Here is a 115,343-nt window from a genome sequence, read left to right on the forward strand (position 1 = left end):
CCCCCGCCGCTCCACCCGCCGCCCGAATCGGCGGGCCGGCCACCGCCGGGGAAGGCGGCGCCGGGGTCGGCGGCGGAACCGTCGTCGGGGGCCGCGTGCCGCCCGCCGCCGCGCGGGGCCGGAGCACCGCCGCGCGGGGCCGAGGCCGCGGGCGGCACGACCGCCCACCCGTCCACGCCGCTGGCCACCAGCGCCATTTCGTACGCGACCGAGGCGGTGTCGGCGGCGCCCTGGAGCAGCACGGCGAGCACCCCGCCCCGGCGGGACGCGGTGACGAACAGCAGCGCCGTCTCCATCTCCACGATCGTCTGCCGCACCCGGCCCGCGTCGCTCTGCCGCCCAGCCGCGTCGGCCAGCGCCTGGAGGCCGGCGACCACGGCGGAGAGATTCTCCCCGGTATCCCGGTCCAGCTCGGCGCTGCCGGCCATGAGCAGGCCGTCGGCGGAGAGCATGATCGCATACCGGGCCTCGGGGACCCGGCGGACCAGATCGTCCAGCACCCGGTTCAGGTCCACCGGGGGCGCGTCCACCACCGTCACCGATCCTCCCGTCCTGCCGGGTCCGCCCAGTTCACCGGGATCTCCGCGGTCTCCGCGTCGGCGGTCTGCCCGCGGCCGCGCAGGGTCTGCGCCCGGTACGCGTCCAGCCGCCGGCGCACGTCCTCCGGCGCGCGGCTGCGGCGGGCGCTCGGCGGCGGGCGCGGCGGCTCGTCGTCGTCATCGCCGGCCGGCACCGCGCTCCTGGGCCGCGGGACCCGGATGGGCAGCCCGTTCTCCGTCTCCGGGCCGGCCGCCGGCTGCTCCGCCGGCCCGGCGTAGGTCGTCTCGCCCGCCGTTGGCCCCGGGTCGCGGCCCACCACCGACGCCGGGTCACGGCCCGGGGGCACCCCCAGGTCGCGGCCCACCGGCAGCCCCGGGTCGCGGCCCACCGCCGACGCCGGGTCACGGGCCGCCGGCAGCCCCGGGTCGCGGCCCACCGCCGGCCCCAGGTCGCGGCCCACCATCGAGGCCGGGTCGCGGCTCGCCGGTGGCGCCGGGTCGTGGCCCGCCAGCGACGCCGGGTCGCCGGACGGCGGCCGCGGCAGCAACGCGGGCGGGACGAGGAGCCGGGCCGTGGTGCCACCCTCCGTCGCGGGCAAGAAGTCCACCTCCAGGCCACGCCGCTGTGCCAGCCGGGCCACCACATACAGGCCCTGCCGCTGGCCGGTCACGGGCGGGGTACCCGGCTGTCGCACCAGGTCGTTGAGCACGGCGAGCCGGGTGCCGTCCAGCCCGGGGCCGGCGTCGGTCACCTCGATCGCGTAGCCCGCACCGGACGGGCCGCCGGTGACGCGCACCGGCGCGGTCCCCGGCGACGCGGCCACCGCGTTCTCGATCAGCTCGGCGAGCAGGTGCACCGTGTCGGTGACGGCGGGGCCGGCCAGGTCGGCGTCGGCGATCGGGCCGACCGTGACCCGCTGGTACTCCTCGATCTCGGCCGCCGCGGCGCGGGCCACGTCCAGCAGCGGGACCGGCCGGCGCCAGCGGCGGCCCGGGTCGCTGCCGGCGAGCGTGATCGCCTTCTCCACGTTGCGGCGCAGCCGGGTCGCGAGGTGGTCGGCGGTGAACAGGTCCGCCAGCTCGTCCACCCCGGTCTCCCGGCGCTGCATCGCCTCCAGCAGGTCCAGCTGCCGGCGTGCCAGGACCTGGTTGCGCAACTCCAGGGCGAGTAGCACGTCCGGCTGGCCGGTGGCGGCGGGCGGGACCCCTTCGGCCGGCCCGGCGCGCCGGGTGCGGCGCCACGCGGCGGCCGCGACCAGCACGGCCACCAGCCCGAGCCCGCCGAACAGGCCGAGCCGGACGATGGTCCACACGGCGCCCGGCGTGGCCCGGTCCACGCTGGCCCGCACGCCGTCGGCGATCAGGACGCGCTGCGCGGTGAGGACCGGCCCGGCGGCCGACTGCCAGGCGGCGGCCTCGCCGGCCGGGTCGGCGCCGGTCGAGCCGGTCGACGCGACCCGGTCCTCGATGCTGGCCAGCGCGGCACCCTTCGGCCCGGTGGCGAGCGCGGTGTACGCCGCCCGGTCCGCGGCGGGGAGCTGGGCGGCCGCCTCGGCAAGCAGCAGCCGCTGCTGGGCGCGCAGCTCGACGAAGCGCAGCTGTTCGGCCGCGGTCAGCCGGCCGCTGGCGAACGCGCCGCTGGCCAGCGTGTCCTCGCGGGCGAGCTGCTCGCGGGCGCGCAGCAGGGCGACGAACGCGCGGCCCTCGGCGGCCAGGTCGCCGTCGCGGCGGGTCCAGGCGGAGCGGTAGACGCCGAAGGCGGCGTCGATCAGGGTGGTGTAGCGGTCGGCCGCGGCGGCCCGGTCGACGCCACGGTCGTCGACGCCGGCCCGCAGGTCGCGCAGCGCGTCGAGCCGGGTCGTGAGGTCGTCGGCGCTGCGCCGCACGGCGTCCGAGGCGGCCAGCCGGGCGCTCCAGCCGCCCGCGCGGCGGCGCAACTCGGCGACCGCGGCGTCGGTGCGCTCCCGCTGCCGGTCCAGCTCCGGCCGGGCGGGCGCGCCGTCGGCGAGGAAGCGGACCGAGCCGCGCCGCTCGTCCTGCAGCGCGGTGATCACCGCGTCGGTCGGCTGGCCCAACCCGTCGCCGAGGCTGCGCTGCCGGAACAGGTCGGCGACGTCGACCGCGGTGGTCACCGCGGCGAACGCCCAGAGGGTGAGGAGTGCGAGCACCGCCGCCCCGCCGGCGGAGCGGTCCTGTCGCGCTCCGTAACCCATCACACCCCGCTCACCCAGTCGTACAGACCGCAACAACGTGGCCTGACCGCCGCAGCCATGCACAATATCGGCGTATCGGGATGTTAACTAGCCCCGTGGAGAAGCCCTAAGGAACACGCGGGCCGTCCGGTTTCTCCTCGCCACCGGGAGTATTCAGCACTGTGGACCGTCGGAGGGACGCGACGGTGGGGCGTGTCCGCATCCGGACACACCCCACGCCACTACGGTGCGTAGGTCCGCGGGGCTCCGGCGGCGCTGGGCCAGCCCGCGGCCGCCCAGTGGTCGCTGGTCCAGTAGCGGCCGGACCAACTGCCCGCGGTCCAATAGCGGCCGGTCCAGTAGCGACCGGACCAACTCGGGTCGACCCAGTCGCCGCCACCGCCCCACGGCGCCGCGGTCCAGGTGGCCGCGCCCCACGTCTTGGACGCGAACGAGGTGCCCGTCCAGCCGTCGCCGGCCGCCCGGACGCCCATCCAGAGCCCGCCGCTCCAGGCGGAGTGCGCCTTGGACTTCACCGCCCAGGCGGCGCTGTTGAACGCCCCGAAGACGCTCTTCTCGCCGGACAGCGCGACGCTGTTGCTCATCACGTGGCTGGTCCCCCGGGCGTCCTCGACCTTCCCGTCGCCGGTGGACCACGGCCAGTAGGTGCTCTGCGGCGGGCCCTCCGGCGTCGCGACGAGCGCGGCGGTCACGTTGATCTGGCGCATGCCGATCCCGGCGCCCCGCCCGACCCGGATGTACGGGCCCTGCCGCAGCACCGACTTGACCTGGTCCGGCGTGTACGAGGGCCGGGCCTGGAACAGCAGCGCCGCCGCGGCCGAGGTCACCGCGGCCGCCTGGGAGGTGCCGCTGCCCCGGAACAGGTTCTCGCCCACCCGGGCACCCGGGTAGCCGGTGTCGATGTTCGAGCCGGGGTCCCGCAGCGAGACGACCGATTCGCCCGGCGCCAGCACGTCCACCGGCTTGCCGGCGGCGGCCAGGTTGGTGAACGTCGTCAGCTCGTCGTCGTCGAGGGTCGTGGTGCCCTTCGGCGAGGTGGCGCCGACCGAGAGCACGAACGGGTCGGTGGCCGGGTTGGTGAGCTTGCCGAAGTCGTTGCCGTCGTTGCCGACCGCGGCCACCACCAGGATGCCGGACTGCCACGCCTGCTCGGCCGCGGCCTGCACCGGGTCGGTCCACGGCACCGGGTTGCCGCCGGTGCCGTACGACAGGTTGAGCACCCGGATGGGGTAGCCGGGGTCGTCGTTCTTGTGCTGCACGACCCAGTCGATGGCGGCGATCACCTGGGACACGTCGACCGCGCCGCTGGCCGTCCCGACCTTGATCGAGGTGAGCCTCGCGCCGGGGGCGATGCCCCGGGTGCCGGTGGCGGTGTCGTTGCCGATGATGATGCCGGCCAGGTGCGTGCCGTGACCGTAGGTGTCCAGGTAGCGCAGGTCCGCGGACTGCGACTCGAAGGACAGGTCCGGCCCGTTGCGGATCTGCGCCGGGGGCAGCCCCGGCACCGGGGCGACGCCGGTGTCGACGAGCGCGACCCCGACGCCGGCGCCGGTCAGCGACGCGGCGGCACCGGTGTCCGCGCCGATGATCGTGCGGATCTGGCCGAGCGTGTGCTCGGTGCCGCCGGGAGCGGACCCGGACCAGAGTTGCCCCGCCCAGCCCGGCGGCGCCGCGGCGGCACCGGCGACGGGCGTGACGGTGGCCGGCACGGCTGCCCCGGCCAGGGCGAGCGGCAGCGCGGCCACGGTCGCGGCCAGCCAGCGGCGGCGCCGGGCCGGCGTTCGTATAGTGATCAACACCCGACTTCCCTTTCAGTACAAGTCCGTAGCTGCCCGCTGCGGTCCCAGTAACCATGCGTGAAATCAGAGCGAATTGTCACCGGGCTGCTACCGAAATCCTCCTAACGTCCGATCGATGCGCCAGTAGGGATGATCGTCGGCGGCGCGGCGAATCGCGGCAGTCCACAAAAGGCACATTGGGGATCTTCGAGTCGGCGGACCGAAAATCTCAGGCCGGCCCGTACGATGCCGTTGGAGCCGCCGATGTGCCGGACAGTCGGGCAGAGGCGGTGCGACCGAGGGCGGTGAGGAGCTGGACGGGTACCCCTTCGACTCCATCACGGGCGCCCGCCCCCGCGCCGCGCTGGAACCGTCCATCGCGGACGCCCTCGCGCGCACCGGCGGCGACCCCGTCGCGCTGTTGCTGTTCGATGTGGACTTCTTCAAGACGGTCAACGACGTCTACGGGCACGCCCGCGGTGACCTGGTGCTGCGCCAGGTGGCCGAGCGGGTGGCGGGCCTGTCCCGCCGCGGGGACACGCTGTTCCGGTACGGCGGGGACGAGTTCGTGCTGCTGCTGCCGGGCACCGGGCGGGACGAGGCGGTCCGGCTGGCGCTACGGATCACCGATGGGGTGCGCGCCGCCGGCTTCCCGGGCGAGCCGCCGCTGTTCCTGACGATCAGCCTCGGCGTGGCCGCCGCCCCGGGCGACGGCGACACGCCCGCCGCGCTGCTGGCCGCCGCAGACCGGCGCAACTACCTGGCGAAGCGGCGCGGTCGCGACGGCGCGGTCGCCGACGACGCCGAGGACGCCGCGACGGGTGACGCGCGGGTCGCGGACACCGGCGGCCGGCTCTGGGAGCGGGACGCCGCCCTGGCCACCACGCACGACTACCTGACCCGGCTCGCGGCCGCCGACGCGGGGGTGCTGCGGGTGACCGGCCAGCCCGGCGCCGGCCACACCCGGTTCCTGGCCGAGGTGGCCCGGCTCGCGGCCATGCGCGGCTTCACCGTCGTGCCGATACCGGCCGCGCCCGCCCCACCGCCCGTACCGTCCGTTGTGGACGGCCCCGTCCTGCTGCTGGCTGACGTGGACGCCGCCGACCGGGTCGCCGCGGCCCGTGCCGCGTACGGGGACGCGCCCGTACTCGGCGTGGTGGTCGCTCAGACCACCGCGCCGCCGGACGAGCCGGGCACGACCGTCGTGGAACTCACCCCGTGGTCCCCGGCCGCCCTGCGGATCTGGCTGCGCGCGGCACTGCGCGGCGAACCGAGCCGGACCCTGGTCGGCTGGCTGGCCCGGCAGAGCGGCGGCCTGCCCGCGGCCGCCGGCCGGGAGCTGGAGCGCCTGCGGGCGCGCGGCGGCCTCGAACCCGCGCCGGACGGCGGCTGGACCATCAGCCCGGCGCTGCTCGGCCGGCCCCGCCGGCGGGTGCGGGTCCCCGCACCGATCACCTCGCTGGTCGGCCGGGAGGAGGACACCCGGCGGGTCGCCGCGCTGCTGGCCACCGGGCGGCTCGTGACGCTGGCCGGGCCCGGCGGCGTCGGCAAGACCCGGCTGTCGATGTCGGTGGCCGGCGCGGCCGCCGACGAGTTCGACGACGGGGTCACGTTCGTGGCGCTCAGCCAGGCCACCGACGCCGGCCAGGTGGTGGCCGCGATCGCCGCCGCGCTGGGCGTCGAGGAGGCGCCGGGGCAGGAGCCGGCCGAGGCGCTCGCCGAGCACCTGGCGGACGCCCGGATACTGCTCGTGCTGGACAACTTCGAGCAGGCCATCGACGCCGGGCCGGCGATCGGCGAGTTGCTGGCCGCCGCGCCGGGCGTCGCCGCGCTGGTCACCAGCCGCGAGCCGCTCGGCATCTACGGCGAGCAGGTGTACCGGGTGCTGCCGCTGCCCCTGCCGGACCTGGCGGCCGTGCCGCTCAACGCCGACCCGGTCGCCTACGTGCTGCGCCAGTCCCCCGCCGTCGCCCTGTTCGCGCAGCGCGCGCCCGGCTTCGCGCTCACCGCCGCCGACCTGCCGACCGTGGTCCAGCTGTGCCGGCTGCTGGACGGCCTGCCGCTGGCGATCGAACTGGTCGCCGCCCGCGCCGACGCGTTCGGCCCGGCCGCCCTGCTGGCCGACCTCGACCGGCACTTCGGCGGCACCGGCCCCCGGGACCGCCCGCCCCGTCAGCAGACCCTGCGCGGCGCCGTCGACTGGAGCTACGCGCTGCTCGACGAGGCCGAGCGCGAACTGTTCCGGAGCCTCGCGGTGCTCGTCGGGGGCGCCACAGTGGACTCCGCCCGCGCGGTCACCGGAGTCGCCGCCGGCGACCGCCTGCCCGGCCTGCTCGACGGGCTGGTGGCCAAGAGCCTGCTGACCGCGGAGCCCGAGCCGGGCGGCGGCACCCGGTACGGGATGCTGTACGTCATCCGGGCGCACGCGAGGCTCCGGCTCGCCGAGGCGGGCGGGGACGCGGTGCGCCGGCGGCACCTGGATCACGAGGTGGGCGTCGCCGAACGGGCCGCCGCCGGGATGACCGGCCCGGAGCAGGCCGAGTGGGCGGACCGGCTGCACCGGGAGTACCCGAACCTGCGCGCCGCCATGGCGTGGGCGATGGACGCCGGCCGGGTCGCCGAGGCCGGCCGGATCTGCGCCGGCCTGTGGCGGTACTGGCGCAACGGCGAGCATCTGGCGCAGGGCCGCGAGTGGCTGGACCGGGTACTCGCGTACCGGGCCGACCTGCCCGGACCGCTGGCCGCCACCCTGCTGTACGCGGCCGGGGTGCTGGCCATCACCCAGGGCGACGCGGACGCGGCCGCGGTGCACGGCACCGAGGCGCTGCGCCTGGCCGAGTCGAACGGCGATCGGCCCGCCGCCGCGCAGGCCCGCAACACGCTCGGCATCGCCGCCCTGATCGTCGGGGACGACGCCGCCGCGGCCGAGCACTTCCGGTACGGGCTGGCGGTCTGGCGCGAGCTCGGCCAGCCCGAGGGGACCGCGATCGCGCTGGGCAACCTGGCGAAGGCGGCCCTGCGCCGGGGCGCCGTGGCGGAGGCCGCCGGCCACGTCGACGAGTGCCTGGCGCTGGAGCGGGCCGCCGGCAACCGGCGCGGGGTGCTGCTGGGGCTGGAGTGCCTGGCCGAGATCCGCCTCGCCCAGCACGACCCGCGGGCCGCCCGGCAGACCGCCGCCGAGGCCCTGGACCTGGCCCGCGCCCTCGGCGACGTGTTCGGCGAGGCGATGGCCCTGCACCAACTGGGCCTGGCCGCCCGGGCCGGCGGCGACCGGGCCGGTGCGCTGCCGCTGTTCCTGGCCGCCCTGGAGCGCCGGCACGACCTGGGCGACGCCGAGGACCTGGCCGTCTCCCTGGGCTGCGTCGCGGACGCGCTGATCGAGCGGGACCCGCGGCTGGCGGCCCGGCTGCTCGGCGCGGTCGATACGCTGCGCCGCCGGCACCGGATCGCCGCGCAGCGGGACGCCGAGGAGCGCGACGGCGCCACCTGGGAGGCCGCCCGCGCGGTCCTCTCCGCCCCGGTGGCCAACGCCGCCCGGCGCGAGGGGCGCACCTGCCCCCTCGACCTGATCGTCGACCAGTGCCTGGACGTCACGCGGCAGGGCGCGGGCCTGCTGAGCGTGGGCTGATCCGCTGGCCGGGCCGCGGCTCGGCCAGCGCCAGCCCGAGGGCGCCGGCGGTGAGCAGGGCGCCCACCAGGGCGGTGCTGCGCACGCCGGCGAGCGGCAGCAGCACGCCGCCGAGCAGCGCGCCGGCGGCGATGCCGACGTTGAACACGGCGGACATGCCGGCCGCCGCCACGTCGGAGCGGCCCGGCGCCACGTCCAGCACCCGGGTCTGGAGGCCGGGTGCGATCAGGCTCATCGCGACGGCGGACACGCACAACATCACCATGGTCGGTACCGCCGCCGGTCCGGTGGCCCACATGCCAGCGAGGCTGGCGGCCATGAGGGCGACCGCGCCGGTCAGCGCGCGGCGGGGTCCCCGGTCGACGACTACGCCGGCCACGCCCGCGCCGGCCAGGCCGGCCAGGCCCCGGATGAACAGCAGCGGCCCCAGCGCGGCTGCCGGGTAGCCCGCCACCCCGGTCAGGTACTCGGTGACGTACGTGAACGACGTGAACACGCCGGTGACCGCCAGCAGCGTGACGCCCAGCAGCAGCGAGTACCGGCGCCGGTCCGGCGCCCGGCCGAGGGCCGCGTGGCTCTCGTCCGGCGGGGCGGTCGGCAGCAGCACCGCGACCGGGACCAGCGCGACCAGCCCCAGCCCGGCCACGGCCAGGGACGCCGCCCGCCAGCCGGCCTGCTGGCCCAGCCAGGTGGTGGCCGGCACGCCGAGGACGAGGGCCAGCGACGCGCCGGTGAACAGCACCGCGAGGACCCGCCCGCGCAGCCGCGCCGGGAACAGCCCGACCGCCGCCGGCCCCACCACGGACCAGAAGACCGCCTGGGTCAGCGCGGTCACCACCCGCGCGCCGAGCAGCAGCGGGAACGACGGACGCAGCACGCTGACCACGGTCGACAGCACGAGACCGGCGAGCGTGACGGACAGCAGCAGCCGTCGCGGGACCCGCCTGGCCAGCATGGTCAGCGGCACCGACGTCAACGCCACGACGACCCCGTACCCGGTGACCAGGGCGCCGACCGCGGACGGCGACACCCGCAGGTCGGCGGAGATGATCTGGAGCAGGCCGATCGGCAGGCTCTCCGCGGTGACGTAGCAGAACATCGCCGCGGACAGGGCCAGCAGCGCACCCACCGCCGCGAGCCGGACGCGGTCCTCCTCCGCACCGGCGCGGCCGGCGTGGCCGCGGGTGCCGGGCTTCGCCGGAGCGCTCACCGCCCCGCCACCCCGCGCGCAGCCCGCCGCCGCCCGGCCGAGATCCCCGACTGCCCGCCGACCAGCGGCAGGTGCTCCACGGTGCCGCCCACGCGCCGATGCTACGACGCGCCCCGGACCGCCACCGACGCGAGGCACGCGATCCGCGGCCTTCTCCCGCGCCGCCCCGCTCCCGCGAAGGCGCGCGCTTGCGCCGACACGGACAGCCGGTGCCGGCGGGCACGGGCGGCGGGCAGTGCCGGCGGGCACGGGCGACGGGCAGTGCCGGCGGGCGCGGGCGACGGGCGCTGGAGCGGGTGGACCTTGGGGCACCGGCTGGGGGGACACCAGCGCGGGCCATCGGGGCGGGCCGGGGTAAGCCCTGGACCCACCGGAAAAGTCGGAAAGTCGAGATTGCCACCACAACTCCAAGATCGGCCGGGGATCCGGGGTGGCCGAGGGAGGAGGGTCAGGGTGCGTGGGGGGCGTGCAGGGCCTCGAGCGCGGCCCGCGCCGGGTCGGACAGGCGCGACTCGGTGACGGCGATCGGGGTGCGCACGTCGGCGCCGAGTTCGGTGAGCAGGCCGCTCAGGTGGCGGGCGGACTGCTCGGCCTGGGGTTCGACGCCCGCCACGGTGACCGGCACGGCGGCCACGCCGGCCAGGCCGTTCGCCGGCAGGTAGTCCAGGAAGACCTTGAGCACACCGGTGTAGCTGCCCTTGTAGGTGGGGGTGGCGACGACCAGCGTGCCGGCGGAGTGGGCGGCGGCGAGCGCGGCGACCACCTCCGGGGCGTCGGGGACGAGCAGCCGGGCACCGAACGCGCCGAGGTCTATCGGGTGCGGCTGGCCGGGCGTGGCCTCCTGGCCCCGGCCTTCGGGGGCGCCCTCGGCAAGCACCCGGCCGACGGCGACCCCCAGGGCGAGGGTGCGGGACGCGGGGCGCGGGTTGCCCGCGACAACGACGATGCGACTCATCGTCAAACCCTATCAATCCCATAGGCAAATGGGTATACCGTTCGGGCCCGTCCCGTTGCCAGGTGCGCGCCGCAAGCCATTCGAGAGCTTCGTTATAGCCCCGGGTGGAGGCCCGCGCGCCGAGCGGGCAAGGGAGCGGCAGGGGCGCATGCGGATGGCGGTGCGTGGTGGGGTGGGGCGGGTTTGGGGATACTCACGCGATGAGCGCTGACACCTGCCCCTCCTGCGGACGCGCCCTCGACGCGCACAACCCGCACGTGCGCTTCACGCTGCCAGACGCGGTGCTCGACGCGCCGGCCAAAGACCGGACGCCCGGCACCTGGATGAGCCATCCCACCGCCCGCGAGTCGGTCATGATGCGGGTTCCGGACATCGGCGCCTTCGTCCGCGCGCTGCTGCCGATCAGGCTGACCGAGGGCCACACCATCACGTTCGGCGTCTGGCTCGCCGTCGACCCCGGTGAACTCCAGTCCATCATCGCCGTGTGGTGGGAACCCGAGTACCGCCACCTACGGCTCACGGGCCGGCTCGCGAACGCCGTCCCGCCCTGGGGCATGCTGGCCGCCCCGGTCGAGGCGGTCGTGCGCGACACCGATCAGACGCCGTACTGCGACGCCTCGGAAGACCCGCAGCTCGACCGCGTTCTGCGCGATGAATGGCCGCATGATCTCGTGCTCGCCGCCGTCAGCCGGGGCTGACGCCCCACCGGCGCCGCCACGGGCGCGGGCCGGCGCACTGGTGTGCACCGGCCCGCGGGTTCCGGCCGGCCGGTCAGCCCGAACAGGCCACCCCGTTGAGGGCGAATCCGCTCGGCGCGGAGCTGTTGCCGTTGTGCGTCGCCTGGTAGCCGATCGTGGTCGACCCGTTCGGGCCGATCGTGCTGTTGTACCCGGCGTTGGTCGCGGTCACCTGGCCGCTGCTCGGGCTGTAGGTGGCGTTCCAGCCCGAGGTGATGGTCTGGCCGCCGGGCAGGGTGAAGGTCAGTCGCCAGTTGTTGACCGGCGCGCTGCTCGCGTTGGTGATGGTGAGGTTGTTCGTCAGGCCGTTGTTCCAGGCGCTGACCGACGACGTGACCCGGCAGCCCGAACCGGCCGGCGGGTTGGTCGGGCCGCCCGTCGGGGGCCGGGTCGGCGATACGGTCGGCTGGGTGGGCTGCGGGTTGCTCCCGTCCGGGGCGACCGCCCGCCCGGTGGCCGGCGAGATCATGCCGGCGCACAGGTTGCGGCTGGCCAGACCCGCCGCGATCTGCGGGATGGCGGCCACGGTGTTGGCCGGCCAGTCATGCATGAGGATGACCTGGCCGTTGGTGAGACGGGCGTTGGCCTGCACGATCGCCGACACGCTGGCCCCGTTCCAGTCCTGCGAGTCGACGTCCCAGATGATCTCGGTGAGGCCGTACTGCGCCTCCACCGACTTCAGGGTGGCGTTGGTCTCGCCGTACGGCGGCCGGAACAGCTTCGGCGCGGCACCCGAGGTCTGCTGGAGCACCTGCTGGGTGTTGCCGATCTGGCTGGTCATCTGGGCGGTGCTGAGCTGGGTCATGTGCGGGTGGTCCCAGGAGTGGTTGCCGATCCACATCCCGGCGGCCACCGTCGCCTGGACGAGGGACGGGTTGGACTGGGCGTTCTGGCCCTCGTCGAAGAAGGTGGCCCGCAGGCCGGCGGACCGCAGCGCGTTGAGCAGGTTCTGGGTGTTGCCGGGGGTGGGGCCGTCGTCGAAGGTGAGGCCGACGTAGCCGTTGCAGGTGGCGGCCTGGGCGGGGGCGGCGACCGCGATCGCCGCGGCGGCGCCGGCCGCGGCGGCGGCGAGCGCCAGGGCGCCGGCGAGGAAACGCCGGCTGGTACGACGGGTAGAAGGCATTGCCTCTCCTCGGGGTGTGCCGGCGCCGCCGCTTCCAGGCTGGCGGCGTCGGCAGGGTCGGACGGGGGTACGCCGGCCGCCGCCCTGCCGGCGGGACGGTGGGGTGGTACCCGCAGGGAGCGGCACGGTGGGGCCGCGCTCATTGAAACATATCGAAGTCATTTCCGATACGTTTCAGAAACGCATCGCCCGGATCGTTCTGGGCGGGCGCCGCGACACCGCCGACCGGTTCCAGGCGGGTTAGGGCCGGGCGGGCGGGTCGGGGCGACTAAGGTGTGGCCGTGTCCGCGCTCTGCTGCGCCGGTGGGGTCGGCCGGTGATCCTCTTTCCCGCGCCGAACCGCAGCCCGCTACGCGCGCTCGGCGTCCGGTTCCTCGCCGCCACGGCGCTCGTGGCCATCGTGGTCGTCGTGGTCTACGCGGACCGCGGCGGGTACCAGGACGTCGCCGGCCACAAAAACCTCTCCCTGCTCGACTCGGCGTACTACTCGGTCGTCTCGCTCACCACGACCGGGTACGGGGACATCACCCCGGTCACCCCGCGGGCCCGGCTGGTCAACCTGATCGTGCTCACCCCGGCCCGCGTCCTGTTCCTGGTCATCCTGGTCGGTACCACCCTGGAGGTGCTGACCGAGCAGTACCGACGAAACGCCCGGCTGAGCCGGTGGAGGACGCACTTGAAGGACCACGTGATCGTCTGCGGGTACGGGACGAAGGGCAGCAGCGCGGTGCGGGCGCTGAAGGAGAACGGCCTGGACCCGGGCAAGATCGTCGTGGTGGAGGAGCGGGAGGCGGCGGTCCGGCAGGCCGCCGCGGACGGCCTGGTGGCGGTGCAGGGGTCGGCGACCCGCTCGTCCGTGCTGACCGAGGCGCGCATCAGGCTCGCCAAGGCGATCATCATCGCGACCGACACCGACGAGGCGGCCGTGCTGGTCACGCTGACCGCCCGGCAGTTGACCGCCGGGCAGGTCCGGATCGTGGCGGCGGTCCGGGAGGCGGAGAACGCGCCGCTGCTGCGGCAGAGCGGCGCCCACCAGGTGGTCGTGTCCTCCGCCACGGCGGGGCGGCTGCTCGGCCTGTCCACGTCGGCGCCGCCGCTGATCGACGTGGTGGAGGACCTGCTCACCGCCGGCCACGGCATGGCGCTGGCGCTGCGCTCGGCCACCCGGGCCGAGGTCGGCAGGTCGCCGCGGGAGGTAGCCGAGGTGGTGATCGCGCTGGTGCGCCGGGGGCAGGTGGTGAACCTGGCCCAGCCCGAGGGCGCCGTCGTCGAGACCGGCGACACGCTCGTCTACGTCCGCAACGAACAGCCCAGCACGCCGGTCACCCCGCAGCGCTGAGCCGTCGCGGCGAGGCGGCCACCGCCCGGCGCCGGAGATCGGGGGTACCCCGACGGGCGAGCGGTGGCCGCGTCACAGGTAAGTGCGGCGAGGCGGCGGCCCAGATACCCGCGTGGCTGCCGGCTACCGGACAATCGATGGTCAGCCGGCCGGCAGCACGATGGAGCGGGCGCCCTCGCCCCGGGCCATCCGGTCGAACGCGGCCGGCACGTCCGCCAGGCCGATCCGGTGCGTGATCAGCGGCATCAGGTCCAGGTCGCCGGCCAGCACCGCGTTGGCCAGGGCCGGGACCTCGACGTCCGGGTCGGACGAGCCGTAGACGGACGAGCGCAGCGTGCGCGCGGACGAGAAGATATCCAGCGCGCTGAGGCTGACCAGGTCGTCCTTGCCGCCCATGCCGACGACGGTCACCTGGCCACCGCGGCGGGTCGCCCGCCAGGCGGCCCGGATCGTGGCGGCCCGCCCGACGCACTCGAACGAGTGGTCCGCGCCCCGGCCGCCGGTGAGCCCGCGGACCGCCTTGCTGAGCCCGTCGTCGGCGACCAGGAAGTCCGAGGCGCCCGCGGCGAGCGCCAACTCCCGCTTCGCCGCCGAGACGTCGACCGCGACGATCGGGGCCGCGCCGGCGGACCGGGCGGCGGTCACCGCGCTCAGCCCGACGCCGCCGAGGCCGAGCACCAGCACGGACTCCCCCGCGCCGACCCGGGCCGTGTTGCGGACCGCACCGACGCCGGTCAGCACCGCGCAGCCGAGCAGGGCGGCCCGCTCCAGCGGCACCTGCGCCGGTACCGGGATGACCGCGGCCTGCGGCACGACCACCTCGTCGGCGAGCGCGCCGAGGCCGAGCGTGACGTGCAGGGCCTCGCCGGCAGCGGTGCTGCCCCGGCGCGTGGCCGGCGCCCCGCCGGTCGCGCACAGCCAGGGCTCGCCGCGCAGGCAGTACCAGCATCGCCGGCACGCGGGCGACCAGTTGAGCACCACGTGCTGCCCGACCGCGACCCGGTCGACGCCGGGGCCGGTGGCCAGCACCACGCCGGCCGCCTCGTGCCCGAGGACCAGCGGGAACGGCGGGGCGAGCGTGCCGTTCACCATGGACAGATCCGAGTGGCAGACGCCGGCCGCGGCGATCCGGACCCGCACCTGCCCGGGGCCGGGCTCGGGCAGGTCGACCGGTTCGACGGCGAGAACGCCACCCTCGCGGGCGACCAGGGCGCGGACGGTCATCGCTGGATCGCCTTCACCTGGAGGAACTCCTCGACCCCGAACCGGCCCAACTCGCGGCCGATGCCGGACTGCTTGTACCCGCCGAACGGCGCCAGCGGGTTGAACGTGCCGCCGTTGACGTCGACCGCGCCGGTACGCAGCCGGCGGGCCACGGCCAGGGCGCGCTCCTGGTCGTCCGACCAGACCGCGCCGGCCAGCCCGTACCGGGAGTTGTTGGCGATCGCCACGGCCTCGTCCTGGTCCGCGAACGGGATCACCGACAGCACCGGGCCGAAGATCTCCTCCTGGGCGACCGTGGCGTCCGGGTGCACGTCGGCGAGGACCGTCGGGGCCACGAAGTAGCCGCGCCCGGGCAGCGGTGCCTCCGGCCCGCCGGCGACCACCCGGGCCCCCTCGGCGATCCCCTTCTCCACCAGAGCGCGCACGCGGGCCCGCTGGTCGGCCGAGACGAGCGGGCCGAGCCGGGTCCCCTCGGCGAACGGGTCGCCCGGCGCATACCCGGCGGCCGCCTTCGCCGCGATCCGCAGGGCCTCGGCGTACCGGTCCCGGTGGACGAGCATCCGGCTCCACGCGGTGCAGGTCTGCCCGGCGTTGAGGAACGCGTTGCCGACGCCGACCTTGACGGCCCTCACCAGGTCCGCGTCCTCGAAGATCAGGTTGGCGGACTTGCCGCCGAGTTCCAGCGCGACCCGGGCGATCCGGTCGGCGGCCAGGTGGGTGACGCGCCGGCCGGTGGCGGTCGACCCGGTGAACGAGACCAGGTCCACGTCCGGGTGGCCCGCGAGGGCCTCGCCGGCCACCGGGCCGGTGCCGGTCACCAGGTTCACCACGCCGGGCGGCAGGCCGGCCTCGGCCACGGCGTCGAACAGCAGGTACGCGGCGAACGGGGTGAGTTCGCTGGGCTTGAGCACGACCGTGCAGCCGGCGGCGAGGGCGGCGCCCACCTTCGCGAGGACCTGGTGCAGGGGGTAGTTCCACGGGGTGATCGCGCCGACCACGCCAGCCGGCTCGCGCACCACCAGGGAGTTGCCGATCACCTGCTCCGCCGCCGGGCGCTCGGCCAGCTCCGAGTACGCCTTGAGCACGGTCAGCGGCAGCCCGGTCTGGACCCGGGTGGCCAGCGCCAGCGGCGAACCCTGCTCGGTGGCGATCGTGGTGGCGATCAGCTCGGCCCGGGACAGCAGCGCGGCGTGCAGCCGGTGCAGGTGGCCGGCGCGCTCGGCCGGCGGCAGCGCGGCCCAGCCGTCGAACGCGGCGCGGGCGGCGGCCACGGCGCGGTCCACGTCCGCCGCCGTGCCGGCGGGCACGTGCGCCACGACCCGCTCGGTGTACGGGTTCTCCACCGGGATCGTGTCGGCACCCGACGGCGGCGCCCAGGCCCCCGCCAGGTAGAACGCGGTGCGGTCGGCCAACTCCATCGGCGCCCTCCCCAAACTAGCGCTGCAAGTTTTACCCTAACGGCCCCGCCCGGCGGCGGGCGCGGCCCATCGCGGGGCGCGACCTTACTCGCCCGCCGTTGCCGAACGGCCGCCCCGTCTCGCCGCCGCGGAGCGGCGCGCGGCCCACCGCGGGGCGCGGCCTTACTCGCCCGCCGCCGCGTGACCGCCCCGACCCGCCGCCGCGGAGCGGGCCGCGCGGCCGGGCGCGGGTGGCTGCGCCGGCCGGTTCGGCAACTGGCGGTAGAGCCGGTCCAGCCCGTCAATCAGCGCGGTCAGCCCCAATTCGAACGCTCCCTCGTCCACCCGCTGCTGGTGCTCGGCCAGCCGGTGCGCCTGGCCGAGGTGCGGGTAGTGCGCGGCGTACAGGGCCGGGTCCTCGACGAAGCCGCGGGCGAACGAGCCCAGCGCCGATCCGGCGACGAAGTACCGCATCAGCGCGCCGATGTGGGTGGCGCGGGCGGGCGGCCACCCGGCCCGGACCATGCCGCCGTAGAACGCGTCCGCCATGGCCAGCGCGGCCGGGCGCCGGCCCGGGCCCTGGGCCAGGTACGGGACGATGTTCGGGTGTCGGGCCAGCGCGCCGCGGTAGTCCACCGCCCAGCGGCGCAGCGCCTCGCGCCAGTCCAGGGTCGCGAAGACCGACGTGTCGACCCGGCCGGTGATCGCGTCGGCGACCGCGTCCAGGATCTCGTCCTTGGTGGCGAAGTGGTTGTACAGCGACGGTCCGCGCACGCCGAGTTCGGCGGCGAGCCGGCGGGTGGACAGCGCCGCCAGCCCCTCGGCGTCGACCAGCGCGGTCGCCGCCTCGACGATCCGCTGCCGGCTCAGCAGCGCCTGTCGCGGCCGGGGCATGGGTGCGCACCTCCGGGTGGACGCGATAAAACTTGCAGCGCTAGTTTAGTGGGCACCATGGACCCACGGCCGCCCGGAAGCTCGCCGCCGGCTTCGGCGACCGTGCGAGCGCGCCGCACGCCGCCGGGCGGCACCGGCGGGCGGCCGGCGACTTCCGATGCTTCCGAGCCAAGCGAAACCGCGTTCTAGCCAGGGGAGAGCCAGTGGACAGATTCGCCGGCAGGGCCGCCATCGTCACCGGGGCGGCGCAGGGCATCGGCGCCGCGACCGCGCGCCGGCTGGCCGCCGAGGGCGCCAGCGTCGCCGTCGTGGACCTGACCGCCGAACGCGGCCAGGCGGTCGTGGACGAGATCACCGAGGCCGGCGGCACCGCCGCCGCCTTCGGCTGCGATGTCGCCGACCAGGCGTCCGTGCAGGGCATGACCGAGCGGGTGGTCAACCGGTTCGGCCGGCTCGACGTGCTGGTCAACAACGCCGGCATCACCCGGGACAACCTGCTGTTCAAGATGCCGCTGGCGGACTGGGACGCGGTGCTGCGCACCAACCTGACCAGCATCTTCCTGTGCTGCCAGGCGGCGCAGAAGTACATGGTGGAGGCGAGGTACGGGCGGATCGTGAGCCTGTCCAGCCGGTCCGCGCTCGGCAACCGGGGCCAGGTCAACTACGCCGCCGCCAAGGCCGGCGTGCAGGGGCTCACCACCACCCTGGCGATCGAACTGGGTCCGTTCAACATCACCGTGAACGCGGTCGCGCCCGGGTACATCGCCACCGCCATGACCGCCGCCACCGCCGAGCGGGTCGGCGCCTCGTTCGAGGACCACCAGCGGATGGTTGCCACGCAGACCCCGCTGCGCCGGGTCGGCCAGCCCGCCGAGGTGGCCGCCGCGATCGCCTTCCTGGCCAGCGACGACGCGTCGTACGTGAGCGGGCAGACGCTCTACATCAACGGCGGGGCGCGCTGATGGACTTCGGCCTGGACGACGAGCAGCGGGCGATCCGGGACACCGTCCGCGACTTCGTCCGCCGGGAAGTCGTGCCGATGGAGGCGGAACTGCTGCGCCGCGAGCGCCGCCACGAGCCCGGCACCACCCGCGCCGAACTGCGCGACCTGCAACGGAAGGCGAAGGAGTTCGGCTTCTGGGGGCTGTCGACGCCGCAGGAGTACGGCGGCATGGACCTGCCCGCCGTCACCCAGTCGCTGATCTGGACCGAGTTGGGCCGCACCTTCGTGCCGTTCCGGTTCGGCGGCGAGGCGGACAACATCCTGTACCACGCCACCGCGGAGCAGCAGCGGGAGTACCTGCTGCCCACCATCGCCGGCGAGCGGGTCTCCTGCTTCGCGATCACCGAGCCGGGCGCCGGCTCCGACGCGGCGAACATCAGGCTCTCCGCCCGGCGGGAGGGCGACGACTGGGTGCTCAACGGCGAGAAGACGTTCATCACCAACGGCGACGACGCCGACTTCGCGATCGTCGTCGCGGTCACCGACCCGGAGAAGGGCGCCCGGGGCGGCGGTACCACGGCGTTCCTCGTGGACCGGGCGATGGGGTGGCGCTCCGAGTTCATCCAGACGATGGGCGAGGGCGGCCCCGCGTCCCTGGTCTTCGCGGACGTGCGGGTGCCGCACCGCAACATCCTGGGCGGGATCGGGCAGGGCTTCGAGCTGGGCATGCAGTGGATCGGCAAGGGCCGGTACATCATCCCGTCGCACGCCCTGGGCATCGCGGAGCGCGCGCTGTCGATGGCGATCGGGTACGCCAACACCCGGGAGACGTTCGGCAGGCCGATCGGCACCAACCAGGCGATCCAGTGGATGATCGCGGACTCGGAGACCGAGCTGGAGGCGGCCCGCTGGCTGGTGCTGCGCGCCGCGTGGACGGTGGACCAGGGCCTCGACCCCAGGCACGCGTCCTCGATGGCGAAGCTGTACGGCGCCGGCATGGTCAACCGGGTGGTGGACCGGGTCATGCAGATCCACGGCGGCATGGGGTACACCCGGGAACTGCCCATCGAGCGCTGGTACCGGCAGGTGCGGCTGTACCGCATCTTCGAGGGCACGGACGAGATGCAGCGGCTCATCATCTCCCGCGACCTGCTCCGCGGCTACACCAAGCTCGGCCTGTAGCCCGCCCGCATCGGCGAGGGTCAGCGGCGGCGGGGGGTGGGGGCGGCGCTGCCGTGGGGGGTGCCGTCGGTCAGGCGTAGGGCCAGGGCGGGGCACATGCCCACCGCCTTGCGGGCCTGGAACTCCAGCCACGGCGGCACCGGGATGTCCGGCCACGCCGGGAAGTGGTTGCCGTCCAGTTTGATCATCTCGGGCAGCACGACGGCGCACAGGCCGTGGCCGTCGCAGCGGCTCCAGTCCACCGCGAGCTTCCGCGAGCCGACCGCGCCGGTGGTGGGCAGCGGCAGCACCCCCTTGACCGGGCGGCCGCAGCCGTCCCGGGTGAGGTGTGCGGCGATGTCCTCGACGAACGTCTCCAGCGACGAGACCGCGAACCGCCCCGTGCCGTCCGGGTGGCTGCACGCGCCCCGGCCGCGGACGACGCCGACCGCCGCGCGGACCGCGTCCGGGCCGCCCGCGCCGGTCATGATGTCCGCCGCCGCGCGGGCGACGTTCGGCAGGCCCAGGTAGCAGGGGCCGCACTGGCCGGCCGACTCGCCCGCCATGTACTGGAGCACCCGCGCCACCTCGCCGATGCCGCAGGTGTCGTCGCCCAGCGGCAGCATGATGCCGGCGCCGAGGGTGCCGCCGACCTCGGTGAGGCTCTTGCGGGACACCTCCGCCCGGGCCGCCGCCTCCGCGCTGATCCACTTGCCGTGGTACCCGCCGGTCAACACCCCCTGGCCGGTCGGCGCGTCGCACATGCGCAGCACCTCCTTCAGCGGGACGCCGGTCGGGCACTCGACCACCGCCGGCTGCGCCGCCGAACCGCCCACGGTCAGCAGCACCGTGCCCGGCTCCTCCCGGGTACCCACCGAGGCGTACTCGTACGGGCCGATCCGGGCGGCGATCGCGAGCTGGGCGAACGTCTCCGCGTTGGACAGCAGGGTCGGCAGGCCGCCCACGCCGCTGTCGCTGGCCCGCACCTTGCGCCCGGGCGGGATGTGCGGCAGCCCGTTGATACCGCGGACCATCGCGCCGCCCTCACCGGAGATGAACCGGTGCGGCACCACCTGGATCCGGGTCGGCACCGGCATCCGGCGCTCGTCCAGGGCCGCCGCGATGGAGCCCTCGCCCACGTTGTCGTCCGAGACGCCGATGACGATCTCCTCGGCGTCCAGCGCGTAGGCGGCCAGCGCCGCGCCGTCCAGGATCAGGTGCGGACCCCGGGTGAGCAGCGCCTTGTCCTTCCAGCTCGCCGGCTCGCCCTCGGTGCCGTTGACCACCAGGATGGTCGGCAGCGACTTGGCCCGGGCGGACTCGTACACCGCGCGCACCTTGCGGGCGAACGGGAAGCCGGCGCCGCCCCGGCCGCGCAACTGGATCAACTCGGCGAGTTGCATCAGCTCGGCCACGGTCAGCGGGCCGAAGTCGCCATGCACCTCCTCGTGGTCGCGCAGGTCCAGCCGGCCGAACTCGGCGAAGCCGGCGGTCAGCCGGGGGGCTCCCACGCTGGTGACCGGCGGGACCGAGGCCGGGATCACCGGGCCTCCCCCCTCAGGTGCGCCCAGTACTCCTCGTCCGAGGCGTCGGTCAGGTTGCGCGCCGGAGCGGGCGCCTGGCGGGGCGCGCCGCCACGCTTGCGGGGCGGCCGGGGCGCCGGGACCGCCGCCTCCCGGGCGGCCCGCATCGCCCGGCGGGACGCCATGTCGACCAGCGTCGGCGTCTCGTCCGGCTCCACCTGGTCCGCACCGTACCGCGGGTACTGCGACTCGTGCGGGTAGCTTGCCGGCGGGTAGGCGGAGCTCACCGGTGCGCTGGCGCGGTAGGAGTCGGGCGCACCCTCGCCGTCCCGGCTGTGCCGGGCGGCCCGGCTGCGCGCCGGCGGGCCGGGCGGCTCCTGCTCCCGCGCGGGGGCGAAATCGCTCGAGGACTCGCGCCACGGCGTCCCGGTGGGCGGTGGCGAGGTCGGCATCGGGTCGGCGGCGCGCACGTAGTCGGCCGTGGAGTACCCGCCGGTCGTGTACGAGGTCATGGAGTGGTCGGAGCCGGCGTAGCCGTCCTCGAACCGCTGCCGGGGCGGCGCCGACGCGGGGAACTCCGCCCGATCCTCCCGGTACCGGGCCGGCTGGTAGCCGTCCTCATCCCGGCGGGACCGGCGGCCGGCCGCGCGGCGGCCCACGTACTCGTCCTCGCCGTACGCGTCCTCGCGGTACGGCGCCTCGGGCGCGCCCCGCCGCCCGCCGCCGGAAACCGGCCGGGTGACCGGGCCGGACACCGGCCGGCTGCTGGACCCCGACACCGGACGCGACGACACGGGGCGGGCGGAAGCCTCGTACCCGCCGCCGAAGGTGTCCTCATAGGACCGGATGCCCCGCTCCCGCGCCACCGGCTCGTCGACCGGCCGGCGCTCACCGCGGGCGGACCCGGTTGCCGCGTACTCCTCCTCGGTCTGGTACTCCCGGGCGATCCGCCCGCCCATCTGCTCGTACGACGCGGCGCGCTGCTCGTACGCGGTGGGCTGGCGTGCCGGCTGGCGCGGCTCCTTGGGGGCGTACGCGGCGCGGATGTCGCTCTCCGCCACGTAGCGGAAGCCGCTGCCCGTGCCGGTGGGGCTGGCGCCCGTCCTGCCGACCGGCTTCATCGTGCCGGTGGTGGCGCCCAGTTGGCCGCGCCGGCGTCGTTGCAGGTACGTCGAGACCCGGACGACCAGCAGGATGGTCACCGCGAGCACGCACGCCAGGTAGCTGGCGATCACCCAGGTCGCCGCCGGGCGGCCGGCGGACAGGCCGTGCACCAGCGCCAGCGGCCACGACAGGTAGACGGTGGCGTGCAGGCTGCGCCACATCCACGGCTTGCCGACACCGATGAACCGGGCCCGGGCGATGCCGGTCCAGAACACGGCGCCCATCAGGTAGCCGGCGAGGATGCCCAGCCCCACGTAGACCGGGCGGTTGCCGCCGGTGAACGGGACGATCACGCCGAGGATCGACACCGCGTTGTACAGCACCTTGGTGAAGATGTGGACGACCAGGAAGACGACCGCCATCGTGCCGAGCGTGCGGTGCACCGACTGGAGCAGTACCCGGTGCCGCACCATGAGCACCAGGCGGTCGGTCGCCAGCAGACCCGCCATCACCGTGATCGACAGCGAGACCAGCGTGAAGACCCCCGCGTAGAACTGCAGGAAGTATGAGACCCACGCCACGCCGACCCGGCCGGGCGGGGTCAGCATCGCCACCGCCCAGATCGCCGCGAGCACCGAACCGGTGAGCACGACGACGGGTAGCCATGCGCGACCGCCTCCGCCGGCGGGGGTAAGGGCGGTGGGGTCGGCGCCTCGCTGGTTGAGCCGTACTCCAGCCATCTACTCCTCGATCTCCCACTCGTCGCCGGCCATGCCGAGCGGGGCCCCGCGGCGAACCGGGCCCTTCCTCGGCGGGGCCGGGTCCCGTCAGACTCCCCGCCCCTCCCGTTCTACGTAGCGGGGGCGCGCGCGGATGAACCGTTCTGCCAATTTGTTCGTTGAATTTCCTGGGCCTCTTTTCGGGGACGTGGGCGGAGGGTGGCTCCCGGCACTCCCCCACCCGGTCGACCGCGGCTCAGCCGGGCGTTCAGCGGCGACTGCCCAATGGGGACGGCCGCCCACCCGGCCGGCGCGGGTGGGAACGCCACGGTCCCGACTTCGCCAGTGGTGATCTCATGATGAAAACTCAGAGTTTTTGGGGCACTCCCCTCACCGCGGCCGTTGCCGGTCACCGAGCCACGACAGACCGTCCACCATGTTCATACGCACAGTCATGGGAGCGCTTCCGGGTCGTCGTTACGGAAGCGGCCCCCCGATCGGCCGTCTTTCCGCACCCCGCCCGCCGTCCTAGGTTCACCTGGACGCCGGACCGGACGCCCTGTGTGGGGGCTTCCGGCCGGCGTGGTGATTCCGTCGTGGCCGCCGGAAAGGGTGGACGATGACCTCTGCCATGCGGACGTCGCCGGGGGGTGCGGGCCGGCGGCATCCCGTGCTGCGCGCCCTCCTGGCCCTCGCCCTCCTCGTCCCCACCGGCGTGCTGTTCGTCCAAGTCTGGACCAGCCGCTCCGCCGACCTCGCGTACGCCGCCAAGGAACGGCTCGGCGTCGAGTACCTGATCACCCTGCGCCGGGTCGCGACCGGCCTGGCGGACAACGCCTCCGCCGTCGTCGCCGGGCGCACGGTCGGCGCCGACGCCCTGGCCACCGCGGTTGCGGACATGGGAGCCGTGGACCGCCGGATCGGCGGGGACCTGCGCGCCACCCAGCGCTGGGCCGGGCTGCGGACGAAGATCGAGTCGCTGCCCGTGGCCGCCGACCCGGCGGCTGGGATGGCCGCGTACGGCGAGGCCACCGACCTGCTCACCGCGCTGTTCGAGGCGGTGCGGACCGAATCCGGCCTGGTCCGCGACCCGGACGCCGACGCGTACTTCCTCCAGGACGCGGCGGCCCAGGAACTGCCCGAGGCGGTGATCGCCGCCGGGCACCTGGCCGACGTGCTGACCACCGCCGCCCGGGCCCGCCCGGCCGACCGGGCCGGGTGGGCCGGCGACGAGACGGTGGCCCGGGCCGCCGCCCTCAGCCCCGTCCGCGACCTGGCCGACGACGTGCGCAGCGCGGTGGACGAGTCGCGCAGCCGGACGCTGGGCGAGGCGCTGCTGAGTCGGGTGGACCGCTTCCGCCGCGCGATCGACGCGCTGACCGGCATGTCGGCGGTCAAGCCCGACGGCCCCCGGCTCACCACCGAGCAGATCGGCAGCGCGCGCACCGAGGTGCAGGCGGCCGCCGCGGACCTGGCCGCGACGATGTTCACCCAGCTGGACGGGCAGCTGCGGGACCGCGCCGACCGGCTGCGCGCCGAGCGGCTGACCGCGGTCGGCGCCATGGCCCTCGCGGTGCTGATGGCGGTCACGCCCGCCCTCGGCGTCGCGGTGCGGGCCGGCCGGCACCGCCGCCGCGCCACCCGGTGGGCGCCCGACGAGCGCGGGCCGACACCCCCGCCGGCCGGGGGCGAACAGCCGGAGCGGGAGTGGGCCCGTGCTGCTCGGTAGATTACGGATCCGCGGCAAGCTGACCCTGCTCGTCCTGCTGCCCCTGCTGGCCGTCGCCGGCCTGACCGTGCCGCTGGTGATCAACCGGACGCAGGTCGCCGCGCGGGCCGGCGACACCGCCCGCACGGTCCGGGTGGCCAGCGAGGTGGGCGCGCTCGTCCAGGACCTCCAGCTCGGCCGGCTGCTGGCCGTCGGGCGGGTACTCGGCGTCGTCGACCGCAACCGGGTCGTCGTCCAGGACGCCCAGATCTCGGACCGGGTCGCCAACGTGCGCGGCGACCTCGGCGCCGACCTGCCGGCGGGGGTGGACGCGGCGATCGGCACGATCGGCAACCTGACCGGCGTCCAGCTCGCCGTGCTCGGCGGCAACGCGGCGACCGGCTCGGTGCTCTCCGGGTACGGCGAGGTGATCGACCGGCTGATCGACTCGCTGCGCCTGCTCGACATCGCCGACGTGACCACCTCCGCGGGGCGCCAGGTGGTGGCCCTCGACGCGGTGCTGCGCCTGGACGAGAAGATCAGCCTCGGCGCCGTCCAGCTCGCGCTGCTGGTGGCGCAGCCCGACAGCGTCGCGGTGGCCCGGTACGCGGCGAACCTGGCCGCGCTGCAGCCGGAGGCCGACCGGTTCACCCGGTACGCCACGCCCGAGCAGAACCGGCTGTACCTGCTCGTGCAGCAGGCGCTCAACCAGCGCCTCGGCACCGCCCTGCCGACCCAGATCCAGACCGACCCGGTCCAGGCGCTGGCCCGGTTCACCGTGTCGCACCTGTTCCCGTCGCTGGAGTCGTTCACCACGCTGGGCCGGTTCGTCGAACGCAAGATCGTCAACGACGTGACCGCCGAGGTCACCGCCCAGCAGGGCACCGTGCTGGCCACCGCGTACCTGGCCGCCGGCCTGGCCCTGCTGATCCTGGTCGTGGTGGTGCTGATGAGCGTCGCGATGGCCCGGTCGGTGGCCCGGCCGCTGACCCGGCTGACCGCCTCCGCCGAGCGGGTCGCCGCGGTCGCCGACGCCGAACTGCGACGGGTCGCCGACGACAGCGTCGACGGCGACGCGGACAGCGCCGGGCCGATCCGGCTGGAGTCGGTCGACGTGCGGGCCGGCGACGAGATCGGCGAGCTGGCGCGGGCGTTCGACCGGGTGCAGACCACCGCCGCCCGACTGGTCGAGCGGCAGGTCGCCAGCCGGCGCAACGTGGCGCTGATGTTCGGCCACGTCGGCCGGCGCACGCAGAACCTGGTCGGCCGGCAGCTCGCCCTCATCGACCGGCTGGAGCAGCAGGAGGTCAACCCACAGCGGCTGCAGGAGCTGTACCGGCTGGACCACGTCTCCAACCGGCTGCGGCGCAACGCCGGCAGCCTGGTCGTGCTCTCCGGCGCGGCCGGCGGCGAGGAGCACACCGCCCCGCTGCCGCTGGCCGACGCCGCCCGGCTGGCGCTGGGCGAGATCGAGGACTACACCCGGGTGGACGTGCGCATCCCGCCCGGCCCGACGCTGGTCCCGGCGGTCGCGGGCGACCTGGTGCTGGTCCTGGCGGAGCTGATGGAGAACGCCACGTCGTTCTCCCCGCCGCACACCCGGGTCACGGTGACCGCGGTCGGCACCGACCGGGGCGAGCGGATCACCATCGAGGACCGGGGCCTGGGGCTGTCCCCGGAACGGATGGCCGAGGAGAACAGCCGGCTGGCCCGGCGCGAACGCCTCGACCTGGCGCCGACCGAGGTGCTCGGCCTGTTCGTGGTGGGCCGGCTGGCGCGCAAGCACGGCCTCGGCGTGGCGCTCGCGCCGACCGCCGGCGGCGGCGTCACCGCGATCGTCGAGATCGGGGCGGAACTGCTACTCGACACCGCCCACGCCCCCGAGCCGCGGGCGGTCGAGCCGGCGAACGGCCCGTGGCCGGCGCTGGACCGGGTGATGGCCCGCGCCGCGGACGCCACCGACGCGCCGGTGCCGCTGAACGTGGTCGCGCTGAACCGGGCCAGCCGCACCATCGGGACGGCCCGATCGTGGAACGCCTTCGCGCCCCGCCCGAAGGGCGGCGACCAGCGGTCCTTCCCGGCCCGGCCGTCCCTGCCGGCGGGTCCCGCGCCCGCCCCGGCGCCCCCTGCCCTGGCGCCACCCACCCCGGCACGGCCCGCCTCGGCACCGCCGCGCCCCGCTCCGGCGCCGCCGGCCACCCCGCTGGCCGCGGTGCCGCGCGGGTCGGCGTCCGCGCCGGTCTCGGCGCCACCGGCCGCGCCGGCACCGCCGATCATCACCACGCCGCCGGTGGTCTCCGCACCGCCGGCCCCGCCCGCGCCGCCGGTGGTCTCCGCCGCGCCGCTCGACGTTCCGGCCGCCGACATCGCCGCCGACGTGGACGTGCCGCCGCCACCACCATCGCCGCCGGCGGCTCGCCGTCCGCTGCTGCGGCAACGGGTGCCCGGGGCGCAACTGCCCGAGGGGTCGCTCACCGGCACGGCGGTTCCCCGCCCGTCCGCCGAGCCGGCCGGCGCATCGGCGGAGGACCCGGTCCGCGCCCGCGCCGTGGTGGAGGAGTTCGAGGCCGGCGTGCGGCGCGCGCAGGGAGTCTCGGGTGCGGCGCCCGCCACCGGCACAGCGCCGGCCGGGGACGCGGCGCGGTCGGGCCTGAGCCGCCGGGTACCCGGCGCGACGCTGCCGGCGGCGCCGCCGCGGCGGGAGACCACGCCACCGCCGCCGGGCGGGGCGCCGGATCCGGAGGCCGCCCGCGACCTCCTGGAGCAGTTCGAGTCCGGGGTGCTCCGGGCGCTGCGGGAGGTGGGGTCGGACCGCCGGGCCACCGGTTCGGGACATCAGCAGGAAGAGGGAACCGCACGATGAGCAGCTCGCTACAGCTCAGCCCCGAGGCACAGACGTTCAACTGGCTGCTGGACTCGTTCACGTCCGGCACCGCCGGGGTCCGCGAGGCGATCGCCGTCTCCTCGGACGGCCTGCTCATGGCGATGTCCAACATCACCGACCGGGCGAACGCCGAGCGGCTGGCCGCCGTGGTCTCCGGGCTGACCAGCCTGGCCACCGGCGCCGCGAGCTGGTACCAGCTGGGCACCCTGAACCGCGTCGTGATCGACATGGCCGACGGGTACCTGCTGGTCACCTCGATCAGCAGCGGCTCGGTGCTCGGCGTCATCGCCGACCGCACCGCCAGCCTCGGCACCGTGGCGTACGAGATGACGCTGTTCGCCAACCGGGCCGGCGACGCCCTGACCCCCCGCCTGATCGTCGAGTTGAAGAACGCCGTCCAGTCGTGACCGGACCGGCGGGCGGAGGGCGCGACCCGGGCGACCCGGGCGGTGTCGCGCGGATCCGGCCGTACCTGGGCGTGGAGGCCGGGCCGGACGGGGAGCCGGAGCCCCCGCCGGACGGGCTGCGCCCGTTCGTGCTGACCGCCGGCCGGGTCACCGGCGCCGACTCGGACATCGGCCTGGAAACCCAGGTGACCGCCCGCACCGGGGCGCCGCCGTACGGCCTGGCGCGCGAACTGCGCACGATCGTGGCGCTCTGCGCGACCCCGGTCTCGGTGGCGGAGATCTCCGCCCGGTCCGGGCTGCACCTGGGCGTCACCCGGATCCTCGTCGGCGACCTGCGGGCCGCCGGCTACCTGGACGTGCACGCGCACGACCTGCGACCCGCCGACCCCGACATCATCCTGCGAGTGATCCGTGGACTACGTGCGATCTCCTGAGGGCGGCGAACCCGCCGCGGCCACCACCACCCCACCGGTACCGGTGAAGATCGTCATCGCCGGCGGCTTCGGCGTGGGCAAGACCACCACGGTCGGGGCGATCAGCGAGATCGCCCCGCTGACCACCGAGGCCGAGATGACCGCGGCCGGCGTCGGCGTGGACGACCCCGGCCCGGCCGGCGGCAAGACCACCACGACGGTGGCGATGGACTTCGGCTGCGTCACCATCGACCGCAGCCTCAAGCTGTACCTGTTCGGCACGCCGGGGCAGGCCCGCTTCGGCTTCATGTGGGACGACCTGGCCCGCGGCGCGCTGGCCGCGCTGGTGGTGGTCGACAGCGCCCGGCTGGACGACTGCTACCCGGCGGTGGACTACTTCGAGCGGGCCGGGCTGCCGTTCGTGGTCGCGGTCAACGCGTTCGACGGCAGGCTCGCCCACGACCTGGACGCGGTGCGCTGGGCGCTGGCGGTCGACGAGCGGATCCCGGTGGTGGCCTTCGACGCCCGGGACCGGCTCTCCGTCCGGGACACCCTGCTGGTGCTGCTGAACCGGGCGCTGGACGAGGCGCTGCGCCAGCAGTCCCCGTAGGCTGGCGCGCAGCGCCGGCGAGCAGCGGGAGGTGGAGGGGGTGCGCGGTGACCTGGACGACGCGCTGGCCCGGATGGCCCGCCGGGACGAGATGCTGCGCCGGGCCCGCGCCGCGAGCGGCTGCACCCCCGCCGTGACCGAGGTGACCGAGGCGCTGCGCCGGGTCGTGGCGGAGCGGCCGGAGCTGGTGGTCACCGTCCGGGTCCACGAGGAGCGGTCGGTCAGCGAGGCCCGGGTGGCCTGGCGGGACGGCGAGGTCCGGGTCACCATGCGGCCGGCGTCCGACGGGCCGTACCCCCGGCCGCCGGATGAGCCCCGGGCCACGAACGGCACCCCCGCCCGGCACCGGGACGACCCGGGTACCGCCGCCGCGCGCCTGGCCGACCTGCTGCGTGCGGAGAACCCCGAACGGTAGCCCGGGAGGGGGGTCAGCCGGTGGATTCCCGGCGGCGGATCAGACTGGAGCCGATCGTGGCGACCAGCAGCGCGGCGCCGCTCGGCCCGGCGACCCAGATCGGCCAGGGGTAGATAGCCCGGTGGCTGGACACGGAGGCGAGCACCCAGAAGGTGACGTTGACCGCGAGCACGGCCGCCCAGACGGTCCAGATCACCGCCAGCGCGAGCGGCAGCCGGCGCGGCGGCACCGCCGCGGGCGGCGCCGGCTCCGCCGGCAGGTCGGCCACCAGCCGGGACAGGTGCCCGAACGTGCGGGCGGTGAACACGTCCCGCACCCGGTCGTCGTACTCCGGCAGGGTCAGCCGCCCGTCGGTCAACGCCCCGCGCAGGCGGTCCGCCACCCGGCGCCGGTCCTCGTCGCCGGCCCGCAGCCCATCCCGGTTCATGCTCCACCCCCTCGGCTGGCGTGGCCGTCGCCCGCGCCGATGGTTGGGCGTTTTCCCGCCGCGGGCCGGCTCATTCGCGGATTCCGCCGGCGGGACGGCCACCGACCAGGTGACCGGGAAGCGACCGCCGGCACCGCCAGCCCGCCCATCCCGCTGGCCGCGCCCGTCCTCCCTCCGGTCACGCTGGTCGGGTGGCTCGCCGGCACCGCGCGCCGACCACCACAGCGGCGCGCGGTGCCGGGCGCTCTACAGCGCGACCGTCGCCGCGTCGACGTCGGCGGCGACCCGGGTGACCGCCCCGCCCGCCGGCTGGACCCGCCAGGGGGCCGAGCCGAGGGTGCGGCGCACCGCGACCTCGCCACCGTCGCGGGTCACCTCGAAGACCGCGGCCGGCCCGCCGGTCGTCGACGGCACGGTGACGGTCGTGCGGGAACCCGCCTCGATCTCGTACAGCCGCAGCGTGACCCCGTCCGCGTAGTCGTAGTCCGGGCGGTCGTCCCGGGCGCCGATCGCCAGTACCTTGCCGGGCCGCACGAACACCGGCACGCTGTCGAAGCCGACCGTCTCCCGGACCCAGCGCGGGCCCTCGACCACCTCGCCGGTCAGCAGGTGCGTCCACCGGCCGGCCGGCACGTAGTACGACGTGTCGCCGGCGGCCGCGAAGACCGGGGCCACCAGCAGCGCGTCCCCGAGCATGTACTGCCGGTCGAGGAAGAGACAGGACGGGTCGTCCGGGAAGTCCGCGACCATCGGCCGCATCACCGGCATGCCCTCGGCCGAGGCGGTCACCGCCTGGCCGAACAGGTACGGCATGAGGGTGGCCTTGAGCTTGGTGAACGAGCGCAGCACGTCCACCGACTCCTCGTCGAACTCCCACGGCACCCGGTAGCTGCTGCTGCCGTGCAGGCGGCTGTGCGAGGAGAGCAGCCCGAACGGGATCCACCGCTTGAAGACGGCGGGTTCCGGGCGCCCCTCGAAGCCGCCGATGTCGTGGCTCCAGAAGCCGAACCCGGACATCGCGAGCGACAGGCCGCCGCGCAGGCTCTCCGCCATCGACACGAAGGTGGACTCGCAGTCGCCGCCCCAGTGCACCGGGAACTGCTGGCCGCCGGCCGTCGCCGAGCGGGCGAACAGCACCGCCTCGTGCTCGCCCCGGTGCTCGCGCAGCAGGTCGAAGACGGTCTGGTTGTAGATCTGGGTGTAGTAGTTGTGCATCCGCTCCGGATCGGCGCCGTCGTGCCAGACCACGTCGGTCGGGATCCGCTCGCCGAAGTCGGTCTTGAAGGCGTCCACGCCCATGTCCAGCAGGCCCCGCAGCTTGTCGGCGAACCACCGCCGGGCGCCCGGGTTGGTGAAGTCGACCAGGCCCATGCCGGCCTGCCAGCGGTCCCACTGCCAGACGTCGCCGTCCGGGGTGCGCACCAGGAAGCCGCGCTCGGCACCCTCGGCGAACAGCGCCGAGCGCTGCGCGATGTACGGGTTGATCCAGACGCAGACCCGCAGGCCCCGCTCGCGCAGGCGCTTGAGCATGCCGACCGGGTCCGGGAAGACGGCCGGGTCCCACTCGAAGTCGGACCAGTGGAACTCCCGCATCCAGAAGCAGTCGAAATGGAACACGGCCAGCGGCACGTCCCGGTCCGCCATGCCGCCGACGAACTTGTTCACCGTCTCCTCGTCGTACGACGTGGTGAACGACGTGCTCAGCCACAGCCCGAACGACCAGGCGGGCGGCAGCGCCGGGCGGCCGGTCAGCGCGGTGTACTTGCGCAGGATCTCCCGCGGCGTCGGCCCGTAGATGACCAGGTACTCCAGGGACTGCCCGGCGACGCTGAACGACACCCGGGACACCGCCTCGGAGCCGACCTCGAAGGAGACCAGACCGGGGTGGTTGACGAACACCCCGTACCCGCGGTTGGTCAGGTAGAAGGGGATGTTCTTGTACGCCTGCTCGCTGCTCGTGCCGCCGTCGGCGTTCCAGATGTCGACCACCTGGCCGTTCTTCACCAGCGGGCCGAACCGCTCGCCGAGCCCGTACACCTGCTCGCCGACGCCCAGGGTGAGCTGCTCGCGGACGTAGTGCCCGCCGTCCCCGGCGGCGCCGCCGGTCGCCAGCACGGCCATCGCCTTGAACCCGCTGAAGGTGAGCACCTCGCCGCCGGCCAGGAAGTCCAGCCGCCAGTCGTCGCCCCGGTTGAACCGGGCGGTCAGCGCACCGGAGGTGATGCTGGCGGCGTCCGTGCCCACCTCGGTCCGGACCGCCACACCGGGGTCGGTCCGCAGGGCGAACTCGGGCCGGCGGCGCCGGCCGCCGAGAAAGTGGCTGACCTTCACGGCGATCACGTCCGGCGCCGGCGAGGTGCAGCGGACCGTCACCAGCGGCCGGTTCAGCGTGTCGCCGCGGTGCTCGATCCGCTTCGTGGGCGCGTAGACGGTCAGCGCCGACGGCTCCGCCGCCACGTCGTGGACCTCGGCGGGGTACAGCGCCCGGACGCCCTCGCGCAGGTGCCAGTAGCCGTCGGTGAACTTCATGGGGGGCTCGCTTCCGATCAGAGTAGGGGTTGGCGAGGGAGGGGCTGGCTACTTGGCGGCGCCGGCCATGACGCCGCGGCTGAGGGTCCGCTGGAAGATCAGGAAGAACAGCACGGCCGGGACGATGCCCATCAGCGCCGAGGCGCTGGTGGTGGTGGCGTCCATCTGCCGCTCGCCCTGCAGCACGCCGAGCGCGACCGGCACGGTCTGGAGGTCGTTGGAGATCAGGAAGATCAGCGGGAGGAAGAACTCGTTCCAGGTCCAGATGAAGAAGAACGTGAACAGCACCGACAGGCTCGGCCAGCTCACCGGCACCACGACCCGGACCAGCGTGCGCAGCCGGCCGGCGCCGTCCAGCTCGGCCGCCTCCAGCAGTTCGCGCGGGAACGACGCGTACACCGAGGAGAGCAGGTACGTGCCGAACGCGCTCTGGATCGCGGTGAAGATGATGACCAGGACCAGGCGGCCGTTGTAGAGGCCCACCTCCTTCGACAGGTAGTACAGCGGGTAGGCCAGCGCCTCCTGCGGGAGCAGGTTCGCCAGCAGGAAGAAGACCAGGAACGCGGTGCGGCCGCGCAGCCGGCCGATGCCGAGCGCGTACGCGTTGAGCACCGACACGGCCACCCCGAGGACCGCCACCGAGCCGATGATCAGGAAGCTGTTCCACAGCTTCTCGCCGAAGTCGACCCGGAACCAGAAGTCCACGATGCCGGCGAGGCTCAGCCCGTGCGGCCAGGACAGCGGGCCGTGCGCGGCGTAGTCGCCCGGCGTCTTGACCGCGTTGACGACCACCGCCAGGAACGGGGCCAGCACGAGCAGCACCGCGACGGTCAGCACGCCCAGCACCGCGTACCCGTTGAACCGGCGCGCCCAGCTCACGCGTCCTCACCCCGGGCCTGCAACCGCAGGAACACGACGCTGAGCAGGACGATGATGAGCGCCAGCACGGTGGAGATCGCCGCGCCGTAGCCGACCTGCGCCCGCTCGAAGAAGTTCCGGTAGGCGAAGTACGACGGGACCAGCGTGGCGTTGCCCGGGCCGCCCCGGGTCAGCACGAAGATCTGCGCGAACACCTTGAGCGCGGCGATGGTGGTGGTCACCAGCACCACGTAGATCTCGGGCCGGATGACGTGCACGGCGATGCGGGCGAACTTCTGCCGCCGGTTCGCGCCGTCCAGGTCGGCGGCCTCGTACAGTTCCGGGTCCACGCGTTGCAGCCCGGCCATGAACATCACCACCGGGTACCCGACCTGGAACCAGATCAGCACGCCCATCACGCTGTACAGCGCGTACCGCGGGTCGCCGAGCCAGTTGCGGGCCAGCGGGGCGAGCCCCGCCCTCTCCAGCAGCGCGTTGAGCGCGCCGTAGCCGGGGTGCAGGATCCAGCCCCAGACGATGCCGGTCACCGCCACCGGGAGCACCTGCGGCAGGTAGAACCCGGACCGGAACAGGCTGGCGGTGCGGGCGCCGAACCGCGTGGCCACGAAGTCGTACAGCACCGCGGCCAGCAGCAGGCCGAGCAGCGTGGGCACGACCGCCATCGCCACGATGAGGAACAGGATGTTCCGGAACGACGCCCAGAAGTTGTCGTCGTCGAGCAGCCGCCGGTAGTTGTCCCACCCGATCCACTCCGGCACGCCCACCCCGGACCACCGGGTAAAGCTGGTGCCGACGTTCATCAGCAGCGGCACCACGATGACGGCGAGGGCGAGCAGCGCGCCGGGGAGCAGGAACACGGCGTACCCCCGGCCGCGGCGGGGCCGGCGGCGCGCGGTCGCCCGCGCACCATCGGTCGCTGCGGCCGCCGGGGCCGGCCGGGTCGTGGTGGTCACTTGCCCAGGCTGGTCAGGTTGTCGACGTACGGCTTGGCGATCTCGTCCAGCACCTGGTCCGGGGTCTTGCTGGCGTTGATCAGCTGCTGTACGCCGGCGACCAGCACGTCGTAGTACCCGGGCGCCGGCCAGTCCGGGTAGAACGCCAACCCGTCCGCGGAGTTGATCTTATTGAAGTTCTCGATCAGCTCCTGGCTCTTGGCGTCCGTGATCGCCGACGGGTCCGCCGCCACCGGCACGCCGCCCGAGTTGCCGAGCAGGTTCTGGATCTCCTTCTTCATCGTGATGTCGATGAAGTCGTAGGCCAGCTCCTTGTTCCTGGCGTGCTGGGGCACCACCCAAAGGTTCCCCGCCGAGCCGGGGTGCAGGCTGTTGCCCGGGAACAGGAACGTGCCCCACTCGAAGTTCTTGATCTCGGCGGCGAACCGGCCGTACCACCAGCTACCGGAGATCAGGATCGGGAACGTGCCCTGCTCGAACGCGACCCCCATGTCCTCGGCCTTGATGCCGGCCGAGTTCTTGGCGATGTACCCCTTCCGCACCCAGTCCGCGAACGTGTTCGCCGCGTACGTGAGCTGCGGGCCGTGGAAGTCCACCCGGCTCTTGTAGAGCTGGTAGTCGTCCACGAAGGACCGGTCCGCCCGGGCCAGCGCCAGCTCGTAGAGGATCTGCTGCGCCGGGTACTCCGCGCCGCCGACCGACAGCGGGGTCACCTTCGCCGCCACGAACGTGTCCATCGCCGCGGTGAACTCGGCCAGCGTGGTCGGCACCCGGAGGTTGTGCTTGGCGAACAGGTCCTTGTTGTAATAGACCATCACGTACTCGCCGTAGTTCGGCACGCCGTACCAGTTGCCCGACCCCATGATCCCGTCCTGGTCGTACGTGGACGTGGTCCGCAACCCCGCGCCGATCAGCTTGTCCCAGCCGCGCCTGGTCGCCTCGCCGGTGAGGTCGGTCAGCAGGCCCTGCTTGGACAGCAGCCCCGCGGTCGCGTTCCCCTTGTTGTACTCCATGATGTCCGGCGCCTGGTCCGAGTTGAGGATCATGCCGGCGTTCTGCCGGATCTGCTCGAAGCCCTTCTCCTCGAACCGCACCGTCACGCCCGGGTGCGACGCCTCGAACTGCTTGATCGCCTCGTTCCAGGCCGTGCCCATCGCGCTGTTGGCGCCCTCGTAGTGCCACAGCCGCAGGGTCTTGCCGTCCCCGCCGCCGTCCTCGGCGTCCGCGCCGCACGCGGCCAGCGCCAGCGCGGCCACCGCCACTAGCGCGATGACCACCGCGCCCCGCCTGTACCGGAACACGTTTCTTCCTCCCCTTGGTGGTGTCTGCGCCGCTGGTGCCCTGTGCCGGCGGTCGCCCGTGCCGGGGTGGCACGGGTGGCCCGCGGGGGTTCGATGCCCCCTCACCACCACCTCTCCGCGTCCAACGTCTTCGCAGGTGGATGCCGTCGAAGCGCTTAGTCGAAACGCTTCGTCGAAGCGTTTAGCGGGACCGTACGAGCCAGGCGGGACGATTGTCAACGGCTGGGCGCCCGCGCACGGTCGCGGGTCGGCTGCCACCGGGCCATCCACCAGCCCCGGCCGCCACCCGCGACTGGACCGGCCGGGTTACGCGGGGCGCAGCCAGAGGGCGCCGAGCGGCGGGAGGGTGAGGCTGGCCGAGGCGGGCAGGCCGTGCCAGGGCACGTTCTCGCCGCGCGCCTCGCCGAGGTTGCCCACCCCCGAGCCACCGTACAGAGTGGAGTCGGTGTTCAGGATCTCCGCCCAGGCACCGGGCCGAGGCAGGCCGACGCGGTAGTCCTCGTGCGGCACCGCGGAGAAGTTGACCACGCAGGCGACCATCGAGCCGTCCGGCGCGAGGCGCAGGTACGCCAGGACGTTGTTCGCGGAGTCGTCCATGTTGATCCAGCGGAACCCGGCCGGCGTGGTGTCCTGGGCCCACAGGGCCGGGGTGGCCCGGTAGGTCCGGTTCAGGTCGACCAGCAGGCGCTGGACGCCCGCCCGGTCCGGGTCGTGCAGGAGGCTCCAGTTGAGCCCGCGGGACTCGCTCCACTCCTGGTCGTCGGCGAGTTCGCAGCCCATGAACAGCAACTGCTTGCCGGGGTGGGACCACATGAACGCCAGCAGCGCGCGGGTGTTGGCCAGGCGGCGCCAGGTGTCCCCGGGCATCTTGCCGGTCAGCGAGCCCTTGCCGTGCACCACCTCGTCGTGGCTGATCGGCAGCACGTAGTTCTCGCTCCACGCGTACACCGTGGAGAAGGTCATCTGGTGGTGGTGGTACTGGCGGTGGACCGGGTCCTTGCTCAGGTAGAGCAGGGAGTCGTGCATCCAGCCCATGTTCCACTTGAACCCGAAACCGAGGCCCTGCAGGTACGTGGGGCGGGTGACCCCGCCCCACGCGGTGGACTCCTCCGCGATGGTCACCACGCCCGGGTGGTGCTTGTAGACGGTCGCGTTCATCTCCTGGAGGAACGAGATGGCCTCCAGGTTCTCCCGGCCGCCGTACCTGTTCGGCGCCCACTGCCCCGCCTTGCGGGAGTAGTCCAGGTACAGCATCGAGGCGACGGCGTCCACGCGCAGGCCGTCCGCGTGGAACTCCTCGCACCAGTACAGCGCGTTCGCCACCAGGAAGTTGCGCACCTCCCGCCGGCCGAAGTCGAAGATGAACGTGCCCCAGTCCGGGTGCTCACCACGGCGCCAGTCCCCGTGCTCGTACAGGGGGGTCCCGTCGAAGCGGGCCAGCGCCCACTCGTCCTTCGGGAAGTGGGCGGGCACCCAGTCGAGGATGACGCCGATCCCGGCCCGGTGTAGGCGGTCCACCAGGTGACGGAAATCGTCCGGGGAGCCGAACCGGGAGGTCGGCGCGTAGTACCCGGTGACCTGGTACCCCCACGAGCCGCCGAACGGGTGCTCCATGACGGGCAGGAACTCGACGTGGGTGAAGCCCAGCTCGACCACGTACGTGGTGAGCTGGTCGGCGAGTTCCCGGTAGGACAGGCCGGGCCGCCACGAGCCGAGGTGGACCTCGTACACGCTCATCGGCTCGGTGTGCGGGCGAGCACCGGCCCGCTTGCGCAGCCAGTCGGCGTCCTTCCACTCGTACCGCGACGAGTAGACGACCGAGGCGGTGGCGGGCGGGATCTCGGTGTGCCGGGCGAGCGGGTCGGCCTTCTCGTGCCAGTGCCCGTCCCCGCCGAGGATCCGGAACTTGTACCGCTGCCCCTCCCGCGCGTCGGGCACGTACAACTCCCAGACACCGCTGCCGCCCAGCGACCGCATGGGCCAGCCGGTGTGCGCGTCCCAGCCGGTGAAGTCCCCGACCACCCGCACGCCGCGCGCGTTGGGCGCCCACACGGCGAACGCCACCCCGCCGTCCCGTGCGTGCGCGCCGAGGACCGTCCACAGTCGCTCGTGCCGGCCCTCGCCGATCAGGTGCAGGTCCAGTTCGCCGACCGTGGGCAGGTGCCGGTACGGGTCGTCGAGCGCGACACCGTCCACTTCGACCCGCCACGGCCCGAGCGCCTCCGGCACGACATCGGGCAGGACGACCTCGAAGACGCCCTCCGGGTGGACCCGGGTCATCGGGTGCCGATCGTCCCCGGCGAGCAGGTACACCTCGGCGGCGTCGCGGCGCAGGGTGCGCACGACCGTGCCCTTCCCCGCCGGGTGGGCGCCGAGGATCGCGTGCGGGTCGTGCACGCCGCCGGTGATCAGCTCGTCCATGCGTTCTCCCGGGTCTGCGCCCCACCGGCCCGGTGCGGGTGAACGGTGAAGATGTGCGCCGGCTGGATGTACGGGTCGAGCCGCACCGCGTTGTACTGGCCCCAGTCGTAGGTCACGCCGCTCAACTCGTCCCGCGCGTCGAAGCGCTCGTGCCAGTCCAGGCCGAGGGCGGGCATGTCGAGCACCACGTTGCCCCACTGCTCGTCCGCCGCGGCGAACGAGCAGACCACCAGGATGGTGTTGCCGGTCTCCGGGTCGCGTTTGGAGAAGACCAGCAGCGCGCCGTTGTCCACGTCGTGGAAGCGCAGGTTCCGCAGCCAGTGCAGGGCGGGGTTGGCCGCCCGGATCGCGTTGAGCCGGCCGACGAACCCGGCCAGCGACCGCCCCTCCGCCTCGGCCGCCGCCCAGTCCCGGGGCCGCAGCTCGTACTTCTCGCTGTCCAGGTACTCCTCGGCGCCGGGCCGGGCCACGTGCTCGAACAGCTCATACCCGGCGTACATGCCCCAGGACGGCGAGAGCATGCTCGCCAGTACCGCCCTGATCTTGAACATCGGCGGACCGCCGTGCTGAAGGCGCTCGTGCAGGATGTCAGGCGTGTTGGGCCAGAAGTTGGGGCGCATGTAGTCGGCGGCGGCGACCAGCTCCGCGCAGTACTGGCGCATCTCCCATGCGGCGGTGCGCCAGGTGAAGTACGTGTAGGACTGGCTGAAGCCGATCCTGGCGAGCGCGTGCATCATCGCCGGGCGGGTGAACGCCTCGGCCAGGAAGAGCACGTCCGGGTCGGCCTGCTTGACCTTCCAGATCAGCCACTGCCAGAACGCGACCGGCTTGGTGTGCGGGTTGTCGACCCGGAAGATCCGCACGCCCTGCTCGACCCAGTGCAGCACGATCCGCAGGATCTCCGCCCGGATCCCCTCCGGGTCGTTGTCGAAGTTCAGCGGGTAGATGTCCTGGTACTTCTTCGGCGGGTTCTCCGCGTACGCGATGGTGCCGTCCGGCCGGGTGGTGAACCACTCCGGGTGCCCGGCGACCCACGGGTGGTCCGGCGCGGCCTGCAACGCCAGGTCCAGGGCGACCTCCAGCCCCACCGACCGGGCCCGCTCGACGAAGTACCGGAAATCCGCCAGCGTCCCCAGGTCGGGGTGGATCGCGTCGTGGCCGCCCTCGGCGGCGCCGATCGCCCACGGCGAACCCACGTCGTCCGGGCCGGCGACGACGCTGTTGTTCCTCCCCTTGCGGTTGACCCGCCCGATCGGGTGGATCGGCGGCAGGTACAGCACGTCGAAGCCCATGGCGGCGACGCCCGGGAGCCGCTCGGCCGCCGTGCGGAACGTCCCCGACCGGGCGGGCCGGCCGTCGGCGGCGAGCACCGCGCCCTCCGAACGTGGGAAGAACTCGTACCAGGCGGAGAACAGCGCCTTCTTCCGGTCCACCCACAGCAGGTACGGCTCGGTGCTTGTGATCAACTCCCGCACCGGGTACCGCCAGAGCAGGTCCGCCGCGGCCAGGGCGCCGGCCACCCGCTCGGCCGGCGCCAGGCTCCCGTCGCGCAGCGCGGCGGCGGCCTCCCGCACCCGGTCCCGGTGCTTCTTCGGCACGATCCCGGCCGCCACGTCCAGCACCCGGGCGCCGATCTCGAGGTCGTTGGCCAGGTCCTCCGCCTGCTGCCCCGCCGCGATCTTCTTCTCGACCGCGTCCTTCCAGGTCAGGTACGGGTCGCCCCACGCCTCGACGGTGAAGCTCCAGCGGCCGGCGGCGTCCGGGCGGATGGTGGCGTGCCAGTGGTCGGTACCCGCCTCTCCCGGCGACATCCGGGTGAACCGGTCCTTGCGCCCGCCCGGGCCCTGCCAGACCACGTTGCAGCCGAGCGCCTCATGGCCCTCCCGGTAGGCCACGGCGGTGACGGGGACCAACTCGCCAACCACCGCCTTGGCGGGGTGGCTCCCACAGGCCACGCGCGGGGTCACGTTCTCGATGGGAAACCGGCCCGTCATGATCCCTACGTTAGTCAGCCGGCGGCGTTCCCGCGCGGCGGAGCACCCATTCCGCACGTCATCGCCGGGACCGGTGGGGCCCGCGGTGCGCGGGCCTCCCGCGCCGCTACGCGTAGACCTCCTGGCCCTTGCCCACGACCACCACGCCGCCCGCGGAAACGGTGTACCGGGTGCGATCCTTCTCGATGTCCACGCCGATCTCGGCGCCCTCGGGAACGACCACGTTCTTGTCGATGATCGCGTTGCGGATCACCGCGTGCCGGCCCACGTCCACGCCATCCATCAGCACCGACCCGCAGACGTGCGCCCACGAGTTGACCCGCACGTTCGGCGAGACGATGGAGTTCTCCACCAGCGAGCCGGAGATGACCACACCCGGGGAGATCATCGAGCCGACCGCCCGGCCGACCCGCTCCTGCCAACCGTGCACGAACTTCGCCGGCGGCCACGGCATGTTGCCGGTCAGGATCGGCCACTCGTGGTTGTACAGGTTGAACATCGGGTGGATCGAGATCAGGTCCATGTGCGCCTCGTAGAACGAGTCGAGCGTCCCCACGTCCCGCCAGTAGCCGCGGTCCCGCTCGGTGCTGCCCGGCACCTCGTTGTCCCGGAAGTCGTAGACGTTCGCCTCGCCGCGCTCGACCAGCATCGGGATGATGTTGCCGCCCATGTCGTGCTTGCTGTGCACGTTGCGGGCGTCGACGTCCACCGCCTCCCTGAGCGCGTCGACCGTGAATACGTAGTTGCCCATCGACGCGTAGATCTCGTCCGGCGCGTCCGGCAGGCCCGGGGCGTCGGTGGGCTTCTCCCGGAACGCCACGATCCGCCGCCCGTCCGGGCCGACCTCGATCACGCCGAACTGGTCCGCCATCGACAGCGGCTGCCGGATCGCGGCCACCGTCACGGCCGCGCCCGAGGCGATGTGGTCGGCCATCATCTGCTCCGGGTCCATCCGGTAGATGTGGTCCGCGCCGAAGACGATCACGTACTCCGGGCGGGCGTCATTGATCAGGTTCATGCTCTGGTGGATCGCGTCCGCGGAGCCGGCGAACCAGCGCGGGCCGAGCCGCTGCTGCGCCGGCACCGGGGTCACGTAGTTGCCCAGCAGCGTCGACATCCGCCAGGTCTTGGTGATGTGCAGGTCCAGCGAGTGCGACTTGTACTGGGTCAGCACCACCATCTTCAGGAACCCCGCGTTGGCCAGATTGGACAGCACGAAGTCGACCAGCCGGTAGATGCCGCCGAACGGCACGGCCGGCTTCGCGCGGTCCGCCGTCAGCGGCATCAGGCGCTTGCCCTCACCGCCCGCCAGCACGATTGCGAGGACCTTTGCCATGCCCAGACGTTAACCAAGGCCACCGTGTTGCACCAGCCGAACGGCCCGGCACTAGGGTGCTGCTCGTGGAGAATCGCCCCCTGCGCGTCGACCTGCTGACCCGGGAGTACCCGCCGGAGGTGTACGGCGGCGCCGGGGTGCACGTCGAGTACCTCGCGCGGGATCTGCGCCGCCTCGCCGACGTGCGGGTGCACTGCTTCGGCCCGCCCCGCGACCAGCCCGGCGTCACCGGGTACGCCGATCCCGCCGGGCTGGCCGGCGCCAACGCCGCCCTGCGCACCATGGGCGTCGACCTCGAGATGGCCGCCGGCGCGGCCGGCACCGACCTGGTCCACTCGCACACCTGGTACGCCAACCTCGCCGGGCACGTGACGAAGCTGCTGCACGGGGTTCCGCACGTGGTCACCACGCACAGCCTGGAGCCGCTGCGCCCGTGGAAGGCCGAGCAGTTGGGCGGCGGGTATGCACTGTCCTCCTGGGCCGAGCGCACCGCCATCGAGGCCGCCGACGCGGTCATCGCCGTCTCCGAGGGCATGCGGCGGGACGTGCTCACCGCCTACCCGGCCGTGTCGCCGTCCCAGGTCCGGGTGGTGCCCAACGGCATCGACACCAGCCAGTACGCCCCGGACCCGGCCACCGACGTGGTCGAGCGCATCGGGATGGACCCGCACCGCCCCAGCGTGGTCTTCGTCGGGCGCGTCACCCGCCAGAAGGGCCTGCCGTACCTGCTCCGCGCCGCCGCCTCGCTCCCGGACGACGTGCAGCTGATCCTGCTCGCCGGCGCCCCCGACACGGCCGAGATCGGCGCCGAGGTGGCGGGCCTGGCGGCGGCCCTGGCCGCCACCCGGGACGGCGTGGTCTGGATCCGGGAGATGCTGCCCAAGCGCGAGGTCATCCAGATCCTCACCCACGCCACCGTGTTCGCCTGCCCCTCCGTCTACGAGCCGATGGGCATCGTCAACCTGGAGGCCATGGCCTGCGAGACCGCCGTCGTCGCCACCGCCACCGGCGGCATCCCCGAGGTGGTCGCCGACGGCGAGACGGGGCTGCTGGTCCCCCTCGACCAGGCCACCGACGGCACCGGCACCCCGCTGGACCCGGACCGCTTCGTCGCGGACCTCGCCGCCGCCCTCACCGCCCTCGCGGGTGACCCCGGCCGCGCGACCCTGATGGGTGCCGCCGGGCGGCGCCGGGCCGTGGAACACTTCTCCTGGTCCTCGATCGCCGAGCGCACCCTCGACGTCTACCGTTCCGTCCTACCGTAGGGAGACCCGGATCATGCCGAAGCCCGAAGTCACCGTCGAGGGCGCCCCGCCCGCCGATCTGGTCGTGGAGGACCTCACGGTCGGCGACGGCGCCACCGCCGAGCCGGGCCAGACCGCCACGGTCCACTACGTCGGCGTCTCCCACTCCACCGGCCGCCAGTTCGACGCCTCCTGGGACCGCGGCGAGCCGCTCAGCTTCGCCCTCGGCCGGGGCCAGGTGATCACCGGTTGGGACCGCGGCGTGCAGGGCATGAAGGTGGGCGGCCGCCGCAAGCTCACCATCCCGCCCCACCTCGGCTACGGCGACCGCGGCGCCGGTGGCGTCATCGCCCCCGGCGAGACCCTGGTCTTCGTCGTCGACCTCCTCGACGTCGCCTGACACCTACGCCTCCTCGCACGCCGCCTTTCTGACCGGGTCGGTACCAAGGTCTTCCGCCCGCGGCGCCCCGGGATCGCGAGGGTCAGGACTTTACGGAGCCGGCCATGAGGCCGCCGATGAACCACCGGCCCAGCACCACGTACACGAACAGGGTGGGCAGGGACGTGATGAGGGCGCCGGCCATCGACGCCGCGTAGTCCGGCGACTGGGCGCCGGCCAGCGCGTTGAGGGCGATCGTGATCGGGCCGTTGCGGGTGTTGGAGAGGAAGATCGCGAACAGGTAGTCGTTCCAGGCCGAGGTGAACTGCCAGATCACGGTGACCACGAAGCCGGGCATGGAGACCGGCAGGATGATCCAGGCGAAGGTGCGCAGCAGGCCGGCGCCGTCCACCCGGCCCGCCTCGATGATCTCCTCGGGGACCGTGGTCGCGTAGTAGTTGCGGAAGATCAGGGTGCAGATCGGGATCCCGTAGATGACGTGCACCAGGGTCAGGGTCGGGATGCCCGGCGGGACCCCGATCGTGGTGACGATCTCGCGCAGCGGGATCATGACCGCCTGGTACGGGATGAACATGCCGAACAGGATCAGCGTGAACACCGCGTCGGCGCCCGGGAAGCGCCAGCGGGAGAGCACGAAGCCGTTGGCGGCGCCGATGAACGAGGAGATCAGCGCGACCGGGACGGCGAGCTGGAAGGTGCGCACGAAGGACGGGCCGAGGGCGTCCCACGCCTTCACCCAGGACGCCGTGGTCCACCGCTGCGGCAGGTTCCACTGCCCGGTGACGCCGATCTCGGAGCCGGACTTGAAGCTGGTCACCAGCAGCACGTAGGCCGGCATCAGCACGACGATCAGGAAGAACAGCAGCAGCGCGTACCTGACGGCGCGGCCGGTGACCGAGGCCGGGGTGATGTCCCGGCGGGGCCGGCGGGGTGCCGCCGGGGTCGGGGTGGCCGGCGGGGCCGGGGTGGTTGTGGTGGTCACGAGCGCCGCTCCGCCCTGGTCGTGTGGACGAGGTAGGGGACGATCAGCACCGCGACGAACAGCAGCAGGAGCACCGCGATCGCGGCGGCCTTGGCGTAGTCGCTGGTGAGCAGGGCCTGCCAGACGTAGACGGCGGGCACCTCGGTCAGCCACTGGGCGCCGGAGACCGACATGATCAGGTCGAACATCTTCATCGACATGTGCCCGACGATGATCAGCGCGGACAGCGCCACCGGGGTGAGCTGCGGGAAGATGACGTGCCGGTAGAGCTGGAAGGTGCTGGTGCCGTCCATGACGGCCGCCTCGCGCAGCTCCTGCGGTATGCCCCGGAACCCGGCGAGGAACAGCGCCATCACGTAGCCGGAGAGCTGCCAGATGGCCGGCATCGCCATCGCGGCCATGCCCCAGTCGGGATTGGTCCACCAGGAGTTCTGGAGGAACCCGAGGTGCAGCTCACCGAAGATCCAGTTGAGCCCGCCGGCGTCGTCGCCGGTGTTGGAGTTCATCAGCCAGCGCCAGACCACGCCGGAGGCGACGAACGAGACGGCCATCGGGAACAGGTAGACGGTGCGGAAGACGCCCTCCGCCCGGACGCCCCGGTCCAGCAGGAACGCCCAGAGCAGGCCCAGCACCATGGTGCCGACGACGAACACCACGGTGAAGATCAACAGGTTCTTCAGCGAGTGGGTGAACCGGTCGTTGATGTCGTTGGTGAACAGGTCGGTGTAGTTCTTCAGCCCGACGAAGCCCTTGGAGCCGAGCGCGTCGTGCTCGTCCGACATCGAGACCTTGACGGTCCAGGCGATCAGCCCGTAGACGAACACCGCCAGCACGACCAGGGACGGGGAGATCAGCAGGAGCCCCGGTCCCCACCTCTTGATGCGCTTACCCATAAACCCCTCGCTTGCCGGCCGGTGCGCGGCGGGCCGGGGCGGCCGGCCCGCCGCGCGCCGGTGTCAGTTCGTCTTGGCGAACTGGGACGCCGCCGTGGCGAGCGCCTTCTGCAGCGCCGCGGTGTCCAGGTCGCTGGAGAACTTGCCGAGGGCCGAGTTGGCCGCGCCCTGGAAGCCCTGCGAGCAGGCCGAGCCGTGGGCGCAGGAGGGCACCTGCTGGGCGGTCTTCCAGTCCGCGATGGCGGTCTGCTGGTACTGCGGGTAGTCGCCGGGGTTGGCGTCGGTGCGGGCCGGGATGGAGCCCTTCTTGGTGTTGAACGCCTTCTGCCCCTCGGCGCTGCCGACGGTCTTCAGCCAGCACTTGGTGCCGTCCGGGTTCTTGGCGTTCTTCGGCAGCACGAACGAGTCGGCCAGCCACTGGAAGGTGTCGCCGTTGCCGGGGAACACCGCGTAGCCGTAGTCCTTGAAGCCCTTGGTGTCCAGGTCGGCGGCCTCCCAGTCACCCATCAACTGGTATGCGGCCTTGCCATCCATGACCAGCTTCTCGGCGTCGGTCCAGTCGAGGCTGTCCCGGTCCTTGTTGGTGTACCCGAGCAGCTTCGTGAAGTCGTCGATGGCCTTGGTGACGTCGGCGCCGGCCCAGTCGGTGCTGCCGTTCCACAACCCGGTGAACTTGTCCGGGCCGAGGTCGCTGATGAGCACCGTCTCCAGCAGCATCAGCTGGGTCCAGTCCTTGCCGAGCGCCAGCGGGGTGGCCACGCCCTTGGCCTTCAGGGCGTCCAGCGTGGTGAAGAACTCGGCCAGGGAGGCGGGGTCCTTGGTGATGCCGGCCTGGGTCAGCACCGTCTTGTTGGACCACAGCACGTTGGCCCGGTGGATGTTCGCCGGCACCGAGTAGATCTTGCCGTCGACGGTCAGGTTGTCGATCAGGCCCTTCGGGAAGGCGTTGTTCAGGCCCCACTCCCCGTACTGGGCGCTGAGGTCCTCGACCTGGCCGGCCTTGATGTAGTCGGAGAGTTCGGCGCCCGCGTGCGCCTGGAAGGTGTCCGGCGGGTCGTTCTGCTGCAGGCGGGACGCGAGCACCTGCTTGGCGTTGGCGCCGGCGCCGCCGGCGACGGCGCCGTTGACGAACGTGTAGTCGGCGCAGGCGGTGCCGAACTGGGCGACGAGGCCGTCCAGGCCGGCCTTCTCGCCGCCGTCGGCCCACCAGGTGAACACCTCGACGTCCTTGGTGCTGCTGCCGCCACCGTCGCCGCCGCCACAGGCGGCCGCGGACAGCAGCGCCGCGACGCCGACGGCGGCGATCGCGGCCCGACGCGTGAAGCGCATGGTTCCCCCTCGGGCTGACATGGTTGTCAGCTTTGACAGCACGGACAAGCAGGGACACACTGCGACCCACAGGGCCGGATGTCAACGAACGCCCCACCCATGTTGCCGTGTCGTAACGCGAGCGGGTCTCGCCTCATCCGGTGGGGCGCATCGACCCCCGGTCCAGCATCGCCACCTGCGCTAACGCGGCCCCGCCGGGACGCGTGAACCTGGAGCGCCCGGGTAACCACGCGGCTTGCGCAGCAACGGACCTCACCGCGGACGCCGGCCGGGCCGTACCTGGAGAACCGGCCCGCCCGGCCGGCTCGCGCCCCGGCCGCTGCCGGCGCCGCCCACGGCGACGGCGACCGGCGGGCCCTGACCGTGCGGCTCGCCAGCCCCACCTCCTCCGGACTCCAGTTGGCCGCCGTCGCGGGGGTCGGCCTCGTCACGGGCGTGGTGGCGGGCGCGCTCACCACGCCCCTGCTGGGCGCCCTGATCGGCTGGGACGTGGGCGCCCTGTGCTACCTCGTCACCGCCTGGCGGGTGATGTGGCCGAGCGACGCCGGCGAGACGGCCCGGCTGGCCGCGTACGAGGATCCCGGGCGCCCGCTGCGCGACGCCCTGCTGCTCGGCACCTGCCTGGCCAGCCTGCTCGGCATCGTGGGGGTGGTGCGCGGCGGGAGCGCGGCGGGCCTGGGCCGGGTGGCCCAACTGGGGCTCGAACTGGTGAGCGTGCTGCTCTCCTGGACGGTGGTGCACACGCTGCACACCGCCCGGTACGCGCGGATCTATTACACCGGGCCGGACGGCGGGATCAATTTCCACCAGCGGGAGCCGCCGCGGTACCGGGACTTCGCCTACGTGGCATTCACGGTGGGCATGACCTTCCAGGTCTCCGACCCGGAGATCACCGACGGGCAGATGCGCGCCGCCGTGCTCCGCCACGCGTGGATGTCCTATCTGTTCGGCGCCGTCATCATCGCCGCGACGATCAATTTGCTGGTGAACCTGGTCCACTGACGTGCCTGACTTTTTCGGGTTCGCCATCGCCGCCCGAATGGTGGGTGACAATTGTCCAAACGTCGACGTTTAGCGATTGCCCGGGACTGGTACACCCCTCCGGCTCGCCAGCCGACGTTCGGCTGAGCGGTACCTGGCAGGGACCACCGAAGGGACCACCGACACCGGCAAAGGACAGCGGCATGACACCCACGATCGCCCGCGGCATCGCCGTCCAGCACCGCAACCGGATGTTCCGCGACATGTTGGCCGTGCAGCTGCGCCAGCAGCCCGGCCTGGAGCTGGTCGGCACCGTGGCGACCGGCGTGGAACTGGTCCGGCTCGGCGAACTGCGCCGGCCCGCCATCATCGTCTACGAGGCGGACGCGCCGCGCTGGGACATCGACCGGCTCGTCGCGCTGCCGCGCCCGGCCGGCCGCCCGGTCCGGATCATCGGCCTGCACAGCGGGCTCCCCGCGGCGCACCTGGTCCACGCCTACGAGTCCGGGGTCAGCGCGCTGGTCCAGTACGCGGACGGCTGGGGTCCGCTGATCGCCGCGATCCGGGCGCCGGTGCTGCCGATCGAGGCCGCTCGGTCCCACTCGGCCGGCCCGGCGTTGACCGCCCGCGAGTTGGAGGTGCTGTACCTGATCACGGCCGGCTTCGTGGTGGCGCAGATCGCCCGGATGCTCGGCATCAGCCAGCACACCGTGGAGCACCACAGGCGGCAGATCTTCGCCAAGCTGGGGGTCCGCGACGCCTCGCCCGCGGCGGCCGGCGCGGCCCGACCGGCCCCGGTCGAGTCGGTGACCCGGGACGAGGCGGCGGCCCGGCCGCGGCTACCGGTCGAGCAGGCGGTCATCCGCGGCCGGCGCGGCCCGGTGGCGGAGCGGGTCGGCCGGCTGCTGGCGGCGCACCGGATCCACCCGGTCCAGCGGCCGGACGAGCGGACGGTGGTGGTCCTGGTCGAGCCGGGGCCGGCGGACTGGGGCACGGCCGAGGAGCACCGCGGCGGGCTGGTCGTGGTCAGCTCGGCGCAGCCCAGCTACCGGCAGGTGATGGACGCCCTGGTGGCCGGCGCGGCGCTGGTGCCGGCGGCGCGGCTGGACGGGCTGCTGATGGCCGCCGTGCAGGCCGCCGGGCAGGGCTACCTCACGGTGGACCTGCGCTACCTGCGCTCCCTCGCTGGCCCGGCGCACCGGCCCGGCGACTGGCACCAACTGGCGCTCACCCCCCGGGAACGGGAGATCCTCGTGCTGGTGGACCGGGGCCGGTCGATGAAGCAGACGGCGCGGATGCTCGGCATCTCGGTGCGCACGGTCGAGAACCTCCAGGCGAACCTGTTCCGCAAGCTCGGCGTGCACAGCCGGGCCGCGGCGCTGACCGCCGCCCGCGAACTGCGCCTGTTCGACGCGCCGGCCGCGCCGGAGGCACTGCCGGCACCGGCACCCGAGGCACTGCCGGCACCGGCACGCGAGACACTGCCGGCACCCGGCCCCCAAGCACTGCCGGCACCCGGGCCACCCGGGGCCGAGGCACTGCCGGAGCCGGTCGCCGCGAAGCTGCCGGCGCCCGCGCCGGAACCGCTGCCCGCGCCCGCGCGGGAGCCGGCGGCCGCGAAGCTGCCGGCGCTCGCGGCCGGCGGGCCGGGCGCCTGACCACGCACCATTCAGGGCGTCCCCACCCGTCCCGCCCCACCCGTCCCGCCCCCACCCGGGGGGGATTTGCCAAGATCCCTTCCCGGTGCGGTTGAATGGCCGGCGGGGAGGGATGCGACGCGTGCACGGCCAGGTCGAGGATCGGCAGCTGTCCCCGTACACCGGATGGACCCGGGCGCACTGGACGGCGGCGCTGGACGCCACCCTGGCGGCGGTCCGCACGCACGCCACCCCGGGGCACGCGTTCATCCACCCGCCCGGCCCGCTGGGCAGCGCCGGCCGGCGCAGCGACGGGCTGGCGGGCTTCGCCCGCACCTTCCTGGCCGCCGGGTTCCGGCTGGCCGGCGCTGGCGCGACGGAGGCCGACGGGGCCCTGGCCGAGTGGTACGCCACCGGTCTGGCCACCGGCACCGACCCGGGCTCCGCGGAGCGCTGGCCCCGGCTGACCGAGGTGAGCCAGGCCAGGGTGGAGGCGGCGGCGATCGCGCTGGCCCTGCACGAGTCCCGCGCCGTGCTGTGGGACGCCCTGGCCGACCCGGTCCGCGAGCGGATCGTCGGCTGGCTGGCCGAGGTCGTGGGCCAGCCCCACCCGGAGCGCCCGGGCGGGTGGTTCCAGGCCGTGGTGGAGGCGTTCCTGCGCTCGGTGGGCGGCCCGTGGTCCGCCGAGGACATCGAGCGGACGGTCGCGCTGACCGAGCGGTGGTACCTGGGCGACGGCTGGTACACCGACGGCTTCGAGGCGGGCGCGGCGCGCAACATCGACTGGTACGCGGGCTGGGCGCTGAACTTCTACCCGCTGTGGTTCTGCCGGGTCGCGGGCGCCGACGCGGAGCCCCCGCTCACCGCCCGGTACCGGGACCGGCTCGGCCGGTACCTGCATACCGCGCAGCACCTGTTCGCCCCGGACGGCCCGCCGCTGCACCAGGGGCGCTCGCTGACCTACCGGTACGCCGCCCTGGCGCCGCTGTGGGCCGGCGCGGTCTTCGACGCCACCCTCATCCCGCCCGGCCGCATCCGCCGCCTCGCCAGCGGCACGCTGCGGCACTTCTGGGACGCGGGCGCCGGCCCCGCCCAGCCGGTCGGCTGGTACGGGGCGTTCGAGCCGATCCGGCAGGCGTACTCGGGCGCCGGCTCGCCGTACTGGTCGAGCAAGGCGTTCGCCGGACTGGTCCTGCCGCCGGACCATCCGGTGTGGACGGATGTGGAGGAGCCGCTCGCCGTCGAGGAGCGGGACGTGGCCGTCACCCTCCGCCGGCCGGGCTGGCTGGTCTCGGGCACCCGGGCCGACGGCGTGATCCGGGTGGTCAACCACGGCACCGACCACGCCGCGGACGCCCCGCCGGTCCCGGACGATCCCGGGTACTCCCGGCACGCCTACGCGACGCACACCGGCCCCGAGTACGGCGCGGCGGCCCGACACTCGCCGCTGGACAACCACGTGGCGCTGGTGGACGAGGCGGGTGCGGCCTCGCACCGGCGACCCCTGGTACCGCTGGGCATCGCCGGCCGGGTGGCCGTGTCGCGGCACCGAGCACACTGGCCGGTCGAAGGCGGCCCGCTGCTCGGTCCGGTGGTGCGCACCGCATCGGTGCTGCGCGGCGCCCTGGAGGTGCGGCTGGTCCGGGTCGACCCGGCCGACGAGCGGACCACCGCGCCCGGCCCGTGGACGCTGCGGGTCGGCGGGTACCCGGTCGCCGGCGCCGCTCCCCCGCGCGCCCGGGTCCGCCCCGGCGAGGCCCGCGCCGCCGGTGCGGGCGGGCTCACCTCCGCCGTGGTGGGCCTGCGCGGCCTGGGCGCCGCCGGGGTTCTGCACGGCGAGGGCGGCAACGCCTACGGCCCGTACTCCGCCATCCCGTACGTGCACACCGGCGGTCCGGTGGCGTTCGGCGAGGTGTACGCGGCGGCCGTGGTGCTCACCGGCGCCCCGGCGCCGACCGAACTGCCGGCGGTGCTCGCCGACCCGGACCTGGTCCGCGTGGTGTGGCCGGACGGCGCGGTCGATGAGGTGCGGCTGGCCGGCTGACGGTCATAACGCCGGCTACCTACGACGATGTTAGTGCTTGTGGATTTCCATTCGTCGATGGCAGGATTCGGGTTGTCTGGACGCTAACCGGCGTAGATCCGCCGGTTCGACCCGATGCGCCCACAGTGGCCATTGGCAGCATTCCGGCGTCATACCAGCTCTCCTCACCCCCGGGAGGCACAGTGAGATCCACCAGAACCACCATCCGCCGCGTCGCGATCGCCCTCGTGGCGCCCGTGCTGGTCGGCTGGGCGTTCGCACCCGGCAACGCGCAGGCGGCCCCGACCCCGCTGCGCGCGGACCGGGCGGACACCGCCGCCGCCCTCGCCAGCCGGCTCGGCGCCCACTCCGCCGGTGCGTACCTGGGCGGCGACGGCCGCATGGTCGTCACCGTCACCGACGAGGCCGCCGCCACCACGGTGCGGGCCAACGGCGGCATCGCGCGCCTGGTCAAGCACAACGCGGCCCGGCTCGACCAGGTGACCGCCGACCTGAACCGCCTCGAGCGGATCCCGGGCACCGCCTGGGCCACCGACCCGGTCGGCAACCAGGTCGTGGTCAGCGTCGACAGCACCGTCACCGGCGCCAAGCTCGCCCTGATCACGGCGGCGGTGGCCCGCGCCGGCGACGCGGCACGCCTGGAGAGGGTGGCCGGCGCGATCGGCACCCGCATCGCCGGCGGCCAGGCCATCTACACCAGCAACGCCCGCTGCTCGCTCGGCTTCAACGTGCACAGCGGCAGCACGTACTACTTCCTGACCGCCGGGCACTGCACCAACATCGGCTCGACCTGGAGCGACGGCTCCACCACCATCGGCACCCGGGCCGGCACGAACTTCCCGGGCAGCGACTACGGCATCGTCCGGTACACCAACACGAGCATCGCCCACCCGAGCGCCGTGTACCTGTACAGCGGCAGCCAGACGATCTCGTCGGTCGCGACCGCGTACGTGGGCATGAGCGTACGCCGCAGCGGCAGCACCACCGGCGTACGCAGCGGCACGGTGACCGCCGTCAACGCCACCGTGACCTACGCCGAGGGCCGGGTCTCCGGCCTGATCCGCACCAACGTCTGCGCCGAGCCCGGCGACAGCGGCGGCTCGCTGTTCTCCGGCAGCGCGGCGGTCGGCCTCACCTCCGGTGGCAGCGGCAACTGCACCACCGGTGGCACGACCTACTTCCAGCCGGTCACGGTGCCGCTGAGCGTGTACGGCGTCACCATCCCCTGATCGGCACCAGCAGAGGAGCCGCCGGGCCGAGGGCCCGGCGGCTCCTCGCGCTCCACCGGCCGGCACGGGTCCGCCGTGAGCGAACACGCTCAGGGCGAACAAGCCTTATCGCGGGCCAGCGCGGCGCCTAGCGTCGCGGGCACGACCTTGAAGGGGGTGTGCGATGGCGGACGAGGTGCGCGCGGGCGGCCTGGACGACAGCGTCTACGACCGGCTGTTGCGGGAACGGATCATCTTCCTCGGCAGCGAGGTCACCGATGAGGTGGCCAACCGGATCACCGCGCAGTTGCTGCTGCTCGCGGCCGAGGACCCGAAGCGGGACATCAACCTGTGGATCAACTCGCCCGGCGGCTCCGTCTACGCCGGGATGGCCATCTACGACACCATCCAGTTCATCGACAACGACGTGTCCACGCTGGCCATGGGCATGGCCGGCTCGATGGGCCAGTTCCTGCTCTGCGCCGGCACGCCCGGCAAGCGGTACGCCCTGCCGCACGCCCGCGTGGTCATGCACCAGCCGCACGGCGGCTTCGGCGGCACGGTCGCCGACATCGCCATCCAGGCCGCGCAGATGAGCCGGACCAAGGGCCTGCTGCGCGACCTGATCGCCTGGCACACCGGGCAGACCCCGACCCAGATCGAGCAGGACTTCGACCGCGACCGCTGGTTCACGGCGGCGGAGGCCGTCGGGTACGGCCTCGTCGACCGGGTCGTCACCGGCGCCGCCCAGGTGCCCGACGGCGCCGGCACGCTGGGCTGGTCCGCCGGGTCCTGACCGGGCGCCGCCGTCAGGCGGTGAGGCGGCGGGTGATGGTGCCCGGGCGGGTGGGGCGGCCGAAGTGCCAGCCCTGCCCGAGGTCGCAGCCGAGCGCCGCGATGCGGCTGGCCTGGGCGGACGTCTCGATGCCCTCGGCGGTGACCTCGAGGTGCAGCGCGTGGCCGAGCTTGACCAGGATCTCCAGCAGGGTCTCGTCCGCCGGGTCGGCGGCGGGGCCGCCGCCCAGGCCGGCGGTGAACGCCCGATCCAGCTTGAGCGCGTGGACCGGCAGGTGGCGCAGGTAGGCGAGGTTGGCGTAGCCGGTGCCGAAGTCGTCGATGGCCAGCCGGACCCCGAGGTCCGCCAGGCCGTGCAGGGTGGCGACGGCGCCGTCGGCGGTACCGACCACGGCCGACTCGGTGAGTTCGAGCTGGAGCCGGTGCGGGGCGAGGCCGGTGCGGTCCAGCACCTCGGCGACGTCGGCGACCAGGCCGGGGTGGCGCAGTTGGCGCACGGCCAGGTTGACGCTGACGAACGGGGGCCGGGCTGCGGCGCGGTGCCAGCGGACGGCCTGGCGGCAGGCGCGGTGCAGCAGGCGCAGGCCGAGCGGGACGATCAGCCCGGTGTCCTCGGCCAGTTCGATGAACGACGCCGGCGACAGGGTGCCGAGGCGGGGGTGGCGCCACCGGGCGAGCGCCTCCACGCCGCGCGGCGCGCCGTCGCCCAGGTCCACGAGCGGCTGGTAGTCCAGGACGAACTCGTCCCGGTCCAGCGCGCCGGGCAGTTCGGCGGAGAGCTGGTACCGGGCGACGTCGCGGGCGCTGCGCTCGGGGTCGAAGAGGGTCCAACGGCCGCCGCCGTCGGCCTTGGCCCAGCGCAGGGTGATGTCGGCGGCGCGCATCGTGTCGGTGGCGTCGGCGCCGGCGGTGGGGCGTTCGACGACGCCGATGCTGGCCGCGACGGGCAGCCGGTGGTCGCCGACGGCCACCGGCGCGGCCAGCGCGCTGAGCACGGCGTCGGCCACCTTGACGGCGTCGTCGGTGCACGCGGTGCGCTGGACGAGCACGGCGAACTCGTCCCCGTGCAGCCGGGCGAACAGGTGGCCGGCGTCGGCGGCCACGGCGGCGAGCCGGTGGGCGACGGCGAGCAGGAGCCGGTCGCCGACCCGGTACCCGAGGCTGTCGTTGACGGCGGTGAACCCGTCCAGCCCGATGAGGCAGACGCCGAGCCGGCCGCCGGGGCGGGCGGCGGCGATGGCCCGCTCCAGCCGGTGGGTGAACATGGCCCGGTTGGGCAGGCCGGTGAGGCGGTCGTGCAGCGCGGCGTGGCGCAGCCGGGCCTCGCTCTCGCGCAACCGGCGCTCGGCGTCGCGCCGGGCGGCGAACGCGGCGCGGCGGATCGCCTCCTGCTCGGTGAGGGTGCGGTCGCGCATGGCCCGCGCGGCACCGGTGACCAGGGCCTGTAACAGCCGCTCCAGCCGCTGCCCCGCGCCCAGAACCTCGGCCTTGCCGCTGGATGCCCTGCCGCCCGGGGCCCCGCTGCCCGGGATCTTGCCGCCGTTCTTGCCGGCCGGGATCTGCGCGGCCGCGGCGCCGGGCCGGAGCCGGTCCGGTGCCGCGGTGGCCTCGGCGGCGAGGTCGCCGAGCAGCCGGGCGTTGACGACGGTCACGGTACGGGCGAGCGACTCGGGCGCCGCGAAGCCCAGCGTGACGAGGTCCGCGCCGACCCGGTACCCGGGCGTGCCGGTGAACGGCTCGGCGGCCAGCGCGCCGGCCAGCCGGTCGGCGAAGCCGCGCAGCCGCGCCTCGACCTCGGCCCGGCTCATCGACACGTAGCTCGTGCCGACGACCGCCGCCGCCCAGGCCCTCGCGAACCCGTCCAGCCCCGCCGCCGCCCCGCCCGCGCCGGTCACGGCTCGCGCCCCACCCCGAAGTGCACAGTGGACCGTTTGAGCTGCTCGCGGTCGATGTCGTCTGGCGCCCACTCCGGCCGGTTCATCCGCCCGCTCCTTCGCCAACCGCACGGCTGTCCCGGACATCCTGCCAGCGCGGGCCCATCGAGGACAGTCAGCGACCGGAGTAGGCGGCCGAGACCTTCTTCGGCACGCACATCCGCCAGGCGTCGATGACCAGCTCACGGGCCTCGTCCGGCGCCAGGGCGGCCAGCCACGCCTCCACCCAGTGGTACCGCATGTCGACCGGGCCGGGCAGGAAGAACTTGTGCGGCTCGGCGGCGACCAGCGCGGCCCGCTCCTCCTTCGGGAAGCCGAAGCCCATGGTCGTCTCGTCCCGGGAGAAGGCCAGGTAGACGATCCGCCCGACGCGGAACTTCAGCCGGTCGCGGATGATGTGTTCGCTGCTGCGGGGCAGGCCCCGGGCCAGGTCGCGGATTTCTTCAACGGTCACCACGGCCCCATTCTCACCGTCCCGCCCGCCCGCCGGGGGCCGGCGCGCGCTACCGGGGCGGGCGGAGCCAGCGGGACAGGTACACACGCAGGCCGGTCAGGTCGGTGCCGGCGCCGCGGTACGCGACGTGGCCGTCCGGGCGGACGAGGTAGCGGCCGGGCTCGGGGGTAAGCGCCGGGCGCCCCGCATGGGGAGGGCGCCCGGCGCTTGGGGGCGGCGACGGTCAGACGGCGGTGCCGATCGTGAGCCGCCAAGGGAAACTCTGGACGACCACGGGTGCGGCAACGGGCGATGCCGGTTGCGAGTAGGTTGCACCCGACCACCCGACCACTCGACCCCGACCACCCGGGCAGCTCCGGGGCGAGACCTTGGTACGACACGCCGCCTTTCTGAGCAGATCTCCCACCCGCGTCGTCATGGGTGTCAGGGGGCGGGTGGGAGTGCCACGGTCACCGAGCCGTGGGTCGTCAAGCGCCAGCCCGACGGGACGGACCGGGCGCAGCCAGACCGCGCCGCGGTGCAGACGACGGCGTCCACGGTGGACATATCGGCGGGCGGGTGCCCCGGGATCACCGAGCGCAGCTCGACCAGCTCGGGGCCGCCGGCCGGCGAGTCGCGGCGCAACAGCACCCACCACGGGTACTCCCAGTCGTCGTTGCGCAACACCATGCCCACCCGGTGCGCGCCCGCCACCTGCCCCGCCGCCCACCGGTAGTCGCCTGCCCACTGTGGCCGGCGCAGGAAGCGCAGCTCCCACTCCCGCGTCGTCAGCACGGACCCGCGCCCGACCAGCCGGCGCGGATACCCGTACCCGACGGCGAGCACGCCGGCGACGAGGCTCACCGCCAGCACCGCGGCGGCGGCGACGGCGGGCAGGCGGGTGCGCAGCAGGCGGTCCAGCCAGAGGCCGGCGAGCGGGGCGGCCAGCACCAGCGCGTACAGCAGCAGCCGGTTGCCCCACGGCTGCCACTTCACGGTCGCGGGGTAGAGCAGCGCCGACAGCACGACCGCCCCGGCGTACCCGCGCAGCCGCCGGACGCGGTCGCTGAGCAGCCCCGGCCGGCTCAGCGCCAGCGCGGCCGCCACGATCGCGAGCACGCCGGTGACCGGGAAGGCCGCCTTGTCCTCGTCCGGGTACCAGGCCGGCACGGGAAACGTGGTGTGGGGGAACGTGATCCGCGGGTCCTGCGGGTCGACGTGCAGCGCGCGGGCCAGTGCGACCACACCGTCCGCGGTGGCGCGGCGCAGCGGGGCGAGCGGCGTGTCCAGTGCCGTGTGCGCGATCCGGGCCGCGTTGACAACGATCGCCGCCGGGTCGTGCCGCTGCGTCGGGATCGAGTCGGTCACCTGCCGGGGGCCGAGCGGGCTGCCGAACTCGGCGGCGGTCCGGGCGATGAACGGTCCGACCAGGACGGCCGCCGCGGCCAGGACGCCCAGTCCGGCCGCCGCCGCCCGCAGCGCCGCCAGCGCCACCCCCGCCGGGCTCCGCCGCCCGACCAGCCGGACCTGCGCGACGATCCACAGCGCCAGCAGCGGGCCGGCGGCCAGCAGGCCGGTGTTCTTGGTGACCGCGGTCAGCCCGGTCGCCGCGCCGAGCGCCAGCACGTCCGCGAGCCGGGCCGGGCGGCGCAGCCCGTCCAGCACGAGGGTGGCGACGCAGCCCGCCCACGCCGCCGCCACCAGGTCACTCTGCGTGCTGGTCGCCTGGAGCACGACCATCGGTGTGCCGCCCACCAGCACCGCGGTGACCAGTTGCGCGCGCCGCCCGCCGCCGAGTTGCGCCGCGATCCGGGCGGCCAGCAGCAGGCAGCCCACCCCCGCGCACCACTGGAGCAGGTTGTAGAGCGCGTCGCCGCCGGTCAGCAGCCGCAGGTGCGCCAGCAGGTATTCGGCGCCCGGCGCCAGCGTCACCTGCCGGTGGATCGGCGTCGCGAACGGCCCCACGCCCCCGTCCACCAACCAGTGTTCGATGCGGGGCAGGTGGTACGTCTGCGAGTCGTAGTTGTTGGGTGGGGCCAGCAGCGCCACCGACAGTTCCGCGAGCACCAGCGCGGCCAGCACCGCACCCAGGACGGGCACGGCCGGCCGCGGGAACCGCCCGCTCGGCGCACGCCGGTACCGGACGGCGGCGCCGCCGAGGGCGGCGGCCAGCGCCACCGTCCAGGCCAGCGCGATCGTGCCGCCGGTCAGCACGCCCGCCGCCCCGGCCGCCTCGATCACCAGGACCGCGTACGCCCCCACCGCGAGCGCGGCCCGGACCGCGGCCAGCCGCAGCGGCGCCGCGACGGGGACGGTCGGGCGCAGGGCATACGCGGTAAGCACCACCGTGAGCGGGATGGCGGCCACGGCGGCGATGAGCATCCCGCCAGTGTGGAGCAGCCCAGCCGCCCCGCGGGCGTGGAGCGCCCCGGCGTCAGCCGATGAGCTTCGCCACCAGCGCGACCAGGTCGGCGGCGACGAAGGGCTTGTCCAGGAACGCGTCGCAGCCGGCCGCCAGCGCGGCCGCGCGCTGCTGGGGCCGCACGCCACCGGTCAGCGCGATCACCACCGGGCGGGGGCCTGCGCCCGGCAGGTCACCGAGCAGGTCCAGGCCGCTGCCGTCGGGAAGCTGCGCGTCCAGCAGGATCACGTCGTACCGCCCGGCGTGCAGCGCGGCCCGGGCGCGGGCCAGGTCATGCGCCTCGACCAGGTGGGCGCCGCGCAGCAGCGGGTACCGGCCGCGCGCGACGATCGCCTGGATCAGCTGCCGGTTCATCTCGTGGTCCTCGACGAGCAGCACGCGCAGCGGCGTCTCGCCCGGCGTCCCGGTCACCGGTGCCCCTCCCGCCCGGGTGGCCCGCCGGCGGCGCCCAGCCGCTCCCGCGGCGTCTGGTCCACGCCCCGCCCGGAGGCCGGGTCGGCCTGGTTCAACCGGCACCCGCCCCGCCCGCGCCCCGGTACCACGTCGGAGTACGTCTCCCGGACCGCGCCGGGCAGGCAGACGGTGAACGTGGCGCCCGCCCCCTCGGTGGCCTCCACGGCGATGCGGCCGCCGTGCGCCTCGACCAGGCGGCGGGTCAGCGCCAGCCCCAGCCCGGTGCCGCCCACCTTCGCGGCCTGGTCCCCCGCCTGCTGGAACTCTTCGAACACGCGCTCGCGGTCGGCGGCGGCGATGCCGGGGCCGGTGTCCGCGACGCTGATCATCAGGTCGGCGCCGGCGCGGCGCGCGGAGATCGTGATGCGCCCGCCCGCGGGGGTGAACCTGATCGCGTTGGCGAGCAGGTTGTCGAGGATCTGGCGGAACCGGATCGGGTCGACGCTGACGCTCAGCGCCGGCAGGTCGGCGGACAGGCGCAGGCCCCCGCGGTCCACCAGCGGGCGCAGGGCCGCCGTCGCCTCGCCGACCGCCAGCGGCAGGACCAGCTCCCGCGGGTGCAGTTCGAGCCGGCCGGCCTCCGCCGTGGCCAGGTCCAGGATGTCGTTGACCAGCCGGAGCAGGTGCTGGCCGCCGGCGAGCACGGCGTCGACCCACTGGGCGGGCACCCGGCGGTCGCCGTTCTCCAGCGGCTCGGCTCTCATCAGGTCGCCGAACCCGATGATCGCGGTGAGCGGCGTGCGCAGCTCGTGGCTCGCGGCCAGGAAGTCGCGCTTGGCGGCCCGGTTGGCGGTGCGCAGCGCGGTCACCGAGGCGGCCAGCTCGGTGGCGAGCAGTTCCTGCCCGGCCAGCACCGCGCTGCGCTCGGCCAGGATCGCCGCCTGCCCGCCGAGGCCGGCCAGCACCCGGGTGTCGTCCTCGACGAACAGGTTCCGGTACCGGTCGAGCAGCAGCAACGCCGCCGGCCGCCCGCTCGGCAGCGGCACCGGGACGGCCAGCACGTACCGGGCCAGCGCCCGCCGCCCGTAGGCCACGGCCAGCGGCACCGACTCTCCCAGCCCGGGCACCACGTCCACCGGCTGCCGGGCGTGCAGCAGCCGGGTCAGGTCGGCGGCGGACCCCAGCGGACCGGTCGCCGCCGGCAGCCCGGGTGCGGCGAGCTCGACCAGGCCGCCGTCCGGCGCGGCGGCCACCACGGCGGCCGCGTCCGACCCGGACAGGTCGCGGACGGCCTCCGCGTAGCGGTGCCAGGTCGACCCGGGCGACTCGGCGCCCCGGTGCAGCAACCGGTCCGAGACGGCGTAGGCGGCGGCCCCCGACCAGAGCCGGCGTAGGAACGACGGCGGCAGGAACGCGGCCAGGTAGGCCACCGCGGCGGCCAGCGCGACACCCCGCGCGGCGACGGTCGTGACCGGCGCGACCCCCGGCGCGACCGCCCCGGCCGCGAGCACGAGCAGCGCGAGCGCGGTCGCCGCGGTGCCGGCCGCGACCAGCCGGAGGCGCAGGCGCGGCGTGCCGGTGCGCCGCCCGGCCGTCCGGCCGAGGAACGCGACCGCGGTCGCGGCGGTCACCACGAACACCCCGGTCGCGGCGATGACGAACCCCGTGGGGATCGGTCGCGGCAGGAACACCAGCGGCGACGCGGTAACCGCGAAGCCCGCCAGCGCCGCCCACCGCGGCCACCGCGGCACCGGCCGCAGCCGGCTGATCACGTGCAGGGTCAGGGCTGGCTGGGCGAGGATCAGCAGCGCCGCCGCCCCCGACACGAGCGGCGGCGGGGGGCCGATCAGCCGCCGGTACAGATCGAAGGCGACCAGCCCGGACAGCGCGCTGAACACCCACATCAGGGTGCGCTTGAGCGGGTCCCGGGTGCGCAGGTACGCCACCACGGCCCGCACGAAGACGAGCGCGCACAGAAACTCGATGACGAGGGCGGTCATCAGCCCCACCTTCTGGCCGACCAGCCACTCCAGGCTACGAAACTTTCACCCCGCCGTCCCGAAGATCGCCGATCTTGGACTCGTGGCGGGGCTCAAAGGGTGCAAGACCCCGGCCTCCTCGCGGGTCGGGCTGGGCATCCGCCGAGCCTGTGTGATCGCTCAGCCCGGTACGGTCCCGCAGGCTATCGCAGGTGCTCGATAAACCAGGACCCCGCGTCGGCGGCGACCGCCTCCAGCGCGCCGGACTCCTCGAACAGGTGGCCTGCCCCGGGCACCACCCGCACCTCCACCGGGCCGCCCAGCACCGCCGCCGCCCGCTCGTTCAGCTCCAGCACCTGCGTGTCCAGGCCACCGACCAGCAGCAGCGTCGGCGCGGTCACGGCCGGCAGGGCACCGCCGGCCAGGTCCGGGCGGCCGCCCCGGCTGACCACGGCGCGCACCGCGTCCGGGCGTCCCGCCGCGGCCAGCAGCGCCGCCGCGGCGCCGGTGCTGGCCCCGAACAGCCCGACCGGGCCGCCCCCGCCGGCCCCCGCCGCGCCGGTGCCGAGCCAGTCCAGGATGTCGATCAGGCGGGCGGCCAGCAGCTCCACGTCGAAGCGCAGCTCGGCGGTGACCACATCGACCCGCTCCTCCTCGTCGGTGAGCAGGTCCACCAGCACGGTCGCCAGGTTCCGCTGGCGCAGCGCGGCGGCCACGAACTGGTTGCGGGGGCTCAGCCGGGAGCTGCCGGAGCCGTGCGCGAACAGCACCGTCCCGGCGGCACCGGCCGGCGCCGTCACGTCCCCGGCCAGCCGCACGCGCCCCGCTGGGATGAGTAGCTCGGTCACGCCAGGGGACTACCCACCCGCCGGTCGCTCAGTCCGCCAGGTGGACCTCCGGGCCGCGGTGATCGGGCCGCTCATCGCGCCATTTGTAGGCGCCGGCGGGCCGTGTGCAGCACCCGCATCGCCGGCTCCCGCCCGCCCTCGCCCTCCCGGATTCGTGCCGGAACTCGGGCCGGCACGCATATATCGTCGTCAACACCTCGACCCTGTGAGACACGAGTCGGGAGTGCGGCAGTTCTTCGACCGAAAACGGTCTACCGCTCCGCGCCGCCGTACTTCACCATGGGGCCTGTCCCGACGCCAACACGCGGCGTCACCGGACAATCACCCCGACGGACACCGAGGGGGAACCACGTGGCATCCGCGTTCGGCCAGCTCCGGTCCGCCACCCTGGTACGCCCGCGGCTGATGGCCGCCCTCGACGCGGCGGCCGCGGCACCGCTGACGCTGGTGGTCGCGCCCGCCGGGTACGGCAAGACGACGCTGCTGGCCCAGCACGCGCACCTCGTCCGGGGCGGTGTCGGGTGGCTGACGGTCGCGGTCACCGACACCACCGCGGCCGGGCTCACCGACCGGCTGCGCGCCGCCCTGCCCAGCCCGCTGCCCGGGTACCTGATCATCGACGACCTGCACCTGGCGGCCGAGGCCGCGGCCGGCACCGCCCTGGACCGGCTGCTGGCCGAGGCGCCCCCGGGGCTGCGCCTGGTGGTCGGCAGCCGGCGGCTGCCCACCCTCAACCTCAGCCGGCACGAACTGGGCGGCACGGTGATCATCGACGCGGACCAGTTGCGCTTCCGCACCTGGGAGGTGGAGCGGCTGCTGCGCGAGGTGTACGGCGAGCCGCTGCCCGGCGACGACGTGGCGGCGCTGTCCCGCCGGGTCGGCGGCTGGGCCGCCGGGCTGAAGCTGTTCCACCTGTCCACCCACGGGCGCCCGCTGGCCGAGCGGCGCCGGGCGGTGGCCGCCCTGGACGGCCGGTCCGCCCTCTCCCGCGCCTACCTGGCCCGCACCGTGCTGGCCGACCTGCCCGAGCCGCTGCGCCGGTTCCTCGTGCGCACCTGCGTGTTCGACGTGGTCACCGCGGACCGCTGCGACGAACTGCTCGGCGCCCTGCCCGGTCCGCCGGACAGCCAGCGCCGGCTGGAGCACCTGGAGCGGCGGCAGGCGTTCACGGTCAGCCACGACGGCGGGCGCACCTTCGCGTACCACGAGGTGCTCCGCGCCCACCTGCTGGCCGAACTGGTCGAGGAGCTGGGCGAGGACGCCGCCCGGTCCTGGCACGCCCGGGCGGCGCGGATCGTCGCCGCCCGGGGCGCCACTGTCGAGGCGGCCCGCGCCTACGCCCGCGCCGAGGACTGGCCCGCCGTGCGCCGGCTGCTCGACCGGCTCGGCGCCGGCGCCGCCGACCAGGGCCTGGACCCCTGGTCCGACCTGCTGCCGGCGTGGTTCGTCGCGGAGGACCCGTGGCTGGTGCTGGCCGAGGCGCGGCACCGGGCGAACCACGGCCAGCTCCCCGCCGCGATCGCCGCCCTGCGCCGCGCCGAGGCGATGTTCGGCACCGAGCCGGCCCGCGCCCGCTGCCGCACCACCCGCGCGGCGGTCACCGCCTGGCAGCCCGGCGCGCCACCCAGCCGTACCCACTGGAGCGGCTGGCTGCGGGCCGCCACCCGGCGGTACCCGGCGGTGGTGGCCGCCGAGGCGGAGTCGCTGCGCGACCCGGCGGCGCCGGTGGTGATCGCCGCCGCGCACCTGCTGGCCGGCGACGGCGACGCGGCCGCCCGCACCCTCCAGCACGCGCCGCTCGACGACCACACCCTGCCGGGGCTGGCGACCCGGCTGATCCTCGCGCTGCTCGCGGTCGGCCGCCGGGACCCGGCCGGCGGGCCGGCCCTGGCCGCCGTCGCCGCCGACGCGGAGCGGGCCCACCTGCCCTGGCTGGAGCGGATCGCGCACGCCGCGACCGCCCTGGATGGCACCGAGGCCGGGGCCAAGGAGGCGCGCGCCGTGGCCGAGGAGTGCACCCGGCTCGGCGACGACTGGGGCGGGTGCCTGGCCACCGCCCTGCTGCTGTTCGGTGCCGCGGCGGGCGGGCGCCTCGACCCCGCCGACGCCACCGACCTGCTCGCCCGCGCCCGCGCCGTCGACAGCGGGGTGCTGGTTGCCTGGGGGCAGTCCCTGCTCGCCCTGGCCGCGGCGCGGGCCGGCCTGCCCGACGCCGAACTGGAGGTCCGCCGGGGCGAGAGCACGGCCCGCGCCGCCGGGGTGCCCGGTGCCCGCGTCCTCGCCCTGGCCGCCGGCGCCGCCGCCGCGGGCGGCCGGGCCGAGCAACTCGCCGCCGCGTACGCCGCCGCCGCGCAGGCCGGCCTCCCCGCCGACCTGGTCTCCGCCTGGACGGGCGGCCCCGGCGAGCCCGGTGCCGCCCTGCCCGGCGCCGCCACCGACGCCCGCCTGAGCCTCTGGTGCTTCGGCGGCTTCCGGCTCTGCGTGGACGGGCAGCCGGTCGACTTCTCGCCGGTCCGGCCCCGGGTCCGCACGCTGGTCAGGATCCTCGCCATGCACGCGGGTCGGCCCGTCCACCGGGACACCCTGATCGGCGCCCTCTGGCCCGACACGCCGACCGCCCAGGCCACCCGCGGGCTGCACGTGGCCCTGTCCTCCCTGCGCACCCTGCTCGACGAGGCGGTATCGGAGGGCGGGGGCCGGCTGGTGCGCCGCGACGGTGACGCCTACCAACTCGCCCTCCCACCGGACGGCTTCGCCGACGTGGTCGCCTTCCGCGCCGCCCTCGCCGCCGCCCACTCCGCCACCGGCCACGCCCGCCTCCGCGCGCTGCGCACCGCGGTCCAGGCGTACGGCGGCGCCCTGCTCCCCGAGGACGGCCCGGCCGAGTGGGTCCTGGCCGAACGCGAGGCCCGGCAACGGCAGGCCGCCGACGCCGCCGCCGCCCTCGCCGAGGCCGAACTCGACGGGGGCCTGGCCACCGGGGGCCTGGCCACCGCGGGTCCGGTCGCCGGGGACATGACCGCCGCGGGCACCGGGAGCGGGCTCGGCGGCGGCCTGACCCGCGATCGGGAGCCGGACTGCGCCCGCGCGGCGGCCGCCGCCCAGCGCTGCGTCGACATCGACCCCTGCCACGACGCCGGCTGGCGGCTGCTGATCATCGCTCACCGCCGGGCCGGCCACGCGGCCGCCGCCGCGCGCGCCCGGCGCGACTACGCCGCCGTCCTCGCCTCGCTCGGCGTCGACCCCGCCGAGGCCGACCGGGTCGCCTGATGAGGGCGCCCGCCGCCGGTCAGGGGCGGCCGTAGAACTCGACCTCGGCGATGGCCACGACGGGGTCCGCGTTCGCGCCGAAGACGGAGCGGACGGTGAAGCGGATCCGGACCGCCCGGTCGGCGGTGACATGGAAGGTCTGCGGCCCGGGCGCGTCGCTGAGGGTGAGCGTGAAGCGGGTCGGCTCGCCCCGGTCTGGGGTGGCGAGCACGTCCAGTTCGTGGGGGCGGCCGGCGGCGACGAACTCGTCCTGGTTGGGGCTGACGCCCGGGGTGACGATGATGTCCAGGATGCGCAGGGGGCGGGGGAAGGTGGCCTCGACCCACGCGCCCTGGGCGCGCCCGGCCGGCGCCCAGTAGCGGTTGTTCTTGCCGTCGCCGATGCGGGCGGCGGGGTTGTCGCGGCGGGCGGACGAGGCGGCGAAGCCGGTGGCGCTGATCGGCTCGTGCTTGCGGGTGCGGTCGCGGACCTCGTTGACGCCCCGGCGCACCAGCGACGGGCCGAACGCGACCGCCAGGGCGGCGGCCAGCAGCAGGGCGAGGATCCGGGTGAGGCGGCCGACGATCGGGCCGGCCCGGCGTCTGCGGCGCTCCCCCGCCGCGTACTTCGCCGGGCGGCTGAGCCGCCGCCACAGCCGCTGCCACCAGTGGAGCTTGACGGGGGCCGCCTCGGCGAGGGAGGCGCCGCAGGAGCGGCAGAAGCGGCGGGCCGGATCGTTGCCGCTCCCGCACCGCCCGCAGACCAGGTCGCCGGGGCGGGGCGGAGCCGGCCGGTCGGGCACCTCCTGCACTACCGGGCGCCGGCGCGCCGCCTGGCCGGGGCGACGCTCGGGGGGAATCCGCTCCGCTGCCTCCGGTGCCGCCCCCTCGCCCGCGGGGGCCGGCGTTGACGCCGAGGCCGCGGGGGTGGGCGCCGGGGAGACCGGAGACGCCGCGGACTCCCGTGGCGGGGGCACCGCCGGCGATACGGGTGCGGCGCCGGGCTCCGGAGGCGCGGGCGCGGCCGGGGAAACCGGCGACGTGCCGACGGTCGCGGGCTCGCCGCCCGGCCGGGCGGCACCCCCCACCGGGACGGGGTGCTCGGCGCCGGCCGGTGAGGTGGCGGTGTGGTCCACGACGGCACCGTCCCACGCGAGGAACGCACCGCACTGGCCGCAGAACCGCTCATCGGCGGCGTTGCGGGTACCGCAGACCTGGCAGATGATCACGGTTCCTCCCCCTCGGCGGGCGGCGCGCTCGGGGCGGTGTGCCCGTCCGGCGCGGTGGGCGCCGCGGGCGACGTCCGCCGGCGGGGCGGCGGGGCGGCCACGATCTCGATGGTCGGTAGCACGTGGGCCGGCACGGACGCCACCACCGCGGCCCGGAGCCGACGCTCGTCGACGGCGGCCGGGTCGGGCACCCGGACGGTGACGTGGACGGTGGGCCCGTCGACCGGAACCGCCGGGGCGCTCTCCGGCGTGCTGGAGACCGTGACCCCGCCGCTGTCGGTGACCCGCACCTCCCCGCCGGTCAGCAGGGCCACCTCGGCGCCCAGGCCGCGCGCGGTGCCGCGCCACCGGTGCAGGTCGGCGGCGCGGCGGACCAGTTCGCGGCGCAGGTCGAGGGGCTGGCCCTCGTCGGGCGGGACGGCGACCCAGCCGGCCAGCCAGTCGACGAAGTCGGCCGGGGCGAGCGCCGGGTCCAGGTACGCCTCGAGGCAGTCCAGCGTGAGCAGGATCGGGGCGAGCACGTCGTCCAGGCCGGCGACGAAGCGCTGGACGAACCCGTCCTCCTGGTACATGGCCGGGAGGGCCAGCCCCAGCGGGTGCGGGGTGGGCAGGTCGGGCACGGCGCCGCGCACGTCACACCACCCGGACCTGGTGGCCGTACGAGAAGACCAGGCCGTTGGCGCTGAGGTCCACCCGCTGGACCGGCGAGCCGCGTTCGCCGGTGACCGGGTCGGCGGCGAACAGCAGGACGTCCTCCACGAGGTCCACCCCGGACAGTTGCTGGAGGACGGCGAAGATCTCGCCGGACTGGATCGGGCGCCCGAACGGCCAGCCGCTGCCGTCGGGACCGCCGGCCACCGGGTCGAGGTACCCGTAGAGCGCCCGCAGCGCCCGCTCGCGCACGGTCTCCGGCGTGGTGCGGGGGCGGGCCCTGATCCGGGCGACCACCGTGAGCCCCTGGTAGTACGGCGGTTCCACAATCACCCGGGCGCCCACGCAGCGCCGCTCGTCCAGGTACCCGCGGATGCGTTCCAGCATCTCCCCGGGCGGTTGCAGGTCCGCGAAGCGGCTGCCATCGGTGGCCATCGGGTCGGCCATCGGGTCGGCCGCCGGCACTGCCGGCACCACCAGGACCCGCACGGCGGCGGAGTCCGCGCGGGCCGGCACGCACCGGACCCGGACCGCCTCCGGCGCCGCCTCGCGGGCCAACTGCTCGTAGTCCTCGGCGGTGACGGCGCGTTCCCGGGTGCGCAGCAGCAGCGGGCCGCGGGTCGCGGCGTCCGCGACCGACTCACCATCGACGCCGCCGGTGGCCGCCGCCCGGTTGGTGACCGTGGAGACGAACGGCACCGGGTCGCGCAGCACGGCCAGGCTGCCGCGGGCCACGTTGCCGCGCCGGCCGCCGCCGGTCCGGTACGCGGCGACCCGGATGGGCGCGGCCTTCGGCGGTACCGCGCCGTACTGGCGGACCGTGCCGTCGGGCTGGCGCACGGCGGGGCCGAACGCGATCTCGCCGCCGCCCCGGTCGACCCGCACGTGCCGGTCCTCGGGGCCGGAGTCGGCGAACGTGGCGACCTCGCGCCAGCCGGTCCAGCCGCCGCCGCCCGCGACCTCCACCGCCAGCGGCTCGTCACCGACCACGATCGGGGCGTGCCGCACGGTGAACCGCTGCCCCGGTACGCCCTCGGAGAGGCCGAGCACCTCGCCGGTGACCAGTTCGGCGTGCACGGCGGGGCCGCTGCCGCCGACCGTGGCGGCCTCGGCGGCACGCAGTTGCGGCGAGGCGTGGAAGAACGGCTGGCCCGGCTCGGCCGGGACCAGGCGGCAGCGCAGCCAGCCGGCGCGGCGCCGGGCGATGACCGAGGCGGCGTGCCCGGGCGGCAGGTGCAGCACGACCTCGCCGGCCCGATTGAGGGCGCCGGTGGTGTCCCGCTCCACCGCGCACGCCCGCCAGCCGGAGTCGGTCCACGCCTCCCAGACCAGCGGGGGGTCGCGCGGGTCGACGCCGCGGCCGGCGACGACGCAGTCGAGGCGGAGCATGACGGCGCAGCCGGGCGCCGGGTCGTTCAGCCCGAACAGGACCGCGTCCCCCGGCACCGGGCGCTCGGCGAAGCAGGGCACCCACTGCTCGCCGGTCAGGTCGTCGGTGCGGTCGGCCGGCTCCTCGCCGTTCGGCTGGGTCAGCACCCGCGACATCCGGGTCGGCACGATCGCGATGTCCTCGGTGGTGGCGAAGGTGACCGGCTCCTCCCCCTCGGTCCGGACGGTGGCGACCTGGGTGCCGGCCGGCACCGGGACCGCCTGTTCCCGGGGCGCCGAGAGCCAGAACGTCACGTCCACGGTCGCCGCCGTCGGCGGGAAGGGGCGCAGGCCGATCAGGTCCAGGAACTTCAGGTAGTTGCGGTCGGGCACCCGGTTCAGCCGGTACAGCAACTGGTCCACCATGAACGCGAACGCCTCGATGAGCGTGACGCCCGGGTCGGAGACGTTGTGGTCGGTCCACTCCGGGCAGCGGCGCTGGACCAGGCGCTTCGCGTCGTCGACCAGGTCCTGGAAGCGCCGGTCGTCCAGGTTCGGCGCGGGCAGCGGCATCAGTCCACCCCCTCCGGGTGCGGTGGGATCACGTAGAAGGGAAAGACCAGGTTGCGCGGGTCGTTGTCGGAGCGGATCCGGTACCGGATGTCGATGTAGAGGGTGCCGCGGGCGGCGTCGGCGAAGTCGACGAGCACGTCGTCCAGGACGATCCGGGGCTCCCAGCGCTCCAGGGCGACCCGTACCTGGTAGGCGATCTGCCCGGCGGTGCCGGCGTCGGCCGGCGCGAACACCAGGTCGTGGATGGCGCAGCCGAACTCGGGGCGGGCCGGGCGCTCCCCGGGCGCGGTGCCGAGGATCAGCCGGATCGCCTCCACCAGTTCCCGCTCGCCGCTGACCAGTGCGATGGAGCCGGTGTGGTCGGTGCGGACCGGGAACGCCCAGCCGGTACCGATGAACTCGCCGCGCACCTCACCCTCCGATCAGGACGGTCGGGCAGCCCATGACGATCGGGGCACCGCAGCCGGTCAGGTCCCCCAGCCGGGCCGCGGGCATCCCGCCGATGAGCACCGTCGGGCAACCGGGCGGCACGATCGGCGTCGGCGGGTGCGGCGGAAGGCCGGGAAACGCGCACGCGTGGGTGGTGCCCACGACCGCGGCCGGCTGGCCGCCGATCAGCACCGTCGGCACGCCGGGACCGCCGACCGCGCCCGGGTGCCCGGTCGGGTCGCCGACGCGTGCGGCTGGCGGCATCCGCTACCCCCTCTAGTTGATCCGGACGATCCCGCCGCGGACCGTGACCGACCCGCTCGCGGTCACCTCGGCCGCGCCCTGCCCGGTCACCTTCACCGTGGCGCCCTCCACGGACGCGCCGGCCGTGCCCTTGACGGAGACCTGCCCGCTACCGGAGATGCCCACGTCGCTCTGCGAGGTGACCGTCACCTTCTGCCCCTTCAGCTCCAGCGGGCCGGTGCCGCTGTCGATGCAGACGCCGTCCTTCGCGGTGACCGTCACCTTGCCGTCGCTGACCACCTCGACGAGCTTGCCCTTCTCGTCCAGCCGCAGCGTCACCTTCGCGTCGCCGGTGGCCAGCAGGATGCCGTCCGGCCCGGACGCCGCCTCCGCCAACTCCAGCCGGTGCCCGGTGCGGGAGACCAGCGCCCGCACGTTGACAGCGCCGCTGCCCGAATCGACCGCGTCCGCGCCGAGCTTGGGCACCGTGTCGACGCCGTTGTAGAGGCCGCCGAGCACGTACGCGGTGTCCGGGTCGCCGGCGAAGCCGACCAGCACCTCGTCGCCCACCTCGGGCAGCAGCACCAGGCCGCGGTCCTTGCCCGCGCCGAGGTGCAGCACCCGGGCCCAGCCGGTCGTGTACTGGCCGTCCAGCCAGGGCAGCGTGAGCCTGACCCGGCCGGCGTGCTGCGGGTCCCGCACATCGCTGACGATCGCCGGTACCAGGGTGCCCAGTCCGGTCCGCTGCTCCGCCGAGCCGCCGGTCAACCCGTACAGGGAGCGGTCCTCGCGGCCGGAGACGGTGAACGCCGTCGTGTACCCGGCCTGCTCGCTGAACAGGTGCCGGGTACCGGTCAGCGTGTACTTGCCCTGGAACGGCTCGCCGACGTTGGCCAGCGCGACCGCCACGCCGGCGCGCAACCTCGGGTTGCCCCGGGCCACACCGTCCAGTTCCACGCAGCCGCCGCCGATCGCCCCGCCGAGCGCCTTCGCCACCGTCCGCACCGCGCCGTCACTGCCCAGGGAGGGGTCCGCCCGCAGGTACGGCGGGCTGCCGAACCGCTGGCCGAGGCCGGGCGCGTCCAGCCCGGGAACCTCGGTACCGGGCGGTGCCGGCTTCACCGTCGCCGACACCTCCCGCTTGGCCGACACGTCCCAGCCGCGCACCGCCGCCTCGGGTACCTGGCCGGCGGCGCTGATCCCGGCGCGCAGCGCCAGCAGGTTCCGGTTCGCCTCCAGCACCAGCGGGTCCTGGGTCGCCCTGGCCTGGGTGTCCGGCGCCCCGGCCGGCGGCTCGGGCAGCCGGAAGTGCAGCGCCCCGTCCAGCACCCGCACCTGCGCGCCGGTCAGGTCGGCCAGCCGCATCAGGAACGCCCAGTCGCTGACGTTGTCCTGGCTGACCTGCGTCTGCGGGTCGCCGCCGACGCCGGTCACCGGATCCACCGTGCCGACCCTCAGGCCCGCCCGCCCCGCCACCTTCCGCACGATGTCGGGGACCGTCATGTCCGGGTACGCGGCCACCCGCCGCCCCCGGAACAGCCGGTGCGCGTGGTCGAGGCCGCGGACCTCGGTGACCGTGCCGGTCGGGTCCAGGTCGACCTCCAGCGCGGTCACCTCGCCGGTCATCAGGGCGACCGGCCCGCCCGGGTCCGAGGTCTGCACCCGCAGCCTGACCTCGGCGCCGATGGTGAACCGGCCCTTGCTCAGCACCACCCGGCCCGGGTCGCGGAAGCGCAGCAGGAACCGGTCCGGCACGTTGCGGCTGTCGTCCACATAGGCGTACGTAAGCAGCGCGGCCACGTCCGCCGGCAGCGGCGCCCCGGCCACCTCGACCAGCAGCGTGTTGGCGAACTGCTCATTGGCCACGGTAACCGCCCGCCGCCTCGATCTCCTCCAGCGCCGGTACCAGCAGCGTGGTGCCCGGGCACAGCCGCATCGGGTCGTCCACCCCGTTGGCGTGCGCGATCTCCCGCCACAGCCCCGGCCGCCCGTACGCCCGGTACGCCACCGAGTGCAGCGTGTCCCCCGCGACCACGACGTGCGTGTCGCGGGCCGCCAGGGCGCCGGAGGTCGGGTTCTGCCCCGGCTGCTCGCCGGAGATCTCCTCCAGCGTCACCGTGCACAGCGCCCGCACCGGCGTGCCGCCCGGCGTGAACAACGTGTACTTGGCCGTCACGCTGCTGACGAAGGACGGGAAGCCCACCATGCCGCCCCAGTGGAACACCACCCACGGCGGCGAGCCCTTCTTCGCGTCCCGGCTGGCGTCGGTCGGCACGCAGCAGGCGAACAACTGCTCGACCCGCTTCACCACGGTCGCGTCCATGGTGTCGGTGGCGTCGAAGAACATCTCCAGGCTCAGCTTGCACGGGTCCGCGCCGGTGAACTCGGGCACGCCGCTCTTCTTCGCGTTGCGCTGCGCGTCCCGCTTCCACTGGGCGTTCTTCGACAGCGACAGCTCCTTCGGGTTGAACTGGAACGGCACGCGCGCCAGCTCCGGGCCCGGATTGGCGGTGCCGCCGTCCTTGGGCGGCTCGTGCAGTTGCAGGTACGCGTGGGTGAGCTGCGGCGGGGCGCCACCACCGCCGGCCGACGAGCCCGACCCACCCGCCGCGGTAAACGTCACCGGAGAAGCCATGGTGAGCTCAGCCCCCGGTTCCGGGTCCGAAGAAGCCGTGGTGGGCCAGTTCGAGGGTCTCCGTGGCGACCTTCGGGGTGTCCGGGTTGAGCTGCGGGCCGGTCCACCGCACCGGGATCACGTCCAGCAGGCCCCAGCGGGCGATGACCGTGCCCTCCAGGGTGCGCGCCTCGATCGTCGCCGTCTTGCGCTTGATGCCGCTGGACAGCCCGCCGAACCAGCGCATCAGCTTCGCGCTGTCCGCGGTCACCGGCCGGGACAGCTTGATGTTCGAGTACTTCATCCGGGTCGGCAGCTGCCACACCAGGCCGTTGTTGCCGCCCTCCTCGCGCTGCTCGATGACCAGCTCGCAGCCCAGCCCGTCGCAACTGGTGAAGGCGCCCAGATCCTGGTCGTCGATCTTCACCACGAAGGCGACCGCAACCGCGACGTCGTCGTTGACGGCCAAGGCCAGCACCCCCTATACCCGGTCGGCGGGGGCGCCGTAGCGCTCCCGGTCCAGCCGCAGCTCCGTCTTCAGCCGGCGCAGCAGCGGGTCGAACAGTTTCTTGAGCAACTCCTCCGGCTCCATCGCCGCCGCCGGGACGGGCGGCGCCGGCGGCGCCGGGGAGGAGGTGGCCGGCGGGAGTGCGGGCTCGGCCACGGGTGGCTCGACCGCCGCCTCGACGGCCGGTTCCGCCTCCCGCTGCCAGACCTCCCCTGCGCTCACTACCTCCACAGTGGACGCCGCCGGTGCGGCCGCCACCGGTAGCCGTTGCAGAGTCGGGGTGCGCTGCCCGGCCGGCCACGCGAACGGCGGGACGGGCGGGGCCGGTTCGCGCAGCGCCGACGGCGGTACGACGGGGCTCGATACCGCGCTCGGGGCCGTCTGCGGTGGCGGCCCGCCGATGGGAAGGGTCTGCATGCTCGGGGCGGGGACGGTGGGGCCCATGGCGGACGCGTCGGCGAACGGGGTCGCCAGTGCCGTGTCGCCGAGCAGCGGGGCCGAGACCAGCGGCACACCGCCCGATGGCTCACCCGGGACCACCGCTTCCGGGGCAGGGGCCGGCGGGGCTGCATGACGTTGCGCGGCCAGTGGCAGCGGCGCCCGGTCGGGAGCCGCATCGCCGGTGCCGTCGCCTGGTTGGGGAACGTCGCTCAGGGTCGGGTCGCCTTGTGGGACGCCCGGGAATTCGCCACCGGTCGCGCTCAGCGGTGGCGCCTCCCCGGTCACCGCCCGCGCACCGACGAGGGGGGCCGAAACGGTTGGTGCAGCGGACGAGCCCTCGGAACGCTGGGCCACGCTGCGCTGGGCAGCGAAATGCGGGGCGACGAGGCCCTGAACGGCGACTTCCGGCGGCACGCCACCCGGTGCAGCACCCGAGGCGGTGGCCGGCAGCGGGCCCGCCGCGGCGCCCGCCACACCCGGCACGGCCCCCGCCACACCCGGCACCGGGGGCGTAACCATGCGCGACACGGTGCCGGAGGGCGCGGCAGCGGACCCGCCGGACGCCGCGGAGCCGGGATGCGATGGTGCCGCGGCCGGCGGCGGACCGTCCACCCGGGGCGCGGCGGCCGGGGGAGCCTCCGACCGCTGCGCCACGAGCGGCTCACCGAGAAGCGGTGCCGTCTCGCCGGGCACCGCGTGACCGGGCACGGTGTCGGCGGGCACCAAGTCGTCCGGAACCGGGCCGTCGTGGGAATCCGAGTCGCTGGGCGCCGGGTCAGCGGGCGCTGTCTCCGGAGTCACCTCATCATGGCCCATGGCGGCGGGAGTCGGATAGGTGGGCGCGGTTTCGCCACCACTCAGGGGAGCATCGGCTGGCCGGGCACCAGCACCAGCCACAAAGGGCAGGGCCGGCTCGATCGGGGCCTGGGAGGCCCGCCAGCCCGGCAGGGGACCCATCGCGAGCCCGCCCGCCCCGACCTCGCGCACCGGTGACGCCGGCGCAACGATCGGCTCGCCCAGCCCCAGCCGCCGCGGGTGGGGCTCCGGTACCACCGAGCGCTGCACGGGCATCGCCGGCGGCTCCGGCGCCACCGGGTGCGGCGGCTCGGCATGAGCCACCGCCTCGGTGGCATCTCCGGGGGCGGCACCCAGCGTCTCCGCCACAACGTCGGGCGCCTCGACCGGTGCGGGTACCGGCACCGACGGCGTATCGGTTGGCGCGGGCACCACGGGGAGGGTCGCCGCCGGCACGGGCGGCGGGGGCGCCTCGGTGAGGGCGCACCCCGGGGGCTCCGGCGCCACCACCGCGGCGGGGGCCGCCGAGGCCGGACCGGGACCGGCGTGCGGGTACCGCTGGATGGATGGACCGGCGACGGGCCGCGGCGGGACCGCGACCGGAAGCTCGGCGGCGACCGCCGGCAGCGCCCGGGCGGCGGCGTGGATGACGCCGGACGGCTCGGCCGGGCCGACGGCGTGGCCGAGGGGCGAGAGGTAGGACGGGTTTCCCCAGGCGGCCAGGCCGGCGGTGAAGCCGCCGGGGTCGCCGAGCAGGCGGGGCGGTTCGAGCGTGGGGTGCAGCGGGGGCACCGATTGCCAGCCGGCCGGCTCCACCACCCGCGCCACCACCACAGGCGCCGGGGTGGGCGCCGGGTCGTTGCGCGGGCGGCGGCGGAGCCAGGCTGGCCACATGGGTCACCGTCCCTGACTGATGCGCTCGTTGAGGTCGGCGATCTGCGCCACGTAGCGGCGGCGGTCGGCGTGCTCCAGGTCGAGAATCTCGCCGTGTGACCAGTGGAAGTGGTAGGCGACGTACGCGACCTCGCGGTAGAGGTGCTCGACCGCGTACGTCACGATTCCCCCAGGCGCCCACCGGCGAGGTCGACCGCGAAGCGGTGCCGGCACTGCGGGCAGACGACACCGGCGCGGGTGTGCCCCTCGCTGTTGACGCGCCGGTACATGTCCTGGAGGAACGCCAGGTCCGAGGCGAACATGTCCTCCACGACGCCGGGGTGCACGTCCGTGATGGAGCCGAGCCGGGTGATCACCCGGGCCAGCAGCACCACGGTCAGGTACGGCGGGTTCTCCCGGACCCGGTCGTCGCGCAGCGGGACGAGTTCGTCCCGGGCGGTGGCCAGGCGCATCACCCCGGAGCGGTGCACCGTCCCCGCGGCGTCCAGGTACCCGCGCGGCAACTCGAACGGGAACTCCGTGCGCAGCGCCGCCCGCTCCGGCGGCGCCTCCACGGTGGACGGGGGCGCCTCGGCCGGCGACGCGATCAGGGCGGTCGTGCTGCGGCGCACGGGGCTACTCGACTTCCAGCGCTTCGTACGTGATGACCAGCTTCTCGGTCAGCACGCTCGTGTCGCCGGCCTTCAGCGAGCTGATCTCCAGGCTCTTGGCCCAGGCGTTGGTCAGCTTGTACCGCTTGAGCGCGTTGCCCTCGTAGTCGTAGACGATGATCGCGCCGCCCTTGCGGGCGTCGCCCATCTTCCCGAACCGGCAGTCCTTGATCCACTTCTCGAAGCTGTTGTCGCCGGTGAGGCCGCGGCTCAGCGTCACCTCGCCGGCCTTCGGCGCGCCCGGCGCCTTGCGGATGACGAACTTGCCATCCGCGGTGTTCGACTTGTACTCGATCACGTCCTGCTCCAGCTTCAGGCCGGAGACCTCGGTGATCTGCTTGATGACCACACTGTCCACCTCGAGGCCGAACGAGTGGCCCACGGCGGAGTCGTAGTCGGCGAGCGCCACGGCTTACCCTCCTCTACTCACTGACCAGGCTGGTGCCGCCCGAGATCTGGGCCAGCTGGAACACGACGAATTCGGCCGGCTTCACCGGCGCCACGCCGATCTGGCAGACCACCTGACCGGCGTCGATGCTCTCGGCGGGGTTGGTCTCCCGGTCGCACTTGACGAAGAACGCCTCGTCCGGGGTGAGCCCGAACAGGGCACCCCGGCGCCACTCCATCACCAGGAAGGCGCTGATCGTGCGGCGGATGCGCGCCCACAACGCGTCGTCGTTGGGTTCGAAGACCACCCACTGCGTACCGTTCAAAATGGACTCTTCGAGGTAGTTGAACAGCCGCCGCACGTTCAGGTACCGCCACGCGGGGTCGGAGGAGAGCGTGCGGGCACCCCAGACCCGGATGCCCCGGCCCGGGAACGAACGGATGCAGTTGACCCCGATCGGGTTCAGCAGCTCCTGCTCGGTGCGGGTCAGCTGGGTCTCCAGCGCCACCGCGCCGCGGACCACCTCGTTGGCGGGCGCCTTGTGCACGCCGCGGGCGTTGTCGCTGCGGCCCCACACGCCGGCCAGGTGGCCGGACGGCGGCACGAACAGGTTGGCCCCGGTGGCCGGGTCGAACACCTTGACCCAGGGGTAGTACAGGGCCGCGAACTTGGAGTCGTACCCGGCCAGGTCGGTGCGCCACTCCTTGACCTGCTGCGGCGAGAGCCCCGGCGGCGAGTCCAGGATGGCCATCCGGTCGCCCATCAGCTCGCAGTGCGCGATCATCGCCGACTGCACGGTCTTGACCGACTCCAGGTCCAGGCCGCCGCGCTGGTACGCGCCCATCAGGTCGGGGACCGCGACCATCGTCACCTCGTCGACCGCCTCCAGGCCGCCGAAGCCGGTGCGCTCGCTGGCGTCGCCGACGTAGTCCTCGGGCGCCACCGACGACGGCGGCGGCGGCGCGGGCACCGGCTTCGGCGCGGCCAGCACCACCTCGCCGGCGCGCAGGCGGGCGGCGGCCGGCGCCGCCTCCTCGATCGTGATCAGCTTGGACCGCTCGCGGACCACGGTGACCACGTTGTCCTTGCCACGCTTGGTGGTCAGCCCCTCGAAGCTCTCCTCGACCTTCCCGCCGCGCTTGACGACCAGGTTGAACCGGTCCTCGCCGGCACCCTCGCCGGGGTCGGTGACCTCCACCGCCAGGTCACCGCCGCCGATCGCGGGCTGGGCGCCGTCCCGGGCCACCACCCGGTAGGGCCCGACCGTGGCGCTCGGCCCCGCCGGCAACTCCGCGGCGCCGTTCGCGCCGTCGCCGCCGCCCGCGCCGACCCGCACGATGTAGCAGGCGCCGCCCCCGTTGAGGAAGTAGCCGTACACCGCCTGCCCCAGATAGGCGCCCTCGACGAACTCACCGAAAACCTGCGTGTACTGGCTCCAGTTCGTCACCAGCGTCGGGGTGTTCACCGGCCCCTGCGCGGCGAAGCCGACGAACGCGGCCACCGCGGTGCCGACGCCCTCGATCGGTCGGGATCCCGCCTCGACCTCCTCGACGTACACGCCGGGGGAAAGGTAGGTGGCCATCACGCCTCCTCGTCATGGATACGAGCAAAGCGTCGCGCCTGCCGGGCGCCACGGACACGGCCGTCGGGCCGCTTGATCGGGTAATCCTCCCTGCCCATAAAGGCAGGGCGGACCGCTGCCGGCCCGGGCCGGCCGCAGTGGGTGGGCAAGCGGCGTAGCGTCGGGCTGTGGCACACCGGGTGGACGACGTGGAGGCAGCCGAGGCGGCAGTGCGCGCTTATCGGGAGCTGTCCAACGGCGACGCGGGCGGGTCGGCGGAGCTGACGTACTGGTTACGTGAGTTGGCGGCGCGGCGGTGGGAACGCGGCGAGGCCGAGCGCGCCGTCGAAGCGCTCACCGAGTCGGTGGCGGGCTACCGGGTGCACGCGTCGCGCGATCCCGGCATGCTGCCGGTGCTGGCGAGTGCCCTGACCGACCTGGCCTACATGCGATACCGGTCCGACCACGACGCCGCGCAGGCCGCCGAGGAGGCGGTCACGGTCTACGCGGAGCTGGGTGAGCCGTACCGGCTGGCGCTGGCCCTGGCGCTCAACAACCTGTCGAACTGCTCGACCGGGGCCGCGGCGCTGGCCACGCAGCGCCGGGCCGCCGACGTCGTCCGGCCGCTCGCCCCCGAGCATCCGTCGCAGGCCGCCATGGTGCTGCGTAATCTGGCCATCTGCCTGCGGGAGGCGGGCCAGGAGCAGGAGGCCGACGCGGTCGACGCGGAGGCGCGGGCACTCGGTTAGGGCACGCCGAAGTGCGGCCGATCCCGGCTTCGACACCCCCTTACAGGGTCACCTCGCCGATGCAGCGACGGATCAGCCACCGCCACTTCTCCTCGGCGATCGCGGGGTCCGTGTCGCGCAGTCGCCCGATCAGGCGCTCCTCAACGGCGTCCAACTCGGACTCCGGCGTATCCGAGTACAGCCGGTTGAGCGCCACACGCAGGTCGCAGAAGAACGCGAGCAGCGCGTCGAGGTCGTTGGCCGCATGGCCGACCTCGCCCGGGCCATCCGGCACGAACCGGCACTCCCCCGAGCCACCGGCAAGCGCGATCATGTCCGCGTCGGTGATCGCCACCAGGTAGTCGTCGCGCACGTCGCCCGGCGTCGGCGCGCCCTTGAGGAACTCCGCCAGCGTCCGCAGCGGCGGGTCGGCGCACTCGAAGAACACGCAGCCGACCACGTCCTCGGGGACGCCGACCTCGGTCAGTACCCGCCGGGCCGTGGCGTTGGTCAACCCGTCCGGCAGCTCGGAAGCGGGCACGGTGGTGATGTCGCCGTCGGGGAACGCCCCCGCGATCCGCTCCGCCGTGAGGCTCACGAAACCAGCTCCTTCTCCGCCTCGGCCAGCCATTTCTCGATCTGCTTGGCACGCCGCTCCAGCACGCGCTTCTGCGGCTCGGTCAGGTTACCGGTGGTCGCCGGGTCGATCCGATCGAGTCCGAGTGCCGCCACGTCGATGCCCGCGTTGCGCAGGATCGCGAAGCCCGCCTTCGCCTGCTCCTTGCCCCGGTCCACCTGCTGCGACCCGGTGGACGGTACGGCGTCGCCGGCACGGCCCCACTGCCGCGCGACGCTCGCCGAGGCGCCCAGCTTGCTGTTCTGCTTCAGGGCGTCAAACGCGCGCTGCTCGGTCGCCTCGTCCGGCACCACGGTCGGCCGCTGCGACTGCCCACCCTGGTACGCCCGCCCGAAGTGCACCTTCGCGCTGACCTGGCAGCCAGCCGCGCGCAGCCGGCGCACGAAGTTCGCCACGTACTGGGCGCAGTTGAGGCAACAACTGGCGGCCACGTCGAGTTCCAGGCGGCACGAGTACCGCACGTCCGGCGGCAGGGACTCGTACACGTTGAGGAACGCGGCGACGACCATCTCCTCGGCGTGCGCGCCCTCCGCCACGCCGACCTCCTTCTGCGGGCCGCGCTTCTCGCCGCTGCGCGCCGGGCCGTACTCGCTGGCGGTATCGTCGTAGACGAACAGACCTCGTGCCCACGTGGGCACGTCGCGCGGGTCCTCTCCCTGCTCGGGCTCGCTCATCGCCTGGTTGAACGTCAGCATGGTCTGCTGGCTGACGATCACCGCGACCGGGCCGGTCTTCACCGTCGGGTTGACCTTGGCCTCGACGGCGAACGCGTGCGATCCGACCGGTACGAGCCGAAGGCTGGTGACGCCCTTGGGTCGCCATTGGCCCAGCACGTCGTTGAGGACCGCCTGGGCCTGGTTGGGCGCTACCGAACCGGACGTGAGCCGTTGCTGGGCAGCCTGTGCGGCGGCCCCGGCGACCTTCGCCTTGTCGGCGGTGGGGACGTCCATCGGGTCTGGCGCGCCCTTCTTGCCCTTGATGGCGCCTTTGAGTTTGGCCCAGATCTTCTTGCCCAGCCCGACGATCTTGCCGACCACCCAGTCGACGGCCTTCATCACGGGCTTGGCGAGGGCCTGGAAGAACTTCTTGACCTTCTCGGCGATCCCGCCGATGCCGAGGATCGCCGCGAGGGCGCCGATCAGCACCGGGACGCTGGCGGCCAGGGCCTTCTCGATCAGCGCCGGGACGCCACCCGCGCCGCCGCCGGCGATGGCGATGACGGCGTCCAGCACGGAGTTGACGAACGCGGCGATCTGCGCGCCCCGGTCCAGGATGAACGAGACGATGTCGATGATCATCTTGCACGCCTTGATGAAGGCGGAGGCCGGGTTGAGCAGGCTGATGATCCAGGTGATGCCGGCGACCAGCACGGTCGGGATCAGGTACTCGCTGATCTTGCCGAGCAGGTTCTGCTTCAGGTCGCCGACCTTCTCCTTGATCTCCTCGTACAGGCCGGCGACGCCCTCGGACCGCACCTTCGCGACCACCGGCACCCCGGCCTCGACGGCGCCCATCGCCTGCTCGGGGATGCCTCGCGAGACGATCCGGCCGCGGATCGCGCCCCAGGTCAGGCCGAGCAGGCCGCCGATCATGCCGAGGATGCCGCGCAGGTCGAACCTGGCCGGCAGCCGCAGCCCGGCACCGGCCATCGCCCCCAGCAACCAGCCGATCAGGCCCTTCTTCAGGTGCTCACCGATGTTCGCGATGAAGTTCCGCAGCCCCGCGCCGAGGGCGGAGACCAGGTGGCCGAGGAACCCGATCGGGTCCTTCAGGATCGCCAGCACCGCGCTCGCGGCCTTCGCCAGCGCGCCGAGCAGCAGGTCCTTCAGCTCCAGGATCGTCTTGACCACGCCGCCGACGGCGTCCATCGCCCTGGCGACCAGGCCCCGGTTCTTCTCCTGCTCCGCGGAGATCTCCGCGTCGACGTCCTTGAGCGCCTCGCCGTACTTCGAGGCGAGCGTGTCGACCAGCTCGGTGCCCTTGTTGTCGACCGACTCGGTCAGCTCGTCGAACCTGCCGGAGAACTCCCCCGCCGCCTGCCTGCCGAGCGCTTGCAGGTCGGGCGACAGCTTCCTGACCTCCGCCTGCAACCGCTCCCGCCCGGCCGCGATCCGGGTCTTGGCCCGGCCCAGCTCGGCGCCGATCAGGTCCGCCACGGTGGAGATGACCTGCCGCATCCGCGCCACGTAGCCCTGCCGGGCGACCACAAAGATCTGGTTCGCCTCCCCGGGCAGGCCCGCGAACTTGTCCCGCAGCCACCGGGCCTTGCCCATCGGGCCCGAGTACCGGCGATCCTGGTACTCGTCCATCCGTCGCTTGTGGTCGGCCGTGAACGCGTCCCGGGCCGCCTTCTCGCCCTGGGTGAACGCGTCGTCGACCTTCTTGTCCAGGCCGGTGAGGAGGTCCTCGACGTCCTTCTTCGTCGCGTCGAAGACCTGCTGCAGGGTGCCGGTGACCTCGGCCCGTTTCGCCTCGTCCGCGCTCTGCGTCCCCTGCTTCCCCGCGGTCAGCGCGGCACCGGCCCGGGTGCGGTCGGCGCTCATCGCGGTCATCGCCGCCGCGCCCGCCCGCCCCGCCGCCGCCTTCGCACCATTGATGGTCCGCGCCTCGTGCGCGCGCACCACCCCGGGTGCGGTGGCGGCGTGCTGCTCGCCCTCCTTCTTGGCGGCCAGCGCGTCGGTGAACTCCGGCTCGTTCGAGCGGGCGAGCTGCTCCTCGGTCACCTGCGCGTCGGCCAGCTGATCCGTCACCCGCGCCGGACCGGCCGAAAAGTCGGTGGCGTCGGCGGGCGCTCGGTCGGGCGCACCCAACGACGGGTCCGGCGCCGTGGGGGTCGGCGGCGGCTTGTCCGGTACCAGCGGCGTGACCGGCTTGTCCACCGCCTTGGACGGGTCCGGCGGCGCCTTGGTCGCCGTGTCGATCGCACCGGCCGAGGCCCGCTTGCCCGCGGCCACCGTGCCCTGCACCTGACCCCGCACCGCGTCCGCCCGGCCGGACGGGCCGAACTTCTCCGCCTCGTCGAGATTCGTCGGTGCCTGCGCGTCGATCGCGTCGTTGACCGCCCTGATGAACGCCGCCTTGTCGAACTCGCCCGGCCTGGCCGCGTTCATCGCGTCGGCGTTGGCGACCTTGCCCTGCGCCAGCCGGTCATCCTGCGGGGGCTTCGCGGCGTTCTGCGCCGCCTTCGCCTCGACGGCGGCCGGCTGGTGCCGGGTGAGCGCCTGCTGCCGGCCCCGCACCTGCGTACGCAACCCCGCCACCTTCGGGTTGCCGGCACGCGAATACCGCTGCGCCACCAACGCCGACACCGCCCGGTTGCCCGCCGCCCGCTGCAACTCCAGCAGCGACGGCTCCACCCGCTGCGCCGCCGTCGCCCGGCGGACCGGCGGGTCGGCCTCGGGCTTCTTCTCGGCCGGGGTCCGCACGTCACCCCCTACGCGGGGGTCTCCTCGTCCTCTTCGGGGGCCGCTTCGCGCTGGACGTAGGTCTGCGCGGTCTCCTCCTCCGGCGCCTCCTCGGTGCCGGGCTCGGCGCGCTGCACCGCCGGGGCCGCGGGCGCGGGAGCCGCCATTAGCCGATCCGCGTTCGCGACGGCCTCGCGCTCGAAGCGGTCCGAGGGGTGGCTGACCCGCACCCCGCCGCCCGCGTCCGAGCCGTCGACCGGGCCGGAGCGCTGCTGCACCACGTGCGTCAGCTCGTGCGCGAGCATGTGCTGCCCCCGCGGGCTGGTCGGGTCGTAGCGGTCCCGCTGGAAGACGATGTTCTCGCCGACCGTGTACGCCTGCGCGTTCACCGAGGTGGCCGAGGCGTGCGCGGCGTCGCCGGTGTGCACGCGCACGCTGCCGAAGTCCTGCCCGAACCGGGATTCCATGTCGCAGCGCAGGTCGGTGGGCAGCGGCGAGCCGCCGCCGGAGTTCACCACGTCGTGCACCGGCGAGCGCTCCTCCACCAACCCGGCGGTCGCGGCGTTGCCGACCGCCCGCTGGAGCCCGAGCATGCCGGCCGGGCCGAGCACGTCCCGGCGGCCGGCGGCCGCCGCCGCGAACTCCACGCCGGACAGCGGCTCGACATCGGCGGCGACCCGGTCGCCGCGCGGGCGGAGGTCGTGGGTCGACTCGTCGTGTTCGTGGCCGCGCATGACCGCCCCCAAGAGAGTCCGAAGCCTGCCACCTCCACGGTGCCGCCGCACCCGGGACCCGGCAAGACGCGACCGGGCGCCCCAAAGGGCAGCAACCGGTGCGCGAAAGACCCCGACCGTCGCGGCCCGGAGCGCAGGTCACCCCGGACGGGCCGTTGGACCCTGGTCGCGACAAATACCCCAGGGGGTATCGTCGGGGCATCGCGAGAGACGTAGGGGCGGTGAACGGTGAAGGTTGTCATCGTGGGAGCGGTAGCCGGTGGCATGTCGGCTGCCACCCGACTGCGCCGGTTGGGACCGGAGCACGAGATCGTCGTATTCGAACGCGGCAGCCACGTGTCGTACGCGAACTGCGGCCTGCCGTACCACGTCGGTGGCGTGATCCCCGACCGCAACGACCTGCTGCTCCAGACACCGCAGAGCCTGCGTGCCCGGTTCGGGCTCGACGTACGGGTCCGCACCGAGGTCGTCGCGATCGACCGGCAGGCCCGGACGGTCCGCGTACGCGACCTGGACGGCGCGGCCGAGTACGACGAGTCCTGGGACCGGCTGGTGCTCAGCCCGGGCGCGGCGCCGTTCGTGCCGGATCTGCCCGGCATCGAGCGGGCCCACACGCTGCGTACGGTGGCCGACGCCGACCGCCTCACCGCGCTGCTGACCACGCAGCGCCCGGCCAGCGCCGTCGTCGTCGGTGGCGGCTTCATCGGGCTGGAGACGGCCGAAAACCTGCACCGGCGCGGACTGCGGGTCAGCGTGGTCGAGCTGGACAGTCAGGTTCTCGCCCCGATCGACCCCGAACTGGCCGCCATCGTGCACGCCGAGCTGCGCCGGCACGGGGTGCGCCTCGAACTCGGCGCCGGGCTGGCGAGGGTGCTGCCCGACGCCGTCGAGCTCGGCGACGGGCGGCTGCTGCCCGCGGACCTGGTCATGCTCGCCGTCGGCGTGCGCCCGGAGACCGGGTTGGCCCGGCGGGCGGGCCTGGCGCTGGGCCGGCGGGGCGGCATCGCCGTGGACGAGTCGATGCGTACCACCGACCCACGCGTCTACGCCGTCGGCGATGCCGTCGAGAAGCCCGACCGGCTCGGCCACGGGACCATCCCGGTGCCCCTGGCCAACACCGCCAACCGCCAGGGCCGCCTGGTCGCCGACGCCATCGCCGGCCGCCCGGTCAAGCTGACCGGGCGGATCGGCACCGCCGTCGTGCGGGTCTTCGACCTCACCGTCGCCGTCACCGGCTGGAACGAGAAACGGCTGCGTGCCGCCGGTCGCCCCTACCGGGCCGTGCACACCCATCCGGCCTCCCACGCGGGCTACTACCCGGCGGCCGCGCCGATGGCGCTCAAGCTGCTCTTCGACCCACAGACCGGGGCGATCCTCGGCGCGCAGGGCGTCGGCGGCGAGGGGGTGGACAAGCGCATCGACGTCCTCGCCACCGCGCTGTACGCGGGGCTGTCCGCCGAGGACCTCGCCGACCTCGAGTTGGCGTACGCACCCCAGTACGGCTCGGCCAAGGACCCGGTCAACATGCTCGGCTACGTCGTCGAGAACATCCGCACCGGCACCACCCGCACCGTGCAGTGGCACGAGGTCGCCGACCGGGTCGCCGCCGGGGCGCGGCTGCTCGACGTTCGGACCGCGGCCGAGCACGCCGCCGGCCACATCCGCGGCTCCGTGAACATCCCCGTGGACGAGCTGCGCGAGCGCCTCGGCGACCTGCCCGACGGCGAGCTGATCGTCTACTGCCAGCTCGGCGTGCGGGGGCACACCGCCGCCACCCTGCTGACCGGCACCGGCCGCGACGCGACCAACCTCGACGGCGGCTACCGCACCTGGTCCACCGCCACCGCCGATCCGGCGCGCGTTGCGCGGTAGGTCGACGATCGGCGGCACAGCCTCGCGGCGACCAACCGGAACGGGCGCTAAAGCGCGTCGGCCAGGTAGCGGCCGAACTCGCTCTCCAGCGTCAGCCGGCCGAGCTTGCGGTACTCGCGGCCGACCGCGCCGATCAGTTCGGCCATGCCGACCGGGCGACCCACCTCGGCGGACAGGTAGGCGGCGGTCACGGCGGCGGACCGGATGTGCCCGCCGGCCAGGTCGAACGCGTCGGCCAGGAAATCCAGGTCCACATCGGACGCACGGGGCAGTTCGGTGCCGAGACAGCGGTCCCAGAGGGCGCGGCGGGCGCCGGCGTCCGGCATCGGGAAGTCGACCACCAGGTCCAGCCGGCGGGTGAACGCGTCGTCCAGGTTGGCGCGCAGGTTGGTGGCCAGCACCGCCAGTCCGTCGAACGTCTCCATCCGCTGGAGCAGGTACGCGCTCTCGATGTTGGCGTACCGGTCGTGCGCGTCGCGCACCTCGGAGCGCTTGCCGAAGATGGCGTCCGCCTCGTCGAACAGCAGCACGGCGTTGACCCCGGCCGCCTCGTCGAAGATGCGCTCCAGGTTCTTCTCGGTCTCGCCGACGTACTTGTCCACCACGGTCGCCAGGTTCACCGTGTACATCTCCAGCCCGAGCGCGCCGGCGACCACCTCGGCGGACATGGTCTTGCCGGTGCCGGAGTCGCCGGCGAACAGCGCGGTCACCCCGCGGCCACGGCCGCCGCCCGGCCGCATCCGCCAGTCCGCGAGGACCCGCTCCCGGTGCCGCGCCCGGCCGGCGAGTTCGTGCAGTTGGGCCAGGACCGGCGGGGGCAGCACCAGGTCCGCGAAGCCGACCGCCGGTTCGATCCGCCGGGCGAGCCGGGCGAGGCCGGCCGCGTTCTGGCCGCGCGCGCCGGCCCGCAGGTGCGCCTCGCCGACCTCGCTGCCCTCGGCCGCGGCGAGCAGCGCGGCGGCCTCGGCGGCGCGGTGGATGGCCGGCGCGGGCAGCACGAAGTGCGCGGTGGCGGTGGCCGGGTCCACGCCGGGGGCGAGCCGGCCGGCGAGCGCGGACCGCCACGCGGCGGCGCGCTCGGGCGCCGGCAACGCGGGCGCCTCGACCTGGAGCGGGGCGTGCTCGCACCAGCCCGGGTCCCAGGCGCCGCTGCCGTAGGCGAGCAACGGCACGGGTCCGGCGGCGAGCCGGCGCCAGACCGCCCACGGCTCCGTGCCGTCCACCGGGCCGAGGACGATGCCGGCGCCGCGCAGCACCGCCTCGCGGACGACCAGGCCGGCCACCTCGGCGGGGTGGAGCGCGGCGGACAGCCGGCGGGCGTCCACCGCCACCGCCGCCCGGCCGGTGGCGGCCAGGGCGGCGGCGCCCAGGGCGAGGCCGCTGCCGCCGGGACGCTCCCGCAGGTACGCCAGGCGGGCGCCGGCCGTGCGCAGCGCCCGGACCAGTTCCGCGGCGCCCGGCGGGGTGGGCCCCGACCCGTCGGCGGGCGCGACGACGCCGGTCAGCAGCGGCTCGGGCGGGTCCGCGCCGAGCAGGTGCGCGCTGACCCGGTCCGGTACCCGCAGCGCCCGCGACAGCACGGGGCGCTCCGGGTCCTCGACGCGCACCAGGTCCAGGTCGACCAGCGGGGCACCGGCGGCGAGCCGAGCGCGCGCCGCCGCGGCGGCCTCGGGTACCCCGCACAGCCGCAGCGCCAGCCCGACGGTGGCCCGGCGCCGGGTGACGTCGTCGTTCAGGTACCCGTAGAACTGCTCGAACCGGCCGTCCACGTCCGGGGCGAGCGCGACCAGCAGCAGCGATACGTCCAGTGTGGTCAGTCTGGCGGCGGCGGCGAGCGCACCCAGCCGCCCGTCGACCGGGTCGGCCGACCACGGCCCGAACGGTTCCCGGGCGGCGGCGAGCACCGCGTCGAGCGCCTCGTCGGACAGGTACAGGCCGCGGAACGGGTCGTCCGGGTGGGGATCGGCCGCCCGCCGGGTCGCGACCGCGGACCGCACGACCTCCTCCAGGTCGCGCACCCGCCCGAGCAGCGCGGCGAGTCCCCGATCGCTCATCCGGCACCCCGACGAACGCCCGTCCCGCCGTCCGTCACCCGGTGCCCGACCCGGTCGTCGCCCGCGCCGCTGCCCGTGTCGGACACCTCGACGTGCAGGCCCTCGCGGGCCGGCGGCCCCACCGGGACCGGCCGGGCGGCCTCCAGCGGCGCGCTGACCACGACGTCCAGCGACGGCTTCAGTTCGCCGCCGAGCGCGGTCCACACGTCGGCGAACGCCCGGTCCTCGGGCGGCGGGAGCGCGACCGTCATCGGCACCGGCAGCCCGAGAGCGGCCACCGAGCCGGTGAGCAGGGCGGCCGGCAGCGCCTCGTGCCGGATCATGCCGAGCAGCAGCGCCGACAGCAGCCGGTGCTCGTCCTCCGGCCGCTGGGTCCAGGCCGTGACCAGGTAGGACAGCTTCACGTACCGGGGCGGCGCGACCCGCGCCCGGACGATCCCATGCTCGTCGTAGTCGTTGACCAGACCGCGGGACCGGCGGCGCAGGTCCTCCCGGATGTCGTACAGGTAGACGTTCACGGTCGGCGCGTTGCGGCGGGCCGCCCACTCCTTGGTCGGGGCGTCGAAAACCACCTCGACCCCGGCGTTGCCGCCGGGCGCCCGCAGCGCCTCGTCGCGGACCAGCCGGCGCAGCGCGTCATCGATCTCGTGGATCACGCGGGTCACCTCCGCCCGTCGTAGAGCGGCGGGGCGAGGGTACGCGGGACCACCAGGAACGGCACGTCCGCCGGCACCGGCGCGTAGGTGGGGCCGGTGACCCGGGTCGCGGTGAGGGTGCGGGGCCCGAGCACGTCCTTACGCATGATCAGTACCTGGGTCCGGAACCCGCCGTCCGGGCCGGTGCGCACCGTGTCCGGCAGCGCCGTGATGCCGGGGTCCCAGCTCAGCCGGACCGTGGCGGTGGGCGGGAAGCCGCGGCCGACGGCCTCGGTGACGAAGCCGGGCGGGCCGATCGGCGGGCTGACCGTGAGCGTCGGCCGGCGGACCGCCAGCGGCGCGGTCGCCGTCCGGCTGATCGGCGCCCGCTCCCCCACGGTCGCCGTGACCCGCCCGCCGGCGGCCGAGACCAGCGCCACCCGGGCCGGCAGGAGGACCCGGACGGTGGTCTGGTCGCCGGGGTTCAGCGTGCCGAGGCGGCAGACCGTCGCGGCGGCGGCACACCGCGGGTCCACCGTGGACGGCGGAGCGAGCGCGGCCGGCAGGGTCGGGGTGAGGAACGCGTTGACGGCCGGGCGGTCGGAGGCGTTGCGCACGGTGTAGGTGACCGGCAGCGCCGATCCGCCGACGAAGCCGGGCAGCCCGCCCACGGTGACCGTGACGGTCAGGTCCCGCGCGGGCAGCACCTGGAACGCGGGCTGGTCGGCCGAGCCGGCCGTGCGGACCAGCGGGCTCGCCGGCCCGCCGCCGCTGGGCACCGTCACGATCGTGGCCGGCTCCTCGGACTCCGCCAGCGCGAACGCGATCAGCCGGCCGTCCGGGGACCAGGCCGGGTCGGCCACGTACCCGGTGACGCCGGTGGCCGGTGTCCGCGCGTGGGAGCCGTCCCGGTCCACCACGCACAGGCTGGTGATCCGGTGGCTGTCCGCGAACGCCAGGCGGGTCGAGTCGGGCGCCCAGGCCGGAGCCGAGTCCTCGTGGCCGGCCGCGCACGGCTCGTCCACCCGGGCGCTGACGTCACGCTGGTCCGAGAAGGTCACCTCGTCGGCCGTGTCGGACGCGATCCGCGCCAGCCAGATCCGCTGGCCGGACTGGTCCGGATCCAGCACCGTGACGGTGCCGGTGTCGGTGCCCCGCTGCCCGCTGGGCAGCGTCGCCGTGCAGGTGATCACCGTGGTACCGATCGGGAAGACCGACCCGGACGGCGGCGTGCAGTCCGGCGGCGCCATCGGCTGGCCGCTCGGTGAGAGCGCGGTCGCCTCGTAGGTGACCCGGGCCCCGTCCCGCCCGGTGGCGGTGACCGTCACGTCGTCCACCCGCACGAACGGGCGCCCCGGCACCGCCACCCGCACGCTGATCTCCTGCGTCACGGTCTCCGGGTCCACCGGCGAACGCACGTCGAACAGGACCGTGCAGTGCAGCACCGCGCCCGGGGTCGCGTCCGGGGCGACCCCGAGCCGCTCGGTGAACGTGGCCCGGGTCCCGGACTCGACCCGCGCCTGTGCCGGGTCGAACGTCACGCTCAGCCCGGTGTCGCAGTGCTGAACCTCCGGCACCACCGTGACCGCGGTGCGGGTGATGCCGGCGATCACCGCGGCGGCGACCGCGTTGGCCGCGGAGGTCTCGGTGACCCGGCCGCCGGTGGCCTCGGCGATCTCGGTCGCCTCGCCGATGCCGTTCCCGTCCAGGTCGAAGTCCAGGCCGTCCTCGCCCACCCCGTCGACCGGGACCGCCACCAGTGTGGCGCGCACGTCGTCGCCGGTCATCCGCTCGATGACCTCGGCCTTGGTGACCGGCTCGCCGCCGCCCGGGAAGCGGGCCGTGCCGCGGCTGGAGGCGTCACCGATCAGCACCGCGATCGGGCTGCCGCCGGGCCGCAGGTGTACCCGCTGCGGATCCGGCCCGGTGAACGCCTGGACGATCGCGTTGTACCAGCCCTCTTCGCCGCCGCCCTCCGCCCGCAGGGTGGACAGCGCCGCCCGCAGCGGCCCGTCGTCGACCGCCTCGTCCACCAGCTTGCGGTAGTACCGGCCGGCCTCGATCTCGCCTCGGGCGTCGGCGCCGTAGGCGACCAGCGCGAACCGGGCGTCCGGCTGGACGTCGCGCACCCGGTCCACCACGTTCACGATCGTCGTCTTCAACTCGTCGATGACGTTCTGCATCGACGCGGTGCTGTCAAGGAAGAAGACGATGTCGGGACGGGCCGGGATCTGCGGGGTCAGCACGGAAGTGGTCAGCGTGACCGGGGTGCCCGGCAGGGCCGGCCGGTCGACCCGGTGCGGCTCCACAAGGGACGGTTCCGCGGGCGCGGCGGCGCGGGCCAGCGCGATGGCCGAGCCGTCCGGCGCCCACGCCGGCGCCATGTCGCCCCGGCCGCGCAGGTGCCCCGGGACCGGGACGGTGCCCACCAGCGCGCCGTCCGCGACCCGGGCGACGAGGATCCGCGGCGGCGCCTCGGTCGGGAACCGGCGGGCGAAGGCGATCTTCGTGCCGTCCGGCGACCAGGTCGGGTCGGAGTCGTCGTCGAGGGCGGCGGTACCGGGCGGGGCGAGCACCCGCGGGTTGCGGCCGTCCGCGTCCGCGACGACGATCCGCTCGCCGCCATCGGGCTGGACCGCGCTGTACGCCAGGCGCAGCCCGTCCGCGCTGTAGGCGGGGCCGCGCTCGTCCCGCCAGGGCCGCGCGGTGCGGTCGCGGCGGTCGCCGCCGCGCGCGTCGGCGCTCCACACGTCCGCGGTCTCGTCCACGGCGACGGTGGTGTGGACGACGCGGCCGCCGAGCCAGGTCGGCTGCCGCTCGGCCCGCAGCGGGTCCGCGGCCACGGCGGTGACCGTCATACCGTCCACCGTGTACACATCGCCGGCCGGGTCGTCGCGGGTGCTCACGAACGCCAGCCGCCGGCCGTCCGGCGCCCAGGCCGGCTGGGACGCGTTCCGGCCGGCCGGCGTCGCCCGGGTCGCGGGGCCACCGACGGCCGGCACGGTCGCCACATCCGCCTCCTGGACGCCGCCCGGCACCGCCGCCGGGGCGAACCTGGTGGTCGTGAAGGCGATCCGCCGCCCGTCCGGCGACCACGCCGGCTGCGTGTCCGCCGCGCCGGTGCCCGCACCGCCGGTGATGGTCAGTCGGGTGGCCGGCCCGCCGGTCGCGGCGACCGTGTAGAGGCCGCCCGCCGGGTCGTCGCGGGTGCTGCTGAACACCAGGCGGGTACCGTCGGGCGACCAACTCGGGTCCGAATCCGCCGCCGGGTGGTCGGTGATGCGGTGCAGCGCGCCGCTGGGCACGTCCACCACCCAGATGTCCTCGTTCCCGCCCCGGTCGGACGTGAAGGCGACCTGCCGGCCGTCCGGGGACAGCGCCGGCGACCGGTCCCGCGCCTCGTCGTCGGTCAGCCGCACCACCGCGCCGCCGACCCGCCGCACGAACACGTCCCCGGCCGGCTCATCCCGGTCCGCCGGGCGCTGCCGGCCGATCCAGGCCAGCGCCCCACCGCGGGCGTCCGCATCCTGGTCGGCCTCGGTCGCGGCGGTGCCCAGCACGTCCCCGGCGGGCCCGCCGGGCAGCGCGGCCGCCAGTACCGGGTGGTCGTGGCTGGTGTAGCCCAGCCGGTACGACGGCGGCTCCGGCGCGTCGGCGGCCACCGACCGCAGCGGCGCCACGGCGCCCGTGACGGTGGTGACGGTGAGCAGCCCGACGGCCAGCCCGGCGATCGCTGATCGAGCTCGACGCACGGCGCATCCCTCCCGCAGTCCACGGTGGCCGGTCACCGGCCGGACCGCCCCGGGCCGCGGTGCCGCCCTCGGGGCAGGTCCGGCCGCCCGATCGGGCAACAGCTCCCGGCCGCGCCGGAAGGGCATGGTCGGCCGGGCCTCCCGGCACGGGTCCTAGATCAGCCCGTTGCGCAGGGCGTAGGCCACCGCGTGCGACCGGTTGCGCAGGTTCAGCCGGCTGGTCACGTCGTGCAGCACGTTCTTGATGGTGCGTTGCGAGTAGGACAGCTTCTCGGCGATCTCGGCGGTGTCGAAGCCGTCGGCCACCAGCCGGATCACCTCGATCTCCCGCTCGGCCAGGCCGGAGAACGTCAGCCCGCGCGGCCCCAGCACGCTGCGCTGCAGGGCACCAACCTGGTTCAGCAGCCGGCCCAGCAGGTCCGGCGGCACCGAGCCGTCACCCGACTCCGCCGCCGCGATCACGCTGACCAGCCGCTCCGGCGTCGCCTCCGAGCGCCGCACCAGCCCGGCCACGCCCGCCTCGACCGCGGCGACCAGGCCCGCGTCGTCGATGTGCGTGGCCACCAGCACCAGGCGTCGCACCCCTCTCGATCGCAGCGATCGTAGCGACCGCAGGGTCTCCTCGCCGGCCGTGTCGCTCACCACCACGGCGACGGCCGCCCGGGCCGCGTCCGCCTCGTCCAGCAGCAGCACCTCCGGCCGGGGCCGCAGCTGGCTGGCCAGGCCGGCGCGCGAGATCGCGTCGGCCGCGTACAGATAGACCGGTATCCGCCTCATCGGTCTCCCCCTCGTCGCGCCCCCGCCGGGCGCATCGGTCGGCGTCAGTATGTTCGGGGGGACCAAGCGTGTAGTCAACGTGGACTCAACGGGCGCCGGTGTCTGCCCCATCGGCCTCCCGTCCGGCTCCGGTGGCCGGGGTCCGCGGCCGGCACCCTGTCACCATGAGCACGGTTGCCGCCCTGGAGCAGCCCGCGGTCGAGGTCCTCCCCGGCGCGGAGGCCGTCTGCGGCCTGCGGATCCGCAACGACGGCCCGATCGTGGAGTCGTACGCGATCGAGGTGCTCGGCGACGTCGCCGAGTTCGCCAGCGCCGAGCCGTCCACCCTGTCGGTGTTCCCCGGCACCGACGGGTACGCGCTGGTGCGCTTCACGCCGCCGCGCACGTCCCGGGTGCCCGCCGGCGACCTGCCCTACGCGGTCCGGGTCATGCCGGTCGAGCGACCCGACGACCAGGTGGTGCCCGAGGGGCTGGTGCGGATCCTGCCGTTCACCGAGACCGGCGCCGAGCTCACCCCGCGCACGTCCAAGGGGTGGCGCGGCGCCCGGCACGAGGTCGCCATCGACAACCGCGGCAACGTCCCGCTCCAGGTCGGCGTCGGCGGCAGCGACCCCGACAACCGCCTGGCGATCGCCACCCGGCCCGCGGCGCTCACCGTCGCGCCCGGCCAGGCCGCGTTCGTCACGGTCGCCGTCCGGCCCCGCCGCCTGCTCTGGCGGGGCCAGCCCGTCACGTACCCGTTCCAGGTGCTGCTCGCCCCGGAGGCGGACCCGCCGGTCACCCTGGACGGCGCCACGGTGCAGACTCCCCTGGTACCCCGGGGTGCCGGCAGGGTGCTCGCGGCGCTGCTGATCCTGCTGCTGCTCGGCGCCGGCCTGTGGTGGGGCGTGCTGCGCCCCGCGGTCCGCTCGGCCGCCCGCGAGGCGACCGCCGAGCAGATCGCGCCCGTCCAGCAGAAGGCGGTCGAGGCCAGCGCCGCCGCCGAGAAGGCCGTCCAGGCCGCCAGCGGGGGAGGCGGAGCCGCCACCCAGCCCACCGGCGGCGCGCCGGCCCCGACCCCGACCGCGGTGCCGCCCGGCACGGTCCCGGACGGCACCACCCCGGTCACCCGCCGCCTGACCACCAGCAGCGGCGGCGGCGGTACCGACACCTCCCGGTACACGGTCCCGGCCGGCCGGACCATCACGCTCACCGACATCTTCTTCCAGAACCCGCAGGGCGACGACGGCCGCCTCGACCTCCTCGTGGACGGCCAGACGCTGTTCACCCAGTCGCTGGCCAACTTCCGCGACCTGGACTACCACCTGGTCTCCCCGATCGAGATGAAGGCCGGCGCGGTGGTCAGCCTCCGGGTCACCTGCGGCGCGCCGGGTCGCACCCTCGCCGGCGCGACCGGTGGCACCCGGTGCCGTGAGTTCGCCCTCCTCGGCGGCTTCCAACGCCGCACCCCCACCCCCAACCCCTGACCCCCCTCGGTAACTCACGCGGGGGTCCGCCGTCCGGCGGGTTCGCCCCCGGGGATCGCATGATCGCCGAACGGACCGGTACCGATGGGCATGCCTGACGCCTCCTGGCTGATGCGGGCGGTGCTGGCCGGCATGGACCGGGCCGGGTCGCGCTGGTGCCCGCTCCCATCGGCCGACGAGACCGACGACGGACGCCCGGACCGGCTCACGATCCTGGTGGAGCCCGCCGGGGTGGACGACGCGGCACGGGTGCTGCGGCAGTCTGGATTGATCCGGCTGCCCACCTCCGGCCGTCCGTTCCTCGGGCTGGACCGCGGGACGGGGCAGTGGATCGAGGTGCGCCTGGTGACGGACCTCGTCTTCGGCCACGGCGTGCACCCCGCGGCCGCGGCCGCCTGCCTGGCCCGGCGGGTGGACACGATCGCGGGGTGGGCGCTCTCGGCCGGCGACGAGTTCTGGGTGCTGCTGCTGCGCCGGCTGCTGACCGGGGGTCCCGCGCCGGGCCGGGTGCTCGCGCGGCTGAAGGAGCTGCGCGACGCCGCCTCCCTGGAAAGCCCGCTGGCGCAGGCCCTGCCGCTCCGCGCGGAAGCCGCGGCGCTGCTGGCGCACGCGAGGGCCGGCGAGTGGAGCGCACTGGCCGCCTGCCAGCACGCGTTCCTGGCCGCCTGGTGGCGCGCCCACCCGCTGGCCTCCGCCGCCCACGCGGCCCGGCGTGCCACGCTGCGGGCCCTCACGCCGGCGTACCGGCGGCGCGGGGTCACCGTGGCCCTGCTCGGCGCGGACGACGCCGCCCGCTGCGCCCTCGCCGCCGCGGTCGCCGCCGGCTCGTACCTGCCGGTGCGCCGGGTCCACCTGGAACGCTGGCCGGTGGGGGGCGCCCCCGACGCGCTGCACCGGTTCGCCAGCCCGTGGCACCGGGCCCGCGGCCACCTGGTCCTGCTCGACGCGGACGGCCGCGACCAGATGCGCCGGGCGCGGTGGTACCACCGCCCGCTCCCGCTGCCCGACGTGACGCTGCGCATGACCGGCCCGGGGGCGGTGCCGCACCCCCGGGGCGCCGCGCCCGACCGGCTCGACCCCCGCCAGCCGGCGGCCGCGCTCCTGCCGGCGATCTACGACCGGGTCTGGCGGGAGTACCGCCGCCCGGTGGGGCGCCGCCGCCGCCGACCGTAAGCCCGGTACGCGCCACCGACCCTGCCCAGCGACTCGGCGCACCGCCGGCCGCGAGCCCAGCGCACCGCCGGGGCGACCGGTGTGCGTGGCCACGGGCCGGGCCGCCGGCATCCGGTTTACCCCTTTCATCGGGGCCACCGGCAAGCCGCCGTTGGGCCACGGGCCCCGGACGGGTCCGATAGGGTTGGCGCCGGCGTCGCGGGCGACCGGAAGGGGGGTCGTGCTTCATGCACCACGTGGAGGCATGGCTCGGCACACTGCCGCCGCTGCTCGTGTGTCTGATCGTCACGCTGGTCATCGGCCTGGAGAGCATGGGCATCCCGCTCCCCGGCGAGATCACCCTGGTCAGCGCCGCGCTGCTGGCGGCCTCCGGTGCGATCGACCCGTTATGGGTGGGGGTCGCCGCGGCCACCGGCGCGATCGCCGGCGACTCGGTCGGCTACGCCGCGGGCCGGCGTGGCGGGCGCCCGCTGCTGGATCGTCTCGGCCGCCGCTTCCCCCGCCACCTGAGCCCCCCGCACATCGCCCGAGCCGAACGGATGTTCGCCCGCTGGGGCGTGTGGGCGGTGTTCTTCGGCCGCTTCATCGCCCTGCTGCGCATCCTCGCCGGACCCCTCGCCGGCGCGCTGCACGTGCCGTACCGCAAGTTCCTGGTGGCGAACGCGACCGGCGGCCTGGTCTGGGCGTTCGGCACCACCTACCTGCTGTACTCCCTCGGCCGGGTGGCCGAGCGCTGGCTCAGTGACGTCTCCTGGATCGCGCTGGTGCTCGCGATCGCCTGCGGCGTGGCCACCACGGTGTACCTGCGCCGCCGCGCCCGCCACGCCATCACCGACGAGACCCAGGTCCCGGTCTCCATCGACCGCTGATCCGCTCCCCGAGGGTGCGGCGCGGGCGGCCACGGCGGCCGGCCGCGCTCCGGGCCGAGTGAGGCGCCGGCAGCGGGGTACGCCTCTGCGGTGGCGGCGCCCTCGGCCAAGCGGGTCACCTGGGCCGAGCTGTTCTTCGACCTGGTCTTCGTGTTCGCCGCGACCCAGGTCTCCGGCCTGGTGCGCCTGCACCGCGGCTGGACCGGCGTCGGCATCGCCGTGCTCGTGCTCACCCCGATGTACTGGGGCTGGATCGGCACCAGCGTCTACGCGAACCGGCGCGACATCGAGCACGCACGGGACCGGTTGGGGCTGCTGGGGCTGGGTCTGGCGGTCCTCGCGATGGCGCTGGCCGTGCCGGGGGCCAGCACCAACCGGGGCGTCGAGTTCGCCGCCGCCTACCTGGCGCTGGCGATCCTCCTGTGGCTGCTCAGCTTCCCCGAGTGGCGCGGCGCCCGGCTCAACCCGTACCTGATCAGCGCCGCCGTCACCGGACCCCTCCTCCTCACCGGCGCCCTGTTCACCGACGGTGTCCGGCTCGGGCTGTGGTCGCTGGCCGCCGCCGTCGAGTTGAGCGGGCTGCGGCTGCTGCGGCGCCAGTTGGCGCGGGTACGGTTCGACACCGCCCACCTGAGCGAGCGGTACGGCCTGCTGGTGCTGATCGCGCTCGGCGAGTCGCTGGTCGAGGTCGGCTCGACCGCCGTGCGGCAGCCCCTGTCCAACGGCCGGTTCTTCGCCGTCGTCGCCGCGTACGCCCTGTTCGCCGGGTTCTGGTGGGCGTACTTCGTGTTCGCCATGCGGGGCCTGGACCGGGCGTTCGCCACCACCGGGCGCGCGCAGACCGACATCATCCGGCCGGCGCTCAGCTACGCCCACCTGCCGTTCGTCTGCGGCATCATCGGCGCGGCGGTCGGCGCCATCGACGCGATCGCCGCGCCCCACCGCCCCATCGACCGGTACTCGGGCACCCTGCTCGCCGGCGGTGCCAGCCTGTACTTCGCCACCTTCGCCTACGCCCGCTGGCAGGTGTACCGGACCGTCTCGATGCGCCGGCTGGCCACCGCCGCGGCCTGCGCGGCCCTGATCCCCTTCGCCGGCCGGATGCCGGCCATGTTCTTCCTGGCCGCCCTGGCGGTGATCGTGGCCGCGGTCAACGCGGTGGAGGAGGTGCAGGCGCACCGGCACGGGCTGGAGTACCTGTGGCGGTCGCGCCGGCCCCGCGAGCCGTGACCGGCGGGGTTTCCGCCGCCCGTCACCGGGTAGCGCGACCGTGGTGAGCACACAGTCGGCCGCCGCCGCACCCCAGATGTCCAACCGGGACCGTTGGCGGGCGACCGGCGTCGGCCTGGTCGCCGTCTTCATGACCCTGCTCGACGTGAGCATCGTCAACGTGGCGATCCCGTCCATCGAGGCCGGTCTGAACCTCGGCCCGGCGGCACTCCAGTGGGTGCTCGCCGGGTACGCGCTCACGTTCGGCCTGCTGCTGGTCCCGGCCGGCCGGGTCGGTGACGCCCGCGGCCGGCGCCCGGTGTTCGTGACCGGGCTGGCCCTGTTCACCGTCTCCAGCGCCGCCGCCGGCCTGGCCCGCAGTCCGCTGTGGCTGGTGGTGGCCCGGCTCGTCCAGGGCGCCGCGGCCGGCGTCGCCACGCCGCAGGTCGCCGGCCTGATCCAGCAGTTGTTCCGGCCGGTGGACCGGGGCCGGCCCTTCGGCCTGCTGGGCGCCACCGTCGGCGTCTCCACCGCGGTCGGCCCGCTGCTCGGCGGCGCCATCATCCAGATCGCCGGCGCCCACGAGGGCTGGCGCTGGGTCTTCTACATCAACGTGCCGGTCGGCATCGCCGCCATCACCCTCAGCTTCCGCTGGATCCCCTGCCGTCCACCGGAGCAGCGGCGCCGCGAGAGCCTGGACCCGGTCGGCGTGCTGCTGCTCGGGGCCGGCATCGTGTTGCTCCTGCTCCCCCTGGTGCAGGAGGGCCAGTGGACCAGCCCCCTGAGGTGGCTGCTGTTCCCCGCCTCCGCCGCCCTGCTAGCCCTGTTCCTGGCGTGGGAGCGCCGCTTCGGCCGGCACGCGCGACCCGTCATCGATCTGAGCCTGTTCCGCGTGCGCTCGTACGCCCTCGGCTCCCTGATCGCCCTGCTCTACTTCGCCGGCTTCACCGCGATCTTCTTCATCTTCACCCTCTACATCCAGATCGGCCTGCGCTACTCCGCGCTGCAGGCCGGCCTGGCCGTCACCCCGTTCGCCCTCGGCTCGGCCGGCGCCGCAGCCCTCGGCGGCCGGGTGGTCAACCGCTACGGCCGCCCCCTGGTCGTCATCGGCCTGGTGTTGGTCGCCGTCGGTCTGGGCGCCATGTACGGCGTCCTGCATTTCGTCCCGGGTCGCGGCGCGCCCCTGGCCACCGCGCTCCCCCTGCTGATCGCCGGCATCGGCAGCGGCCTGGTCATCAGCCCCAACCAGACCCTCACCCTCTCCGAGGTTCCGGTGGACCGGGCCGGCAGCGCCGCCGGCGTCCTGCAGACCGGCCAGCGCATCGGCGCCGCGGTCGGCATCGGCGCCATCGGCTCGGTCTTCTTCAACAGCCTCGCCGCCGCCCCGAACCACTGGTCGAGTGCCTTCCGCCTGTCGCTGCTCGTGGCCATCGCCTTCATGGTCGCCGCCCTGCTGGCCGCCCTCCCCGACCTGCGCACCATCCCGTCCCGGCACCAGTCCGAGCAGCCCTCCCGCTGACCGCCCCACCCGGCCGACCCGCCCCCGGCCTCCTCACCGCCCCGCTCCCCTCGCGCGCGTTTCTTTAGGTTTTGAATTTAGGCTTTGTTCGTTACCTCGGCGTTATTGACGTGGCCCAGCTCACTCGGGTTGACTCGGCCCCGGAACCGCTTCCGCAACCGGTTCCGAACGGTGCCGTCGCGGCGACCCGAGATCGCCGGAGGGGGTGGGGCGGATGCCGATCACCATCGCCGACGTGGCCGCGCGGGCGGGCGTCAGCAAGACCACCGTCTCCCGCGTACTGAACGGCAAGGGCGAACTCGACGAGTCGACCGCCGCCCGGGTACGGGAGGTGATCGCCGAGCTCGGGTACGTGCCCAGCGCGCGGGCGGTCGGCCTGGCGCGGGGGCGGACCCGGATCGTCGGGATGCTGGTGCCGTCGCTGACCTGGCCGTGGATGGGCGAGGTGCTCCAGGGCGCGGTGGACGTGGTGGAGACCGAGGGGTACGGGCTGCTGCTGTTCACCTGCAACCGGGGCGACGAGTCGATGCGGCAGTTCGCCTCGCAGGTGTCCGCCAAGTCGTTCGACGGGCTGCTGGTGATCGAGCCGGAGGGGACCCTGGAGTACATCGCCGGGCTGCACGGGCGGGGCCTGCCGGTGGTGATGATCGATGATCGGGCACACCAGCCGCTGTTCCCGTCGGTGGCCACGACGAACCGGAGCGGCGCGCACGCGGCCGGCGCGCACCTGCTCGCCCTGCGGCGGTACCGGCCGCTGGTGATCACCGGATTGGAGCGCTTCGGCTGTACCCAGGAGCGGCTGGCCGGGTTCGCCGACGCGTACACGTTCGCCGGGTACCCGATCGATCCGGCGATGGTGGTCGAGGGGGACTTCACCTTCGACTGCGGGCGGCGGGCGGTGCGCCGGGCACTGGCCGACGGCCTGATCTTCGACGCGGTGTTCGCGCACAACGACCTGTCGGCGGCCGGGGCGATGGCCGCCGTGCGGGAGGCCGGCAAGAGCGTACCGGAGGACGTGGCCGTGGTGGGCTTCGACGACCTGACGCTCGCGGCGCACACTGATCCGCCACTCAGTTCCGTGCACCAGCCGCTCAGGCAGATGGGCGAGACGGCGGCCCGCCTGCTCATCTCGCACTTCGAGGGCGCGCCCCTGCCCTCGGTACCCACCGTCATACCCACGACGTTCACGATTCGCGCCTCAACGGCCGTTGCGTGAGAGCGCTCTCTCCCCTACAAAAGGGAGAACCACTGCCCGAGCACCAACGCTAACCACATAACCCCACCCAAGAGGCCGGATGTCGTGCACCGGCCGCAATGCCGTACGCCCGACAAAATGCACCAGAGGGAGTCTGAATGCGTACCACCCGAACTATCGCGCTCGCCCTGGCGGGCACGCTCGCGATGGCGGGCCTCGCCGCGTGCGGCGACAGCCCGAACGCCAGCAAGAACAACGGCCCGGCGGCCACGGTGCTGAACGTCGGCATGCCCAACGGCCCGCAGACCGAGAACCACAACCCGTTCCTCGGGTCGTCCTCGGGCGCCTCCCTCGGGTACCGCTGGATGATCTACGAACCGCTGGTGATGACCAACCCGATCCGCCCGGCCGAGCAGGGCAAGCCGTGGCTGGCCACCAAGTGGGAGTGGGCGGACAACTTCCAGCGGGTCACGTTCACCATCCGGGACGGCGTGCAGTTCTCCGACGGCCACCCGATGACCGCCGACGACGTCGTGTACACATTCGACCTGCGCAAGGCCAACCCCGGCCTGAACCAGGACGCGATCCCGTACAAGGACGTCAGCGCCAGCGGCAACCAGGTGACGGTCACCTTCACCAAGTCGCAGTTCGTGAACCAGACGAAGATCCTGAACGTGTTCGTGGTGCCGAAGCACCAGTGGTCCACGCTGAAGGACCCGACCACGGACATCATCAAGGAGCCGATCGGCACCGGCCCGTACACGCTGAAGTCGTTCACCCCGCAGACCACCACGCTGAGCGTGCGTACCGAGGGCTACTGGCAGGACCTGCCGAAGGTCAAGGAGCTGCGGTACACCTCGTACAACGACAACAACGCGCAGACCACCGCGCTGGCCAACGACAGCGCCGAGTGGAGCTTCGTGTTCATCCCGAACTACAAGTCGGTGTACGTGGACAAGGACCCGGAGCACCACAAGCTGTGGTTCCCGCCGAACCTGGGCATCCACGGCCTGTGGTTCAACACCACCCGGAAGCCGCTGGACAACCCGGCGCTGCGCCGGGCGATCAACATGGTGGTCAACCGGGACGACATCTTCGAGCAGGGCGAGGCCGGCTACTTCTACCCGAAGGTGGAAAGCGTCACGGGCATCCCCACCCCGGCCGGTGAGTCGTTCATCGCGCCCGAGTTCAAGGGCCAGAACCACAAGGTGGACGTGGAGGGCGCCAAGAAGGAACTGGCGGACGCCGGGTTCAAGCTGGACGGCACCGTGCTGAAGGACCCGAGCGGCAAGCCGGTGACGATCACGCTGACCGACCCGGCCGGCTGGTCCGACTACATCACCGACCTCGAGATCATCAAGGACAACCTGTCCCAGATCGGGATCGCGGCCAAGGTGGACAAGGCCAACCAGGACGCCTGGTTCAAGGCGATCGACGAGGGCCGGTTCGACGCCGCGATGCACTGGACCAACGGCGGCGCCACGCCGTACGACATCTACCAGAACATCATGGACGGCGCGATCCTCAAGCCGGTCGGCACCGGCGGCGTGAACGGCAACTACGGCCGGTTCAACAGCCCGGAGGCGACGAAGGCGCTGGACGACTACGCCAACGCCTCGGACGACGCGACCCGGACCGCCGCGCTGAACACGCTCCAGAAGATCATGGTGGAGCAGATGCCGATCGTGCCGACGTCCGCCGCGAACGTGGGTGGCCAGTACAACACCAAGAACTGGGTGGGCTGGCCGGACGAGGCCAACCCGTACGCGCCGGTCCAGCCGACCCAGCAGAACGCCCTCGAGGTGGTCCTGCGCCTGCAGCCGGCCAACTCCTGACCTGATCCGATCCGTTCCCCGGGGTGGCCGGCCGCCACCCCGGGGGACCCACACCCCAGGCGGGACGAGGCGATGACCATCCGCGAGACCCCGGCCGCCCCCACCACCGAGGTGGTCCTCGAGGCGGCCGGCCTGACCAAGCACTTCCCGGTGCGCCGGAAGCTGCGGAGCCTGTTCAAGCCGGTCCGGTTCGTGCACGCGGTCGACGACGTGAACCTGACCCTGCGGCGCGGCCGGGTCACCGCGCTGGTCGGCGAGTCCGGCTCGGGCAAGTCCACGGTCGCCCGGCTGCTGGCCCAGCTGTACCCGCGTACCGGCGGCGAGATCAAGCTGCACGGCCAGCCGACCCGGGTGCGCGGGGGGCGCGCCTTCCGGGCCTACGCGCGCCGGGTACAGATGATCTTCCAGGACCCGTTCGCGTCGCTGAACCCGGTGCACACCGTGCGGTACCACCTGACCCGGGCGCTGCGCATCCACCAGCGCGCCGGGCGGACGCCGGCGGACCTGGAGACGGCGCTGTGCGACCTGCTCACCCGGGTGCAGCTCACCCCGCCGGAGCGGTACCTGGACAAGTTCCCGCACGAGCTGTCCGGGGGGCAGCGCCAGCGGGTGGCGATCGCCCGCGCCCTGGGCGCCGACCCGACGGCGCTGCTGGCCGACGAGCCGGTGTCCATGCTGGACGTGTCGATCCGGCTCGGCGTGCTCAACCTGCTGCGGAACCTGAAGGAGCGGCTGAACCTGGCCATCCTCTACATCACCCACGACATCGCCTCGGCCCGGTACTTCGCCGACGACACGATGGTCATGTACGCGGGGCGGATGGTGGAGGGCGGCGACAGCGAGACCGTCACCCAGCGGCCGGCGCACCCGTACACCCAACTGTTGATCGACTCGGCGCCCGACCCGGACCAGATCCAGGGCGGCACCGGGTCCGTGCCGCGCGACGCCGGCGGCGGCGAGCCGCCCAGCCTGATCGACCCGCCCGGCGGCTGCCGCTTCCACCCCCGCTGCCCGGCGGTGATGCCGCGCTGCAGCACCGACCTGCCGCCGCGGCTGGAGATCGGTGACGCCCCCGGCCACTGGGCCGCCTGCTGGCTGTACGACCCCGCCGGCGCGGCCCCGTCCGGCACCCCGGCTGCCCGGGAGATTGGCTCATGAAGTATCTGTTGCAGCGCATCGCGTTCTACCTGTTCACCATGTGGGCCGCGATCACCCTGAACTTCTTCATCCCGCGGATGATCCCCGGCGACCCGGTCCAGGCGATGATCGCCCGGTTCCAGGGCCAGATGAGCACGCAGGCGGTCGCCTCGCTGTACGTGCTGTTCGGGCTGGACAAGAAGCAGAGCATCTGGGCCGACTACCGGGGCTACTGGATCCAGCTGTTCCACGGCGACCTGGGCCTGTCGTTCACGTTCTTCCCGGCGCCGGTGTCGCAGGTGCTCGCCCAGAGCCTGCCCTGGACCGTGGCCCTGGTCGGCGTCACCACGCTGCTCAGCTTCATGATCGGCACGATGCTGGGCGTCTTCGCCGGCTGGCGGCGCGGCTCCTGGGTGGACGGTCTGCTGCCGGCCACCACGTTCCTGTCGTCCATCCCGTACTTCTGGCTGGGGCTGATCGCGATCGCCCTGCTCGCCGGGCCGGGCAGCTTCTTCCCCTCCTCAGGCGGGTACGACCCGGGCCTGGTGCCGGCGTTCGACGGCTACTTCATCCCGAGCGCGATCCGGCACAGCCTGCTGCCGGCCCTGACGATCCTGGTCTCGTCGGTCAGCGGCTGGATCCTCAGCATGCGCAACATGATGGTCACGGTCGCCTCCGAGGACTACATCACGGTCGCGCACGCCAAGGGCCTGTCGGAGAAGCGGGTGATGTTCGGGTACGCCGCCCGCAACGCGCTGCTGCCCAACGTCTCCGGCTTCGCCCTGGCGCTGGGCTTCATCGTCGGCGGCACCCTGCTGGTGGAGATCGTGTTCTCCTACCCGGGCCTGGGCTACCAGTTGTTCCAGGCGGTCGGCGCCAAGGACTACCCGCTCATGCAGGGCATCTTCCTGATCATCACGCTGTCCGTGCTGCTGGCGAACCTGCTGGCGGACGTGGCCTACCTGGCGCTCGACCCGCGCACCCGTAAGGAGGGCTGAGCGATGACCCTCGCCACCACCGACCTCAACGCGATCACGCCGGACGGGCCGGCCAGCGACCTCATCGGGCGGTCGAAGCGCACGCGGCTGCGGTTCGTGGCCAACCGGAAGGCGGCGACCGGCCTGGCGGTGCTCGGGTTCTTCCTGCTGATCTCGGTGATCGGGCCGTGGATCGCCCCGTACGACCCGTCCAAGCGCAGTTCGGACCTGATCCAGCCGCCGTCCGCCGCGCACTGGTTCGGCACCACCCACCTGGGTCAGGACGTGTTCAGTCAGGTTCTGGTCGGCACCCGGAGCGTCATCTTCGTCGGGTTCCTCGCCGGGGCGGTCGCCACGATCCTGTCGGTCCTGATCGGGGTCACCGCCGGGTACCTGGGCGGGCCGGCCGACGAGGGGCTGTCGGCGCTGTCCAACGTGTTCCTGGTGATCCCGGCCCTGCCGCTGATCATCATCATCACGTCCACCGTGGAGGAGGCCGGCGACACGGTCGTGGCCCTGGTCATCGGGTTGACCTCGTGGGCGTGGAACGCCCGGGTGCTGCGTGCGCAGACGCTCTCGCTGCGCCGCCGCGAGTACATCGAGGCGGCCCGCGCGACCGGCGAGAGCACCTGGCGGCTCATCCTGTTCGAGGTGCTGCCGAACCTCACCGCGATCATCGCGTCCGGCTTCGTCGGCACGGTCATCTTCGCGGTCATGTCCGAGATCACCCTGGCCTTCATCGGCATCTCCTCCACGGCGGACTGGAACTGGGGCACGATCCTGTTCTGGGCGCAGAGCCAGCAGGCCCTCGCGCAGGGTGCCTGGTGGTGGTTCGTCCCCGCCGGCCTGGCCATCGCGATCCTGGGCACCGCGCTGTCGCTGGTGAACTTCGGCATCGACGAGTTCGTCAGCCCCCGGCTGCGCAGCAGCGGCCGGACGAAGATCAGGACGGCCACCGGCGGGACCGTGCGGATGCGGGTCGGTTTCACGCCGGTGCTCGCCACGACCGCGCGCACGATCGAGGCGCGCAACGGTAAGGAGCAGTCGTGAAGGACCCGGTCCTGGAGATCAGAGACCTCAATGTGGACTACGGCCTGGGGGACCAGGCCGTGCACGCGGTCCGCGACGTGAGCCTGACCCTGCACCGGGGCGAGGTGCTGGGCCTGGCCGGGGAGAGCGGCAGCGGCAAGTCCACCCTGGCGTACGGGCTGACCCGGCTGCTGCCCCCGCCCGGGGTGATCCGCGGCGGGCAGGTCATCTACCACCCGGCGGCCGGTCCGGCGTACGACGTGATGGCGCTCAGCCACGCCGAACTGCGGGCGTTCCGCTGGGCGGAGACGTCGATCGTGTTCCAGGGCGCGATGAACTCGCTGAACCCGGTGTACAAGGTGTCCACGCAACTGCTGGACGTGATCAGGGCGCACGAGCCGAGGATGCCCGCCTCCGCCCGGCTGGCCCGCGCCCGCGAACTGCTCAGGCTGGTGGGCATCGCCGCGGACCGGATGGACAGCTACCCGCACCAGCTCTCCGGCGGCATGCGCCAGCGGGTGATGATCGGCATGGCGCTCGCCCTGGAGCCGCAGATCGTCATCATGGACGAGCCGACCACCGCGCTGGACGTGGTCATGCAGCGGCAGATCCTGCGCCAGCTCATCGAGTTACGTGAGCGGCTCGGCTTCTCGGTGCTGTTCATCACCCACGACCTGTCGCTGCTGGTGGAGTTCTCGGACCGGATCGCGATCATGTACGGCGGGCGGATCGTCGAGGAGGCCCCGGCGCCGGCGCTGTATCGGGACTCCCTGCACCCGTACAGTGACGGACTGCTACATTCGTTCCCCGCCCTGCGCGGCGAACGGCGGGAACTGACCGGCATCCCCGGCTCCCCGCCGGACCTGCGCAACATGCCGACCGGCTGCTCGTTCCACCCCCGCTGTTCGAAGGCGTTCGAGCCCTGCCCGGACCGGGTGCCGGTGCTCGGGCACCCGCGCACCCCGGACGGCCGCACCCGCACCGTCGCCTGCTGGCTGCACCCGGCCACGGGCTAGAAGCTCGGTAGGAACCGACCTCAGGAGAACTATGGACCCGACCGCGACCCTGTCCCCCGTCGACGACTCGTCCCGCCACGGCCCCCTCGACGACCTGCCGACCGGCTTCCGGTGGGGCGTGGCGACCTCCGCGTACCAGATCGAGGGGGCGGTCGCCGAGGACGGGCGGACCCCGTCGATCTGGGACACGTTCTGCCGGGTGCCCGGCGCGGTGGCCGGCGGCGACATCGGGGACGCCGCCTGCGACCACTACCACCGGATGCCCGAGGACGTGGCCCTGATGCGGGACCTGGCGGTCGACACGTACCGCTTCTCGGTGGCCTGGCCGCGGGTGCAGCCGGGCGGCCGGGGCCCCGCGAACCCGGCGGGGCTGGCGTTCTACGACCGGCTCGTGGACGAACTGCTCGGCAACGGCATCGACCCGTGGGTCACCCTGTACCACTGGGACCTGCCGCAGGAGCTGGAGGACGCCGGCGGCTGGCCGGTGCGGGAGACCGCGTACCGGTTCGCCGACTACGCGCTGCTCGTCTTCGACAGGTTGAGCGACCGGGTCCGCACCTGGACCACGCTCAACGAGCCGTGGTGCTCCGCGATGCTCGGCTACGCGTACGGGGCGCACGCGCCGGGGCGGCGCGACTTCGCGGCGAGCATGCACGCCGTGCACCACCTGCTGCTCGCCCACGGGTTGGCGACCCAGCGGATGCGGGCGGCCGCGCCCGGCCCGGTCGACCTGGGCATCACCCTGAACATGGGCACCGCCGAGCCGGCCACGGACAGCGACCTGGACGCCGCCGCCGCCCGCCGCTCCGACGGGCTCGGCACCCGCCTCTATTTGGACCCGCTGCGGCGCGGCCGGTACCCGGCGGACGTGCTGGCGGACCTGGAGCGGCGCGGCATCCGGCTGCCGGTCGAGCCGGGCGACCTGGAGATCATCTCGGCGCCGATCGACGTGCTGGGCGTCAACTACTACATGGGTCACCTGTTCTCCGGCGTGGACGAGGACGGCCGCACCGTGGACGCCGCCGGCAACCCGGTCGTCCGGGCGATCCCGCGCGGGCTGCCGCGCACCGCGATGGACTGGGAGATTTTCCCGCAGGGCCTGACGGACCTGCTCACCCGCGTCGCCCGGGACTATCCGGGGGTCCCGATGGTGGTGACCGAGAGCGGCGCCGCGTTCGACGACGCGCCCGACGCGACCGGCTACGTGGCGGACGAGGACCGCACCGCCTACCACGCGGCGCACATCGCGGCCGTCGCGCGCGCCTGCCGGGACGGCGCCGACGTGCGCGGGTACTTCGCCTGGTCGCTGCTGGACAACTTCGAGTGGGCGTACGGGTACGACAAGCGGTTCGGCATCGTCCGGGTGGACTACGACACGCAGGTGCGCACGCCGAAGCGGTCGGCCCTCTGGTACCGCGACACGATCCGCCGGCTGCGCGGCTAGCGGGCCCGGGCCGGGGTGGGGCAGGCGGCGCGGCCCGCTCCGCCACCGGCCCCCGCCAGGGCGGCGGCGCGGGCGATGCCGCCGTCGCTGAGCAGTTCGGCCACCGGCAGCGTCGCCGCGCCCATCGCGACCGCGTCCGGACCGAGTTCACACAGCTCGATGGTGGCCTGCGCGTACGGCTGGCGCAGGGCGTGCCGGGCGGTGGCCTCGCGGATGGCGGGCAGCATCGCGCCGCCGAGCGCCAGCCCCGCCCAGCCGCCGAGGACGATCCGCTCGGGGTTGAACAGGTTCACCAGCGTGCCGAGCCCGGCCCCGAGGTAGCCGGCGGTGTCGTCCAACACCTTCGCCGCCGTCTTCGACGTGGGGGCGGCGGCGATGACGGCGGCCAGCGCCGACTCCTCGTCCGCGCCCGGTGCCGGGCGGCCCCGGTTGGCCTGGCGGTACCGCTCCAGGATGCCCTCGGCGCCGACGTACGCCTCCAGGCAGCCGTGGGCGCCGCAGCGGCAGGCGCACCCGTCGTACGCGATCGTGGTGTGGCCCCACTCGCCCGCGCTGCTGTGCGAGCCGCGGTAGCTGGCGCCGTCCGCGACGACCGAGGCGCCGACGCCCGATCCGACCAGGGCGACCACCACGTGCCGGGAGCCGCGCCCGGCGCCGAACCACAGCTCGGCCTGGCCGAGGGTCTTGGCGCCGTTGTCGACCAGGACCGGGATGTCGGTGTCCCGGCGCAGCATCGCGCCGAGCGGGACGCCCTCCCAGCCGAGGGTCTGCGCGTGGACGACGGCGTCGCGGGTGCGCTCCACCACGCCGGACACGGCCACGCCGAGGCCGAGGACGGTGGCGGGGTCGACGCCGGCCCGGTCGACGACCGAGCCGAGGCCGTCGAGCAGCCGGTCGAGCACCTCGTCCGGCTTCGGCGTGGTGGACGAGAGCGGGTACTCGGCCTTGGCCAGCGGCGCCATCGACAGGTCGAACAGTTCCACCTGGACCCGGGTCTCGCCGACGTCGGCGCCGACCACATACCCGTAGCCGGGGGCGACCCGCAGCAGTACCCGGGGCCGGCCGCCGTCGGACTCGACGAAGCCGGCCTCCTCGACCAGGCCCTCGCCGATCATCTCGCCGATCAGGTTGCTGACGCTGGCCTGGCTGAGCGCGGTGGACTGGGCCAGTTCGTGCCGGCTGAGCGGGCCGGACCGGTACAGGTGGGTGAGCAGGACCGCCCGGTTCGCGCGCCGCACGTCGCGCACCGTTGCCCGCCTGGTATCCATCTCGCCCGCCCCCAATGACACGTGCCTGAACTGCCGTCCAAGCATGCATCACGGTTTCGGTTAATGCTTTGAACTAAGTCATGAAGTAGACGTAGACTCCGGGATGGTTTGGGGCGCCACCGCCCTGCCGGCGCCCCTGCCCGTGGCCGCCGGATGGTCTGAGACGACAAGGAGATCACCCGGTGCTCGACCTCGCCACCCTCCCGCCGTCGTTCCTGTGGGGCGTCGCCACCTCGGCCTACCAGATCGAGGGCGCGGCGACCGCCGACGGCCGCAAACCGTCCATCTGGGACACGTTCTGCCGCGTTCCGGGCGCGATCGACAACGGCGACACCGGGGACGTGGCGTGCGACCACTACCACCGCTGGCCGGAGGATGTCGCGCTGATGCGCCGGCTGAACCTCGCGGCGTACCGGTTCTCGGTGGCCTGGCCGCGGGTGCTGCCGGACGGGACCGGCCCGGTGAACCAGGCCGGCCTGGACTTCTACGACCGGCTGGTGGACGGCCTGCTGGCGGCCGGCATCCGGCCCTTCCTCACCCTCTACCACTGGGACCTGCCGCAGGCGCTCCAGGACCGGGGCGGCTGGCCGAGCCGGGAGACGGCGTACGCGTTCGGCGAGTACGCGGCGGTCGTGGCGGCCCGCCTGGGCGACCGGGTCACCGACTGGATGACCCTGAACGAGCCGCTGTGCTCGGCCTGGATCGGGCATCTGGAGGGCACGATGGCCCCCGGCGAGAGGGACCTGACCCGCGCCGTCCGGGCCTCGCACCACCTGCTGCTCGGCCACGGGCTGGCCACCGCCGCCATCCGGGCGAACGCGGCCCGGCCCCCGGCCGTCGGCGTGGTGTGCAACCTCAGCCCGATCGAGCCGCTCAGCGACGGCGAGGCGGACCGGGCCGCCGCGGTCCGCGCCGACGGGCACACCAACCGGTGGTGGCTGGACCCGCTGTTCGGTCGCGGCTACCCCGCCGACATGATCGAGACGTACCGGGTCGCTCTCCCGGTCGAGCCCGGCGACCTGGAGTCGATCGCCGCCCCGCTGGACTTCTTCGGCCTGAACTACTACTTCCGGCAGGTCGTCACCGCCGACCCGGACGGGCCGGCGCCGTTCGCCCGGCAGGTGCCGGTCCCCGCCGCGGTGGAGACCGCGATGGGCTGGGAGAGCCACGCGGCGGGCCTGGAGCAGCTGATCCTGCGGCTGGCGGAGGAGTACGGCGTGCGCAGCATCTACGTGACGGAGAACGGCTCCGCCTGGCACGACGAGGTGACCCCGGCCGGGGACATCGAGGACAAGGAGCGCACCGAGTACCTCGAACAGCACCTGGCCGCGTGCGGGGCGGCCGCCGCCAAGGGTGCCCCGATCCACGGGTACTTCGCCTGGTCGCTGCTGGACAACTTCGAGTGGGCGTACGGGTACGACAAGCGGTTCGGGCTGGTCCACGTGGACTACCCCACCCAGCGCCGCACCATCAAGATCAGTGGCCATCGCTACGCCGAGCTAATCGCCGAACACCGCCAGCTCGCGGCCAGCCGGACGGTCGGTTGAGCCGCCGTTAGCATGGAGGCGTGCTGACCACCCCCCACCCGGACCCGGATGGACGGCTCGACCCGGACCGGTTCCGGCGGGTGCTCTCGCACTTCTGCTCCGGGGTGGTCGTCGTCACCGCCATGGCCGGCGCCGAGCCGGTGGGGCTGACCTGCCAGTCGTTCTCCTCGCTGTCACTAGAACCGCCGCTGGTGCTGTTCGGCGTCGCGCGCACGTCCCGCAGCTGGCCGCGGTTGCGCCGGGCCGGCCGGTTCGCGGTGAACATCCTGGCCGCGGACCAGGAGCGGACCAGCCGCGCGTTCTCCGTCCAGGGCGCGGACAAGTTCTCGGTCCAGTCCTGGGAACTCGGGCCGCAGACCGGCGCGCCGCTGCTGGTCGGCGCGCTGGCCCACCTGGAGTGCGGGATCTACGCGGTGCACGACGGCGGCGACCACGAGATCGTGGTGGGGCGGGTGCTGGCGCTGCGCGAGCACGAGCATCCCGGCCCGGCGCTGCTCTACTTCCGCAGCGGGTACCACCGCCTCGGCTGACCCGGCCGGCTACAGGTCCGCCGCCGACCTCACCAGGTGGTCGAGCAGCACCCGGACCGCCGGCGAGCGGGTGCGCCCGGCGGGCGTCGCCGCGAACACCCGCCGCGCGGAGGCGTCATCCGCGTGCAGGCGCAGCAGTGCCAGGTCCGCCGGGGTCGCGCGGGCCGCCAGTTCCGGTACCAGGGCCACGCCGAGGCCGGCCGCGACGCAGCCGAGCTTGCCGGTCCACTCGGCGGCGACGATGTCCACCCGGGGCCGGAACCCGCGCGGCAGCGTGGACCGCAGCAGGGTGTCCTCCACGGTCGCCGAGCCGGCGATCCAGTAGTCGTCCGCGAACTCCGCCAGCCGGACCACCCGCCGCCGGGCCAGCCGGTGGCCGCGCGGCACGGCGACCAGCAGGTGCTCGTCGAGCAGGTGGCGCAGCCGGACCCGCGCGTCGTCCAGCGGCCGGTCCGGCGGGGCGCTGACCACGGCCACGTCGGCGTCCCCGGCGGCCAGCCGCTCCAGCAGGGCGGGCGTGAGGCCCTCGACCAGGGTCAGCGCGACGTCCGGGTGCGCCGACCGGAACGCCGCCATCGCGCGGGGCACCAGCGCCGCCACGGCGGTCGGGAACGCACCGAGGCGGACCCGGCCGGCACCCAGTCCCCGAAGATCCGCCAGGTCGCGGCGGGCGGCGGCCAGCCGGTCGAGCACCGCCTCGGCGTGGCCGAGCAGGCTGCGCCCCTCCTCGGTGAGCGCCACCCCGCGCGGCAACCGGTCGAACAGCCGGACGCCCACCTCCGCCTCCAGCGCCGCCACCTGCCGGGAGACCGCCGACTGCGTGTACCGCAGCTCGGCCGCGGCGCCGGTGATCGTGCGGTGCCGGGCCACCGCCCGGAACACCTCGAGGGATTGCAGGTGCATCCGTGGCATGCTACCCACGGATGGCAGGTATGCGAGACATTCGTGGCCGGCATGGATGTCGCCGGCCTAGCGTCGGGCCGTGCGAATCACGCTGGACAACCCCGCCACCGTCCCCGCCCCCGTCGGCCCGTTCGCCCACGTGGCCCGGGTCGACCTCGGTGCCGGCGCGCTGCTGCTGCTCGCCGGCCAGATCGCGGTGGACGACAGCGGCGACCTGGTCGCGCCGGGCGACATGACCGCGCAGGCCGAACGGGTCTTCGACCTCATCAGCAGCATCCTCGCCGCGCACGGCGGCACCCTCGCCGACGTGCTGCACATCCGCACCTTCCTGACCGACCTGGCGGACCTGCCGGCGTACGGCGCCGTGCGCCGCCGGCTGTTCCCGACCGACCCGCCGGCCAGCACCACCGTCGAGGTGAGCGCGCTGTTCCGGCCCGGCGCCGTGCTGGAGGTGGAGGTGACCGCCGCGGTACCCGGGACAAGTTTCATGGTCATCTAACCACGGCGGGCCGGGACCTGCGATGATCACAGGCAGGCGCGCGGGAGGTGGACCCATGGACTGGGTGGTCGTAGGCCTGGACAACGGCGGCACGGCCAACAACGCGACGGTGCTCACCGCGGACGGCAGGTTCCTCGTGGACCGACTCGTGGAACTGCCCAGCATGGTCCGTGAGGGACCCGTCGTGGCCGTCGACGCCCTGGCCGAGGCGTACATCAACATCCTCGCGGTGACCGGGGTCGCCCCGGAGGCGGTCCGCGCGGTCGGGCTGGACACCCCCGGCCCGGCCGGCGCGACCGGCATCATCTCCGCCAAGGGCTCCACCAACTTCGCCCACCCGGACTGGCGCGGCTTCGACATCCGCGGCGCCCTGGAGGACCGCCTGGGCATCCCCGTCGTCTACAACAACGACGGCAACGCCGCCGCCCTGTACGCCCACCACGTCCACTTCGGCGCCGAGGCCGACCGGTGGTCCTCCGTGTCGGCCATCGTCGGCACCGGCCTCGGCGGCGGCGTGGTGGAAAGCGGCGAGGTCGTGCGCGGGGCGGCCGGCATGGCCGGCGAACTGGGCCACGTGCACATCCCCACCCACGACCTGCTGGAACCGGACCAGCCCGTGCCCGAATGCAACTGCGGCTTCGCCGGGGACGCCGAAAGCGTCGCCTCCCTCACCGGCATCGAGAAGAACCTCCTGCCGTACTGGCTGACCCGCTACCCCGACCACGAGCTGAACGCCGTCCCCACCATGCGGGATGGGGCGAAACTGGTCCGCTCCTACGCCGAACGGGGCGACGAGATGGCGCTGAGGATCTTCGGCCAGCAGGCGCGGGCGCTGGGCCGGCTATTCACCATCGCCGCCAACTTCACCGACCCGGCGGCGTACTTCCTCGGCGGCGGCGTCGTGGAGACCACCCCCGAGCTGCGCGCGTGGTTCCTGGCCGAGGTCCGCGAGAACACCCTCCTGCGCGCGGAACAGGCCGCCACCGCCACCCTGGCGCTGGTTCCGGAGCTGGACATGGCCGGCGCCCGCGGCGCGGCCATCGCCGCCCGCACCCTGGTCGGCGCCACACTCCGCTGACCCCACGCCGCCCGGGCGGCTACGCCTGGAGGAGTACGCGGAAAGTCCGTCTGGCGCAGGGCGACTGACCGGTACCGACCTGTTTAGGCTGGCCGCGTGGTGTTGTCGGGGGTGGTCACGAGGCTGGTGCGGGGGCGCGGAACGGCGCTGTATCCTCACCTACACGCTGGTGTTCCACGGCCGCCGGGCCGCGAGCGTGGTGACCACCGTGGCGATCTGCGCCGCGAAGCTGATCGGCGGCTGGATCGCGAGCGGCGAGCCGCTGCACGCGCTGGCCCCGGTGCTGTGGATCAGCGGTTGGCTGGTCGCCGTGCTGGTCTGGGGCGAGGTCAGCCGGCACCGCCACGCGTACCTGGAGCAGGTGCGGCAGCGGGCGGTGGATGCGGAGCGCAACCGCGAGGAGCTGGCCCACCGCCGGGCCGTCGAGGAGCGGCTGCGCATCGCCCGCGAGCTGCACGACTCGCTCACCCACGCGATCTCGGTGGTGACGGTCCAGTCCTCGGTCGCCCTGCACCTGCTGGAACGCCGCCCCGAGCTGGTCCGGCCGGCCCTGGCCGCGATCAACGAGGCCGGCCAGGAGGCGATGCGCGAACTGCGCGGCACGCTGGGCGTGCTGCGGGCGGTGGACGGTGACGAGACGCCGCCGGGCCCGGCCCGGTTGCCGCTGCTGGCGAAGCGGTTCGAGCGCTCCGGGCTCACGGTTAGGCTGCACGTGACCGGCGAACCGCGCCCGGTTCCGGCCGACACCGGTCACGCGGTCTACCGCATCGCCCAGGAGGCCCTGACCAACGTGGCCCGGCACACCGCGGACGCGCCGGCGCCGGTCACCGTGGACCTGACCCTCGTCCACCACCCGGCCCGCCTGGAGCTGCGCGTCGAGGACGACGGTCCCGGGGTGCCCGACGGCGCGCCGGTGCCGGAGGGGCACGGCCTGCGCGGCATGCGGGAGCGCGCGGCGGCGCTGGGCGGCTCGCTCGACACCGGTCCGCGCCCGGGTGGTGGGTTCCGCGTCCACGCCACGCTCCCCCTCGACGAGGCGGGCAGCCCCGCCCCGGCGGCGGTCGACGCGGCCGGGCAGGTCGCGTGATCAGCGTCCTGATCGCGGACGACCAGCCCCTCATCCGGGCCGGCTTCCGCGCCCTGCTCGAGGCCGAGGACGACCTGACCGTGGTCGGCGAGGCGGGCGACGGGGCGGCCGCCGCGACGCTCGCCGCCGACCTGCGCCCGGACGTGGTGCTGCTGGACGTGCAGATGCCCGGCACCGACGGCATCGAGGCGACCCGGCTCATCGCCGCCGACCCGGCACTGGCCGGCGTCCACATCGTGATCCTCACCAACTACGCGCTGGACGAGTACGTGTTCGCGGCGCTGCGGGCGGGGGCCTGCGGCTTCCTGGTCAAGGACACCCAGCCGACCGAGCCGCTCCGGGCGGTACGGGTCGCGGCGGCCGGGGAGGCGCTGCTGTCGCCGGCGGTGACCCGGCGCCTGATCGCCGAGTACGTCGCCACGCCACCCGCGCCGGCCGCGCCCCCGGAGCTGGACGCGCTCACACCACGCGAGCGGGAGGTGCTCGTCCTGGTGGCGGCCGGCATGTCCAACGAGGAGATAGCCGGGTCCGCCTGCATCAGCCACACCACTGCGAAGACCCACGTCAGCCGCATCCTCACCAAACTCGGCGCCCGGGACAGGGCCCAACTCGTCGTCATCGCCTACGAGTCGGGCCTCGTCACGCCCCGGGCGGGTCAGGGCTCGAAGCCGCGGTAGGCGAGGTGCGCCATCATGCCCTTGTCGGCGTGGCTGAGGTTGTGGCAGTGGTTCATCCACACGCCCGGGTTGTCCGCCCGGAAGGCCACCTGCCACACCTCGCCGGGGCGCACGTCGAACGTGTCGAGCAACAGCGGGGTGCCCGTCGGGCCGCGGCCGTCCCGACTGAGCACCAGAACCCGGTGGCCGTGCAGGTGCCACGGGTGGGTTGCCGTGCCCCGGTTCACCACGGTCATGCGTACCAGGTCGCCCTCGGCCACCACCTGGGTCGGCACGTCGGGGAAGGCCCGGCCGTTGATGGTGAACGCGTGCTGGAGGCCGCCGGAGAGGCTGAGCCCACGGTCCAGAACCATGGACAGGTCGCGGTCGAAGCGGTCGTCCGGCCCGAACGGGGTGGGCGCGGGGCTGCCGTAACCGAGCAGGTCCAGCTCGGGCCAGGAGCGGGCGTCCGGGGTGGCGGCGCCGTCCGGGTTCAGGCGGACGATGGCGGTGTCGCCGTTCAGCACGAGCGTCACCGGTCCGACCGGCATGGTGAAAGCCAGGTCGTACCGGCCGCCGGCGGGCAGGCGCAGGGTCACGCTGGTCAGCTCACCGGGCGCGTTGAGGTCGTTGCCGTCGACGGCGACGAGCCGGTACGCCACCCCCGCGAGGGCGAACCGGCGCGGCGTGTCATCGGTGTCGGTGAGCCGCAAGCGTACCGGCGTCCCCGGCGCGACCCGGCGTTCCACCGGCTGATCGGTGTCACCGACCAGGGTCGCCCCGGCCAGGGTGTGCACCGGGAGCGCCAGGTCCAGGCCGGCGGACTGCGCGGCCCGCGGATACACCACGAACGACCCGTAGAGCCCCAATTTGACGCCCCGGTCCGACACCTCGTGCGTGTGGTACCAGTAGGTACCGACCTGGTCCGCCCGGAACCGGTACACGAACTCGCCGCCGGGCGTCACCGCGTCCTGGGTGACGCCGGGCACGCCGTCCTCGCCCGCCGGCACGTCGTAGCCGTGCCAGTGCAGGGTCACGCCGGGGGTGATGTCCCGGTTGCGCAGGTGGACCTCCAGCAGGTCGCCCTGCCGCGCGGCGACCGGCGGGCCGGGAACGGTGCCGTTGAACGTCCAGGCGTCCACCCGCCGCCCGGACGGCAGGGTCAGCGTCGCGGTCTGCGCGGTCAGGTCGTACCGGCGGACGGCCCCGCCGGGGGCCGGCGTGGCCGGCCCGCGCAGGGCGCTGGAGGCGAGATGGTCTCCACCGTGGGCATGCCCCGGGGTCGGCCGGACGGCGAGGCCGCCCCCGACAAGTCCGAACAGGACGGTGAGCGCGACCGCGGCGGCCGGGATCCGGACGTTGGTCGCGCGGGCCGTCACCAGACCGGCCGCACCGACCAGCGCCAGGGCCACCAGGGCACCGCTCAGGCCCACCGGGTACCCGATGACCATCGTCACGACGGGGCCCACGGCCGCGGAGAACGCCGCCATGAACAGGGGCATCGCCGGGGCGCCCGGCGCGCCGCCCCGCAGCAGCGCAGGGAGCGTACGCGCGGCGGCGTACCCGGCTGCGGCGAGCAGCAGCGGGACGGCCAGGACCAGCTTCTCCTGCGCGAACCACCAACCCCGACCGGCGAGCAGCAGCGCACTCGCGGCCCGGGCGACGGTGAGCGCCAGCGCGCCCGCCAGCAGGACCGGCGCGAGCCGCCCCCGCCGGCCTGCCGCGACGACACCCGCCGCGGCGAGCCAGGCGGCCGTGACGAGGACGGCGACCAGCAGGTCCAGCGCGATGAGAGCGGACGTACTCATCCCGCCACCGGGGCGGAGGCGGGCGCCGGTGCCGGAGCCGGGCGGGCCGGCGCGGCGGCGAAGGCACGGGCCCGGCGCAGCACCAGACCGCTGACACCCATGGTGGCCATGCCGTTGACCGCGTGCAGGCCGAGGATCGCCAGGCCGACCGGCGTGGTGTCGTCATCGCCGCCGACCGCGCGACCGACGAGGACGATGAGCGCCTGGACCACGATCAGCCCGAGCGGCGCGGCGGTCAGGCCGATCTGCCGCCCCGGCGCGCGGGCCACCGCCGCCGCGACGATGGCCAGCAGGATCAGGGCCGGGAGGATCATCCGCCCGTTCACGTCGTGCAGGGCGTACGAGTCGTCGCGCTGCGGCCGGGCGAAAGCCCCGACCGCGGCGAAGTACATCTGGGCCATCATGGCGATCGTGAGCAGGGCACACAGGCCCAGGTAAACCTTGCGCATATCGGTGCTCCTCAACAGCGTTGACGGGAATCGGGAAGGTCGAAGAGGACGGCGACCGGGGCGGCGGGCGGCCCGGCCCGCTCCAGGCGCACGATGGCCGGGCCGAGCAGACGGTCGGCGACCCGACGCAGGGTTTCGGCGACGGCGGCGCGCTGCTCGTCGGTCAACCGGGTGCGGC

General features: G+C 74.4%; 92 protein-coding genes and 1 pseudogene (1 of these 93 cut by a window edge). 39 read left to right on the top strand and 54 right to left on the bottom strand.

The window, feature by feature from the left end:
- From KJS59_RS30800 to KJS59_RS00880, 3 genes are all read right to left on the bottom strand, one after another.
- Nucleotides 1-539: roadblock/LC7 domain-containing protein (locus KJS59_RS30800; protein ID WP_213450256.1), on the bottom strand; the 539-nt coding region annotated here is incomplete at its 3' end.
- A complete protein-coding gene (locus KJS59_RS31670) occupies nt 536-2,752 on the bottom strand; it encodes a sensor histidine kinase (protein WP_213450257.1) in 2,217 nt (738 codons plus the stop codon). The genes KJS59_RS30800 and KJS59_RS31670, both read right to left, overlap by 4 nt.
- A gap of 221 nt (nt 2,753-2,973) precedes the next feature.
- Entirely contained in the window at nt 2,974-4,551 is a 1,578-nt protein-coding gene (locus tag KJS59_RS00880; protein WP_213450259.1) for a S8 family serine peptidase, read from the bottom strand.
- Between the two features lie 316 nt (nt 4,552-4,867).
- Here KJS59_RS00880 and KJS59_RS00885 point away from each other — a divergent pair, with 316 nt between their 5' ends.
- On the top strand, nt 4,868-8,158 hold the full coding sequence (locus KJS59_RS00885) for a diguanylate cyclase (protein WP_283775737.1): 3,291 nt from the start codon (nt 4,868-4,870) through the stop codon (nt 8,156-8,158).
- Here the strand turns inward: KJS59_RS00885 and KJS59_RS00890 are convergent.
- Both KJS59_RS00890 and KJS59_RS00895 read right to left on the bottom strand, forming a co-directional pair.
- Nucleotides 8,121-9,368 (bottom strand): MFS transporter, encoded by a 1,248-nt coding sequence (locus tag KJS59_RS00890; protein ID WP_213450261.1) that lies wholly within the window; start codon nt 9,366-9,368, stop codon nt 8,121-8,123. The genes KJS59_RS00885 and KJS59_RS00890 overlap by 38 nt on opposite strands.
- 448 nt (nt 9,369-9,816) lie before the next feature.
- On the bottom strand, nt 9,817-10,323 hold the full coding sequence (locus tag KJS59_RS00895; protein ID WP_213450262.1) for an NADPH-dependent FMN reductase: 507 nt from the start codon (nt 10,321-10,323) through the stop codon (nt 9,817-9,819).
- Nucleotides 10,324-10,523: 200 nt separating this feature from the next.
- Here KJS59_RS00895 and KJS59_RS00900 point away from each other — a divergent pair, with 200 nt between their 5' ends.
- Complete coding sequence (locus tag KJS59_RS00900) at nt 10,524-11,021, top strand: DUF2199 domain-containing protein (protein ID WP_213450264.1); 498 nt, start codon at nt 10,524-10,526, stop codon at nt 11,019-11,021.
- 73 nt (nt 11,022-11,094) lie between these two features.
- Here KJS59_RS00900 and KJS59_RS00905 read toward each other — a convergent pair whose 3' ends face one another.
- Nucleotides 11,095-12,183 (bottom strand): polysaccharide deacetylase family protein, encoded by a 1,089-nt coding sequence (locus KJS59_RS00905; protein WP_213450266.1) that lies wholly within the window; start codon nt 12,181-12,183, stop codon nt 11,095-11,097.
- A 316-nt stretch (nt 12,184-12,499) separates the two neighbouring features.
- Here KJS59_RS00905 and KJS59_RS00910 point away from each other — a divergent pair, with 316 nt between their 5' ends.
- A complete protein-coding gene (locus tag KJS59_RS00910; protein WP_213450267.1) occupies nt 12,500-13,522 on the top strand; it encodes a potassium channel family protein in 1,023 nt (340 codons plus the stop codon).
- Nucleotides 13,523-13,663: 141 nt separating this feature from the next.
- Here the strand turns inward: KJS59_RS00910 and KJS59_RS00915 are convergent, their stop codons facing one another.
- The 3 genes from KJS59_RS00915 to KJS59_RS00925 form a co-directional block, all read right to left on the bottom strand.
- A complete protein-coding gene (locus KJS59_RS00915; protein ID WP_213450268.1) occupies nt 13,664-14,746 on the bottom strand; it encodes an alcohol dehydrogenase catalytic domain-containing protein in 1,083 nt (360 codons plus the stop codon).
- Nucleotides 14,743-16,164 (bottom strand): aldehyde dehydrogenase family protein, encoded by a 1,422-nt coding sequence (locus KJS59_RS00920; protein ID WP_213450269.1) that lies wholly within the window; start codon nt 16,162-16,164, stop codon nt 14,743-14,745. Before KJS59_RS00920 ends, KJS59_RS00915 begins: the two co-directional genes overlap by 4 nt.
- Nucleotides 16,165-16,326: 162 nt before the next feature.
- Nucleotides 16,327-17,037: a TetR/AcrR family transcriptional regulator gene (locus KJS59_RS00925; protein WP_213450270.1), complete on the bottom strand. Its 711-nt coding sequence runs from the start codon at nt 17,035-17,037 to the stop codon at nt 16,327-16,329.
- 203 nt (nt 17,038-17,240) lie between these two features.
- On the opposite strand from KJS59_RS00925, the gene fabG reads away from it, so the two are divergent.
- Both fabG and KJS59_RS00935 read left to right on the top strand, forming a co-directional pair.
- On the top strand, nt 17,241-17,999 hold the full coding sequence (fabG, locus tag KJS59_RS00930; protein ID WP_213450271.1) for a 3-oxoacyl-ACP reductase FabG: 759 nt from the start codon (nt 17,241-17,243) through the stop codon (nt 17,997-17,999).
- Nucleotides 17,999-19,162 (top strand): acyl-CoA dehydrogenase family protein, encoded by a 1,164-nt coding sequence (locus tag KJS59_RS00935; RefSeq protein WP_213450272.1) that lies wholly within the window; start codon nt 17,999-18,001, stop codon nt 19,160-19,162. Before fabG ends, KJS59_RS00935 begins: the two co-directional genes overlap by 1 nt.
- 20 nt (nt 19,163-19,182) lie before the next feature.
- Here KJS59_RS00935 and KJS59_RS00940 read toward each other — a convergent pair whose 3' ends face one another.
- Together KJS59_RS00940 and KJS59_RS00945 are read right to left on the bottom strand one after the other, a co-directional pair.
- Nucleotides 19,183-20,685 carry an NADH-quinone oxidoreductase subunit NuoF family protein gene (locus tag KJS59_RS00940; protein ID WP_213450273.1) on the bottom strand — a complete coding sequence of 501 codons (1,503 nt, stop codon included), beginning with the start codon at nt 20,683-20,685 and terminating at the stop codon, nt 19,183-19,185.
- A complete protein-coding gene (locus KJS59_RS00945; protein WP_213450274.1) occupies nt 20,682-22,508 on the bottom strand; it encodes a ferric reductase-like transmembrane domain-containing protein in 1,827 nt (608 codons plus the stop codon). The genes KJS59_RS00940 and KJS59_RS00945 overlap by 4 nt, the downstream gene beginning before the upstream one ends.
- 598 nt (nt 22,509-23,106) lie before the next feature.
- On the opposite strand from KJS59_RS00945, the gene KJS59_RS00950 reads away from it, so the two are divergent.
- The 6 genes from KJS59_RS00950 to KJS59_RS00975 are packed head-to-tail and all read left to right on the top strand — an operon-like array spanning nt 23,107 to nt 28,924.
- Nucleotides 23,107-24,216, top strand: a complete 1,110-nt coding sequence (locus tag KJS59_RS00950; RefSeq protein ID WP_213450275.1) for a hypothetical protein — start codon at nt 23,107-23,109, stop codon at nt 24,214-24,216.
- A complete protein-coding gene (locus tag KJS59_RS00955) occupies nt 24,203-27,058 on the top strand; it encodes a sensor histidine kinase (RefSeq protein WP_213450276.1) in 2,856 nt (951 codons plus the stop codon). Before KJS59_RS00950 ends, KJS59_RS00955 begins: the two co-directional genes overlap by 14 nt.
- Complete coding sequence (locus KJS59_RS00960; protein WP_213450277.1) at nt 27,055-27,486, top strand: roadblock/LC7 domain-containing protein; 432 nt, start codon at nt 27,055-27,057, stop codon at nt 27,484-27,486. Before KJS59_RS00955 ends, KJS59_RS00960 begins: the two co-directional genes overlap by 4 nt.
- Nucleotides 27,483-27,920, top strand: coding sequence for a DUF742 domain-containing protein (locus tag KJS59_RS00965; RefSeq protein WP_213450278.1), 438 nt, complete (start codon nt 27,483-27,485; stop codon nt 27,918-27,920). Before KJS59_RS00960 ends, KJS59_RS00965 begins: the two co-directional genes overlap by 4 nt.
- The gene (locus tag KJS59_RS00970) at nt 27,898-28,509 is read left to right on the top strand and encodes a GTP-binding protein (protein WP_376771105.1); all 612 of its coding nucleotides are present in this window, start codon (nt 27,898-27,900) and stop codon (nt 28,507-28,509) included. The genes KJS59_RS00965 and KJS59_RS00970 overlap by 23 nt, the downstream gene beginning before the upstream one ends.
- A 40-nt stretch (nt 28,510-28,549) precedes the next feature.
- Nucleotides 28,550-28,924, top strand: a complete 375-nt coding sequence (locus tag KJS59_RS00975; RefSeq protein ID WP_213450279.1) for a hypothetical protein — start codon at nt 28,550-28,552, stop codon at nt 28,922-28,924.
- Nucleotides 28,925-28,937: 13 nt separating this feature from the next.
- On the opposite strand, the gene KJS59_RS00980 is transcribed toward KJS59_RS00975, so the two are convergent.
- From KJS59_RS00980 to glgC, 8 genes are all read right to left on the bottom strand, one after another.
- Complete coding sequence (locus tag KJS59_RS00980) at nt 28,938-29,351, bottom strand: DUF1707 SHOCT-like domain-containing protein (protein WP_213450280.1); 414 nt, start codon at nt 29,349-29,351, stop codon at nt 28,938-28,940.
- A gap of 246 nt (nt 29,352-29,597) precedes the next feature.
- Nucleotides 29,598-31,880 (bottom strand): alpha-xylosidase, encoded by a 2,283-nt coding sequence (gene yicI / locus KJS59_RS00985; protein ID WP_213450281.1) that lies wholly within the window; start codon nt 31,878-31,880, stop codon nt 29,598-29,600.
- 48 nt (nt 31,881-31,928) lie between these two features.
- On the bottom strand, nt 31,929-32,759 hold the full coding sequence (locus KJS59_RS00990) for a carbohydrate ABC transporter permease (RefSeq protein WP_213450282.1): 831 nt from the start codon (nt 32,757-32,759) through the stop codon (nt 31,929-31,931).
- On the bottom strand, nt 32,756-33,712 hold the full coding sequence (locus KJS59_RS00995; RefSeq protein ID WP_249713760.1) for a carbohydrate ABC transporter permease: 957 nt from the start codon (nt 33,710-33,712) through the stop codon (nt 32,756-32,758). Before KJS59_RS00995 ends, KJS59_RS00990 begins: the two co-directional genes overlap by 4 nt.
- The gene (locus KJS59_RS01000; protein WP_213450283.1) at nt 33,709-35,013 is read right to left on the bottom strand and encodes an ABC transporter substrate-binding protein; all 1,305 of its coding nucleotides are present in this window, start codon (nt 35,011-35,013) and stop codon (nt 33,709-33,711) included. Before KJS59_RS01000 ends, KJS59_RS00995 begins: the two co-directional genes overlap by 4 nt.
- Before the next feature lie 306 nt (nt 35,014-35,319).
- Complete coding sequence (gene glgB / locus KJS59_RS01005) at nt 35,320-37,434, bottom strand: 1,4-alpha-glucan branching protein GlgB (protein WP_213450284.1); 2,115 nt, start codon at nt 37,432-37,434, stop codon at nt 35,320-35,322.
- Nucleotides 37,422-39,428 carry an alpha-1,4-glucan--maltose-1-phosphate maltosyltransferase gene (locus tag KJS59_RS01010; protein WP_213450285.1) on the bottom strand — a complete coding sequence of 669 codons (2,007 nt, stop codon included), beginning with the start codon at nt 39,426-39,428 and terminating at the stop codon, nt 37,422-37,424. Before KJS59_RS01010 ends, glgB begins: the two co-directional genes overlap by 13 nt.
- 106 nt (nt 39,429-39,534) lie before the next feature.
- A complete protein-coding gene (gene glgC, locus KJS59_RS01015; protein ID WP_213450286.1) occupies nt 39,535-40,764 on the bottom strand; it encodes a glucose-1-phosphate adenylyltransferase in 1,230 nt (409 codons plus the stop codon).
- Between the two features lie 65 nt (nt 40,765-40,829).
- On the opposite strand from glgC, the gene glgA reads away from it, so the two are divergent.
- Both glgA and KJS59_RS01025 read left to right on the top strand, forming a co-directional pair.
- Nucleotides 40,830-42,029, top strand: a complete 1,200-nt coding sequence (gene glgA, locus KJS59_RS01020; RefSeq protein WP_249713761.1) for a glycogen synthase — start codon at nt 40,830-40,832, stop codon at nt 42,027-42,029.
- Nucleotides 42,030-42,042: 13 nt separating this feature from the next.
- Nucleotides 42,043-42,408 (top strand): FKBP-type peptidyl-prolyl cis-trans isomerase, encoded by a 366-nt coding sequence (locus KJS59_RS01025; RefSeq protein WP_213450287.1) that lies wholly within the window; start codon nt 42,043-42,045, stop codon nt 42,406-42,408.
- An 82-nt stretch (nt 42,409-42,490) separates the two neighbouring features.
- On the opposite strand, the gene KJS59_RS01030 is transcribed toward KJS59_RS01025, so the two are convergent.
- The 3 genes from KJS59_RS01030 to KJS59_RS01040 all read right to left on the bottom strand — a co-directional run bounded on the left by KJS59_RS01030 (nt 42,491) and on the right by KJS59_RS01040 (nt 45,612).
- Nucleotides 42,491-43,246, bottom strand: coding sequence for a carbohydrate ABC transporter permease (locus tag KJS59_RS01030; protein ID WP_249713788.1), 756 nt, complete (start codon nt 43,244-43,246; stop codon nt 42,491-42,493).
- Between the two features lie 140 nt (nt 43,247-43,386).
- A complete protein-coding gene (locus tag KJS59_RS01035; protein ID WP_213450289.1) occupies nt 43,387-44,283 on the bottom strand; it encodes a carbohydrate ABC transporter permease in 897 nt (298 codons plus the stop codon).
- A 63-nt stretch (nt 44,284-44,346) separates the two neighbouring features.
- Complete coding sequence (locus KJS59_RS01040; RefSeq protein WP_213450290.1) at nt 44,347-45,612, bottom strand: ABC transporter substrate-binding protein; 1,266 nt, start codon at nt 45,610-45,612, stop codon at nt 44,347-44,349.
- A gap of 363 nt (nt 45,613-45,975) precedes the next feature.
- Here KJS59_RS01040 and KJS59_RS01045 point away from each other — a divergent pair, with 363 nt between their 5' ends.
- From KJS59_RS01045 to KJS59_RS01065, 5 genes are all read left to right on the top strand, one after another.
- Nucleotides 45,976-46,614: a DUF1345 domain-containing protein gene (locus KJS59_RS01045; RefSeq protein ID WP_213450291.1), complete on the top strand. Its 639-nt coding sequence runs from the start codon at nt 45,976-45,978 to the stop codon at nt 46,612-46,614.
- 182 nt (nt 46,615-46,796) lie between these two features.
- On the top strand, nt 46,797-48,251 hold the full coding sequence (locus KJS59_RS31675; protein WP_213450292.1) for a response regulator transcription factor: 1,455 nt from the start codon (nt 46,797-46,799) through the stop codon (nt 48,249-48,251).
- A gap of 112 nt (nt 48,252-48,363) precedes the next feature.
- Complete coding sequence (locus KJS59_RS01055; protein WP_213450293.1) at nt 48,364-50,274, top strand: DUF2264 domain-containing protein; 1,911 nt, start codon at nt 48,364-48,366, stop codon at nt 50,272-50,274.
- Nucleotides 50,275-50,456: 182 nt separating this feature from the next.
- Entirely contained in the window at nt 50,457-51,503 is a 1,047-nt protein-coding gene (locus tag KJS59_RS01060; RefSeq protein ID WP_213450294.1) for a S1 family peptidase, read from the top strand.
- Nucleotides 51,504-51,666: 163 nt separating this feature from the next.
- Nucleotides 51,667-52,278, top strand: coding sequence for a ClpP family protease (locus KJS59_RS01065; RefSeq protein WP_213450295.1), 612 nt, complete (start codon nt 51,667-51,669; stop codon nt 52,276-52,278).
- Between the two features lie 13 nt (nt 52,279-52,291).
- On the opposite strand, the gene KJS59_RS01070 is transcribed toward KJS59_RS01065, so the two are convergent.
- The 7 genes and pseudogenes from KJS59_RS01070 to KJS59_RS01095 form a co-directional block, all read right to left on the bottom strand.
- Entirely contained in the window at nt 52,292-54,172 is a 1,881-nt protein-coding gene (locus tag KJS59_RS01070; protein WP_249713762.1) for a putative bifunctional diguanylate cyclase/phosphodiesterase, read from the bottom strand.
- A gap of 154 nt (nt 54,173-54,326) precedes the next feature.
- Nucleotides 54,327-54,665: an MmcQ/YjbR family DNA-binding protein gene (locus tag KJS59_RS01075; RefSeq protein ID WP_249713763.1), complete on the bottom strand. Its 339-nt coding sequence runs from the start codon at nt 54,663-54,665 to the stop codon at nt 54,327-54,329.
- A gap of 49 nt (nt 54,666-54,714) precedes the next feature.
- Nucleotides 54,715-54,831, bottom strand: a pseudogene (locus KJS59_RS32085) (aromatic-ring hydroxylase C-terminal domain-containing protein); the annotation flags it as partial.
- Between the two features lie 257 nt (nt 54,832-55,088).
- The gene (locus tag KJS59_RS01080; RefSeq protein ID WP_213450297.1) at nt 55,089-57,026 is read right to left on the bottom strand and encodes a hypothetical protein; all 1,938 of its coding nucleotides are present in this window, start codon (nt 57,024-57,026) and stop codon (nt 55,089-55,091) included.
- A gap of 52 nt (nt 57,027-57,078) precedes the next feature.
- Nucleotides 57,079-57,477 carry a response regulator gene (locus KJS59_RS01085; protein ID WP_249713764.1) on the bottom strand — a complete coding sequence of 133 codons (399 nt, stop codon included), beginning with the start codon at nt 57,475-57,477 and terminating at the stop codon, nt 57,079-57,081.
- Entirely contained in the window at nt 57,474-59,459 is a 1,986-nt protein-coding gene (locus KJS59_RS01090) for a sensor histidine kinase (RefSeq protein WP_213450298.1), read from the bottom strand. The genes KJS59_RS01085 and KJS59_RS01090 overlap by 4 nt, the downstream gene beginning before the upstream one ends.
- 182 nt (nt 59,460-59,641) lie before the next feature.
- A complete protein-coding gene (locus tag KJS59_RS01095; RefSeq protein ID WP_213450299.1) occupies nt 59,642-60,286 on the bottom strand; it encodes a dienelactone hydrolase family protein in 645 nt (214 codons plus the stop codon).
- 351 nt (nt 60,287-60,637) lie between these two features.
- Here KJS59_RS01095 and KJS59_RS31680 point away from each other — a divergent pair, with 351 nt between their 5' ends.
- Nucleotides 60,638-63,556 (top strand): winged helix-turn-helix domain-containing protein, encoded by a 2,919-nt coding sequence (locus tag KJS59_RS31680; protein ID WP_213450300.1) that lies wholly within the window; start codon nt 60,638-60,640, stop codon nt 63,554-63,556.
- Nucleotides 63,557-63,575: 19 nt separating this feature from the next.
- Here KJS59_RS31680 and KJS59_RS01105 read toward each other — a convergent pair whose 3' ends face one another.
- The 13 genes from KJS59_RS01105 to KJS59_RS01165 are packed head-to-tail and all read right to left on the bottom strand — an operon-like array spanning nt 63,576 to nt 75,899.
- A complete protein-coding gene (locus tag KJS59_RS01105) occupies nt 63,576-64,763 on the bottom strand; it encodes a zinc ribbon domain-containing protein (protein ID WP_213450301.1) in 1,188 nt (395 codons plus the stop codon).
- Nucleotides 64,760-65,395 carry a phage tail protein gene (locus KJS59_RS01110; protein ID WP_249713765.1) on the bottom strand — a complete coding sequence of 212 codons (636 nt, stop codon included), beginning with the start codon at nt 65,393-65,395 and terminating at the stop codon, nt 64,760-64,762. The genes KJS59_RS01105 and KJS59_RS01110 overlap by 4 nt, the downstream gene beginning before the upstream one ends.
- Before the next feature lies 1 nt (nt 65,396).
- Nucleotides 65,397-67,355, bottom strand: coding sequence for a putative baseplate assembly protein (locus tag KJS59_RS01115; protein ID WP_213450302.1), 1,959 nt, complete (start codon nt 67,353-67,355; stop codon nt 65,397-65,399).
- On the bottom strand, nt 67,355-67,765 hold the full coding sequence (locus KJS59_RS01120) for a GPW/gp25 family protein (RefSeq protein ID WP_213450303.1): 411 nt from the start codon (nt 67,763-67,765) through the stop codon (nt 67,355-67,357). Before KJS59_RS01120 ends, KJS59_RS01115 begins: the two co-directional genes overlap by 1 nt.
- Before the next feature lies 1 nt (nt 67,766).
- The gene (locus KJS59_RS01125) at nt 67,767-68,048 is read right to left on the bottom strand and encodes a PAAR domain-containing protein (protein WP_213450304.1); all 282 of its coding nucleotides are present in this window, start codon (nt 68,046-68,048) and stop codon (nt 67,767-67,769) included.
- A 12-nt stretch (nt 68,049-68,060) separates the two neighbouring features.
- Nucleotides 68,061-69,893 carry a VgrG-related protein gene (locus KJS59_RS01130; protein ID WP_213450305.1) on the bottom strand — a complete coding sequence of 611 codons (1,833 nt, stop codon included), beginning with the start codon at nt 69,891-69,893 and terminating at the stop codon, nt 68,061-68,063.
- A complete protein-coding gene (locus KJS59_RS01135; RefSeq protein ID WP_249713766.1) occupies nt 69,883-70,650 on the bottom strand; it encodes a CIS tube protein in 768 nt (255 codons plus the stop codon). The genes KJS59_RS01130 and KJS59_RS01135 overlap by 11 nt, the downstream gene beginning before the upstream one ends.
- Nucleotides 70,651-70,669: 19 nt before the next feature.
- Nucleotides 70,670-71,110, bottom strand: coding sequence for a phage tail protein (locus KJS59_RS01140; protein WP_213450307.1), 441 nt, complete (start codon nt 71,108-71,110; stop codon nt 70,670-70,672).
- Between the two features lie 12 nt (nt 71,111-71,122).
- On the bottom strand, nt 71,123-73,279 hold the full coding sequence (locus tag KJS59_RS01145; RefSeq protein WP_213450308.1) for a hypothetical protein: 2,157 nt from the start codon (nt 73,277-73,279) through the stop codon (nt 71,123-71,125).
- Between the two features lie 3 nt (nt 73,280-73,282).
- Nucleotides 73,283-73,441 carry a DUF6760 family protein gene (locus tag KJS59_RS01150; RefSeq protein ID WP_213450309.1) on the bottom strand — a complete coding sequence of 53 codons (159 nt, stop codon included), beginning with the start codon at nt 73,439-73,441 and terminating at the stop codon, nt 73,283-73,285.
- Nucleotides 73,438-73,890 (bottom strand): hypothetical protein, encoded by a 453-nt coding sequence (locus KJS59_RS01155; RefSeq protein WP_249713767.1) that lies wholly within the window; start codon nt 73,888-73,890, stop codon nt 73,438-73,440. The genes KJS59_RS01150 and KJS59_RS01155 overlap by 4 nt, the downstream gene beginning before the upstream one ends.
- Nucleotides 73,891-73,894: 4 nt before the next feature.
- Nucleotides 73,895-74,338 carry a phage tail protein gene (locus tag KJS59_RS01160; RefSeq protein ID WP_213450310.1) on the bottom strand — a complete coding sequence of 148 codons (444 nt, stop codon included), beginning with the start codon at nt 74,336-74,338 and terminating at the stop codon, nt 73,895-73,897.
- Nucleotides 74,339-74,351: 13 nt separating this feature from the next.
- Complete coding sequence (locus KJS59_RS01165) at nt 74,352-75,899, bottom strand: phage tail sheath family protein (protein WP_213450311.1); 1,548 nt, start codon at nt 75,897-75,899, stop codon at nt 74,352-74,354.
- Between the two features lie 167 nt (nt 75,900-76,066).
- On the opposite strand from KJS59_RS01165, the gene KJS59_RS01170 reads away from it, so the two are divergent.
- Nucleotides 76,067-76,627: a hypothetical protein gene (locus KJS59_RS01170; RefSeq protein ID WP_213450312.1), complete on the top strand. Its 561-nt coding sequence runs from the start codon at nt 76,067-76,069 to the stop codon at nt 76,625-76,627.
- A 40-nt stretch (nt 76,628-76,667) separates the two neighbouring features.
- Here the strand turns inward: KJS59_RS01170 and KJS59_RS01175 are convergent, their stop codons facing one another.
- Genes KJS59_RS01175 through KJS59_RS01185 form a run of 3 tightly spaced genes read right to left on the bottom strand, consistent with a single transcriptional unit; the run spans nt 76,668 to nt 81,381 of the window.
- Entirely contained in the window at nt 76,668-77,204 is a 537-nt protein-coding gene (locus KJS59_RS01175) for an SUKH-4 family immunity protein (RefSeq protein WP_213450313.1), read from the bottom strand.
- Complete coding sequence (locus KJS59_RS01180) at nt 77,201-80,668, bottom strand: hypothetical protein (RefSeq protein ID WP_213450314.1); 3,468 nt, start codon at nt 80,666-80,668, stop codon at nt 77,201-77,203. Before KJS59_RS01180 ends, KJS59_RS01175 begins: the two co-directional genes overlap by 4 nt.
- An 8-nt stretch (nt 80,669-80,676) precedes the next feature.
- The gene (locus KJS59_RS01185) at nt 80,677-81,381 is read right to left on the bottom strand and encodes an eCIS core domain-containing protein (protein ID WP_213450315.1); all 705 of its coding nucleotides are present in this window, start codon (nt 81,379-81,381) and stop codon (nt 80,677-80,679) included.
- A 243-nt stretch (nt 81,382-81,624) separates the two neighbouring features.
- On the opposite strand from KJS59_RS01185, the gene KJS59_RS01190 reads away from it, so the two are divergent.
- Nucleotides 81,625-83,253 (top strand): FAD-dependent oxidoreductase, encoded by a 1,629-nt coding sequence (locus tag KJS59_RS01190; RefSeq protein ID WP_213450316.1) that lies wholly within the window; start codon nt 81,625-81,627, stop codon nt 83,251-83,253.
- Between the two features lie 47 nt (nt 83,254-83,300).
- Here the strand turns inward: KJS59_RS01190 and KJS59_RS01195 are convergent, their stop codons facing one another.
- The 4 genes from KJS59_RS01195 to KJS59_RS01210 all read right to left on the bottom strand — a co-directional run bounded on the left by KJS59_RS01195 (nt 83,301) and on the right by KJS59_RS01210 (nt 90,471).
- Complete coding sequence (locus KJS59_RS01195; protein WP_213450317.1) at nt 83,301-85,307, bottom strand: ATP-binding protein; 2,007 nt, start codon at nt 85,305-85,307, stop codon at nt 83,301-83,303.
- Nucleotides 85,304-85,963, bottom strand: a complete 660-nt coding sequence (locus KJS59_RS01200; protein ID WP_213450318.1) for a DUF4255 domain-containing protein — start codon at nt 85,961-85,963, stop codon at nt 85,304-85,306. The genes KJS59_RS01195 and KJS59_RS01200 overlap by 4 nt, the downstream gene beginning before the upstream one ends.
- 5 nt (nt 85,964-85,968) lie before the next feature.
- Nucleotides 85,969-89,694, bottom strand: a complete 3,726-nt coding sequence (locus KJS59_RS01205) for a VWA domain-containing protein (protein ID WP_213450319.1) — start codon at nt 89,692-89,694, stop codon at nt 85,969-85,971.
- Between the two features lie 153 nt (nt 89,695-89,847).
- Nucleotides 89,848-90,471 carry a helix-turn-helix transcriptional regulator gene (locus KJS59_RS01210; RefSeq protein ID WP_213450320.1) on the bottom strand — a complete coding sequence of 208 codons (624 nt, stop codon included), beginning with the start codon at nt 90,469-90,471 and terminating at the stop codon, nt 89,848-89,850.
- Nucleotides 90,472-90,635: 164 nt separating this feature from the next.
- On the opposite strand from KJS59_RS01210, the gene KJS59_RS01215 reads away from it, so the two are divergent.
- The 12 genes from KJS59_RS01215 to KJS59_RS01270 all read left to right on the top strand — a co-directional run bounded on the left by KJS59_RS01215 (nt 90,636) and on the right by KJS59_RS01270 (nt 105,340).
- Nucleotides 90,636-91,937, top strand: coding sequence for a COG1470 family protein (locus KJS59_RS01215; RefSeq protein ID WP_213450321.1), 1,302 nt, complete (start codon nt 90,636-90,638; stop codon nt 91,935-91,937).
- Nucleotides 91,938-92,021: 84 nt separating this feature from the next.
- Nucleotides 92,022-93,110, top strand: coding sequence for a hypothetical protein (locus tag KJS59_RS01220; RefSeq protein ID WP_213450322.1), 1,089 nt, complete (start codon nt 92,022-92,024; stop codon nt 93,108-93,110).
- Nucleotides 93,111-93,337: 227 nt separating this feature from the next.
- On the top strand, nt 93,338-93,979 hold the full coding sequence (locus KJS59_RS01225) for a DedA family protein (protein ID WP_213450323.1): 642 nt from the start codon (nt 93,338-93,340) through the stop codon (nt 93,977-93,979).
- A gap of 90 nt (nt 93,980-94,069) precedes the next feature.
- Nucleotides 94,070-95,209, top strand: coding sequence for a low temperature requirement protein A (locus KJS59_RS01230; RefSeq protein WP_213450324.1), 1,140 nt, complete (start codon nt 94,070-94,072; stop codon nt 95,207-95,209).
- A gap of 76 nt (nt 95,210-95,285) precedes the next feature.
- Nucleotides 95,286-96,707, top strand: coding sequence for an MFS transporter (locus KJS59_RS01235; protein WP_213450470.1), 1,422 nt, complete (start codon nt 95,286-95,288; stop codon nt 96,705-96,707).
- 214 nt (nt 96,708-96,921) lie between these two features.
- Nucleotides 96,922-97,923 carry a LacI family DNA-binding transcriptional regulator gene (locus KJS59_RS01240; protein WP_213450325.1) on the top strand — a complete coding sequence of 334 codons (1,002 nt, stop codon included), beginning with the start codon at nt 96,922-96,924 and terminating at the stop codon, nt 97,921-97,923.
- Nucleotides 97,924-98,060: 137 nt separating this feature from the next.
- Nucleotides 98,061-99,737, top strand: a complete 1,677-nt coding sequence (locus KJS59_RS01245) for an ABC transporter substrate-binding protein (protein WP_213450326.1) — start codon at nt 98,061-98,063, stop codon at nt 99,735-99,737.
- A 72-nt stretch (nt 99,738-99,809) separates the two neighbouring features.
- Nucleotides 99,810-100,895 (top strand): ABC transporter ATP-binding protein, encoded by a 1,086-nt coding sequence (locus KJS59_RS01250; protein ID WP_213450327.1) that lies wholly within the window; start codon nt 99,810-99,812, stop codon nt 100,893-100,895.
- On the top strand, nt 100,892-101,872 hold the full coding sequence (locus KJS59_RS01255) for an ABC transporter permease (protein ID WP_213450328.1): 981 nt from the start codon (nt 100,892-100,894) through the stop codon (nt 101,870-101,872). Before KJS59_RS01250 ends, KJS59_RS01255 begins: the two co-directional genes overlap by 4 nt.
- A gap of 3 nt (nt 101,873-101,875) precedes the next feature.
- A complete protein-coding gene (locus tag KJS59_RS01260; protein ID WP_213450329.1) occupies nt 101,876-102,901 on the top strand; it encodes an ABC transporter permease in 1,026 nt (341 codons plus the stop codon).
- Entirely contained in the window at nt 102,898-103,896 is a 999-nt protein-coding gene (locus KJS59_RS01265) for an ABC transporter ATP-binding protein (protein WP_213450330.1), read from the top strand. The genes KJS59_RS01260 and KJS59_RS01265 overlap by 4 nt, the downstream gene beginning before the upstream one ends.
- Nucleotides 103,897-103,927: 31 nt before the next feature.
- Nucleotides 103,928-105,340, top strand: a complete 1,413-nt coding sequence (locus KJS59_RS01270; protein WP_213450331.1) for a GH1 family beta-glucosidase — start codon at nt 103,928-103,930, stop codon at nt 105,338-105,340.
- Here the strand turns inward: KJS59_RS01270 and KJS59_RS01275 are convergent.
- Nucleotides 105,337-106,578, bottom strand: coding sequence for an ROK family transcriptional regulator (locus tag KJS59_RS01275; RefSeq protein ID WP_249713768.1), 1,242 nt, complete (start codon nt 106,576-106,578; stop codon nt 105,337-105,339). The two genes, KJS59_RS01270 and KJS59_RS01275, sit on opposite strands and share 4 nt — an antisense overlap.
- Before the next feature lie 212 nt (nt 106,579-106,790).
- Here KJS59_RS01275 and KJS59_RS01280 point away from each other — a divergent pair, with 212 nt between their 5' ends.
- Nucleotides 106,791-108,155 (top strand): GH1 family beta-glucosidase, encoded by a 1,365-nt coding sequence (locus tag KJS59_RS01280; RefSeq protein WP_213450333.1) that lies wholly within the window; start codon nt 106,791-106,793, stop codon nt 108,153-108,155.
- A gap of 20 nt (nt 108,156-108,175) precedes the next feature.
- On the top strand, nt 108,176-108,685 hold the full coding sequence (locus KJS59_RS01285) for a flavin reductase family protein (protein ID WP_249713769.1): 510 nt from the start codon (nt 108,176-108,178) through the stop codon (nt 108,683-108,685).
- Between the two features lie 9 nt (nt 108,686-108,694).
- Here KJS59_RS01285 and KJS59_RS01290 read toward each other — a convergent pair whose 3' ends face one another.
- Nucleotides 108,695-109,588 (bottom strand): LysR family transcriptional regulator, encoded by an 894-nt coding sequence (locus KJS59_RS01290; protein ID WP_213450334.1) that lies wholly within the window; start codon nt 109,586-109,588, stop codon nt 108,695-108,697.
- A 79-nt stretch (nt 109,589-109,667) separates the two neighbouring features.
- On the opposite strand from KJS59_RS01290, the gene KJS59_RS01295 reads away from it, so the two are divergent.
- The 4 genes from KJS59_RS01295 (at nt 109,668) to KJS59_RS01310 (ending at nt 112,929) form a co-directional block, all read left to right on the top strand.
- A complete protein-coding gene (locus tag KJS59_RS01295; protein ID WP_213450335.1) occupies nt 109,668-110,087 on the top strand; it encodes a RidA family protein in 420 nt (139 codons plus the stop codon).
- 55 nt (nt 110,088-110,142) lie between these two features.
- Nucleotides 110,143-111,165 (top strand): ROK family protein, encoded by a 1,023-nt coding sequence (locus tag KJS59_RS01300; protein WP_213450336.1) that lies wholly within the window; start codon nt 110,143-110,145, stop codon nt 111,163-111,165.
- 169 nt (nt 111,166-111,334) lie between these two features.
- The gene (locus KJS59_RS01305) at nt 111,335-112,252 is read left to right on the top strand and encodes a sensor histidine kinase (RefSeq protein ID WP_213450337.1); all 918 of its coding nucleotides are present in this window, start codon (nt 111,335-111,337) and stop codon (nt 112,250-112,252) included.
- Nucleotides 112,249-112,929, top strand: a complete 681-nt coding sequence (locus KJS59_RS01310; RefSeq protein WP_213450338.1) for a response regulator — start codon at nt 112,249-112,251, stop codon at nt 112,927-112,929. The genes KJS59_RS01305 and KJS59_RS01310 overlap by 4 nt, the downstream gene beginning before the upstream one ends.
- Here the strand turns inward: KJS59_RS01310 and KJS59_RS01315 are convergent.
- The 3 genes in view from KJS59_RS01315 to KJS59_RS01325 are tightly spaced (at most 11 nt apart) and all read right to left on the bottom strand, a layout consistent with a single transcriptional unit that may run on beyond the window.
- Nucleotides 112,908-114,716 (bottom strand): multicopper oxidase family protein, encoded by a 1,809-nt coding sequence (locus KJS59_RS01315; RefSeq protein WP_213450339.1) that lies wholly within the window; start codon nt 114,714-114,716, stop codon nt 112,908-112,910. The two genes, KJS59_RS01310 and KJS59_RS01315, sit on opposite strands and share 22 nt — an antisense overlap.
- Nucleotides 114,713-115,165: a DUF6220 domain-containing protein gene (locus KJS59_RS01320; protein ID WP_213450340.1), complete on the bottom strand. Its 453-nt coding sequence runs from the start codon at nt 115,163-115,165 to the stop codon at nt 114,713-114,715. The genes KJS59_RS01315 and KJS59_RS01320 overlap by 4 nt, the downstream gene beginning before the upstream one ends.
- Before the next feature lie 11 nt (nt 115,166-115,176).
- Nucleotides 115,177-115,343: the 3' portion of a hypothetical protein gene (locus tag KJS59_RS01325; RefSeq protein WP_213450341.1), read on the bottom strand. It continues 61 nt past the right edge of the window; 167 of the gene's 228 nt are visible here — the last part of the coding sequence; its start codon lies off the right edge, out of view; it ends in the stop codon at nt 115,177-115,179.

The organism is Rhizomonospora bruguierae (assembly GCF_018397995.1).
GTDB lineage: Bacteria > Actinomycetota > Actinomycetes > Mycobacteriales > Micromonosporaceae > Rhizomonospora > Rhizomonospora bruguierae.

What these genes read in the sequence shown, in the direction of transcription:
- KJS59_RS00895 (WP_213450262.1), bottom strand. Translation starts at nt 10,323, where the DNA reads ATGAGTCGCATCGTCGTTGTCGCGGGCAACCCGCGCCCCGCGTCCCGC.
- KJS59_RS01220 (WP_213450322.1), top strand. Translation starts at nt 92,022, where the DNA reads ATGGGCATGCCTGACGCCTCCTGGCTGATGCGGGCGGTGCTGGCCGGC.
- KJS59_RS01055 (WP_213450293.1), top strand. Translation starts at nt 48,364, where the DNA reads ATGCGACGCGTGCACGGCCAGGTCGAGGATCGGCAGCTGTCCCCGTAC.
- KJS59_RS01260 (WP_213450329.1), top strand. Translation starts at nt 101,876, where the DNA reads ATGACCCTCGCCACCACCGACCTCAACGCGATCACGCCGGACGGGCCG.
- KJS59_RS01215 (WP_213450321.1), top strand. Translation starts at nt 90,636, where the DNA reads ATGAGCACGGTTGCCGCCCTGGAGCAGCCCGCGGTCGAGGTCCTCCCC.
- KJS59_RS01240 (WP_213450325.1), top strand. Translation starts at nt 96,922, where the DNA reads ATGCCGATCACCATCGCCGACGTGGCCGCGCGGGCGGGCGTCAGCAAG.
- KJS59_RS01315 (WP_213450339.1), bottom strand. Translation starts at nt 114,716, where the DNA reads ATGAGTACGTCCGCTCTCATCGCGCTGGACCTGCTGGTCGCCGTCCTC.
- KJS59_RS00925 (WP_213450270.1), bottom strand. Translation starts at nt 17,037, where the DNA reads ATGCCCCGGCCGCGACAGGCGCTGCTGAGCCGGCAGCGGATCGTCGAG.
- KJS59_RS01080 (WP_213450297.1), bottom strand. Translation starts at nt 57,026, where the DNA reads ATGCTCATCGCCGCCGTGGCCGCCATCCCGCTCACGGTGGTGCTTACC.
- KJS59_RS01195 (WP_213450317.1), bottom strand. Translation starts at nt 85,307, where the DNA reads ATGAGCGATCGGGGACTCGCCGCGCTGCTCGGGCGGGTGCGCGACCTG.
- KJS59_RS00945 (WP_213450274.1), bottom strand. Translation starts at nt 22,508, where the DNA reads ATGGCTGGAGTACGGCTCAACCAGCGAGGCGCCGACCCCACCGCCCTT.
- KJS59_RS01320 (WP_213450340.1), bottom strand. Translation starts at nt 115,165, where the DNA reads ATGCGCAAGGTTTACCTGGGCCTGTGTGCCCTGCTCACGATCGCCATG.
- KJS59_RS31675 (WP_213450292.1), top strand. Translation starts at nt 46,797, where the DNA reads ATGACACCCACGATCGCCCGCGGCATCGCCGTCCAGCACCGCAACCGG.
- KJS59_RS01300 (WP_213450336.1), top strand. Translation starts at nt 110,143, where the DNA reads ATGGACTGGGTGGTCGTAGGCCTGGACAACGGCGGCACGGCCAACAAC.
- KJS59_RS01255 (WP_213450328.1), top strand. Translation starts at nt 100,892, where the DNA reads ATGAAGTATCTGTTGCAGCGCATCGCGTTCTACCTGTTCACCATGTGG.
- yicI (WP_213450281.1), bottom strand. Translation starts at nt 31,880, where the DNA reads ATGAAGTTCACCGACGGCTACTGGCACCTGCGCGAGGGCGTCCGGGCG.
- KJS59_RS01040 (WP_213450290.1), bottom strand. Translation starts at nt 45,612, where the DNA reads ATGCGCTTCACGCGTCGGGCCGCGATCGCCGCCGTCGGCGTCGCGGCG.
- glgB (WP_213450284.1), bottom strand. Translation starts at nt 37,434, where the DNA reads ATGGACGAGCTGATCACCGGCGGCGTGCACGACCCGCACGCGATCCTC.
- KJS59_RS01125 (WP_213450304.1), bottom strand. Translation starts at nt 68,048, where the DNA reads ATGCCGCCAGCCGCACGCGTCGGCGACCCGACCGGGCACCCGGGCGCG.
- KJS59_RS01090 (WP_213450298.1), bottom strand. Translation starts at nt 59,459, where the DNA reads ATGACCGCCCTCGTCATCGAGTTTCTGTGCGCGCTCGTCTTCGTGCGG.
- KJS59_RS31670 (WP_213450257.1), bottom strand. Translation starts at nt 2,752, where the DNA reads ATGGGTTACGGAGCGCGACAGGACCGCTCCGCCGGCGGGGCGGCGGTG.
- KJS59_RS01165 (WP_213450311.1), bottom strand. Translation starts at nt 75,899, where the DNA reads ATGGCCACCTACCTTTCCCCCGGCGTGTACGTCGAGGAGGTCGAGGCG.
- KJS59_RS01210 (WP_213450320.1), bottom strand. Translation starts at nt 90,471, where the DNA reads ATGAGGCGGATACCGGTCTATCTGTACGCGGCCGACGCGATCTCGCGC.
- KJS59_RS01115 (WP_213450302.1), bottom strand. Translation starts at nt 67,355, where the DNA reads ATGCCGCTGCCCGCGCCGAACCTGGACGACCGGCGCTTCCAGGACCTG.
- KJS59_RS00920 (WP_213450269.1), bottom strand. Translation starts at nt 16,164, where the DNA reads ATGGAGTTGGCCGACCGCACCGCGTTCTACCTGGCGGGGGCCTGGGCG.
- KJS59_RS00900 (WP_213450264.1), top strand. Translation starts at nt 10,524, where the DNA reads ATGAGCGCTGACACCTGCCCCTCCTGCGGACGCGCCCTCGACGCGCAC.
- KJS59_RS01270 (WP_213450331.1), top strand. Translation starts at nt 103,928, where the DNA reads ATGGACCCGACCGCGACCCTGTCCCCCGTCGACGACTCGTCCCGCCAC.
- KJS59_RS01145 (WP_213450308.1), bottom strand. Translation starts at nt 73,279, where the DNA reads ATGTGGCCAGCCTGGCTCCGCCGCCGCCCGCGCAACGACCCGGCGCCC.
- KJS59_RS00960 (WP_213450277.1), top strand. Translation starts at nt 27,055, where the DNA reads ATGAGCAGCTCGCTACAGCTCAGCCCCGAGGCACAGACGTTCAACTGG.
- glgC (WP_213450286.1), bottom strand. Translation starts at nt 40,764, where the DNA reads ATGGCAAAGGTCCTCGCAATCGTGCTGGCGGGCGGTGAGGGCAAGCGC.
- KJS59_RS01030 (WP_249713788.1), bottom strand. Translation starts at nt 43,246, where the DNA reads ATGCCGGCCTACGTGCTGCTGGTGACCAGCTTCAAGTCCGGCTCCGAG.
- KJS59_RS00915 (WP_213450268.1), bottom strand. Translation starts at nt 14,746, where the DNA reads ATGACCGTCCGCGCCCTGGTCGCCCGCGAGGGTGGCGTTCTCGCCGTC.
- KJS59_RS01185 (WP_213450315.1), bottom strand. Translation starts at nt 81,381, where the DNA reads ATGCGCGGCCACGAACACGACGAGTCGACCCACGACCTCCGCCCGCGC.
- KJS59_RS01065 (WP_213450295.1), top strand. Translation starts at nt 51,667, where the DNA reads ATGGCGGACGAGGTGCGCGCGGGCGGCCTGGACGACAGCGTCTACGAC.
- KJS59_RS01250 (WP_213450327.1), top strand. Translation starts at nt 99,810, where the DNA reads ATGACCATCCGCGAGACCCCGGCCGCCCCCACCACCGAGGTGGTCCTC.
- KJS59_RS00950 (WP_213450275.1), top strand. Translation starts at nt 23,107, where the DNA reads ATGACCTCTGCCATGCGGACGTCGCCGGGGGGTGCGGGCCGGCGGCAT.
- KJS59_RS01010 (WP_213450285.1), bottom strand. Translation starts at nt 39,428, where the DNA reads ATGACGGGCCGGTTTCCCATCGAGAACGTGACCCCGCGCGTGGCCTGT.
- KJS59_RS01035 (WP_213450289.1), bottom strand. Translation starts at nt 44,283, where the DNA reads ATGGGTAAGCGCATCAAGAGGTGGGGACCGGGGCTCCTGCTGATCTCC.
- KJS59_RS00980 (WP_213450280.1), bottom strand. Translation starts at nt 29,351, where the DNA reads ATGAACCGGGATGGGCTGCGGGCCGGCGACGAGGACCGGCGCCGGGTG.
- KJS59_RS00935 (WP_213450272.1), top strand. Translation starts at nt 17,999, where the DNA reads ATGGACTTCGGCCTGGACGACGAGCAGCGGGCGATCCGGGACACCGTC.
- KJS59_RS01290 (WP_213450334.1), bottom strand. Translation starts at nt 109,588, where the DNA reads ATGCACCTGCAATCCCTCGAGGTGTTCCGGGCGGTGGCCCGGCACCGC.
- KJS59_RS01235 (WP_213450470.1), top strand. Translation starts at nt 95,286, where the DNA reads ATGTCCAACCGGGACCGTTGGCGGGCGACCGGCGTCGGCCTGGTCGCC.
- KJS59_RS01245 (WP_213450326.1), top strand. Translation starts at nt 98,061, where the DNA reads ATGCGTACCACCCGAACTATCGCGCTCGCCCTGGCGGGCACGCTCGCG.
- KJS59_RS01225 (WP_213450323.1), top strand. Translation starts at nt 93,338, where the DNA reads ATGCACCACGTGGAGGCATGGCTCGGCACACTGCCGCCGCTGCTCGTG.
- KJS59_RS00905 (WP_213450266.1), bottom strand. Translation starts at nt 12,183, where the DNA reads ATGCCTTCTACCCGTCGTACCAGCCGGCGTTTCCTCGCCGGCGCCCTG.
- KJS59_RS01025 (WP_213450287.1), top strand. Translation starts at nt 42,043, where the DNA reads ATGCCGAAGCCCGAAGTCACCGTCGAGGGCGCCCCGCCCGCCGATCTG.